The following is a 114,539-nucleotide window of genomic DNA, read 5'->3' as shown; positions in this document are numbered from 1 at the left end:
GGAAATCACCGGCCCCGATGGCGGCCGCATCACCTTCGATATCGACGCCTTCCGCCGCCACTGCCTGCTGAACGGCCTCGACGACATCGGCCTGACGCTGGAAAAGGCGACATCGATCGACAGCTACGAGAAGCAGACCGCTTCCTCGCGGCCCTGGGCCTGAGCCGATGCGCCGGCTGATCTCGTCCGGCTCGCCGTTCGAGGTGAAGGCCGGCTATTCGCGCGCCGTCGTGCAGGGTGACTGGTGCTTCGTTTCCGGCACGACCGGCTACGACTACACCACCATGACCATGCCCGAGAGCGTCGAAGAGCAGACGCGCCGCTGCCTCGCCACGATCGGCGAGGTTCTGGAGGAGGCCGGCTTCTCCTTCGCTGACATCGTGCGCTGCCACTATTACGTGACCGACGCCGCCTTCGCCGACCGGGTCTTTCCGATCCTCGGCGAGACCTTCGGGCGGATCCGCCCCGCCGCGACCATGGTCGTCTGCGACCTGATCCGACCGGAAATGCTGATCGAAATCGAAGTGACGGCGCTCCGGCAAAACTGAAACGCTCGCGCAAAAATCTTTCGTCCCGGCGATTTTCCTTGAACGGAAGTTGCGCTAAGAAGCGCGCGACCATTCCATGACATCAAGGAAAATGCCATGACAGCGCGTACCCTCCTTCTCCTGCCCGGCGACGGCATCGGCCCGGAAGCCATGGCGGAAGTCCGCAAGATCATCGCCTATATGAACGCCGAACTCGGCGCCGGTTTTGAGACCGACGAAGGCCTCGTCGGCGGCTCGGCTTACGACGCCCACGGCGCGGCGATCTCGGAAGGCGACATGGAGAAGGCGCTTGCGGCGGATGCCGTGCTGTTCGGCGCCGTCGGCGGCCCCAAGTGGGATGACGTTCCTTACGAAGTCCGCCCGGAAGCCGGCCTGCTGCGCCTGCGCAAGGACCTCAAGCTTTTCGCGAACCTGCGCCCGGCCATCTGCTACCCGGCGCTCGCCAATGCCTCCTCGCTGAAGGCCGAACTCGTCGAGGGCCTCGACATCCTGATCGTGCGCGAACTCACCGGCGGCGTCTATTTCGGTGAGCCGAAGGAGATCATCGATCTCGGCAACGGCCAGAAGCGCGGCATCGACACGCAGGTCTACGACACCTACGAGATCGAACGCATCGCCGGCGTCGCCTTCGAACTCGCCCGCACGCGCGGCAACCGCGTCTGCTCGATGGAAAAGCGCAACGTCATGAAGTCCGGCGTGCTGTGGAACCAGGTCGTGACCGAGACGCACAAGCGCGCCTATTCCGACGTGCAGCTCGAGCACATGCTGGCCGACGCCGGCGGCATGCAGCTCGTGCGCGCTCCTAAGCAATTTGACGTCATCGTCACCGACAACCTGTTCGGCGACATGCTCTCCGACGTCGCCGCCATGCTGACCGGCTCGCTCGGCATGCTGCCGTCCGCCTCGCTCGGCGCCCCGGATGCCAAGGGCCAGCGCAAGGCGCTCTACGAGCCCGTGCACGGCTCGGCACCGGACATTGCCGGCAAGGGCATCGCCAACCCGATCGCCATGATCGCCTCCTTCGCCATGTGCCTGCGCTACTCCTTCAACATGGTCGCGGAAGCCGACAACCTCGAAAAGGCGATCGCCGACGTGCTCGACAGCGGCGTGCGCACCGGCGACATCATGTCGGAAGGCAGCCGCCAGGTCGGCACGACCGAGATGGGCGACGCTATTCTCGAAGCGTTCAAGAAGCTCTCGGCCTGAGACCACCATCTTCGCTGAAAAGGCTCCCGGCGCAGGTGCTCCGGGAGCCTTTTTCGTTTGCGCTCCCTTGAAATGCCGGCTGCCGCCAACACATGGAAGCGACGCTGTTTTCAAAGGATGACCATGAACCGATCGTTTGCGACCTCCTCGCTCTGGATCCTCGCCACCACCGTGCTGCTCGTCGTGGCCCTCGTGCCCTTCGATCCCACACTGTCCCAGCGCGCCCAGGGCCTTCCGGGCGGCGTCGTCACCTTCAACGAGCGCATCACCGATTTCGGCACCTTCAGCTGGATGATTTACGGCTCGGGCCTCGTCGTCATGCTCGCCTATATCGTGCACCGGGTCAGCCGCAACGAGACGCTGGCGGGTCGTGCCCGCACGGCGCGGCGGCTGTCGCTCTATTTCCTCGTGACGATCGGCGCGACGAGCGCGCTGGTGCATCTCTTCAAGCTGATCGTCGGGCGGGCGCGGCCGGAACTCTTCTCCGAACTCGGCGCCTACAGCCTGACGCCTTTCGCCTATGACAATCTCTATGCGAGCTTCCCGTCCGGCCATTCGGCGGCCGTCGGCTCGTTTTTCGGCGCCTTTTCCATGCTGGCGCCGCGGCTGCGGCCGCTCTTCCTGATCGGCGCGCTGATGATCGGCATCTCCCGCGTTATCGTCGGTGCGCATTATCCGAGCGACGTCGCGGCCGGCCTGCTGCTCGGCCTCTGGACCGCCGTCGCCACCGCCTTCGTCTTCGCCCGCCAGGAATGGCTCTTCCGCTTCAACGAGCACGGCTGGCCGCTGCCGAAAGCCTTGTTGCCGCCCAAGCCCCAATAAAGAACCCGGCCCGTGTTGCCACGAGCCGGGTCCGCCATGAACAATCGGAAGGGGGAGATCAATCCATGGCGTGGATGTCGCGGTCCTTGGTTTCCGGCAGGAACAGGAGACCGATGACCAGCGTGATGCCGGCGAACACGATCGGATACCAGAGGCCGTAGTAGATATCGCCCTGGGCAGCGCTCATTGCGAAGGCCGTTGCCGGAAGCAGGCCGCCGAACCAGCCGTTACCGATATGGTAGGGCAGCGACATGCCGGTGTAGCGGATGCGGGTCGGGAAGAGTTCGACCAGCAGGGCGGCGATCGGGCCGTAGACCATCGTGACGTAGATCACGAGGACCGTCAGCACGGCGATGGTCATGATCCAGTTCACATTTGCCGGATCGGCGACCATGGTGAAGGCACCGCCCTTGTCGACCGTGTAGACCGCCATCTCGGTGACGCCAGCGGCTTCTTCGGCCGTCAGCAGCTTGGCGGTGACGAGGTCGGCAGCGGGCGTCGTCGCCTTCTCGCCGGCGCGGATCGCGGCGGCATCGAGCGCGAGTTCCGGGTTGGCTGCGACGAAGGCGTCGAGCTTGGAGTCCGGCACCTTGATCGCGCCGCGCACCAGCGGGTAACCGCCGGCCTGCAGGGCAAGGTTGGTTTCCTTCTGGAAGGCGGCGTCGAGCGCCTTGGCCTGGTCGGCCGAAGCGATGGCGTCGTAGCTGTTGATCGTCTTGTCGCCGATCTTGACGGTCGCAGCCGTGCCGGCAGCCGCCGTGGCGACGACATCATAGGGCACCGAGTTGCGGGTCAGGAACGACGTCGCGATATCGCACGAGGTGGTGAACTTCGCCGTGCCCGTCGGGTTGAACTGGAACTTGCAATCGCCCGGGGCGGCGGTGACCGTCGCGCGGATCGATTCCTGCGCCTGTGCGAGCGCCGGGTTGCCGGCCCAGGTCATGGCCTTGAAGAGCGGGAAGTAGGTGAGCATGGCGAGCAGCAGGCCGGCCATGATGATCGGCTTGCGGCCGATCTTGTCCGACAGCCAGCCGAACAGCACGAAGAAGCCGGTGCCGATGAGCAGCGAGCAGGCGACCATGATATTGGCCGACTGGCCGTCCACCTTCAGTACGCCGGTCAGGAAGAACAGCGCGTAGAACTGGCCGGAATACCAGACGACGGCCTGGCCGACGACGGCGCCGAACAGCGCGAGCAGCGCGATCTTGGCATTGCGCCACTGGCCGAAGGCTTCCGTCAGCGGTGCCTTGGAGCCCTTGCCCTCTTCCTTCATCTTCGCAAAGGCCGGCGATTCGTTCATCTTCAGACGGATCCAGACGGAAACGCCGAGCAGGATGGCCGAAAGCAGGAACGGAATGCGCCAGCCCCATTCGGCGAAGGCTTCCTTGCCGAGAATGAACTGGACCAGCAGGATGACCACCAGCGAGAGGAACAGGCCGAGCGTCGCCGTCGTCTGGATCCACGAGGTGAAGTAACCGCGCTTGCCGTCCGGGGCGTGTTCGGCGACGTAGGTCGCGGCACCGCCATATTCACCGCCGAGCGCCAAGCCCTGGAGCATGCGCAGGATGATCAGGATGATCGGAGCGGCGATGCCGATGGTGGCAGCACCGGGCAGAAGGCCGACCACGAAGGTCGAGAAGCCCATGATCAGGATCGTGACGAGGAAGGTATACTTGCGGCCGACGAGGTCGCCGAGGCGACCGAACACCAGCGCGCCGAACGGACGCACGAGGAAGCCCGCAGCAAAGGCCAAAAGCGCGAAGATATTGCGCGTCGTTTCAGGATACTGGCTGAAGAAGGTGGCGCCAATATAGATCGCCAAGGAACCGTAAAGGTAGAAATCATACCATTCGAAAACAGTGCCGAGCGAAGAGGCGAAGATCACCTTCTTCTGCTCGCCGGTCATGGGCGTCGATTTGGCCGCGCCCACTGTCGAAACATTTGCCATTTCATTGTCCTCCACAAAAACGGCGTGTCGGGCAGCCCATGATCGTCCGGAGTTTCTCCCTTAAAACCCAGGACAGGGTGCGCCTGATTGGAAGGATGGCAGAAAAAGAACTGTGACAGCAGCGCTGCTTTGGGCTTATGACTTTGGGTGTAAGACTTTGGTCGAAGATGGACGTCTTCGACGAAGCGCCGCTTTGCGCACGCGCAAGGCTTGACTCTTCGTGAGATGAGCGTATTCAGCACCCACGCAAAGGAACCGCCATGTCCCGCCTTGGTCTTACCATCGCCAGCATGATCGATCCGGCCTTCAACGCCGGACGGGTTCGCCATTGCGCATCCATTTCCAAAACAACGGCCAAAACGACGACGAAAACCGTCTGACGTCTCTGGCCCACCGCTCTCTCCCCGGTATGGCCGGGGACCGAAACCCGCGTCGAGGCCGGCGGGTTTCCCTCCAGAACCCGCGGAGAGACAGAGAAAGAGAGCATGAGTATGGGTTTCAAGATCGCAATCGCCGGCGCGACCGGCAATGTCGGCCGTGAAATGCTGAACATCCTGGCTGAGCGCGGCTTCCCGGCCGACGAAGTCGTCGCCCTTGCGTCCAGCCGTTCGTTCGGCACCGAAGTCTCCTTCGGCGACAAGACGCTGAAGGTCCAGAACCTGGAAAACTACGACTTCTCCGACACGGATATTTGCCTGATGTCGGCCGGCGGCACGGTTTCGCAGAAGTATTCGCCGAAGATCGGCGCCAAGGGCTGCGTCGTCATCGACAATTCCTCGGCCTGGCGCTACGACGCCGACGTTCCGCTTGTCGTTCCGGAAGTGAACCCTGACGCGATCACGATGTTTACCCGCAAGAACATCATCGCCAACCCCAATTGCTCGACCGCCCAGCTCGTCGTCGCGCTGAAGCCGCTGCATGACCGCGCCACGATCAAGCGCGTCGTCGTCTCGACCTACCAGTCCGTCTCCGGCGCCGGCAAGGAAGGCATGGACGAGCTCTTCCAGCAGACCCGCGCCGTCTTCGTCGCCGATCCGGTCGAATCGAAGAAGTTCACCAAGCGCATCGCTTTCAACGTCATTCCGCACATCGATTCGTTCATGGAAGACGGCTACACGAAGGAAGAGTGGAAGGTTCTGGCCGAGACCAAGAAGATCCTCGATCCGAAGATCAAGGTGACCTGCACGGCCGTGCGCGTCCCCGTCTTCATCGGTCATTCCGAATCGGTCAACATCGAGTTCGAAAACGAGATCACGGCGGACGAGGCCCGCGAGATCCTGCGCGAGGCGCCGGGTTGCCAAGTCATCGACAAGCACGAGAACGGCGGCTACATCACCCCGTACGAATCGGCCGGTGAAGACGCCACCTACATCTCGCGCATCCGCGAGGACGCAACCGTCGAAAACGGCCTCAACATCTGGGTCGTCTCCGACAACCTGCGTAAGGGTGCCGCGCTCAACGCCATCCAGATCGCGGAACTGCTCGTCGCCCGCGGCCTGATCAAGGCGAAGAAGCAGGCTGCCTGATCACGGGAGCGGACGGCAAAATTGGAGTGTTTCCGCGTTTCTGGCAAATGTGGCAACGTTCCGGTAACCAATTTTAAATAAAAGTCCCGATTGTTCCGTCTGAGAACGATCGGGACTTTGCTTTGAACCATGCCGGCGGACAGGCCGGAACGGCTTCACGGCAAGGTGCGATGACAGGAACGGCGGGGCATGGCATGCTCCCGCAGCGGAATTTGATTTAGATCACGGGGTTTTTCATGGGCATGACACGGAGCGTGGCCAAGGTACTGGCCGCAATGATCGCCACGGCAGCAGTGCCGGCGGCGGCTGAAGCTGCCAAGTGCGGCAACGATGCAGGCGGTTTTCCTGCCTGGGTAGAGGCATACAAGGACGAGGCCGCCGGCCGCGGCATCAACCGCGCCACGCTGGACAAGGCATTCGCCAATGTCAGCTATGCCCGCGCGACGATCCGCGCCGACCGCGGCCAGAAGAGTTTCAAACTCTCCCTCGAACAGTTCATGCAGAAGCGTGGCGGCCAGGCGATCATCCGCCGCGGCAAGGGCCTGAAGAAGCAGAACGCAGCGCTATTCGAGCGCATCGAGGGCCGCTACGGCGTCCCGGCCGGCCCGCTCTTGGCCATCTGGGGCATGGAAACCGGCTTCGGCGGCTTCCTCGGCAAGGAACACACGATCTCGGCCGTGGCGACACTCGCCTATGATTGCCGCCGTTCGGAATATTTCACCAATCAGCTCAACGCCACGATGCAGCTTGTCCAGAAGGGCATTCTCTCGACGTCCGCACGGGGTGCCGCGCATGGCGAAATCGGCCAGACGCAGTTCCTGCCGGCAAACGTGCTGAAATACGCCGTCGACGGCGACGGCAACGGCCGCATCGACCTTGTCGGCTCGAAGGCCGACGCACTCGCCTCCACCGCGAACTTCCTGCGCGGCCACGGCTGGAGCGCCGGCGGCGGCTACCAGCCGGGCCAGGGCAATTTCGGCGCCCTGCAGGGCTGGAACGCGGCCAGCGTCTACCAGCGCGCGATCGCCATCATCGGCGCGGAAATCGACGGCGAATAAGTCGGGACAAGATCGAATGCAGGAAACCCGGTGCGAGCTTCGCGCCGGGTTTTTCTTTACGTGCCAGGGCGCACGAAATCGCCGGTCTTGGCGTCCATGATCCAGAGCTCGCCGGTCGAAATGTCGAACCATGAGCCGTGCAGCTGGATGCGGCCCTTTTCTTCCAGGATGCGCACGCAGGGGAAGGTTCTGAGATTGGCGAGCGAGTTGCGGATCGAGACGCGCTCGAGCGCACGCTGGCGTTCCCCCTGCGTCAGGAGTTCGGCACCCTGGATCTGTTCGGCGACGGGCCTCAGCATGCCCATCCACTTGCCGATGAAGTCGCCGGGCGAGAGCGGCTCGGCATCGAGCGCGAGCGCTGCCGAAATGCCGCCGCAGCGGCCATGGCCCATCACCACGATATCGCTGACCTTCAGCGACTGCACCGCAAATTCAAGCGCCGCCGACGTCGAGTGGTACTGCCCGTCCGGCTCATAGGGCGGCACGAGGTTGGCGACGTTGCGGATCACGAAGAGTTCGCCCGGTCCGCTGTCGAAGATCGTCTCGGGTGCTGCCCGGGAGTCACAACAGGCAATCACCAGCGTCTTCGGCTTCTGGCCGGTCTCGGCCAGCGCCCGGTAGCGCGCCGACTGTTCGGCATAACGGCCGGACATGAAATTGCGGTAGCCATTCAGAAGACGGTCGGGAAAGCTGTTCATGGTGTCAAAATACCCCCGTGCAAACGATCTGCCGGATGAGGCCCCATCCGGATGTGCATAAACCACTCCGCACGGGATGGCGCAAGACGATTCAGGGCCGTTTGGTCTGCGCCGGATGCAGGAGGCGGCGCATGTGCACCATGGCCATGGGCGTGGAAATGCTCCCGGCATCCTGTTCCAGCGTCAACTCGTCGGCACCGCGCTTGGCGGTGCGCGCGACGATCTCGAAGACGCTGGCTGTCGCCATCATCAAGGCCCGTTCTTCCGCCAGGCCTTCCATCAGCCGGGAGAGGAAGATCGCCGAAAGCAGGTCGCCGGTGCCGTTCGGCGGATTGGGCACGAGGCGGTGTTCCGCCAGAAGCGCACTGCGCCCGGAGAGATAGAGATTGCCCGTGCTGCCCGCCATCAGCGGCAGCGAAGAGGTGACGAGCATGCGCGACGGCCCGAGCGACAAAGCCGCCTCCATGACCGCCGCATTGGTTTCCAGCGGCGCACCGGAAAGCCAGGCCAGCTCGAACCGGTTGGGCGTGGCGATCGAGGCGAGCGGGATCAGCCGGTCGCGGATCGCCACCGCCGTTTCTTCCGCAATATAAAGGCCGCTCTCGTCGCCGCAGACCGGATCGCACATATAGAGAAGGTCCGGATTTTCCGCCTTGAGCCCCGACACAAGGCGCGCCACGGAAGCCACCTGCGCAGCACTGCCGAGATAGCCCGACAACACCGCCTTCACCTCGCCGCGCCAAGGCGCGCGCAAAAGGTCGGAGATCATCGCGTCGAAATCTTCCGCCGAGATCGCCACGCGGGTCGATTTTCCGTGTCCCGGATGCCAGGGCAGGATGACCGTCGGCAGCGCCCAGACCGGGTGCCCGAGCGTCTCGAGCGCGAAGACGGCGGCGCGGTTGCCGACCGTGCCGCGCACCACATGGCTCGAAATCACGATGACCGTGCCCTTGTCGCTCTCGTTCATAAGCCGGCTCCCTTTCGTCCAGTCGAGTGATGACAAGGGGGTCCGAGCCTGTCAACGCCCGCCCTGCCATCCACCTCTCGCGCGACACCGCCGATCGCTCCGCATGACCGGTTTGTGACGTCTTTTCGTCGAAAAAACAGGAATTCCTGGGCGAAACGACAGTGTAACTGACCTATTCCGGACAAAATCGATTGAATTTTCTGACGATTCCACAAATTTCGTCGCAGGTATTTTTTCTTCTGCTAACGTCCGGCCATCGGATTCGAGGGAGAATTCCATGGGTGCCCGGACCAACGTGAAACGAGAAAAACACATCGAAGCCGCAAAGGCTGCAGCTGCCGCCCTCGGCGCAAAGACACTGAACCCCGACATCCTGTTCGGGCGTGCCAGCAAGGACGACATCGAGCTTTATACCGGCCCGATGCTGGCGGTTGCCGCCGCCCATGCCATGGCCGAAATCGAGGCCTGGGACGGTGCCACGCCGCGCGTCACCGTCACCACGCTGCCGGAGGTTCGCCCGGAGGGCGAGCCCGTCTCCGTGCTCTCGGTCACCGACCGCAACCAGCCGTTCCTCTACGATTCGGTGATGGGCGAAGTGACAAGCACGCACCGCGACATACACCTCGCGGTCCATCCGATCCTCGTCGTCACCCCGGGCGAAACGCCGAAACTCTTCTCGCCGGACGAGGAAAGCGATCCGGCGCACCGGGTCAGCCATATCGAGATCCACCTGTCGGAACTCGCACCGGGCGAAGCCGCCTCGCTCGTCGAGCGCGTGAACACCGTTTTGAACCAGGTTCACCAGGCCGTCGACGACTGGCCCGCCATGGTGGAAAAGCTCGACAGCGCCATGGCCGACATGGAGCGTTACGCCAAGGCCAAGGCCGACAAGGATGAAGCGCTCGCCTTCATGACCTGGCTGCGCAGCAACAACTTCACCTTCCTCGGCATGCGCGAATACAGCTATTCCGGCAAGGGCGAGCAGGCGACCGTGGAGCGCGGCGGCGAAGGGCTCGGCATCCTGTCCGACCCCGACGTGCGCGTGCTGCGGCTCGGCAAGGACGCCGTGACGACGACGCCGGAAATCCTCGAATTCCTCGAAGGCCCGGATTTCCTGATCGTCACCAAGGCCAATGTGAAATCCCTCGTGCACCGCCGCGCCTATATGGACTATATCGGCCTGAAGCGGTTCAACGAGAAGGGCAAGGTGATCGGCGAACTGCGCATCGTCGGCCTCTTCACCTCCACCGCCTATACGCATGCTGCCGGCCAGATCCCGCTGCTGCGCTCCAAGGTGGCTGACGTCGTCGAGCATTTCGGCTACGACCCGAAGAGCCATTCCGGCAAGATGCTGATCAACACGCTGGAATCCTATCCGCGCGACGATCTCTTCCAGATCGACACCGGCCTGCTCGCCACCTTCTGCGAACAGATCAACGAACTGTCCGACCGGCCGCGCATCCGCGTGCTGCCGCGCATCGACCGTTTCGACCGCTTCGTCTCCGTCATCGTCTACGTGCCGCGCGAACAATATGATTCCGACGTGCGTGAAAAGATCGGCAACTATCTGAAGTCGGCTTACGATGGCCGCGTCTCCGCCTATTACCCGGCTTTCCCGGAAGGCGGACTTGCCCGCGTGCACTTCATCATCGGCCGCTCCGGCGGCAAGACGCCACGCATTCCGCAGCCAAAGCTGGAACAGGCCGTGCGCGAGATCGCCACGCGCTGGACCGACCGCTTCGAAACGCTCTCCGGCGGCGATGGCCTGCGCCTCGTCACCGATCGCGGCTACCAGGAGGACTTCACGCCCGCCGAAGCCCATGCCGACCTCGCCCTCATTTCGACGGCGACGCCGGACAACCCGATCCGCATTTCCTTCTACCGCAAGGCCTGGAACACCGACCTGAGCACGGTCGAGCTGAAGATCTTCCATGCCGGCGAGCCCGTTTCGTTGTCGCGCCGCGTGCCGTTGCTGGAAAACCTCGGCTTCAACGTCGTCAGCGAACAGACGCATGATCTCACGGTCGCCGGTTTCGACGGCGAACAGCGCCGGGTCATCCTGCACGACATGGAGCTCAAGCACCGCGACGGCATCGAGATCAATCTCGACAAGCTGAGCCCGATGCTGGAGGAGGCGTTCCTTGCGGCCTGGCATGGCGAGGTCGACGACGACGCGCTGAACCGCCTCATCCTGACCGCCGGCATTTCCGCCCGCGAAATCATGGCGCTGCGCACCTATTCGCGCTACCTGCGTCAGACCGGCATTCCCTATTCGCAGGGCTATATCGCCGACACGCTGAACAAATACCCGCCGATCGCCGCCAACCTCTTCCGCCTGTTCAAGACCCGCCTCGACCCGAAATTTTCGGATCGCCAGCGCGAGAAGAAGACCGGCGAGACCGCCACGGCGATCGAAGAGGCGCTCGCCAACGTGCCGAGCCTCGACGAGGACCGGATTCTGCGTCGCTACGTCAACGCCATCCAGGCGACGCTGCGCACCAACTATTTCCAGCGCGATGCCGACGGCAAGCCGCGCAAGACGCTGGCGATCAAGCTCGATCCGAAGGCGCTGGACGGCCTGCCGGAACCGCGGCCCTTCCGCGAGATGTTCGTCTACGGCGCCGAGGTGGAAGGCGTGCACCTGCGCTTCGGCAAGGTCGCCCGCGGCGGCCTGCGCTGGTCGGACCGTGCGCAGGACTACCGCACGGAAGTGCTGGGCCTGGTAAAGGCACAGCAGGTGAAAAACTCGGTCATCGTGCCGGTCGGCGCCAAGGGCGGCTTCTATCCGAAGCAGCTTCCCGCCGGCGGCAGCCGCGACGCCATCTTCAAGGCCGGCACCGAGGCCTACAAGACCTATATCCGCACGCTGCTCTCCGTCACCGACAACATCGTCGGCCAGGACGTCGTGCCGCCGGCCGATACGGTCCGCCTCGATGGCGACGACCCTTATTTCGTCGTCGCCGCCGACAAGGGCACGGCGACCTTCTCCGACACGGCGAACGGGCTGGCCCAGGAAGCTGGCTTCTGGCTCGACGATGCCTTCGCGTCGGGTGGTTCGGCCGGCTACGACCACAAGAAGATGGGCATTACCGCCCGCGGCGCCTGGGAGACCGTCAAGCGCCACTTCCGCGAGATGAACATCGACATCCAGAAGACGCCCTTTACCGTCGCCGGTGTCGGCGACATGTCGGGCGACGTCTTCGGCAACGGCATGCTGCTGTCGCGAAAAATCCGGCTCGTGGCCGCTTTCGACCACCGCGACATTTTCATCGATCCGAATCCGGATACCGATACGTCCTTCGCCGAGCGCCGCCGCATGTTCGCTTTGCCGCGGTCGAGCTGGCAGGACTATGACCGCTCGGTCCTCTCCAAGGGGGCGATGATCATTCCGCGCACGGAGAAATCCGTGACGCTGACGGCGGAAGCCATGGCGGTGATCGGCATCGACAAGGCCAAGGCGACGCCGTTCGAGATCATGACGGCGATCCTCAAGGCGCCGGTCGACCTGATGTGGTTCGGCGGCATCGGCACCTATATCCGCGGCCAGAACGAGACGGACGCGGAAGTGGGCGACCGCGCCAACGACCCGATCCGCATCGTCGCCGACGATCTTCGTGCAAAGGTGATCGGCGAGGGCGCCAACCTCGGCGTCACCCAGCGCGGCCGCATCGCCTTCGCCATGAAGGGCGGACGCTGCAACTCGGATGCCATCGACAACTCGGCCGGCGTGAATTCGTCGGACGTCGAGGTCAACATCAAGATCGCGCTCGCCTCCGCCATGCGCGACGAGCGGCTGACACGCGCCAAGCGCAACGTGCTGCTCGCCTCGATGACGGACGAGGTGGGCCACCTCGTGCTGCGCAACAACTACCTGCAATCGCTCGCGATTTCGCTGACGGAAAAGCAGGGCGCCGCCAACCGCGCGCCGCTGACACGCCTGATGGACCGCTTCGAGGCCGCCGGCCAGCTCAACCGCAAGGTCGAGACGCTGCCCGACGATCGCACGGTCGCCGAACGCTACCAGGCCAGCAAGCCGCTGACCCGGCCGGAGATCGGCGTGCTGCTCTCCTATGCCAAGCTCGTGCTGTTCGACGAGCTCGTGCACACCGGCCTGCCGGACGAGCCCTATTTCGAGCCGACGCTGATCAGCTACTTCCCGGCGAAGATGCAGAAGACCTATGGCGACGACATCCGCTCGCATCGCCTGCGCCGCGAGATCATCGCGACGATCCTCGCCAACGAGGTGATCAACCGCGGCGGCCCGGCCTTCATCAACTCGCTGACCGACGGCACCGGCTTCGGCCCGGCGGATGCCGTGAAGGCCGCCGTCATCGCCCGCGATGGTTATGGCCTCGCAGCCCTCTATGCCGGCGTCGACGCGCTCGACACCCTGGTGGCAGGCGCGGTGCAGAACGAGCTCTACGAGGAGATCGGCCGCATCTACGCCACCGTCACCAGCCTGCTGCTGACGACCAGCGCCGTGTCCGGCCCGCTCGACCAGGCCGTCCACAAGCTCAAGCAGGCGCTGAAGCAGCTTCGCCCGCAGCTCTCGACGCTGATCTCGGAAGCCGCCGGCGACGAGGCGCGCCGCAAGGCCCATGCCTATGAGGACGAGGGCGTGCCGGCGGACCTGGCGGAGGAGATCGCCACGCTTTCCATGCTGACCTTCGTGCCGGAAGTGATGCTGATCGCATCGGCGACCGGCGACACGCTCGGCAAGACGGCGCAGACCTTTGCCGGCATCAGCGCGGCGCTCAATATCGGCCGGCTGCTTTCCGCGGCAAGCCGCATTCCGACCGGCGATCTCTACGAGTCGCTTGCCCTGCAACGCAGCCTCACCGACATCGCCAATGCCCGCCGGGACCTGGCGAGCGTCGTGCTGACCGGCCACAAGGGCGACAAGGCGCCGCTTGCGACCTGGCAGCAGGCCGACAAGGAACGGCTTGCCCGCGTGACGGCAAACCTCTCGGCGCTGACCGAGACGGGCGAAGCCACGCTCGCCAAGGTGAGCGTCGCCGCAGGCATCCTGAGCGACCTTGCACAGGCACGGTCGAAGTGACAAAGTCCCGTGCCGGCTGAGGGAGCGAAGGCTCCGTTAGCCGGCATCGGACGGGCGCACAGTCGTCGCCCCCGCGAATTGGAGGGGCGATGACGATCGCGACGGAAAGCCGGGAGCCGCGCACGAGCCGGGCCGGCATCACGGGCTGGATGCTGTTCGACTGGGCGGCGCAACCCTTCTTCACGGTCATCACCACCTTCATCTTCGGCCCCTACCTCGTCTCACGCCTGACCGAAGACCACGCCGCGGGCCAGGCGGCCTGGAGCTACACGCTCACGCTTTCCGGCATCCTGATCGCACTACTCGCCCCCATCATGGGCTCGATTGCCGATGCCTCCGGCGCCCGCAAACCCTGGATCGCCGTCTTTGCGGTGATCAAGATCCTGTCGCTCGCCGCACTCTGGTATGCGGCACCGGGCTCCGGCCTCCTCTTCGCCATGGCGATGATCGTGCTGGCGACCGTCGCGGCGGAATTCTCCATCGTCTTCAACGATTCGATGATGCCGCGCCTCGTGCGTCCCGAGGATGCCGGCCGCATCTCCAACATCGCCTGGGGCCTCGGTTATCTCGGCGGCATGATCGTGCTGATCGCCGTCGTCGCCCTTCTCGCCGCCAATCCCGAGACCGGCAAGACGGCAATCGGCATCGCGCCGCTCTTCGGCCTCGACGCCGCCGCCGGCGAGGATGCCCGCATCACCGGGCCGATCTCGGCGCTCTGGTATCTCGTCTTCATCCTGCCGATGTTCTTCTTCACGCCGGACCAGGAAAAGGGATTGCCGATCGCCGCGGCCGTGCGCGCCGGCCTCGCCGATCTTTCCGCGACGCTGCGCGATCTCAAGAAGAAGCCCGGCATCCTGCGCTTCCTCATCGCCCGCATGATCTATCAGGACGGTGTCAACGGCCTCTTGGCGCTGGGCGGCACCTTCGCCGCCGGCATGTTCGCCTGGCAGACCTTCGAACTTGGCATCTACGGCATCATTCTCAACGTGGTGGCGATCGGCGGCTGCCTCTATGCCAGCCGGCTGGACAAGCGGCTCGGCTCGAAGACCGTCGTGGTGATGAGCCTTGTCTGCCTCACCATTGCCACCGTCGGCATCGTCTCCACCGGCCCCGGCTTCACCCTGTTCGGCCTGATCCCGCTGCCGACCGCCGATTCCGGCGGATTGTTCGCCACCGCTGCGGAGAAGGCCTACATCCTCTACGGCCTGCTGATCGGCGTCGCCTTCGGCCCCGTCCAGGCCTCCGCCCGCTCCTATCTCGCGCAAAGCATCCATCCCGATGAGGCAGGCCGCTATTTCGGCCTCTATGCCCTGTCCGGCCGCGCCACGTCCTTCCTCGCCCCGCTCTCCGTCGCCCTCATCACCACCGCGACCGGCTCCGCCCGCATCGGCATGATGGCGCTCATCGCCTTCCTCGTCGTCGGCTTCCTGCTCCTGCTGCGCACCCCCTATCCGGCCAACAAGGCCTGAAACGCAAAACGCCCCGCAAGCGGGGCGTCAGCTTCATGGCAACCTTGCCGCACCCACAACGTCATCCTCGGCCTTGAGCCGAGGATCCACGTCTCGTCCGCGGCGGTGGATGCTCGGGTCAAGCCCGAGCATGACGGAGGAGGGGTTGAGGTTAACGCCGACGTTTTAAGCCCGGCGAAGAATCCGGCTCAATGCCGGAAGTGGCGCATGCCGGTGAAGACCATGGCGACGCCGGCCTCGTCGGCGGCGGCGATCACTTCCGCATCGCGCATCGAGCCACCGGGCTGGATGACGGCCGTGGCGCCCGCGGCAATCGCCGAAAGCAGGCCATCGGCGAAGGGCAGGAAGGCTTCCGAGGCCACGGTCGACCCGCGCGTCAGCGGCTCAGCAAGGCCCATCGCCTTGGCGGCGTCCTCTGCCTTCAGGCCGGCAATGCGGGCGGAATCGACGCGGCTCATCTGGCCGGCACCGATGCCGGCGGTCTGGCCATCCTTGGCATAGACCACGGCATTCGACTTGACGTGCTTGGCGACCTTGAAGGCGAATTTCATGTCGATCAGCTCCTGCGCCGTCGGTGCGCGCTTGGTGACGACCTTCAGTTCGAGGTCCTCGACCATGCCATTGTCGCGGCTCTGCACGAGCAATCCGCCGGAGACCGTCTTGGCGGACAGGCCGGGTGTGCGCGGATCGGGCAGGGCGCCGGTCACCAGCAGGCGCAGGTTCGGCTTGCCGGCGATGACGGCGCGGGCCTTCTCGTCGGCATCCGGTGCGATGATGACCTCGGTGAAGAGCTTGACGATCTCTTCCGCCGTCTCGCCGTCGAGCGTCGAATTGAGTGCGATGATGCCGCCGAAGGCCGAGACCGGGTCGCAGGCGAGCGCCCTTGCATAGGCGTCCTTCAGCGTCTTGCCGGTGGCGACACCGCAGGGATTGGCGTGCTTGATGATCGCGCAGGCCGGGCCGTTTTCCGGCAGGAATTCGGCAACGAGCTCGAAGGCGGCGTCCGTGTCGTTGATATTGTTGTAGGAAAGCTGCTTGCCCTGCAACAGCGTCGCCGTCGCCACGCCGGGGCGGTTCTCGCCGGTGACGTAGAAGCCGGCCTTCTGGTGCGGGTTCTCGCCGTAGCGCATCTCCTCCTTCAGCACGCCGCCGAGCACGCGGTGGCGCGGCATGGCGATGTCGAGCGCTTCGGCAAACCAGTTGGAGATCGCGGCGTCATAGGCCGCCGTGCGGGCATAGGCCTTGGCCGCGAGACGCTGGCGTAAAGCATAGGAGGTCGAGCCATCGGCGAGTTCCTCGATGAGGGCAGGATAGTCCGCCGGGTCGGTGACGATGGTCACATAGGCATGGTTCTTGGCGGACGCGCGGATCATCGCCGGGCCGCCGATATCGATGTTCTCGACGGTCGTCGGATAATCGCCACCCTTGGCGCGCACCTCTTCGAACGGGTAGAGGTTGATGACGGCGAGGTCGATCGCGCCGATGCCGTGCGCCTTCATCGCCTCGACATGCTCCGCATCGTCGCGGATCGCCAGCAGGCCGCCATGCACGGCGGGATGCAGCGTCTTGACGCGACCATCCATGATTTCCGGAAAGCCCGTCACCTCGGAAACGTCGGTCACCGCGAGGCCGGCGTCGCTCAGCGCCTTGTGCGTGCCGCCGGTGGACAGCAGCCGCACGCCCTTTTCGGCAAGTGCGCGGGCGAGATCGACGATACCGGCCTTGTCGGACACGGACAGCAGCGCCGTGCGGATGGCGACGCGATCGGGGGCGGGGATTTTCTTGGAAATGACGGCCATGGGGCGCTCCGTTCTGCGGCCCGGGAGGGAGGGGCCGGATGGTCATGCGCCCCGTTATCACAGGCGCGCCCGCGAGAAAACCGCGAAACGTCCTGACGTCTCAGCGTTGTCGCGCCAGCGACCATTGAATTTCCGCCACCCTGGCCAGCGGCATGGTGAGCGTCAGCTGGCGCGAGGCGCGCACGCCGGAGGGATCGGCGAAGAAGACGTCCTCCTCCTCTTCCACCGGCACGTCGACGCAGGTCAGCGCCCAGGCCTCGCCATCCACCGCGATGAGCCGCGTCTCGTTGGCGGAGACCCGGTAGAGCTGGATGGTCGGGTGGATGTGGAAGCGCACCACCGCCGTACCCTTCTCGATGGCGCCGTCAGGATCGCTCGGCTTGTAGAAGCGTTCGCGGCCACGGATCTCGCTACCCGTCGCCGCAACGAGGATGTCGCGCTCATAGAGCAGGCCGAAGCGCTTGAGGTAGCCGTCATGGGTCGCCGTCACGCTGTCGGCGCCGGACTGGCGCTCGGCGCGCGACACATCGACCTTGGAAATACCGCCGACGACGATCGGGCCGATAAAACGCGAAGTCGAAATGCGTGCGGAGGACGTGTCGTTGAGCGTCGCGACCGAATGGGCCGCCGTGGTGCGCGACAATTGCCGCAGCGCCTCGCCGGCAAAACGCGGCCGGCCGGAATTGACGATGAAGCGGTTCTTTCCCGACGACATTTCGAGGGACAGCGCGCCGGCCGCGGCCGTTGCCGAAAGATCGACCGAGCGCGGCACGCCGGTATCCATCAGCACGACCGTCTCCTTCACCGCCAGGCGATCGTAATTGCTCGACGGCAGCGCCTTGAAGGGCGCCCCGCCGGTCTCGTCGTAGCGCAGCGCCGACATCAGCTCGTGCGCCAGCGTATAGGTCGCGCCGTTGAAGAGCGCGAGTTCGCCGCCCTGGTGGCGGAAAAAGCGCAGGGCCGGATAGATGCGGTCGATGGAGGGAATGAGTTGCGCCGGCATGTCGTGGCCGAGATTGACATAGGTCTGGCGCAGCGGGAGCAGGTCGAGCAGCACGTCGAGCGCTGCCCGCGGATTGCGCGAGCAATGGCCGCCATCGGGAAGGATCTGACGGTCGAGTTCCTCGTCGAGATGGCGCGCGGCCTTGCGCATGCGCGAGGGGGAGGCCGGCATGGCGATGGATGCCATGGCGAGCGCGATGCGCACCCGAAGCCGCGGCTCGCCGTCGCGCGTCGTATCGGCGACGTGACGAAGGTAGCGCACCTGGAAGGCGAGGCTCTTCAGGAAGCGGCGATAGAAGGGGTAATCGGCATCCTTCAGCACGACCGGCGAATGGGACAGCCAGGCGATAATGCGCTGCGCCGCGACATCCGGCCGCCAGGCCAGCCCGCCGATGTAACGACCATGGCTCTGCAACCAGTCGTCGACGATGAAGCGGGCGGTGAGCGCCGCCTTTTCCGGATCGACGAGGCGCATATGGCGCAGCCAGCCGAAGGAATGCAGGCGGACCGCGAACTCTTCCGAGGGAAGCTCCAGCGCGAAGGGTGATTCGCCCTCGCATTCGAGAATGCGCCCGGCGAGCGGAAAGCGGCCGCCGACGATTTCTTCGCCGGCAAAGAGATCGGCCGGATGCAGGTCCGTCGGCGCAACGATCAGCCGGTCCGGCGTACCGCCGGAAAAGCGCATGGCGCTGATTCGTCCCAAGGCAAGCCTGCGCGAGAAACGGCGCCAACCCTCACGCATATACAGATAGAGTAGCCGCTGCCTGTCGGAAAGCTGCATGGTTAACGAATGCCTCCTGAACCTATAGGTAGGCTGAGGAGGCAAGCGGCGTCAATTCATCGACTGCTGATGGGCTGTTGATGACTTCGGAAGCATTTCGGGACGATTTTTCCAGCTTAGCCGCCATGGCTAAGACGCACCGCGTAAAACCCGTCCACGCCGCCGGCATGCGTGTCCGTCGCGGGCAGCATGGCGGGCGTGGTGCGGAATTCGCCGCGGGGTGAAATCGCCGCCTCAAGGCCCGGCCAATCGGCTGGATCGACGGGCTCGATGCGCCAAGCCGGATTGTCAGCGAGAACGCGGGCGATCATCTCCTCGCCCTCGATCGGATCGAGCGAGCAATTCGAAAACACCAGCTCGCCGCCGGGCTTCACCAGCGTCAGCGCATGGCGCAGCAGGCGCTCCTGCAACCGGGCAAGCTTTTCGATATCCTCCGGACCCTTGGTCCAGAGCACGTCGGGATGGCGGCGGATCGTGCCGGTGGAAGAGCAGGGCGCGTCGAGCAGCACGGCGTCGAACAACTCATCCGGCCGGTAGTCCGCCATATTGGCTTCCACCACGGTCGCGGAAAGACCGAGACGCTCCAGATTGCCGGCGAGCCGCTTCAGGCGGTTGGCGGACTGGTCGAGCGCCGTCACCACGGCACCCGCCGCGGCAAGCTGCGCGGTCTTGCCGCCGGGCGCGGCGCAAAGATCGGCGACACGTTTGCCGGCAAGGTCGCGGAAGAGTTTTGCGGGCAGGCTCGCCGCGGCATCCTGCACCCACCATTCGCCGGCCTCGAAACCTTCGAGCGCCGGGATGGCGCCCGAGGCGACGGGCAGGCGGACGGAGCCGGTGGGCAGAAGGAGGCCGCCAAACCGCGCGGCCCAGCCGTCCGGATCGGACTTGACGGTGAGGTCGATGGTGGAGGCTTCGAGCAGCGCATCGTTGATGCGCGCGGTGTGTTCGCGGCCGTAGATGGCGACGAGACGCTCATGGAACCAGGGCGGAATGACCGGGACCGTGCGAGTCGCCGTCAGATGCGAGGCCTTTTCGCGCGCCAGGCGCCGCAGCACGGCATTGGTGAGACTGGCGAAGCGGCGGTTGCGCGGGTCGATCTGCGCCTGCTCGACCGCGAGATCAACGGCGGAATGGTCCGGCACATCGAGATAGAGGATCTGCGCGGCAGCGACCGTCAGCACATGGTGCAGCGCGCGAGCCCCTTCCGGCAGGGGCGTGCCGACCAGCGTATCCATGATGGCATCGATGCGCGGCAGGTGGCGCAGCGCCGTGTTGAGGATGGCGCGGACCAAGGCGCGATCGGCATCGTTGAGCTGCCGATAGGCCGGGTTACCGTTTTCGAAGTCGAGCATGCCATCGAGCGGCGTCCTGCGGTCCACCACGGCAGCAAGAATCTTGGCGGCGGCCTGGCGGGCGCGCAGGCCGGGCTTTTCCGGATAGCCCGCATCCGCCTCGGGCGCCTTCGGCCCGCGGCCGCCGGCATAACGTTTCGGATGCGCTCTGTGTTTCGTTCTGTCGTCGTTCAAGACCAGGGACCTTTGGGTGGTTCGGAACCACCGCGTCCCCAGCCCGTCGTCGGAACGGAGCGCGATTTGCGGACGGGATTATCAGCCCGGACCGGCTCCGTCGAGCGCGCTTGCATGCCGCGGGCCATTTCCTCGAGCGCGGCGATGCGGTTTTCCGTGTTCGGATGGGTCGAAAACAGGTTGTCCATGCGCTCGCCCGACAGCGGATTGATGATGAACATATGCGCGGTCGCGGGATTACGCTCGGCGTCATCGTTCGGCACGCGGCCCGCCGCGACGGCGATCTTCTTCAACGCAGAAGAAAGCCAGAGCGGGTTGCCGCAGATTTCCGCGCCGCGCTTGTCGGCCGAATATTCGCGCGTCCGGCTGATCGCCATCTGCACCAGCATGGCGGCGAAGGGGGCGACGATCATCGCGATCAGCACACCGATGAAGCCGAGCGGATTGTTGTTCTCCCGGTTGCCGCCGCCGAAGAACATGGCGAAGTTGGCGAGCATGGAGATCGCGCCGGCAATCGTCGCCGTCAGCGTCATGGTCAGCGTGTCGCGGTTCTGGATATGCGCCAGTTCGTGCGCCATCACGCCCGCCACCTCCTCGTAGCTCAGCGCCTGGAGAAGGCCGGTCGAGGCGGCGACGGCGGCGTTCTGCGGGTTGCGGCCGGTGGCGAAGGCGTTCGGCTGGTCGCTGTTGATGACGAAGACGCGCGGCATGGGCAGGCCGGCCCGCTTGGCGAGGTCGCGCACGATGCCGTAATATTCCGGCGCGGAGCGCTCATCGACCTCCTTCGCCCCATACATGGACAGAACCATGCGGTCGGAATTCCAGTAGGAGAAAAAATTCATGGCGATCGCGACGAGAAGCGCGATCATCATGCCGCCCTTGCCGCCGATGAGCAGGCCCACGCCCATGAAAAGCGCCGTCATGAAGGCGAGAAGCATGGCTGTGCGAACGATGTTCATACGGTTACGGCTCCTGTTGGGTCTCTTGGCCCGGTTGCTCTTCCCCTGTTGTCAAGGGAGTGTTTCACGTGAATCAACGCTTTCCACAGCGTCGTCACGCTTCTATATGATGGTAAGCGAACAGGAATTCTTCAATATCCGGGAAGGATGCCGATTTTCATGCAGAACGACAACGACAATCATTCGGACGGCCGGAAAGTGCTTCCGCCCGCAGCCCAGCGCGCCCTCCAGGAAGCCGAGGAACGGCGCAAGGCCGAGAAAACCGCCGAGCCCGCCCCCGAAATCGGCGGCCGCGGCGGCGCCGACCCCGCGCGCTTCGGCGACTGGGAAATCAAGGGCCGGGCGATCGATTTCTGAGAGGTGGAATCCGGCTCAGGATAATGTGGCTCCCACCGGAGCCAGCTCCCTCGTCATGGTCGGGCTTGACCCGACCATTCATCCCACCCGCCGCATGGATCCTCGGGTCAAGCCCGAGGATGACGGAAGAGGGGAGGAGACAATTTTCCTGCAAACAACCATTCAACGAAAACGGCGGCCTGAGGCCGCCGTTTTGTTTCATGCCGGTTGGTTCGTTCAGCCGGCGGCCTTGTTCTGCCGGTTGGCGATCAGGTCGTCCACGACGGCCGGATCGGCGAGCGTCGAGGTATCGCCGAGCGCGCCGAAATCGTCCTCGGCGATCTTGCGCAGGATGCGGCGCATGATCTTGCCCGAGCGGGTCTTCGGCAGGCCGGGCGCGAACTGGATCTTGTCCGGGGTCGCGATCGGGCCGATCTCCTTGCGCACATGCTTGACGAGGTCCTGGCGCAGCGCATCGTTGCCCTCTTCGCCGGCCATCAGCGAGACGTAGCAGTAGATGCCCTGGCCCTTGAGGCTGTGCGGATAGCCGACGACAGCGGCTTCCGAGACCAGGTGGTGCGAGACGAGGGCCGATTCGATTTCGGCCGTGCCGAGGCGGTGGCCGGAAATGTTGAGCACGTCGTCGACGCGGCCGGTGATCCAGTAATAACCGTCCTCGTCGCGGCGGCAGCCGTCACCCGTGAAATATTTGCCCTTGTAGGTCGCAAAATAGGTTTCGACGAAGCGCTTGTGATCGCCGTAGACGCTGCGCATCTGGCCCGGCCAGCTATCGGTGATGCAGAGATTGCCGTCGGCGGGACCTTCCAGCACATTGCCCTCGTTGTCGACGAGCTCGGGCTTGATGCCGAAGAAGGGACGCGTCGCGGAGCCGGGCTTCAGGTCGGTCGCGCCCGGCAGCGGGGTGATCAGGATGCCGCCGGTCTCCGTCTGCCACCAGGTATCGACGATCGGCGAGCGGCCTTCGCCGACGACGTTGTAATACCATTCCCAGGCTTCCGGGTTGATGGGTTCGCCGACCGAGCCGAGCAGGCGGATCGACGAGCGCGACGAGCGTTTCACGAAGGCATCGCCGGCGCCCATCAGGGCGCGGATGGCCGTCGGCGCAGTGTAGAAGATGTTGACCTTGTGCTTGTCGACCACTTCCCAGAAGCGGCCCGCATCCGGAAAGTTCGGCACACCTTCGAACATCAGCGTGGTGGCGCGGTTCGCGAGCGGCCCATAGACGATATAGGAATGGCCGGTGACCCAGCCGACATCGGCGGTGCACCAGTAGACGTCGCCGTCCTGGTAGTCGAAGACGTATTTGTGCGTCATCGAGGCATAGACGAGGTAGCCGGCCGTGGTGTGCAGCACGCCCTTCGGCTTGCCGGTGGAACCCGACGTGTAGAGGATGAAGAGCGGATCTTCCGCCTTCATCTTTGCCGGCGGACAATCGCGCGGCACGGTCAGCACTTCCTGGTGGTGCCAGATGTCGCGGCCGGGTGCCCAGCCGGTCTTGCCGCCGGTGCGGCGCACGACGAGAACCTTGTTGACGATGACGTGCTGCTTGGCGGCGATGTCGATCGCCGTATCGGTGTTTTCCTTGAGCGGGATCGGCTTGCCGCCGCGCACGCCCTCGTCGCAGGTGACGACGAAGGTCGATTCGCAGTCGACGATACGACCGGCCAGCGCATCCGGCGAGAAGCCGCCGAACACCACGGAATGGATGGCGCCGATGCGCGCGCAGGCGAGCATCGCATAGGCCGCTTCCGGGATCATCGGCATGTAGATGGTGACGCGGTCGCCCTTCTTGACGCCGTGTTTCTTCATCACGTTCGCCATGCGGCAGACGTGCTCGTAGAGCTCGTTATAGGTGATCTTCTTGTCGATATAGGGATTGTCGCCTTCCCAGATGATGGCGACGTCATCGCCGTGCGCCTTGAGGTGGCGATCGATGCAATTGTAGGAGACGTTGGTGATGCCGTCCTCGAACCACTTGATCGGGACCTTGCCGTTAAAGGACGTGTTCTTGACCTTGGTATAGGGCTTGAACCAGTCGATCCGCATGCCGTGCTTGTCCCAGAAACGCTCCGGGTTCTCGACGCTCTCGCGATACCATTTCTGATAGGTATCGTTGTCGATCAACGCACGGTTTTTCGCGGATTTCAGGACCGGATAGGTCTTTGCGGACATTCATGCCTCCCTTGACTGCGCATGCGCGGGAAGCCGCATTCTCCTTCGGCCCCGCACCTCCTGCGCCATACATATCAGGTCAAATCACCCGGGCAATTAGACAAAGGTCATTTGTCTCTTGAAGAATTGCATTTCTGCGACAGTGGCGTTATAGAGGGCCGAATTCCCGGAACATAGTGGTTAACTACCCCACGACCCGCGACACCGGCGCGGACGGACAGAAGGACTATATGCATGGCTCAGCAGCTCCTCATGCCAAAGGCGACCGCGGTCTGGCTGGTCGACAACACGGCGCTGTCGTTCGACCAGATCGCCACATTCTGCAAACTGCATCCGCTTGAAGTGAAGGCGATCGCCGACGGCGAATCGGCCCAGGGCATCAAAGGTCTCGACCCGATCTCCACCGGCCAGCTTTCCCGCGAGGAGATCGCGCGTGCGGAAGGCAACCCGTATCACAAGCTGAAACTTTCCGAACCGAAGGTCCGCGTGCCGGAATCCAAGCGCAAGGGCCCGCGTTACACGCCGGTCTCCAAGCGCCAGGACCGCCCGAACGCCATCCTCTGGCTCGTGCGCAACCATCCGGAACTGAAGGATGCGCAGATCTCGCGTCTCGTCGGCACGACCAAGTCGACGATCGAGCAGATCCGCGAACGCACCCACTGGAACTCCGCCAACCTCGCGCCGATGGACCCGGTAACGCTGGGCCTGTGCTCGCAGATCGACCTCGACCTCGAGGTCGAACGCGCCTCGAAGGGCCGCCCGCTGCCGACCGCCGCCGAACTCGGCGCAACGCTGGAAGCCGCCCGCGAAACGGAAAAGCTGCCCTACAGCACCGATGTGGAAGAGGAGAAGGAAATCGACGCCGATGCCGTCTTCGCCAAGCTCAAGTCGCTGAAGTCGGCAACGCCCGACGAGGACGAAGACGAGCGCTTCTAAGCGCCGCTTCATCGCAGATCTTAAACCGGTCGCCCAAAGCGGCCGGTTTTTTTATTTGGGAACCTACCAACCCCACAACGTCATCCTCGGGCTCGACCCGAGGATCCACCGGCTTGCTGGATGGTCGGGTGAAGCCCGACCATGACGGAGGAGAGGTATGTGGTCGCCGGAATCCCTAGCCGAACCGGCGCGTCGACAGCACCTCGGCGATCTCGTCGAGAATGGCCGGATCGTCGATGGTCGCGGGCATCTTCCAGTCCTGCTTGTCGGCGATCTTCTGCATGGTGCCGCGCAGGATTTTTCCCGAGCGTGTCTTGGGCAGGCGTTTCACGCAGAGCGCCGTCTTGAAGGCGGCGACCGGGCCGATGCGCTCGCGCACCAGCGCGATGACCTCCTGCTCCACGAGCGATGATTCACGTGAAACACCGCTCTTCAAAACGAGGAAGCCCGCCGGCAGCTGGCCCTTCACCGCATCGGCTACGCCGATGACCGCGCATTCGGCGACGTCCGGATGGCTGGCGCAGACCTCCTCCATCGCCCCCGTCGAAAGACGGTGGCCGGCGACGTTGATGATGTCGTCGGTGCGCGACATGATGAAGACGTAGCCATCCTCGTCCACATAGCCGGCATCGGCCGTCTTGTAATAGCCGGGGAACTCGGCAAGGCAGGTCGTGTGGAACCGCTCGTCGGCATTCCAGAAGGTCGGCAGGCAGCCTGGGGGCAAGGGGAGCTTGATGGCGATGTTGCCGAGCGTGCCCGACGCCACCTCATGGCCGGCATCATCCAGCACATGCAGCTCGTAACCCGGCATGGGCACGGTGGGCGAGCCGTGTTTCACGGGCAGCCGGTCGAGGCCGAGCGGGTTGCCGACGATCGCCCACCCCGTCTCCGTCTGCCACCAGTGATCCACCACCGGTACGCCGAGCACGGCCTCCGCCCAGCGGATCGTCTCCGGATCGGCGCGCTCGCCCGCCAGGAACAATGCGCGTAGGCTGGACAGGTCATGGTGTTTCACCAACAGCCCCTCCGGATCCTCCTTGCGGATCGCGCGGAACGCCGTCGGCGCGGTGAAGAGCACGGAGACCTTGTACTCCTCCACCACCCGCCAAAAGGCCCCGGCATCCGGCGTGCCGACCGGCTTGCCCTCATAGAGCACCGTCGTGCTGCCGTTCAAAAGCGGCGCATAGACGATGTAGGAATGGCCGACGACCCAGCCGATATCCGACGCAGCCCAATAGACCTCGCCCGGCTCCACGCCGTAGAGCGCCCGCATCGTCCAGGCGAGCGCCACCATGTGCCCGCCATTGTCGCGGATGACGCCCTTCGGCTGGCCGGTCGTGCCGGATGTGTAGAGGATATAGAGCGGGTCGGTCGCGGCGAGTGACGCGCAGGGGATTTCCCGCCCCGCAGCCCGCGCCGCCTCTAGCGCCGCTCCGAGATCGACATCGCGCGCGTCGTGAAGCTCCGCCGCCAACTCCGGCCGTTGCAGCACGAGGCAATGGTCCGGCTTGTGCCGCGCCAACGCGACCGCCGTATCGAGCAGTGGCTTGTAGGCAACCACCCGGTTCGGCTCCACACCGCAGCTTGCGGTGACGACGAGTTTTGCCGTGGAATCATCAATGCGTGCCGCGAGCTCGCTGGCGGCAAAACCGCCGAAGACCACCGAATGGATCGCCCCGATGCGCGCGCAGGCGAGCATCGCGAAAATCGCCTCCGGGATCATCGGCATGTAGAGAATGACGCGGTCGCCCTTTACGACGCCGTGATCGACAAGCACGGCCGCCATGGCATTCACCTGCGCAAGCAGGTCGGCATAGCTGTAGCGCGCCTTGCGGCCCGTCACCGGGCTATCATAGATCAGCGCCGCCTGGTCGCCGCGTCCCGCGGCCACATGCCGGTCGACGCAATTGTGACAGGTATTGCCCACGGCATCCGGAAACCAGCGCCCATAGACGCCCTGCGCGCCATCGAAAATTTCCACCGGCTCCTTGAACCAGTCGATCGCCCGTGCGGCCTCCGTCCAATGCGTCCTGTGGTCGTCCTTCCAGGCCCGGTAGGTTTCGGCATAAGTTTTCGGCATCGTTTCCTCCCACCCGACCGCGAAACGGCCGGTTTCTCCTTGGGAGAGAATAGGGAAGGGCGGGCGATGCGCAAAGCCAGACGAAAGCCTGAGACGGCAGGGCCGCCGTCTTGCGCTTCGTCAAACCGGAGACGCGGTCAGCGCGTCCCGAAGATCGCCGAGCCGACGCGCACGCTGGTTGCGCCAAGGCCGATGGCAACGTCGTAATCGCCCGACATGCCCATCGAGAGCTTTTCGAGACCGCAGCGTTCAGCGAGTTTCGCCAGCAGCGCAAAATGCGGGCCGGGATACTCGTCCGCCGGCGGAATGCACATCAGCCCCTCGATCGAAAGGCCGAGTTCGTCGCGGCAGAGGGCAACGAAGGCAACCGTATCGTCCGGCGCAATGCCGGCTTTCTGCGGCTCAAGGCCCGTATTGACCTGGACATAGAGCCGCAGGCTGCGCCCCTGCCGCGCCATCTCGGCGGCGATGGTGCGCGCAATCTTCTCGCGATCGACCGTCTCGATGACATCGAACAATGCCACGGCCTCGGCCGTCTTGTTGGATTGCAGCGGGCCGATGAGGTGCAGCTCGATATCCGGCGTTTCTGCGCGAAGACCCGGCCACTTGCCCTCCGCCTCCTGAACGCGGTTCTCGCCAAAAACCCGCTGGCCAGCCTCAATGGCCGGACGGATGGCGTCCGCCTCAAAGGTCTTCGAGACCGCGACCAGCGTCACCGCCTGCGGCTCCCGGCCGGCCTCGCTGGCGGCCTTGCGCATCCGGTTGCGAACGTCTTCGAGACGGTCCTGCAGGTCCATGGTCATTCTCCCTTCGGCATCATGCTCCGGACCTAGCCAAAATGGCGCCGCTTGCCAAGCCGCGGGCGATGCGACACAGCCCCGCGGAGCCCACAAAACTTGACGCTTCGGCGGTTTCATGATGAAGGTCTCGCCACTATATTCGCATGGGCGAACCGCCCTCCAAGACTCCCAAAAGACTTCCGGAACATCAAAGACATGGCCACCGAACGTTACAATCCGCGCGATGCCGAACCCCGCTGGCAGGCAAAATGGAACGAAGAAAACGTCTTTCTGACCAAGAACGACGATCCGCGCGAAAAGTACTACGTGCTTGAGATGTTCCCCTATCCGTCGGGCCGCATCCATATGGGCCATGTGCGCAACTATGCCATGGGCGACGTGGTTGCCCGCTACAAGCGTGCGCGCGGCTTCAACGTGCTGCACCCGATGGGCTGGGACGCTTTCGGCATGCCCGCCGAAAACGCCGCCATGCAGAACAAGGTCCACCCCAAGGGCTGGACCTACGAAAACATCGCGACGATGCGCGGACAGCTGAAATCCATGGGCCTGTCGCTAGACTGGTCGCGTGAATTCGCCACCTGCGACGTCGAATATTACCAGCGCCAGCAGCACCTCTTCCTGGATTTCCTGGAAAAGGGCCTGGTCTACCGCAAGCAGTCCAAGGTGAACTGGGACCCGGTCGACCACACGGTTCTGGCCAACGAACAGGTGATCGACGGCCGCGGCTGGCGGTCCGGCGCGCTGGTCGAACAGCGGGAACTCACCCAGTGGTTCTTCCGCATCACGGATTTCAGCCAGGACCTGCTCGATTCGCTGGACACGCTCGACCAGTGGCCGGAAAAGGTCCGGCTGATGCAGAAGAACTGGATCGGCCGCTCGGAAGGCATGCTGATCCGCTGGGAAATCGCCGAAAGCGCCGGCCTCACGGGCGAAAAGGACGTCACCGTCTACACGACGCGTCCCGACACGCTGTTCGGCGCCTCGTTCCTGGCGATTTCCGCCGACCATCCGCTGGCCAAGGATGCTGCCGCGCAGAATCCCGAGATCATGGCCTTCTGCGAGGAGTGCCGCCGCGCCGGCACCTCGCTGGCTGCCCTTGAAACCGCCGAGAAGAAGGGCATGGACACGGGCATCCGCGTTCGCCATCCCTTCGACGCGAGCTGGGAATTGCCGGTCTATGTCGCGAACTTCGTGCTGATGGATTACGGCACGGGCGCCATCTTCGGCTGCCCCTCCGGCGACCAGCGCGACCTCGACTTCGCCCACAAATACGACCTGCCGGTCGTGCCCGTCGTCATGCCGAAGGACGCCGACGCTGCGACCTTCGCGATCGGCGACGAGGCCTATGTCGGCGATGGCGTGATGATCAATTCCCGCTTCCTCGATGGTCTGAGCACCGAAGATGCCTTCGAGACCGTGGCGAACCGCCTGTCGGCCGCGACCCTCGGCAATGCGCCGCAGGGCGAGCGCAAGGTGAATTTCCGCCTGCGCGACTGGGGCATTTCGCGCCAGCGCTACTGGGGCTGCCCGATCCCGGTCATCCATTGCGACGATTGCGGCGTGGTTCCCGTGCCGAAGGCCGACCTGCCGGTAAAGCTGCCGGACGACGTCACCTTCGACAAGCCCGGCAACCCGCTCGACCGGCACCCGACCTGGCGCCACGTCGCCTGCCCGCATTGCGGCAAGGACGCGCGGCGCGAGACGGACACGATGGACACCTTCGTCGATTCGTCCTGGTATTTCGCCCGCTTCACTGCACCCTGGGAAAACGACCCGACCGATCCGGTCGCCGCCAACGCCTGGCTGCCGGTCGATCAATATATCGGCGGCATCGAGCACGCGATCCTGCACCTGCTCTATTCGCGCTTCTTCACCCGCGCCATGCAGGTCTCGGGCCATCTCGACGTCAAGGAGCCCTTCAAGGGCCTCTTCACCCAGGGCATGGTTGTGCACGAGACCTATAGCCGCGGCGAAGGCGCCAAGCGCGAATGGGTGACACCGGCCGAAATCCGCATCGAGGAACTGGACGGCAAGCGCCGCGCCCTGCACCTCGAATCCGGCGAAGAAATCGCCATCGGCTCGATCGAGAAAATGTCGAAGTCGAAGAAGAACGTCGTCGACCCGGACGATATCATCGCCTCCTACGGCGCCGATACCGCCCGCTTCTTCGTGCTCTCCGATTCCCCGCCGGACCGCGACGTCATCTGGTCGGAAGCCGGCGTCGAAGGCGCACACCGCTTCGTCCAGCGCGTCTGGCGCCTGGTGTCGGAAGCTGCCGTCGCCCTGAAAACCGCCGAAAGCCGTCCGGGCACAGAGGGCGATGCGCTCGCCGTCTCGCAGATCGCACACAAGACGCTGAAGGCCGTGCAGGCCGACTACGACAAGCTCGCCTTCAACAAGGCCGTCGCGCGCATCTACGAATTCGTCAACGCGCTTGCAGCACCGCTGGCAACCGCCGCTGCCGGCAAGGCCTCGCCCGAGCTCGCGTCCGCGCTGTGCGAGGCTGTCGGCATCCTGATCCGCATCGTCGCCCCCATGACACCGCATCTCGCCGAAGAGTGCTGGCGCGAGATCGGCGGCGCAGGCCTCGTCGCCACGTCCGGCTGGCCGGCCTACCAGGACAGCCTGGTGGCCGACAACGAGGTCACGCTGCCGGTGCAGATCAACGGCAAGAAGCGCGCGGATTTGACAATCGCCCGCGATGCGGACCAGAGTGCGGTCGAAGCGGCCGTGCTGGCGCTCGAAGCCGTCCAGGCCGCGCTCGCCGGCCAACGCCCCAAGAAGATTATCGTCGTACCGCAGAGGATCGTGAATGTTGTTGTCTGACGGAACCGGCCTCTCGCGGTTTGCCAAGGCGCTTGCCGGCCTCGCCATCCTCGGCGCGCTCGCCGGCTGCCAGGTGCGCCCACTCTATTCCACGGGAAGCGGCACGGAAGGCAAGCTCGCCTCCGTGTCCATTTCGGAAGCGAATGACCGCGTGGAACAGAAGGTTCGCAACGACCTGATCTTCCTCCTCGCCGGTGGTGCCGGCGAGCCGCAGAACGCGACCTATCACCTCGAAATGAACGTCACCGTGCGCAACATTGGCGTGCTCATCGACGTTGCCGACGATATTCCCCGCGCCGGCCGCATCGTCGTCGCGGCAGACTATAACCTCGTGAAGACCGACTCCGGCGAAACGCTGGCCTCCGGCAAACGCTCGTCCGTCGCGCTGGTCGATTTCCCGGTACAGGAATTCGCAAAGCTGCGCGCCGTGCGAGATGCGGAAAACCGCGCCGCACGCGAGCTGGCAGAGCTGATCCGCGCAGACGTCGCCGCCGCTCTCGGCCGTCGCTGAGCCGGCTATGGCAGAGGTCAAGTCGCACGAATTCGATGGTTTCCTGAAGCGGAAGCCGCTGCCCGTACGGCTCTTCCTCATCTACGGCCCCGATCGCGGCCTGGTTTCCGAACGGGCCGCGGCACTCGCCGCCAACAGCGGCGTTGATCTGGCCGATGCTTTCTCCGTCGTGAAACTCGACGCCGGCGAAATCGGCAACCAGCCCGGCCGCCTTATCGATGAGATGAACGCCATCGGCCTCTTCGGCGGCGATCGCCTCGTCTGGATCCGCAATGCCGGCAGCGAAAAAGGCCTCGCCGACGCGCTCGAAATCCTGGCAAGCATGCCCGCCGGCCCTTCCACGCTCGTCATCGAAGCCGGCGACCTGAAGAAGGGCGCTGCGCTACGCAAGGCGGCCGAAACGAGCAGCCAGGCCGCCGCCATCGCCTGTTACGCTGACGACGGACGCGCCTTGCAGGCCCTCATCGACCAGGAACTCGCCACCGAAGGCCTGCGGATCTCCCCCGCTGCCCGGGAACGCCTGGTGGAGACGATCGGCGGCGATCGGCTCGCCTCCCGCAACGAAGTCCGCAAGCTCGCCCTCTATTGCCGCGGCAAAGAGCTGATCGAGGAACAGGACGTCGAGGACATTGTCGGCGACGCCAGCGCGATTTCGACGGACGACGCCATAGACGCGATCCTCAAGGGTGACCGCGACGGTTTCATGCACGCGATCCAGAAGATCGTCTCCTCGAAGACGCCGATCTTCCTCGTCCTGCAAGGCTGCCTCCGGCAATTCCAGCTGCTGGAGCTGATGCGTGCCGAAATGGATGAAAAACGCGCGCCCGCAGCCCAGGCCATGGCGACGCTCGGCCGCCATCTTCATTTCCGGCGCAAGCCGATCATCGAAAATGCTTTAAAAACCTGGGCTGGCCCCGCCATTCGACGTGAAACCCAGCGCCTGCAAGCGGCCATCCTGCAAAGCCGGCAACGCCCGGCATTGGAAGATACAATCGCCATGCAAACCATGCTGGCAACCGTGCTGCAATCGGCCAGGCGCTGAATCCGGCTAAGGACTTTTAGCGACGCTCCAGAAGCCGGCAGATTTCCTCAAGCTGCTCCAGCGTTTTGTAGGCGATACGCAGATGGCCACCGCTGCCCTTGTGGTTCACGGATACGTCGAGACCAAGAACATCCGACAACGTGCGCTCCAGCGCCAGCGTATCAGCATCCTTCTCGTCCTTGCGCGCCGTCTGGCCGTGGTTCGGATCGGTCTGTGCCTTGATATCGTTTTGGGCAAGCCGCTCCGCATCGCGCACCGACATGCCCTTCGCGACAACCGCCTTGGCCAGCGCAATCGGATCGGACGTCGGGATGAGCGCGCGTGCATGGCCGGCGGAAAGCGTGCCGGAGGCAAGCATTTCACGCACCGGCTCCGGCAGCTTCAGCAGGCGAAGGCTGTTTGCCACGTGGCTGCGACTCTTGCCGATGATTTCGCCGAGATCGTTCTGCGTGTAACCGTGGTCGGCAATCAGAAGCTCATAGCCCATCGCCTCTTCCAGCGGGTTGAGGTCCGAACGCTGAACGTTCTCCACGATGGCGATTTCCAGCGCCGTACGGTCGTCCACGTCACGAATGATGACCGGGATCTCGATCAGCCCAGCGAGCTGAGCCGCCCGCCAGCGCCGTTCCCCGGCGATGATCTCGAAACGATTGTCTGCAATGGTGCGCACGACGACCGGCTGCACGATACCGTGCTGCCGAATGGACGAAGCCAGGTCCTGCAGCTCCGACTCGTCGAAATACCGCCGCGGGTTGCGCGGGTTGCGGCCGACGAATTCAATCGGCACTTCCCGGTCCGGATTGAGCGCCGGGCGCGCGCCGACATCGGCGGCCGGAAGCTGGTCCATTTCACCGATCAGGGCTGCGAGGCCGCGGCCGAGACGCCGCTTTGAGTTGTCATCATTCATCGGTTCTACTCACGAATACTGAATTCAGGCCGCCTTACGCTGCCTCTCACGCTGGATCACCTCGGAAGCAAGCTGAAGATAGGCCTGGCTTCCGGCGCATTTGAGGTCATAGAGGATCGCCGGCTTGCCATAGGAAGGCGCCTCGGAAACCCGCACATTCCGCGGAATGAGCGTATGATAGACCTTTTCGCCAAGATGCGTGCGCACGTCGTTGACGACCTGCTGCGCCAGATTGTTGCGCGAGTCGAACATGGTGAGCACGATGCCCTGTATATCCAGGCGCGGATTGATCGTGCGGCGTACCTGATCCACCGTCTCAAGCAGCTGGCTGAGACCCTCCAGGGCAAAAAACTCGCATTGCAGCGGCACCAAAACGGAATGCGCGGCAGCGAGAGCGTTCATCGTCAGGAGATTGAAGGACGGAGGGCAATCGACGAGCACGTAAGAGTAAGACACTGCCTCGTCGGAGGCCAAAGCACGCTTCAGACGGAATACGCGGTCATTCTGCTGCGCGATCTCCATTTCGACCCCGAGCAGGTCCATGGTCGAAGGGATAATCGAGAGGTTCGGCACGGCCGTCTGCAACACTGTCTCGGCCACACCGTGGCTGCCGATCAGCAGATCATACGACGAAAACTCACGGTTTCGGCGATCGATACCGAGACCGGTGCTGGCATTGCCCTGGGGATCCAGATCGACGATCAGTACGCGCTCGCCAATCGCGGCAAGCGCGGTCGCCAGATTGATCGCGGTCGTCGTTTTGCCGACGCCGCCTTTCTGGTTTGCAATGGTAATGATTCGGTTCTTTTCGCCTGCCATGGACATCCGCCGATCACTAAATTGTTCGCGAGAGCTTCGAAAGTTCGAGCACAACGGAATCCGGCTCGACAATGCTGGCATGTTTTACCAGATCGAATCTCCACCGACCAAGCGCTTTATCGATCTCCCGCTGGTAATCCCGGCCTTTGTGAAGAAAAAACCGCAAATCGGCATTCCGCTCCGCCCACGGGAGCCCGAAATCCATCAGCAGGTCGAGATCGGCGAGAGCACGGGCAGATATGGCATCGCAATGCGCAATCGCCGCCGGCGCATCCTCGATTCGAATTGCATGGACAGATGCGCGGGCGCCGGTTTCCAGAATGGCGGTGCGCAAGAACGCTGCCTTCTTGTTGTTGCTCTCGACAAGATGAACCCAGCCATCCCCTGAGCCAACGAGCAGAATGCCGGTAACGATCCCCGGAAAGCCCCCGCCACTCCCAAGGTCGACCCAGGTTCGCGGACCTGGGTAAAGCGAATAGATCTGTAGGCTATCGACAATATGGCGGCTCCACACCTCTGAAAGCGTGGATGGCGCAACTAGATTGATGGCCTTCGCCCATTTTTGGAAAAGCACAACAAAGGCATTCAGCCTATCCACAGTTTCACGTGAAACATTCAGACCATTCAGTTCCGGCGGTAGGTGATTCATAGCTGTGCAGCTCGCTGCACAGGAACAGGTAAGCGCTTCAGATAGGCGAGCAAGAGGGTAAGCCCTGCGGGCGTCATGCCGTCAACACGTGCGGCCTGAGCGAGATTCGACGGCTTCGCCGCCGCCAGCTTCTGCCGCAGTTCGATGGAAAGACCAGGCAAGGTGCTGAAATCGAAATCGTCCGGAATTCCCCGCCCTTCCTCACGCCGCGCCTCTGCAATATCCGTTTCCTGACGATTCATGTAGACGGCATAGGCCGCTTCGATCTCGATGGCGTCACGAACGCGCGGCGAGAAGCGCCCAAGATCGGACCACACCGCAGTGAGCCGCGCGTAATCGATGTCGGGATAAGCGAGCAGTTCATAGGCGTTTCGCCGCACACCATCCTGATTGATCTTCAAGCCGTGACTCGCCGCCTCATTCGGCGACAATTTGAGATCGTGGAGCTGCGCGCGGGCTAATCCCATGTCCTCGGACCATTGGCTAAAGCATTGCTCTCTTTCGGTGCCCACGATGCCCAAATTCAAACCGACGGGAGTCAGACGGACATCCGCGTTATCGGCGCGCAAAGAAAGACGATATTCTGCGCGCGAGGTGAACATGCGGTAGGGCTCGGTCACACCGCGCGAGGTGAGATCGTCGAGCATGACACCGATATAACTTTCCGTTCGGCTGAAGATATGGCCCTCCGCACCCGACGCGCGTCGCGCAGCATTCAAGCCGGCGACGAGCCCCTGCGCCGCAGCTTCCTCGTAACCGGTCGTGCCATTGATCTGACCTGCGAGAAAGAGACCGGGTTGCCGCTTGGCTTCCAGCGTGGCCGACAATTCACGCGGGTCGACATGATCATATTCAATCGCGTAACCCGGCTGCAGTATCGTGACCCGCTCCAGGCCCGGGATTGTGCGAATGAACGCATCCTGCACGTCAGCGGGAAGGGAAGTCGAAATGCCATTGGGATAGACGGTGTCGTCGTCGAGACCTTCGGGCTCCAGGAAAATTTGGTGGCCATCGCGCTCGCCGAACTTGACAATCTTGTCTTCGATCGACGGGCAGTAGCGGGGACCGACGCCTTCGATTTGGCCGGAATACATGGCGGATTTGCCGATGTTTTCCTCGATAATGCGGTGAGTTGCTGGCGTCGTTCTCGTCACGCCGCATTCGATCTGCGGCGTGGTAATACGATCCGTCATGAAGGAGAACGGCACAGGATCTTCGTCCGCCGCCTGGCGCCCTACGGCATTCCAATCAATGGTGCGGCCATCGAGGCGTGCCGGCGTGCCGGTCTTTAGACGTGCCAATTTGAAGCCGAAACGTTCAAATGTTGCCGAGAGCCCAAGTGACGGCTCTTCGCCCACGCGGCCGGCGGGAATCTTTTCGTTGCCGATATGAATGAGGCCCCGCAAGAAGGTGCCAGTGGTGATCACAACGGCTCCACAGCCGAGACGCCGGCCGTCCTTCATCACAACGGCACCAATCGTGCCATCCTTGATTTCGAGATCGAAGGCATCACCTTCGATCACATCCAGGCCAGATATCGCCGCGATTTCGGCTTGCATCGCTTCGCGGTAAAGCTTTCGGTCGGCCTGGGTTCGGGGACCACGGACTGCCGGGCCTTTTCGGCGGTTTAGCAAGCGAAACTGGATGCCGGAGCGATCCGCCACTCGTCCCATCAGGCCATCGAGGGCATCCACCTCGCGAACGAGGTGGCCCTTTCCGAGACCACCGATCGCCGGGTTGCAGGACATGACGCCAATCGTCGCCGCTTTGTGTGTGACCAAAGCCGTCTTGGCGCCGGCGCGGGCAGCCGCTGCGGCAGCTTCGACGCCTGCATGACCGCCGCCGACCACGACAACATCATAGTTCTTTATCATCGTCATGTTGGACCTACCTGTTTCACGTGAAACGCTCAAAGCGACTCGTGTACGTTGTGCTGTTTCACGTGAATCATTTGCCTATGCAAAATTCTGAGAAGATGACGTCGAGTAGATTTTCTACATCGACGCGTCCTGTTACGCGGCCGAGAGCTTGTCCTGCCAAGCGGAGATACTCCGCTTGCACGTCCAAGCCCGATTCCGCAGACCCCAAAGCAAGTAGTATCTGTTCCCGAGCCATGGTGAGGTTTAGCGCGTGCCTCTGTCGGGTTGGAAGCGCTAGGGCACCGCCGGCCTCGAGATCTGGCAGATGCAGGCTGAGGAGATCCAGCAGTTCTGGTATGCCTTCACCCGTTCGTGCTGAGATAATAACATCGGCATCGGATTTTGGCCAAGATGCATCTCGTGAATCAGCCTTTGTTTGGACGCGGAGAACGGGGACTTCGTAGCCTTGTACAAATTCATGCCAATCCGGTTTGTGCGCCGCAGAAAGTAGAAGGACCAGATGAGCTTCGGCCATCGAACTCTGCGTCCGACGAATGCCTTCTCGTTCCACAATGTCATCGGTTTTTCGCAGGCCGGCGGTGTCGTAGAGTCGTACGGCAAAGCCTGCAAGATCGAGATCGGCGTGCAGGACGTCACGTGTGGTTCCCGGTACGTCAGTGACAATCGCGACGTCGCGTTTTGCCAGGTAGTTCAGCAGGCTCGACTTTCCCGCATTGGGCTCGCCGACGATGACGACTTTCAGTCCGTCTCGCACGATTTCTCCAGTACGTGCTTCGGCGATATGGTTGAGGATTTCTTGATCGAGTTTCTGCATGTCGTGCCAGATCTGGCTTGCGACAGAGCCGGGGATGTCGTCCTCGTCAGCGAAATCCAATTCGGCTTCGATCATCGCGCGGGCATGCGTCAAACGTTTCGCCCACGAATCGTAGAGTTTGGAGAGACCACCAGAGGCTTGTTCGGCTGCAAGGCGACGTTGCATTTCGGTTTCGGCGGCGATCAGGTCGGCGAGGCCCTCGACCTCGACCAGGTCCATGCGGCCATTCAAGAACGCCCGGCGGGAGAATTCACCGGCTTCGGCGGCCCGTAGGCCTTCCATGTCCTCCAAAGCTGCCAGAACGGCTTTTACCGTCGCTCTTCCGCCGTGAATCTGAAGCTCGGCGCAATCTTCCCCGGTAAAGGAATTGGGTGCGGGAAAAAACAGGATGAGGCCATCGTCGAGTTTTTCGCCGTTGCGGTCCCGAATCGATTGTAATGACGCGCGCCGCTCGGGCGGAACACGTCCACAAAGAGACTGGATTGCCTGGCCACTCGCGGGGCCGCTGAGGCGGATCACGGCAACGCCGGAGGGCAAGCCACCGCTCGACAAAGCGAAGATCGTATCGGAGGTGTTCATATCTTCAACATTCCGGGTACGAATCGATTCTTCTGTTTCGGTAAAGAATCGATTTTCTCTCGTGAAACGAAAATGGTCCCGTCTTGCAACGGGACCATGCGGTTAAGCAAAGATGAAGACCGAATTAGGTGTTCATCGAGTCGAAGAAATCGCCGTTGCTCTTCGTCTGCTTCAACTTGTCGATCAGGAACTCGATCGCATCCGTGGTGCCCATGGGGGACAGGATACGGCGGAGAACGAAAATCTTCTGGAGGTCCTGGCGCGGAACCAGCAGGTCTTCCTTGCGGGTGCCGGACTTGAGAATGTCCATTGCCGGGAAGATGCGCTTGTCAGCGACCTTGCGGTCCAGCACGATCTCCGAGTTGCCGGTGCCCTTGAACTCTTCGAAGATCACTTCGTCCATGCGGCTGCCGGTGTCGATCAGTGCGGTCGCGATGATCGTCAGCGAGCCGCCTTCCTCGATGTTACGGGCGGCACCGAAGAAGCGCTTCGGGCGTTGCAGGGCGTTGGCGTCGACACCACCGGTCAGGACCTTGCCGGACGACGGCACGACCGTGTTGTAGGCGCGGCCGAGGCGGGTGATCGAATCGAGCAGGATGACGACGTCGCGGCCGTGTTCGACAAGGCGCTTTGCCTTCTCGATGACCATTTCGGCGACCTGGACGTGACGTGTCGCCGGTTCGTCGAAGGTCGAGGAAACGACCTCGCCCTTCACCGAGCGCTGCATGTCCGTCACTTCTTCCGGCCGCTCGTCGATGAGCAGCACGATGAGATAACATTCCGGATGGTTCGCCGTAATCGAATGGGCGATGTTCTGCAGGAGAACCGTCTTACCCGTGCGCGGCGGCGCGACGATCAGGCCGCGCTGGCCCTTGCCGAGTGGTGCCACGAGATCGATGACGCGCGGCGACAGGTCCTTCGAGGTCGGGATTTCGAGTTCCATCTTGAAGCGCTCGTTCGGGTAGAGCGGCGTCAGGTTGTCGAAATGGACCTTGTGACGGATCTTTTCCGGATCGTCGAAATTGATCGTGTTGACCTTGAGGAGCGCGAAATAACGTTCGCCTTCCTTGGGGCCGCGGATTGGGCCTTCGACCGTATCCCCGGTCTTCAGCGAGAAGCGGCGGATCTGGGAGGGCGAGATGTAGATATCGTCCGGACCCGGCAGGTAGTTCGCATTGGCGGAGCGCAGGAAGCCGAAGCCGTCCTGCAGCACTTCGACGACGCCTTCGCCGATGATTTCGACCTCTTGCTCGGCCAGCATCTTCAGGATGGCAAACATCAGTTCCTGTTTGCGCATCGTGCTCGCGTTTTCGACCTCAAGCGATTCGGCAAAGGCGAGGAGATCGGTCGGAGTCTTGTTCTTGAGGTCTTGTAGCTTCATTTCGGCCATGAATGGTCCATGCTGGTGGTCGTCGGGATGGGAAAAGGCGTGCGGGTCAAGGACGAACTGCGCGGGGTCCGGTGCAGTCCACTGAACGAAGTCACATGCCACGAGAGATGAGATGCGCGGAAAATAGCTGTTCCGGTCGATGCTCGCAAGGGGGCTTGGGAATTTCGTCGGTTTTGTTGCAGACGGCCTCAGAACGGTTTGACGACAACCAGCACGACGATGAGGATCATCAAGAGCGCCGGCGCCTCGTTCCAGAACCGCCACTGCCGGCCGGTCTTGGTGTTGCGGTCCTCGGCGAAGGCCTTTACGGCGCGGCCGTAATAGTGGTGGACGCCCGTCAGGAGCACGACGAATGCGAGCTTGGCATGCAGCCAGCCGCCCTGGAAACCGTAAACCGACCAGGCGAGGTAGAGGCCGAGCAGCCAGGCAAGGCCCATCGCCGGCTGCATGATGACCCGGTAGAGCCGCTGTTCCATCACCTTGAAGGTTTCCGACTGGGCGGAACCGACAGGCGCATCGGTGTGGTAGACGAAGAGGCGCGGCAGGTAGAGCAGGCCCGACATCCAGGAGATGACGGCGATGATGTGCAACGCCTTGATCCACAGGTAGAGGTCATCCGGCGGATAGGCAATCAGGACGGCCGCCAGCAGGGCGAAAAGCGTCAGCGCGACGGCGGCGCGCAGCCGCGCGCGGCGCCCCGCACTTTCGCCCGTCTGCTTCTCGCTCACCGGGCTTCTCCACGCACCCGCGCCACGAGGCGGGCGACGTTTTCCGGATCGGCCTGCGGCGTAATGCCATGGCCGAGATTGAAGATCAGCGGGCCGTTGCCGAGGGCTTGCAGGATGGCGTCGATGCCGTCGTCGAGCGCCGCACCGCCGGCGACGACCCGCATCGGATCGAGATTGCCCTGGATGGGGCCATCCTTCTGCAATTCGGCGGCGACGGAAAGCGGCACCGACCAGTCGAGGCCGATGGCATCAGCACCGGTCTGCTGACGGTAGGATTTCAGGAGCAGGCCGGCGCCCTTGGCAAACGCGATGATCTTGGCCTGTGGGCGGCGGGCTTTGACCGAAGCGATGATCCGCTGCACCGGGCGCACGGCGAAATCGGCGAATTCCCGCTCGCCGAGAACGCCGGCCCAGGAATCGAAGATCTGCACCGCATCGGCACCTGCGTCGATCTGCGCAACCAGATAATGGGCCGAGAGTTCTGCGAGCACGTCGAGCAGGTGTGCAAAGGCGCGCGGCTCGCGATAGGCGAAAAGCCGGGCCGGCGCCTGATCGGGTGTGCCGTGACCGGCGATCATGTAGGTCGCAACGGTCCAGGGGGCGCCGCAGAAGCCGAGCAGCGCCGTTTCCTCGGGGAGGGTCCGGCGGATGCGAGAGACCGCCTCCATGACGGGCTGCAGGTGGTTTGCGACAGTGTCGCCCTTCAGGGCCAGGATGCCGTCGACGTCGATCGGATCGAGCCGCGGGCCATGACCCTCTTCGAAGCGCACGTTGCGCTTCAATGCATCGGGAATGACGAGGATATCGGAAAACAGGATTGCCGCATCGAAGCCGTAGCGCCGGATCGGCTGGAGCGTCACCTCCGTTGCCAGCTCCGGCGAATAACAGAGATCGAGGAAACTCCCTGCTCGTGCACGCACTTCCCGATATTCCGGCAGGTAACGCCCAGCCTGGCGCATCAGCCAGAGGGGAGGGGGAGAGACCGTCTTGCCATTCAGCACATCGACGATCTTCCGGCTTTTCACTGACACCGCAGGGTTCTCCCAATAAAGAAATAATCTCTTTTAAGAAGGTTTCTATTTCTTAGAGTCGGTGACTATCAAGGATTAAATCCTCTCCACAGGAAGCCGGCTTCCGCACACAGGCACCGGAAAAGTTCGTGGCTGTGTGATGTTTTCGGCAGCAAAACAGGGAAAACCGGATTCCATCCATGGAATCAAAACGATCCGGCGGCGCTCAAAAAAGCCTTCCTGTGGATGAGGTGTGGAGAAGCGCGACACTTTGCCCGTCGGTGAGTCTTATCCACATGGCCGCCCGATCCCTCTCCCGCTTTGCGCCATTTGTGGATAAATCGGCACTTGTCCTCTTGCCTCCGGACCCCTCCCGTTCTTAGCTCGTGGCTGTCCCGGTTCATCAACAGGGGGCGGAGGATATTGTGGAAAGCACCAAAAACTACTTCCATCTCCACCTGATTTCGGACTCGACGGGCGAGACTCTCATTGCGGCCGGCCGCGCCGTGGCGGCGCAGTTCCAGTCCTCGCAGGCGCTGGAACATGTCTATCCGCTGATCCGCAACCGCAAGCAGCTGATGCCCGTGCTCGATGCCATCGATGGTGCGCCGGGTATCGTGCTCTATACGATCGTCGACCGGGACCTGTCGCAGATCATCGACCAGCGCTGCCGCGAGATGGGCGTGCCCTGCGTTTCCGTGCTCGAACCGGTAATCGATCTGTTCCAGTCCTATCTCGGTGCGCCGTCGCGCCGCCGAGTGGGTGCGCAGCATGTGATGGATGCGGATTATTTCGCGCGCATCGATGCGCTGAATTTCACGATGGACCATGACGACGGGCAATTGCCGGCCGATCTGGACGAGGCGGATGTCATTCTTGTCGGCATCAGCCGGACGTCGAAGACACCGACGAGCATCTATCTCGCCAACCGCGGCATCAAGACGGCGAATGTGCCGATCGTGCTGGGCGTGCCGCTGCCCGACCGGCTGTCGAGCGCGACGAAGCCCTTGATCGTCGGCCTGATCGCCACGACGGACCGGATTTCCCAGGTGCGGCAGAACCGGGTGCTCGGACAGGCACAGGGCTTTCGTGGCGAGGATTATGTCGACCGGGCACAGATTTCCGAAGAGCTGAAATTTGCCCGCGCGCTCTGCACGCGCCACAACTGGCCGATCATCGATGTCACGCGCCGCTCGATCGAGGAAACCGCGGCGGCCATCGTTGCTCTTCGGCCCAAGCTCCGCTAACGCGGGGCGCATAATGGAGATCTCTCGATGACGCCGCTGATCCTCGCTTCGCAAAGTCCCTTCCGGCGCATGCTGATGGAAAATGCCGGGCTGGCCTTCGACACGCGGGCGGCCGAGATCGACGAGCGCGCGGTGGAAGCCGCACTCGCCGGGCGCAATCCGACGCCGCCCCAGGTGGCCGAGGCGCTGGCGATCGAAAAGGCGCAGGATGTCGCGCGCCGCTGTCCGGGCGCTCTCGTCATCGGTTCGGACCAGACGCTGTCGCTCGATGGCCGGGTGTTTCACAAGCCGGCGGACATGGCCGAGGCGAAGTCGCATCTGACGGCGATGTCCGGGCGCACCCATGCGCTGAACTGCGGCATCGCGCTGGTGCGGGACGGTCAAACCCTCTGGAGCCATGTCTCCATCGCGCATCTCACCATGCGCCCGCTGTCGGCGTCTTTCATCGATCGCCATCTTGCGCGGGTCGGCGAGCGGGTGCTGGCAAGCGTCGGCGCCTACCAGCTCGAAGGGGAGGGCGTGCAGCTTTTCGAGCGGATCGACGGCGATTATTTTACCATTCTCGGCCTGCCGCTGCTTCCGTTGCTGGCTAAACTTCGCGAACTCGGTGCCATCGATGCATGATTCACGTGAAACATTCGGCCGCCAGGCCTTCGTCACCGGCTACCCGGTCAAACATTCCCGCTCGCCGCTGATCCACGGTTATTGGCTGGAAACGCTGGGTTTGGCGGGCTCTTATAAGCGGCAGGAAGTCAAGCCGGAGGATTTCGCCGGCTTCCTATCCCGATTGAAAAGCGGTGAATCCGGCTTCGTCGGCGGTAATGTGACCATCCCGCACAAGGAGCTGGCGTTTCGTCTCGCCGACAAACCGGATGCGCTGAGCGAGGAACTCGGCGCCTCGAACACGCTGTGGCTGGAGGAGGGCGCGCTTCATGCCACCAACACGGACGGCTTTGGTTTCCTCGCCAATCTCGATGCGACAGCGCCGGGTTGGGACAGGACGGACCGGGCCGTCATTCTGGGAGCGGGCGGCGCCAGCCGGGCGATCATCCAGGCGGTGCGTGACCGGGGTGTGGGCGAAATCCATGTGGTGAACCGCACCGTCGAGCGCGCTGAGGAGCTGGCCGCCCGTTTCGGGCCGAAGGTGCATGCCCATGCCATGCCGGCTTTGGCCGAGGTTTCGAAGGGCGCCGGGCTCTTCGTCAACACGACCTCGCTCGGCATGGATGGCGAGGCGGCGCCGGATTTCGACTTCTCGCCGCTGGCGGTCGGGGCAGTGGTGACGGATATCGTCTATGTTCCCCTGATCACGCCGATCCTTCGGCAGGCGGCGGAGCAGGGTTTTGCCACGGTGGATGGTCTCGGCATGCTGCTGCACCAGGCGGCGCCCGGCTTTGAAAAATGGTTCGGCACGCGGCCGGTCGTCGATGCAGCGCTGCGCCGGCTGATCCTTGCCGACATGGAGACGCATGCATGATCGTGCTCGGCCTTACAGGATCGATCGGCACGGGCAAGTCGACGACCGCGGCGATGTTCCATGATTTCGGCGTGCCGGTGCACGATGCGGATGCGACGGTGCACGACCTTTATCGAAGCGAGGCCGTGGCCCCCGTCGCAGCGCGTTTTCCGGAAGCGCTGAAGGATGGTGTCATCGACCGCAAGGCGCTTTCTGCGGTTCTGGCGCAATCCCCCGAACGGTTCCGCGAGTTGGAAGCGATCATCCATCCGCTGGTGCGGGCGCGGGAGAAGGCCTTTGTCGATGCCGAGGGGCAGAAGGGTTCGGCGCTCGTCCTGCTCGATATTCCGCTGCTCTACGAAACGGGCGGCGAGGCGCGGGTCTACAAGGTCGTCGTCGTGACCTGCGATCCGGCGACCCAGCGCCAGCGCGTGCTCGCACGCCCCGGCATGACGGAGGAAAAGTTCGCGCTCATCCTGTCGCGGCAGATGCCGGATGCGGAAAAGCGCCGGCGCGCCGATTTCCTCATCCATACGGACGAGGGGCTTGAAGCGGCGCGCAAACAGGTGGAAGAGGTAATCAACACCTTGAAGGGACGACGGGACTGATGCGCGAGATCATCTTCGATACGGAAACGACCGGCCTCGACAGCAAGCTCGACCGCGTCATCGAAATCGGCGGCGTGGAGCTGGAAAACCATTTTCCGACCGGCAAGACCCTGCACCTCTATATCAATCCCGGCGATCGCAAGGTGCATCCCGATGCGCTGGCGGTGCACGGCATCACGGACGAGTCGCTGAAGGACAAGCCGGTCTTCGCGGACGTGGTGGATGCGATCCTGGACTTCTTCGGCGAGGCGCGCTGGGTGGCGCACAATGCCAACTTCGACATGGGCTTCATCAATGCCGAGCTCGACCGCCTCGGCCGGCCGCCGATCCTGCAGGAGCGGGTGACTGACACGCTGGCGCTGGCGCGCCGGAAACACCCGATGGGGCCGAACTCGCTCGATGCGCTCTGCCGGCGCTACGGCATCGACAATTCGCACCGCACGCGGCACGGCGCGCTGCTCGACTCCGAACTGCTCGCCGAAGTCTATATCGAGATGATCGGCGGCCGGCAGGCGGCCCTTGGCCTCGGCTCGGCGGAAAGCGGCCGCAAGACGCTGGTCGAGACGGAAGACGAGGTCATCCAGCCGCTCGGCGTGCGGCCGAAGCCGCTGGCCCCAAGGTTGACCGAGGAAGAGCGCGCCGCCCATGCGGCCATGGTCGCCACGATGCGCGACAAGGCGATCTGGGCGAAATACGAAGCCTGACGCCAAACGAATCAAAAGAAACTCGGCAAAGAAAAACCCCCGGCCACTGGGTAGCCGGGGGTTTTTCCTTTGAAGTCGATGGGGCCTTAGTTGGCCTGGACCTTCGCCTTGACCTGTTCTTCGGCCATGCGCTGGGTGAACATCTGGGCGAAATCGATCGGGTCGATCATCAGCGGCGGGAAGCCGCCATTGCGGGTCGCGTCGGAGATGATCTGGCGGGCGAAGGGGAAGAGCAGGCGCGGGCACTCGATGAAGAGCACCGGCAGCATGTGTTCCTGCGGGAAGCCGGTGACGCGGAAGACGCCGCCATAGGCAAGCTCGGCGTTGAACAGCATCTTGTCGCCGTCCTTGGCCTCTGCGTTCAGCGAGAGGATAACGTCGAAGTCCGTTTCCGACATCGGGTTGGCATTGACGTTGACGCTGATATTGATCGCCGGGGCCTTGTCACGGGCCTGGAGCGACCGCGGTGCACCGGGGTTTTCGAAGGAGAAGTCCTTCACATACTGCGCCAGGATGTTGAGCGAGGGGCTCGCGGCGTTGTTCTCGGTTGCTGCGTCGGTCATGGAAAGATCCTCGGGGACTCTGGAAAGTCAGGCCATCTAGCATTTCAGCCCCGGCCTTACAACCCTTGGACCTTCCGGCCGGCAGCCCTTTGCCCTCAGGGCCGGTCGTCGCGCTGGAAGTCGGTTTCGTCGAGATCGATCGTGCGCTGCGGGCCGGTTTTCGGCCTATTGTCTGGCCGCGCGCCGCCGATGTCGACCACGACCACGTTGCGCATCAGCCGGTTCCAGAGAAAGGTGCGCACCGGCGGTAGGAACAGTGCGAGGCCGATGATATCGGTGAGGAAGCCGGGGATCAAAAGCAGGATGCCGGCGACGACGATCATCGCCCCGTCGAGCAGCTCCTTGCCGGGCGCGCGCCCGGTCTGTGCCGATTGCCGCAGCCGGGTCAGCACGCCGAAACCCTGGATGCGCATCAGCACGATGCCGACGACGGCCGCAAGCACGACCAGCGACAGGGTGGAGAAAAGCCCGATCCGCCGCCCGACGAGGATGAAACAGGCGATCTCCGCGAGCGGCAGCAGAAGAATGAAGAAAGGAATAAGAAGTCTCAGCATGCCCCGTAATCTCGCACAGATTCGCGCGTGCCGATACTGGCGGCACGGTTTCGGCCGCTTTCACGTCATCGCCATTTGAATGATCGGTCTTTGCGGACTATATGGGGAAGGAACAAGAAAAACCAAAACGGCTGCGGATCGATAATGGGCTCATTCGACTTTGTAACGATTTTCTTCCTGGTGGCTGCGGTTGTCATCTTCCTGCAGCTGCGCAGCGTGCTCGGCCGGCGTACCGGCAGCGAGCGCCCGCCGTTCGATCCGTACTCTAAGCGCGAGACCGTCAGCGAGGCTGATTCGGCCGATCGCGGCAAGGTGGTCACGCTGCCGCGGCGCGACGGCTCGGACGAAGAGGAAAATCCCTACGCCTCCGTCGATGGCTTTGCCGCCCCCGGCACGCCCCTCAACGAGCAGCTGCGCTCGGTGGTCAAGGTCGATCCTTCCTTCAACCCGAAGGAATTCGTCAATGGCGCCCGCATGGCCTATGAGATGATCGTCGTCGCCTTTGCCGACGGCGACCGCAAGGCGCTGAAGAACCTGTTGTCTCGCGAAGTCTACGAGGGCTTCGACGCCGCCATCTCGGAACGCGAGAGCAAGGGCGAGGTCGTGCGCTCCAGCTTCGTCGGCATCGAGAAGGCCGATATCGTCAGCGCCGAGGTCAAGGACAGCGAAGTCAACGTGACGCTGCGCATCATCAGCCAGTTGATTTCCGCCACCTATGACAAGTCAGGTGCGCTGGTCGAAGGCGATGCGGAGACGGTGGCCGAGGTCAACGACCTGTGGACCTTCGCCCGCGACATCCGCTCGCGCGACCCGAACTGGAAGCTGATCGCCACCGAATCGGAAGGCTGAGCGGGGCCAAGCCATGGAGTATCGCCTGGTTCCGGCCCGGTTTTCGGCGCTTCCCGGCTGGGACGAGGACGACCCGACGCCGCTGATGGCGGCAATGGGCCGCTGTCGAGACCACATCCGCACCGTAAAACCCTACAAGACAGGCTCGCTCGGCATCTCCGCCGGCGAGCTTTTGGTGTTGCTGGATGCAGCGGCCGACGAAAAACCGGAAGGCCCGGCGGCGGTCCGCGCTTTCTTCGAAGCCCATTGCGTGCCGTTCCTGATTGAGAAGGCGGACGGCTCCCCCGGTTTCGTCACCGCCTTCTACGAGCCGGAAGTGGCGGTGCGCGCCGCGCCGGATGCGGAATACCGCTATCCTTTCTATGCCCGGCCCGACGACCTGGTCGATATCGACGACGACAATCGCCCGGCCGCTTTCGCGCCGGGTTTTGCATTTGGGCTGCAAAAGGCCGGAGAGCTCGTCGAACATCCGGATCGCGGCGAGATCGAGCGCGGTTATCTCGCCGGCCGCGGGCTGGAAATCGCCTATGCGCGCTCGAAGGTGGATGTGTTCTTCGCCCATGTGCAGGGCGCTGCCCGCCTCGTCTATCTGGACGGCGCGATGAAGCGCATCACCTATGCCGGCAAGTCGGGCCATCCTTTCTCGCCGATCGGCAAGCTCCTGATCGATCGCGGCGAGATCGACGCCGCCACCGTCTCCATGGCCTCGATCCGCGACTGGCTGGCGCGGCATGAGGATCAGGTGGACGACGTGCTCTGGCACAACCGCTCCTTCATCTTCTTCAAGGAAGCCGCGGTCGACGATCCGTCGCTCGGGCCGATCGCCGCCGCCAAGGTGCCGCTCGTTGCCGGCCGGTCGCTTGCGGTCGACCGGCTGATCCACACCTTCGGCCTGCCCTTCTTCCTGTCGAGCGACAGCCTCAACCATATGGACGGCGGCAAACCCTTCCGGCGGCTGATGCTGGCGCTCGATACGGGTACGGCGATCGTCGGCCCGGCGCGCGGCGACATCTTTACCGGTTCGGGGGATGCGGCGGGGGCGCTGGCGGGCCATGTCCGCAATGCCGCGACCTTCCACATCCTCATCCCCAGGGCGGCGGCGGAGAGATACCTCCATGCCGAAGGATAAGGCGCTCTCCAGCGAAGACCGCATCCTCTGGGGCAAGGTGGCGCGCAGCACGCGGGCAATGCCGGGCAAGCTCGATGCCTTGACGGAGTTCGAGGCGGCCTTTGCCGAAAAGCCCGAGGCGCAGAAGTCCCCGGAGCCGGAACCGAAGAAGAAGCCCGGCAAGGCGGCCGAGGGCATCGCGCTCACCCCGTCGCGTGACAAGGAGGTCCGGCACCACCCGATGGAGCGGCCGGTCAAGCGCAAGATCGCCAAGGGGCACCTGGCACTCGAAGCGCGCATCGACCTGCACGGCATGATCCAGAGCGAGGCGCACGGTTTCCTGCTCGGCTTCCTCATCAAGGCGCATGAGCGCGGCTTGCGCCATGTGCTGGTCATCACCGGCAAGGGCACCTCGCTCGGCAGCGACGGTGCCTTGAAGCGCGCGGTGCCGCTGTGGTTCTCGCTGCCGGAGTTTCGCCCGCTGATCTCCTCCTACGAGCCGGCGGCGCGCAACCATGGCGGCGAGGGTGCGCTCTATGTGCGGCTTGCCCGCCAGCCGGGGGAGAAGCGATGACGACACCCTTCGGCAAGGCCGTGCGGCACCTGCGCGACCGCAAGGGCGTCTCGCAGAAGGAGATGGCGCTGGCGCTCGGCGTCAGTCCGGCCTATCTTTCGGCGCTGGAGCACGGACGGCGCGGAACGCCGAGCTTCGATTTCCTCCAGCGCGTCGCCGGTTATTTCAACGTGATCTGGGACGAGGCGGAAGAACTTTTCCGCATTGCGCAGATTTCCGACCCGCGCGTCGTGGTCGATACGGCCGGCCTTCCGCCGGAATATACGGCCTTTGCCAACCGGCTTTCGGCTGAAATCGGCAGCCTGCCGCCCGAGACGGTGCGTCGCCTCGCCGGCATTCTCGAAAAAGCATGCAATTCCCGGGCAAAACCCCGTTGATCCCCTGAATTCTGCCGTGTTTACCCCCTCTCTGATTTGGAACTTCAGGGCAAAATCCCTATATTCGCAAGACCCGGAAAGCCGTGATTCGCCGCGCTTCCCGTCTTCCGCGACAACCTGGAAAGACTTCTGAATGACTGACACACCCGAGACCGAAAACGGCCCGGCCGAGTATGGCGCAGATTCGATCAAGGTCCTGAAGGGGCTTGATGCGGTGCGCAAGCGCCCGGGCATGTATATCGGTGACACGGATGACGGTTCGGGTCTGCATCACATGGTCTACGAAGTCGTCGACAACGCGATCGACGAGGCGCTGGCCGGCCATGCGGATATCGTGACCGTCACGCTGAACGCGGACGGATCGGTGACGGTAACCGACAACGGCCGCGGCATCCCGACCGACATCCACAAGGAAGAAGGCGTTTCGGCGGCCGAGGTCATCATGACCCAGCTCCACGCCGGCGGTAAGTTCGACCAGAATTCCTACAAGGTTTCGGGCGGCCTGCACGGTGTGGGCGTTTCCGTGGTGAATGCGCTCTCGGTCAAGCTGAAGCTGAAGATCCGCCGCGCGGGAAAAATCCACGAGATGAGCTTCACCCATGGCGTGGCCGACAGCCCGCTGGTGGTGACCGGTGATTGCGGCAACGAGACCGGCACGGAAGTGACCTTCCTGCCCTCGTCGGACACCTTCACCAACATCGAATTCGTCTATTCGACGCTGGAGCACCGCCTGCGCGAACTCGCCTTCCTGAATTCCGGCGTGCGCATCCTGCTTACCGATCGCCGCCACTCGGATATCAAGCAGGACGAGCTGATGTATGAGGGCGGCCTCGAAGCCTTCGTGCACTATCTCGACCGTGCCAAGAAGTCGCTGGTCTCCAAGCCCATCGCCATCCGCGGCGAAAAGGACGGCATTACCGTCGAAGTGGCCATGTGGTGGAACGACAGCTACCACGAGAACGTGCTCTGCTTCACCAACAACATCCCGCAGCGCGACGGCGGCACGCATATGGCGGGCTTCCGCGGCGCGCTGACCCGCCAGGTCGTCTCCTATGCCGATACGTCCGGCATCATGAAGCGCGAAAAGGTGACGCTGCAGGGCGAGGATTGCCGCGAAGGGCTGACGGCGGTGCTGTCGGTCAAGGTGCCGGATCCGAAATTCTCCTCGCAGACCAAGGACAAGCTCGTCTCGTCCGAGGTTCGCCCGGTCGTCGAAAACCTCGTCAACGAGGCGCTCTCCACCTGGTTCGAGGAACATCCGTCGGATGCGAAAATCCTCGTCGGCAAGGTGGTGGAAGCCGCCGCCGCCCGCGAAGCCGCACGCAAGGCCCGCGAACTGACGCGGCGCAAGGGCGCGCTCGACATCTCGTCGCTGCCCGGCAAGCTCGCCGACTGCTCCGAGCGTGACCCGGCCAAGTCGGAAGTCTTCCTTGTCGAGGGTGATTCGGCCGGCGGCTCGGCCAAGCAGGGCCGTTCGCGCGAAAACCAGGCCATTCTTCCGCTGCGCGGAAAAATCCTGAATGTCGAGCGCGCGCGTTTCGACAAGATGCTGTCCAGCCAGGAAATCGGCACGCTGATCACCGCGCTCGGCACGTCGATCGGCAAGGACGAGTTCAACGCCGACAAGCTGCGCTACCACAAGATCATCATCATGACGGACGCCGACGTGGACGGCGCCCATATCCGCACCCTGCTGCTCACCTTCTTCTTCCGGCAGATGCCGGAGCTGATCGAGCGCGGGCACCTCTACATCGCCCAGCCGCCGCTCTATAAGGTGGCGCGCGGCAAATCGAGCCAGTACCTGAAGGACGAGAAGGCGCTGGAAGAGTACCTGATCAATGCGGGTCTCGACGATGCGACGCTGGAGCTCGGCTCCGGCGAGGTGCGCGCCGGCCAGGATATCCGCGAGCTGATCCAGGACGCGCTGCGCCTGCGCACGCTGATTGATGGCCTGCATTCGCGCTACAGCCGCTCGATCGTCGAACAGGCGGCGATTACCGGGGCGCTGAACCTCGAACTCAGCCATGATCGCGACGCCTTTGCCGCCAAGGCGCAGGAGGTGGCCCGCCGCCTCGACCTGATCGCCGAGGAGACCGAACGCGGCTGGACCGGTTCGGTCGCGACGGACGGTGGCCTGCGCTTCGAGCGCATGGTGCGCGGTGTCAAGGAGTTCGCCCATATCGACATGGCGCTGATCGGCTCGGCCGATGCCCGCCACATCGACCAGCTCTCGGCGCGCTTCCTGGAAACCTACACGGTGCAGCCGGTGCTGCGCCGCAAGGATGGCCAGGTGGAAATCACCGGCCCGCGCGCCCTGCTCGACGCTGTCTTCGCCGCCGGGCGCAAGGGCCTGTCGATGCAGCGCTACAAGGGTCTCGGCGAGATGAATGCCGAGCAGCTCTGGGAAACGACGCTCGACCCGAACGTCCGCTCGCTCCTGCAGGTGCGGGTGCCAGATGCGACGGATGCCGACGGTCTCTTTGCCCGCCTGATGGGCGACGAGGTGGAGCCGCGCCGCGACTTCATCCAGGAAAATGCGCTGAGCGTCGCCAACCTCGACATCTGATCCCTAAAGAGCCGCCGCGAGGCGGCTCTTTCATTTCAGGGGTCAGGCGGAAAACCGGCCTTCGGAAACGAACTCTTCGACCGCCTTGCGCCCGCTCGGCATCTCGCGCTTCATCAGGTCCTCCGGCAGCGTCTCCTTGGGCGCGATCTTGCCGATGGCGACCGCCGCCTCCACGCGAAAACTCTCCGGAACATCCAGAACGTCCATGGCCTTCGCGCGGTCGATGCCGCCCATGCCGTGGGCGTGGTAGCCGGCATGGATGGCCTGGAGGGCGAGATAGGCCCAGGCGGCACCCGTATCGAAGGCGTGGGTATAGGCCGGGCGCATTTCGCCGTCGGCATTCTTGCGGTGGGTCTGGGAGATGATCACGGCGAGCACGGCGGCCTTGTCCGCCCAGCGGCGGTTGCCCTCGTCGAGCGTCTGGTAGATCGCCTCGAAGGCATCGGTGCCGCGATGGCCGTAGACGAAGCGCCAGGGCTGGCCGTTGGCGGCCGAAGGCGCCCAGCGCGCCGCCTCGAACAGGGACAACAGCGTCTCCTGCGGCATGGCCTCGCCGGTGAAGGCGCGCGGCGACCAGCGGTCGAGGAAAATGGGGTCGATGGCGTGATCTGCGGTGCGGCCGGTCTTTTCAGTCATTGCAGTCCTCGAATGTGGGTTTTTTCCGGGTGAACTCTAGACCCGGCGCCCGCCCGCGCGAAGCGGTAAAATCACCTCTCTGTCGCATTGTCGAACGGGGGGCGGAGGCAATATAACGCTTGGCGAACACGTCAGAACGGCATCGCGAAATGGGAGATATCCGATGAGCTTCAAAGACCCGAGCCTGCTTCGCCAGGCAGCCCTGGTGGGCACCCGCTGGATCGAAGCGGATTCGAGCGGCATAGCGGTGAAGAACCCCGCGACCGGCGAACTCGTCGGCTACGTGCCGAAACTCGGCGCGAAGGAGACGAAGGAAGCGATCGACGCCGCTGCCGCCGCGCAGAAGGGCTGGGCCGCCCGCACGGCCAAGGAACGCTCGGCCGTGCTGCGCAAGTGGTTCGACTTGATGATCGAGAACAAGGACGATCTCGGCCGCATCCTGACGATGGAACAGGGCAAACCGCTGGCGGAAGCCACCGGCGAAATCGTCTATGGCGCGAGCTTCGTCGAATGGTTCGCAGAAGAGGCGCGCCGCGTCTATGGCGACATCATCCCCGGCCACCAGAAGGACAAGCGCCTTCTGGTGATGAAGCAGCCGATCGGCGTCGTCGCGGCGATCACGCCGTGGAATTTCCCGAATGCCATGATCACCCGCAAGGCAGGCCCGGCCTTCGCTGCCGGCTGCGCCATGGTGCTGAAGCCCGCCTCGCAGACGCCGTTTTCCGCCATCGCCATCGCGATCCTCGCCGAGCGCGCCGGCCTGCCCGCCGGCCTGTTCAGCGTCATCACGGGCTCCGCCCGCGAGATTGGCGCGGAGATGACCGCCAACCCGATCGTGCGCAAGCTCACCTTCACCGGCTCGACGGAAATCGGCGCCGAGCTCTACAAGCAGTGCGCCCCGACCATCAAGAAGCTCGGCCTCGAACTCGGTGGCAATGCGCCCTTCATCGTTTTCGACGATGCGGATCTCGATGCGGCCGTCGAAGGCGCGCTGATCGCCAAGTTCCGCAACAACGGCCAGACCTGCGTCTGCGCCAACCGCATCTATGTGCAGGATGCGGTCTATGACGCCTTCTCCGAAAAGCTCGCCGCCGCCGTCGGCAAGCTGAAGACCGGCAACGGCTTTGACGAAGGCGTGGTCCTCGGCCCGCTGATCGACCAGTCGGCGCTGGAAAAGGTCGAGGAACACGTGTCCGACGCGCTGAAAAAGGGCGGCCGGGTCGTGCAGGGCGGCAAGCGCCATGCGCTCGGCGGCACCTTCTATGAAGCGACTGTCATTGCCGACGTGACGACCGACATGGCCGTCGCCCGCGAAGAGACCTTTGGACCGGTCGCGCCGCTCTTCCGCTTCAAGGACGAGGATGACGTCATCACCCAGGCGAACGACACGGAATTCGGCCTCGCCTCCTATTTCTATGCCAAGGAACTGTCGCGCGTCTTCCGCGTCGCCGAGGCGCTGGAATATGGCATGGTCGGCGTCAATACCGGCCTGATCTCCACGGCGGAAGCGCCCTTTGGTGGCGTCAAGCTGTCCGGTCTCGGCCGCGAAGGCTCGAAATACGGCATCGAGGAGTTCATGGAAGTCAAATATGTCTGCCTCGGCGGCATCGCCTGAGCAGCATCCATCGTGAAGATCCGGCCGGCATTATGCCGGCCGGTTTCCGTTTTGAGAGGGAAAGATCGTGGCAGCACCCAGAAACGCCTTCAAGGCGGCCCTTCGCGAGGGCCGGTTCCAGCTCGGCCTGTGGGTGGCGCTCGGCAGCGCCTATGCCGCGGAAATCCTCTCGGGCAGCGGTTATGACTGGCTGCTGATCGACGGCGAGCACGGCCCGAACGACATGCCGCTGATCAGCGCGCAGATCGGCGCGCTGCGCCATTCGCCGAGCCACGCCATGGTGCGCCCGCCGATGGGCGAGGCCTGGCTGTTGAAGCAGCTGCTCGATCAGGGCGTGCAGACGTTCCTCATTCCGATGGTCGAATCGGCGGCCGAGGCGGAGGCGCTGGTGCGCGCCGTGCGCTATCCGCCCCATGGCATTCGCGGTGTCGGCGCCGGCCTTGGCCGAGCGAGCGACTTCAACCGTGTGCCGGATTATCTCGCAACCGCCAACGACGAAATCTGCCTGATCGTGCAGATCGAAAGCCGCGCCGGCCTTGCCGCGATCGACGAGATTGCCGCGGTGGAGGGTGTCGACGGCCTGTTCATCGGCCCGTCGGACCTCGCAGCCGACATGGGGCTGCTGGGCGAACCCGGCGCACCGGAGGTTCTGGCGGCCATCACCGATGCCTTCCAGCGCATCAAGGCGGCCGGCAAGGCGCGGGGCATCATGACCGTGTCGCTGCCGCAGGCCGAAATCTACCGCGATCTCGGTGCGGATTTCATGGCGATCGGCACCGACGTCACCTGCCTCGTCTCCGCGGCTGATGGCCTGCGCCGCCGCTTCCTCGGCGAGGAGAAGGCGGGCGAACGCAGCGGCTACTGAGCCGCCACGATGGCCGTGAGCCTGGGCATCGGCACGTCCGGCGTCCAGGCCTTGAAGTCGACGATGCGGCGAACCAGCTTTTCCGCATGGTGGTTGGCGATCTCGCGCATGCGGTGCTCCAGAAACGGATTGTCGAAGCGCTCCAGCGTTGCCGCCACATAGTCTTCCGCCTGTTTGCCCAGCCCCTTGGCGGCGAAACCGGGAATCACCTCATCGCGATAGATCGTTAGAAGCCTCTCGCGAATGCCGGCATCGCCAAGGATTGCCTTCACCGTTTCCTCCGCCGGCCGGTTTTCCTTCATCCAGATATCCGCCAGCACCGTATGGCCGAGATTGAGGATGTGCAGCTTGAGCTTTTCGTAGGGCGTCAGGTCATCGACGACGAGAATGTTCGCGTGCCTGCACGGCACGGTCAGGCCCGGCTGATTTTCGATCGCCCAGAGCGCATAGGGTTCCGCAATCGCGCCGGCCGGCTCGATGGGTTCCGAAACGATGCGGTCGACCAGCGTATTCGCCCAGATCACCTTTTCCGATAGCCAGGCCGAGAATGCAGAATCCGGGTAACGATCGGCTTGCAGCCCGAGCACGTGTCGCTTCAATACCTCGCCGTTTCGCGAGATGAGCTCGCAGGGCAGCATGGTCAGCCGGCGCCCGCCCGCCTGAAAGCGGGCATGCAGCAGCGCCAGCAATTTCCCCGGGAAGGAGGCCGGCACCGCGTCGGCGAGATCGACCTGCCCGATCCTGTAGCCGGTATCGCCGGTATTGGAGAGCACGACCTCGGATTCGTCGCAGAAGACGCGGACGACCTCGTCCCAGTCGCTCGCCGTCGAAAGCGTGCGGGCGACGCTGGTGACATGCTGTTCGCGGTTGATCTCCCGCCCGTCCTTGCGCCCGCGCACGATGACAGGAAAGCCGCCCGGTGCCGCAAGGGCCGCAAGCCGGCCGGCGCGTTCCGGCGAACCTGTCGTCTGGACGACGGTGATGCGGCCAAGCGCTTCGCCCTTCTCCAGCGCTTCGCTGACGAAGAGATCCGCATGGGCCTGCAAAAAGCGGCTGGTTCCGAATTGCAGGATGGGGGTTCGCATGGCGGTCTCGTCAGTTGATGGATTGCAGCAGGGTTTCGCGCGCCGATTTCAGGTGGCGCCGGCAGGCATCCTCGATCTGTGTGGGATCGCGTGAGCGCAATGCCGCGATATAGGCGAGGTGTTCCTCCATTGCCCTTGCATTACGCTGGCGGGCATTCGTTTTGTTCCACTGGTAGTGATAGTGGAAGACGATGGCGATGACGTCGTAGAAATCGACGATGAAACGGTTCTTCGAAGCGCGGTGCACCAAGAGGTGGAAGCGCTCGTCGAGCTCGGAGAAATCCAGGTAACGATTTTCGATATCGCCGAGAATGGCGTGATGCACTGACTCGATCGCATCGAGTTCCAGCCAGGCGGGATGCTCCGCCGGCAGGCGCGCGAAGGCGGCGGCCGAGCGCAGCTCGAACATTTCGCGCACCTCCGTCAGTTCCAGCGCGAATTCGCGGGTAAAGCCCTTCAGCACCCAATGGCTGTTCGGCCGCTTCTCGATGAGGCCGAAGCGGCTGAAGCGGATGAGGAATTCGCGCACGCTGGTGGTGCCGATGCCGATCTCGCGCGCCAGTTCCAGCTCGTTGATCTGCATGCCCGGCTCCGCGCCGCCGGCGAGAATCCGGCGCATGAAGCTGCGCTCGATGATTTCGGAGAGCGAATCCGTCTCTTCCGTCGGAAAATAATCGGAGGCGAGCGGCTTGCGCAGCACGATCTTGCGGCGCTTCTCCCAGGCGAGCAGCCCGACATCTTCAAGCCGGGTCAGGATCGCGCGCACGGTCGTGCGGCTCACGCCGAGCGCGGCGCCAAGCTCGGGCTCCGAGGGCAGGCTTGCCGATTGCTCGAGCAGCTTGACGCAGCGATTGAAGGCGTCCTTGAAGACGTTGTTCTGTTTGGCCATGGGTGCCGCCGGTTCCTGGGATGTCGCGTCCCTTAATGGCTGATCGGGCAAATGACCAGGCGACCAGCCGCATCGCGTCCGCCCGTCGGCATCTCCGTTTCCTCCTTCGTGCATATTACCCATTGACGATGATCTGTCTATTGCCGATAAAAGACAAATGCCGGCGAGAGGACGCCGGCCGGGAGGATGCATGAAAACGCGGACCATCGGCAGGACGGGCCTCGCCGTGACCGAATATGGTTTCGGCACCGCAGCGCTTGGCGGGCTCTACCGGGCCTGCCCGCGTGATACGGCGATGGCGACGCTCGATGCCGCCTGGCAGGAGGGCGTGCGCTATTTCGACACCGCGCCCTGGTATGGCTTCGGCCTGGCGGAGCGCCGCACTGGCGATTTCCTGCGCGACAAGCCGAAGGGCAGTTACGTGCTGTCCAGCAAGGTCGGCCGCATCATGGTGCCCGTCGCCGACGACAAGGTGCCGGCCTACGGCTATGTCGATCCGCTGCCCTTCGATGTGCATTACGACTACAGCTACGATGGCATCATGCGCTCGGTCGAACTCAGCCATGCGCGGCTTGGGCTGAACCGCATCGACATGCTCTATGTGCACGATATCGGTGTCTATACGCACGGTGCCGAGCGCAACGCCGTTCACCTGCGCGCGCTTCTCGACTCCGGCTTGAAGGCGCTGGAAGAGCTCAAGTCCTCCGGCGCCATCAAGGCCTTCGGGCTCGGCGTCAACGAGGTGCCGGTCTGCCTGGATGTGCTGCGGCATGCCGATCTCGACTGCATCCTGCTTGCCGGGCGCTATACGCTGCTCGACCGTTCCGCGGCCGCGGAGCTTCTGCCGCTCTGCGAGGAGAAGGGCACCTCCCTCGTGGTGGGCGGCGTGTTCAATTCCGGCATCCTGGCGACGGGTCCGGTCGAAGGCGCGCATTTCGACTATATGCCGGCAACGCCGGAGGTGGCGGGCAAGGTGCGCGCGATGATGGAGATCGCGCGCGGGCAGCATGTGCCGCTCGCCGCACCGGCGCTGAAATTTCCGCTGGAGCATCCCGCCGTCGCTTGCGTGCTTCTGGGCACGGCGAAGCGGGAGAGCCTTCATCGCAATATGGCGCTCGCGCGCATGACGTTCTCGAAAGACATTTATCCGGCTTTCGAGCCGCATATACTCGTTGCGCCGGAACTGGGAGACGACGCCGTCCGGCAATGATTTCGATCTGGGAGGATCGGCAGAACCATGTTGAAGGGTATTCATCCGCTGCTCGGGCCGGACCTGCTGCACGCGATCAGGACCATGGGCCATGGCGACGACATCGTCATTGCGGACGCGAATTTTCCGTCGAGTTTTCTCGGCCCTAAGGTGATCCGGGCGGACGGCGTCGATGCGGTGTCGATCACCGAGGCCATCCTTGCCCATATGCCGCTCGATACCATCGTGCCCGAGGCGGCCTGGCGCATGGAGGTCGTCGGTGATCCGGCCGCGGTGCCGGAAATTTGCGTCACTTTCCAGGATCTCGTGCAGCGGCTCGCCGGCGACTTCACGGTGCATGCCGTCGAGCGCTTCGCCTTCTACGAGATGGCGAAGAAGGCCGCCTATATTGTCGCCACGACGGAGTTCCGGCTTTATGGCAATATCATTCTGAAGAAGGGTGTCGTGCACCCGCATGAGGTCTACCGGGTCTGAACACCTGCGGCCACCGTTTGGGAGGACGGATGGCGATGACTGGAATGCCTGAAAGGACACGGTTTTTTGCAAGGGATTGCTTGCTTGCCAAGGAGGGCAGGCGGGTATAGCGTGGAGCAATACTGTTTTTTATCGATAAAAGATCGAGTTGTCCGCTTCCTGCGACGCGATCGCATAAGCAACAGGGAGCACTAGAGAGGAGAAATCTGATGAGCATTGTAAGATCGCTTCTGTCTCGCCGCGCCTTTACGGCGCTGGCGGGTGCCGCAGTCCTCGCCACCATGGCCCCTGCCGCGTCCTTCGCGCAGGAAGTCACCATCCCGATCATCGTCAAGGACACCACGTCCTTCTACTGGCAGATCGTGCTTGCGGGCGCGCGCGCCGCCGGCAAGGATCTCGGTGTCAACGTGCCGGAGCTCGGCGCGCAGTCGGAATCCGACATCAACGGCCAGATCAGCATTCTCGAAAACGCCGTCGCGGGTGGCCCGGCCGCCGTCGTCATCTCGCCGACGGAGTTCAAGGCGCTCGGCAAGCCGGTCGACGAAGCGGCAAAGTCCGTGCCGATCATCGGCATCGACTCCGGCGCGGATTCGAAGGCCTTCACCTCGTTCCTGACGACCGACAACGTGCAGGGCGGCCGCATCGCCGCCGATGGCCTTGCCGCGGCGGTCAAGGCCGCAACCGGCAAGGAAGAGGGCGAGATCGCCATCATCACCAGCCTGCCGGGCGTCGGCTCGCTCGACCAGCGCCGTGAAGGCTTCCTGGATCAGATCAAGACCAAATATCCGGGCCTCAGCGTCGTGGCTGACAAATATGCGGATGGCCAGGCGACCACCGGCCTCAACATGATGACCGACCTCATCACCGCCAACCCGAACCTCGTCGGCGTCTTCGCCTCCAACCTTATCATGGCGCAGGGCGTGGGCCAGGCGATCGCGGAAAACAAGCTCGGCGACAAGATCAAGGTCATCGGTTTCGACTCGGATGAAAAGACCGTCGGCTTCCTCAAGGAAGGCGTGCTCGCCGGCCTCGTCGTGCAGGATCCGTACCGCATGGGCTATGACGGCGTGAAGACGGCGCTCGCGGTCTCCAAGGGCGAAAAGGTGGAAACCTTCGTTGATACCGGCGCCAACCTGGTGACCAAGGAAAACATGGCCGATCCGAAGATCGACGCCCTGCTGAACCCAAAGATCTGATCGGTTTCATGCACGGCGTTTGACGATCTCCCGCCCGGGCCGCATGATCCGGGCGGGACGCTTTCCACGCAGTCGGGAGGAGACAGCGATGAGCAGCCTTGAAGAGCTCAGCCATCGGCACGAAGACGAGGCGAAACTCGCCGAATCCGAAACGGTGCCGCGCGGCGCACCAATCCTCGAACTGCGGGGACTTCAAAAGAAATACGGCCTCGTCGAAGCGCTGAAGCCGGCGACGGTGACGTTCCTGGCGGGCGAAATCCACGCCATCGTCGGCGAAAACGGTGCCGGCAAATCGACGCTGATCAAACTTCTGACCGGGGTTATCCGGCGCACGGCGGGCGAGGTGTTCTGGTGCGGCAAACCGGTGCAGCTCGCGACCCCCACCGAGGCCATCAAGCGCGGCATCAATGCGGTGCATCAGGAGGTCGTGCTCTGCGCGCATCTCTCCGTCGCGGCCAACATGTTCCTCGGCGACGAGATGGATCGCTACGGCCTGATGCGCAAGGGTGCCATGGAGCGCGCGGCGCAGGCCGTGCTCGACGATCTCGGCTTCCTGCTGCCGGCAGGCGCCCTGCTCGGCAGCCTCACCATCGGCCAGCAGCAGCTCGTGGCCACCGCCAAGGCCGCCATGCGCGGCATCCGCTTCCTCATCTTCGACGAGCCGACCGCCTACCTGACGCGCCAGGAATCCGCCCAGCTTTTCCGGCTCATTCGCCGGCTACGCGACCAGGGCGTGACCATCGTCTACATCAGCCACCGCATGGAAGAGGTCTTCGAGCTCGCCGACCGCGTCTCGGTCCTGCGCGACGGCACCCATGTCGGCACGCGCCTTATCAGCGAGACCAACGACAACGAGCTGATCGCGCTGATGATCAACCGCACGATCGAGCAGATCTACCACAAGGAAAAGGTGCCGATCGGCAAGACCATCGTCGAGACGAAGGGGCTTTCGGGACCCGGCTTCGAGGATGTGTCGCTGACGGTGCGTTCGGGCGAAATCGTCGGCCTCTATGGTTTGATCGGTGCCGGGCGCAGCGAATTCGCGCTCGGCCTCTACGGCCGCCAGCCGCTTTCGGCCGGTGAAGTTTTCTGGGACGGCAAGAAGGTCGACATTCGCAACGAACGCGACGCCATGGAGCTCGGCATCGCGCTGGCGCCGGAAAGTCGTCGCGACCAGGGTCTCTGCCTCAACCTGCCGATCGGCCTCAACATAAACCTGCCGATCTTCAAGCGGTTGAGCTCGGGGCTCGTGATCCGCAAGGGCGACGAGGCGGCAAATGCCGACCAGCAGATCCGCAATCTCAGCATCAAGACGCCGTCGCGCCGCGTGCTCGCCTCCGCCATGTCTGGGGGCAACCAGCAGAAAATCGTCATCGGCAAGTGGCTGAGCCATGGCGCCCGGCTGTTCATCTTCGACGAGCCGACGGTCGGCGTCGATGTCGGCACAAAGGCGGAAATCTACCGCCTGTTCGGCGAGCTTCTGAAAAAGGGCGCCGGCATCATCCTGATCTCGTCCTACCTGCCGGAGGTCTACGAGCTTTCCGACCGGCTGCATGTCTTCCGCGGCGGCCGGCTCGTCGCCAGCCACGACCACCGGGCGGCCTCGCACGAGGACGTCCTGACCCAGGCCATCGGCATTTAGAGCAATACCAGCAAAAGTGCGAAGCGGTTTTGCGTCCGGGATTGCGTGAAAACATGCAGTGCCGCCGCGCGATAAAGGAGAACAAACATGAGCGTGGAGACGACGACGGAAAGCGCACCGGCACCGAAGAAGGGCACGAACATCCTGCTCGGCCTGACGCTGCTCGGCCTTTTGCTGTTCCTCTGGCTGCTGCTCGGCCTGTCGACCAATGCCTTCTGGTCGCCGAACAATATCAGCAACCTGCTGCGCCAGGGCGCCATGACAGCGATCCTCGCGGTCGGCCAGACCTTCGTGATCATCACCGCCGGCATCGACCTTTCGGTCGGCGCCATCGTCGGCTTCACCAGCGTCATCGTCGCCTGGCTGCTCCAGGCGGGCGTGCCGCTCTGGGCGGCGATCATTCTGACGCTGCTGATGGGGGTGGCGATCGGCGCCTTCCATGGCTTCGGCATCGTGCGCATGGGCCTGCCGCCCTTCATCATCACACTCGCCACGCTCACCTCGCTGCGCGGCATCGGCCTGCTCATCACCAACGGCTCGACGATCTCGATCAACCATGAAGGCTTCACCAACTTCTCGCGCACCGATTTCCTCGGCGTGCCGAGCCTGTTCTGGATGGTGATCCTGGTGGCGATCCCGGCCTTCGTCTTCCTGCACCTCTCACGCTGGGGGCGTTATCTCTTCGCGGTCGGCTCGAATGCCGAGGCCGCACGGCTTTCCGGCGTCAATGTCAACCGCACGATCTATCTCGCCTATATCCTGTCTGCCACCTGCGCCGCTTTCGTCGGGCTGCTGCTCGCCTCGCGCATCGGCATCGGCAATGCCACGCAGGCGGAAGGCTGGGAGTTGCAGGCGATCGCCTCGTCGGTCATCGGCGGCACCAGCCTGTTCGGCGCGGTCGGCTCGGTGCACGGGCCGCTGCTCGGTGCCTTCATCCTGGCGACCATCAACAACGGCGCGAACCTCCTGAACGTCAATTCGTTCTGGCAGCGCATCATCACTGGCCTGCTGATCATCGTCATCGTCTATTTCGACCAGCTGCGCCGCCGCGGAAGCCGTTGAGATGAAGACAATCGTCTGCGTCGAGCCCGGCCGCCTGGAGGCGGTCGAGCGGGAGAATCCGGCTACGCTTCCGAAAGGCTGGGTGCGTCTCGCCATCAGCCATGTCGGCATCTGCGGCACCGACTACCATATTTTCGAGGGCAAACACCCGTTCCTCGAATACCCGCGGGTGATGGGCCACGAGGTTTCCGCCACCGTCGTCGATCCCGGCACGAGCGCATTTGCCGTCGGCGCCCCCGTCGTCGTCAACCCGTATTTGTCCTGCGGCACCTGCGTCGCCTGCCGGCAGGGCAAGCCGAACTGCTGCATGGCGATCCGTGTGCTCGGCGTGCATACGGATGGCGCCTTCTGCGAGGAGATCGTGCTGCCGGCGGATAATCTTTATCCGGCTGATGGCCTTTCCCTGGAAGCGGCCGCGACCGTCGAATTCCTGGCGATCGGTGCCCACGCGGTCCGCCGTTCGCAGGCGCCGGCCGGGTCTCGTGCGCTGGTCATCGGCGCCGGCCCGATCGGCCTCGGCACCGCGCTCTTCTCGCGTATCGCCGGCCATGCAGTGACGCTGATGGACACATCCGCCGAACGCCTTGCCATCGCCGCCGAGCGTTTTGGTTTTACCAGCGGCATTCTGGCGGGAGACGCCGCTGCCGCGGCGGTATCCACGGCGACCGGTGGCGATGGTTTCGATGTCGTCTTCGACGCGACGGGTTATGCAAAATCGATGGAGGCGGCCTTCGCCTATGTCGCCCATGGCGGCGCCCTGGTGCTCGTCAGCGTCGTCAAGGACGAGATCCGCTTTTCCGATCCGGAATTCCACAAGCGCGAGATGACGCTGGTCGGCAGCCGCAATGCCACGCGCGCCGATTTCGAGCATGTCATGGCAAATATCCGCGCCGGCCAGGTGCCGGTCGAGGCGCTCGTCACCCACCGCACCACGCTCGACCGCGTGCCCGTGGACCTCGCCCGCTGGGCGACGGAAAAATCGGGTCTCATCAAGGCCATTGTGCGCGTCGCAGCATAGGGCGGCGTGATCTCTTACCCGCTGGATTTGTTCATGTCCGCGAAAGGTCTGCGGCCTACCATGCTCTCGGACCGGTCGGCTCCGGTCTGTTGCTCCGCAGCGAAAACGTGTTAGTCTTTCGCACCTGCGGAAACCGGGATGATCCGGACGAGGCGGCCATTCCGGCCTGCACTGTCCAAGACGGGGTGTCGCGTTCAATGTATTATCAGCTCTATGAAATGAACCATGCGATGATGGCGCCCTGGCGCGCCGTCGCGGACCAGATGCGGATGGCCTTCCGCAACCCGCTCAATCCGGTCTCGCACACCTATTTCGGCCGCACCATGGCCGCGGGCTTCGAGGTCCTCGAACGCTCGACCCGGCGATACGGCAAGCCTGAATTCGACCTCCCGACCACGCTCATCGACGGCAAGACGATTTCCGTGCATGAGAAGGTCGTCTGGAAGCAGCCCTTCTGCAATCTCGTGCATTTCGAGCGCTGTTTGCCGGCCGGCCACCGCCGCGATCCAAAAGTGCTGATCGTCGCGCCGATGTCCGGCCACTATGCGACGCTGCTGCGCGGCACCGTCGAAGCGCTGCTGCCGCACGCGGAAGTGCACATCACCGATTGGATCGATGCGCGCATGGTGCCGCTCTCCGACGGCACCTTCGATCTCGACGACTATATCGACTATGTCATCCAGATGCTGCATGCGCTGGGGCCGGATACCCATGTCATCGCCGTCTGCCAGCCGGCCGTGCCGGTGCTGGCCGCCGTCGCCGTCATGGAAGCCGATGACGATCCGCTGTCGCCCTCCACCATGACACTGATGGGCGGACCGATCGACACGCGCATCAACCCGACCGCCGTCAACAAGCTGGCGGAAGAAAAGCCGATCGACTGGTTCCGCGACAATGTTATCATGCCGGTGCCGTGGCCGCAGCCGGGCTTCATGCGCATGGTCTATCCGGGCTTCCTGCAACTTTCCGGTTTCATGTCGATGAACCTCGACCGCCACGTCGTCGCGCACAAGGAGTTTTTCGCCCATCTCGTGAAGAACGATGGCGATGCGGCCGAAAAACACCGGGATTTCTACGACGAGTATCTGGCGGTCATGGACCTGACGGCGGAATTCTATCTCCAGACGGTCGAGACCGTGTTCATGAAACACGCGCTGCCGAAGGGCGAGATGATGCACCGCACGCGTCCCGTCGATACGACGGCGATCCGCAAGGTGGCGCTGCTCACCGTCGAAGGCGAGAACGACGACATTTCCGGCGTCGGCCAGACCCAGGCGGCGCAGACCATCTGCACCAACATTCCGGACGACATGCGCATGCACTACATGCAGCCGGATGTCGGCCATTACGGGGTCTTCAACGGCTCGCGCTTCCGCAAGGAAATCGCGCCGCGCATCCTGTCCTTCATCGCCGAGCATGCCCGCAGCGAGAAGGCAAAGCAGGTGCCGCGCGTCATCAAGGGCGGAAAATCAGGCGCTGCCGCCTGATTTTCTGGGCCGCTTTCAGGCACTTGCCCGAATTTGCCGGGCATTGTCTTGAACGCGATCCATGCTCTGCCCACATCGGAATCGTCGGAAACCAGGGTGGTTTCCGCCGATCGTGAGGAAGATTGCACATGAACCAGTCAGCGCTTATCCGTCCGGACTGGACGCCTGCGACCATCGCCCTGATGGTGCTCGGCTTCGTGGTGTTCTGGCCCCTCGGCCTAGCCATGCTTGCCTACATCATCTTCGGCGATCGCCTGAAATCCTTCAAGAAAGACGCCAACGAGACGGTTGACGGCATGTTTGCCTCCTGCCGCAGCAAATGGGGTGGCCGCCGCGGCGGTTCCTCGTTCCGCAGCGCCACCGGCAATGTCGCCTTCGACGACTGGCGCGATGCCGAACTGTCGCGCCTCGATGAAGAGCGCCGCAAGCTCGACGAGATGCGCGAAGAGTTCGATTCCTACGTCCGCGAGCTTCGCCGCGCCAAGGACCAGGAGGAGTTCGACCGCTTCATGCGCGAACGCCGCGCCTCCGGCCACGGCGACGTCCCGGGCTTCCCGGCAACGTGAGGCGTTGCCTCACCCCTCGTCATGGTCGGGCTTGACCCGAGGATCCACGCGGCACCCGCGGCATGGATGGTCGGGTCAAGCCCGACCATGACGAAAGAGGGGAATAGATTCCCGACCGGCGCCTCGTGCGCCGGTTTTTCGTTGAGGCGTTTCAGTCGGGCCCGAATCGGCTATGAAAGGTGCCATGTTCTCCTCGCTTCGCAAGCCCCGCAAGGCCCTGAAGACGCCGCCTCCGCCGGAGATGCGCGAACTCGACGTCAATGGCCGGCGCCTGCCGCTGACCATCCGGCGCGACCTGCGCGCGACCCGGCTGACGCTGCGCATCGAGCCCGGCGGCCGGGCGCTGCGCATGACGGTGCCGAATGGCGTGCCGGAGCGCGATATCCGCGATTTCCTCGATCGCCACCAGGGCTGGCTGATGACGAAGCTTGCCAAGTTCCGCTCGACCAACGAGCTGGCCGACGGCGGCTATGTCATGATCCGCGGCGTCTCGCACCGCATCGAGGCGACGGGCCGGCTGCGTGGCCTGACGGAGGCCCTGATCATCGATGACGAGGCGGTGCTGCGCGTCGGTGGCATGGAGGAGAGCATCCCGCGCCGCATCAGCGATTTTCTGAAGAAGGAAGCGCGGCTGGAGTTGGACCGGTTGGTCGCCGTTCACGCCGGCCGCGTCGGCAAGCGGGTCAAGTCGCTGACGCTGCGCGACACGCGCAGCCGCTGGGGCTCCTGCTCGGTGGATGGCGCGCTCAGCTTCTCCTGGCGCATAGCCATGGCGCCGCCGCATGTGATCGATTATCTCGCCGCGCACGAAGTGGCGCATCTGCGCGAGATGAACCACAGCCCGGCCTTCTGGACGCTCTGCGAGCAGCTCTGCCCCGGCATGGAAGACGCCAAGCGCTGGCTGAAGCGCAATGGCAGCTTGCTGCACGCGGTCGACTTCGGCTGACGCAATTCAGAATTCAGCGGCGGTCAGCGAGCGCGTCGCGGATTTTCTTGTCGGTATTGTACTGCCCGAGCGCATAGACGGCCCAGATCGCGGCCGGCAGCCAGCCGATCAGCGTGATCTGCAAAATGAGGCAGATAATGCCCGCGATCGGCCGCCCGATGGTGAAAAACACGAGGAAGGGCAGAAGGATGGCGATGATGAGCCGCATGGAGGTCTCCGGTCGATGTCTTTTGTGAATATGGGCCCGCTTGGCGCCCATGCAAGGGTGCCGGTTCGGTTGCCGGTTTCGGGCGATCCACCGCCGTCTTTCGGCTCGACTCTTCGGGAAAATCGTGCGACTTCCCTCCCCATGAAACTCGACATTAAAATCTGCGGACTGAAGACCGAGGAGGCCGTCGACAAGGCCGTTTCGCTCGGTGCCAGCCATATCGGCTTCATCTTCTTTCCCAAGAGCCCGCGCAACATCGAGCCGTCGGACGCCGGACGTCTGGCAGACCGCGTGCGCGGCCGCGTGAAAATCGTCGCCGTGACGGTCAATGCCGACAATGACACGCTGGACGAGATCGTCGACCAGCTTTCGCCGGACATTCTCCAGCTGCATGGCAGTGAAACGCCGGAACGCGTGCTGAACGTCAAGGCGGTCTATGGACTGCCGGTCATGAAGGCCCTTTCGGTGCGCGATGCGGACGATCTGAAGAAGGTCGAGCCCTATATCGGCATTGCCGATCGCTTCCTGTTCGATGCCAAGCCGCCGGCGGGCTCCGAGCTTCCGGGCGGCAATGGCGTGTCCTTCGACTGGACGCTGATGCATTTGCTTGACGGAAGCGTCGATTACATGCTTTCCGGTGGGTTGAACAAGGATAACCTCGCCGAGGCCATCGAGCTCACCGGCGCGCCGGGCATCGATGCCAGTTCCGGGCTCGAAAGCGCCCCGGGCGTCAAGGATCTCGGCCTGATCGAAGCGTTTTTTGAAGCGGCACGAAAAGCGGAACGCGAGACCGCCGTCGCAGGGAGAGGCAAGTGAACCAGTCACCCAACCTGAATTCGTACCGGGAAGGTCCGGACGAGGACGGCCGTTTCGGCATTTTCGGCGGTCGTTTCGTTGCCGAAACCCTGATGCCGCTGATCCTCGAGCTTCAGGACGAATGGGACAAGGCGAAGACCGATCCCGCCTTCCAGGCCGAACTCAAGCATCTCGGCACCCATTATATCGGCCGCCCGAGCCCGCTTTATTTCGCCGAACGGCTGACGGAGCATCTCGGCGGCGCAAAAATCTATTTCAAGCGCGAGGAGCTGAACCACACCGGTTCGCACAAGATCAACAATTGCATCGGCCAGATCCTGCTCGCCAAGCGCATGGGCAAGACGCGCATCATCGCCGAAACCGGTGCCGGCCAGCACGGCGTGGCCTCCGCCACCGTTGCCGCGCGCTTCGGCTTCCCCTGCGTCGTTTACATGGGTGCCACCGACGTCGAGCGTCAGGCGCCGAACGTCTTCCGCATGAAGCTGCTCGGTGCGGAGGTTCGCCCCGTCACCGCCGGCAGCGGCACGCTGAAAGACGCCATGAACGAGGCGCTGCGTGATTGGGTCACCAATGTCGAGGACACCTATTACCTGATCGGCACCGCCGCCGGCCCGCATCCCTATCCGGAGCTGGTGCGCGATTTCCAGGCGGTGATCGGCACGGAAGCCCGCGAGCAGATTCTCGAAGCCGAAGGTCGCCTGCCGGACATGGTCATCGCGGCCGTCGGCGGCGGTTCCAACGCCATCGGCATCTTCCATCCCTTCCTCGACGACAAGAGCGTCCAGATCGTCGGCGTCGAAGCCGGCGGCAAGGGCCTCGATGGTGACCTGCACTGTGCCTCGCTCACCGCCGGTTCGCCGGGCGTGCTGCATGGCAACCGCACCTATCTTCTGCAGGATGCCGACGGCCAGATCAAGGAAGGCCACTCCATCTCCGCCGGCCTCGACTATCCGGGCATCGGCCCCGAACATGCCTGGCTGCACGAAATCGGCCGCGCCGAATATGTGCCGATCATGGACGACGAGGCGCTGGAAGCCTTCCAGCTTCTGACCAGGCTCGAAGGCATCATTCCCGCACTGGAGCCGAGCCACGCCATTGCCGAAGTCATCAAGCGTGCGCCGAAAATGGGCAAGGACCAGATCATCCTGATGAACCTCTCCGGCCGCGGCGACAAGGATATCTTCACCGTCGGCAAGATCCTCGGCATGGAGCTCTAAGATGACCGCACGCATGGACAAACGTTTTGCGGATCTCGCGGCCGTCGGCCGGCCGGCCCTCGTCACCTATTTCATGGGCGGCGATCCGGACTATGCGAGCTCGCTGGAGATCATGAAGGCGCTGCCCAAGGCGGGCTCCGATGTCATCGAGCTCGGCATGGCCTTTTCCGACCCGATGGCCGATGGCCCCGCCATCCAGCTCGCCGGCCAGCGCGCGCTGAAGGCCGGCCAGACGCTCGCCAAGACCCTCCAGATGGCCCGCGACTTCCGCCGGGAAGACGATGCGACGCCGATCGTGCTGATGGGCTATTACAACCCGATCTATATCTACGGCGTCGACCGCTTCCTCGATGATGCGCTGGATGCCGGCGTCGACGGCCTGATCGTCGTCGACCTGCCGCCGGAAATGGACGACGAGCTCTGCATTCCGGCTGTCGCCAAGGGTGTCAATTTCATCCGTCTCGCAACGCCGACGACGGACGAAAAGCGCCTGCCGACCGTGCTGAAGAACACCTCCGGCTTCGTCTACTACGTCTCGATGAACGGCATTACGGGGTCGGCCCTGCCGGATCCGTCGTTGATCGGCGGTGCCGTCGGCCGCATCAAGGCGCATACGGCGCTGCCGGTCTGCGTCGGCTTCGGCGTGAAGACGGCGGAACATGCGCGCGCCATCGGTGCCGCCGCGGATGGCGTCGTCGTCGGCACGGCCATCGTCAACCAGATCGCCTCCAGCCTCACCGCGGATGGCAAGGCCAGCGCCGCCACCGTTGCCGGTGTCGAGACGCTGGTGATGAGCCTCGCCTCGGGCGTGCGCGCATCGCGCCTTGCGGCGGCGGAATAAAGTCCCCACATGGGACGGGATAAAACGGGAGTCTAGACCGTGAACTGGATCACGAACTACGTTCGGCCAAAGATCAACTCGATGCTTGGCCGCCCCAACCGGGATGTTCCGGAAAATCTCTGGATCAAGTGCCCGGAAACCGGCGAGATGGTGTTTCACCGCGATCTCGAAGAAAACAAGTGGGTTATCCCGGCTTCGGGCTACCACATGAAGATGCCGGCGAAGGCGCGTCTCAAGGACCTCTTCGATGACGGCGTCTACGAGTCCCTGCAGCAGCCCAAGGTAGCGCAGGACCCGCTGAAATTCCGTGATTCGAAGAAATACACGGACCGTCTGCGCGATAGCCGCATCAAGACCGATCTGGAGGACACGATCCTCGCCGGCGTCGGAAAGATGCGCGGCGTCAAGCTCGTCGCCGTCGTGCACGAATTCGCCTTCATGGGCGGCTCGCTCGGCATTGCCGCCGGCGAGGCCATCATCAAGGCCTTCGAGCGTGCCATCGCCGAAAAGTGCCCGCTTGTCATGTTCCCCGCCTCCGGCGGCGCGCGCATGCAGGAAGGCATTCTCTCGCTGATGCAGCTTCCGCGCACCACGGTCGCGGTCGAGATGCTGAAGGAAGCGGGCCTTCCCTACATCGTCGTGCTCACCAATCCGACGACCGGCGGCGTCACGGCCTCCTATGCCATGCTGGGCGATATCCACCTTGCTGAGCCGGGTGCGGAAATCTGCTTTGCCGGCAAACGCGTCATTGAGCAGACCATCCGCGAAAAGCTGCCGGAAGGCTTCCAGACGTCGGAATACCTGCTGGAACACGGCATGGTCGACCTCGTCGTCAAGCGCCACGACATTCCCGACACGCTGGCCCGCCTTCTGAAGATTCTGATGAAGAAGCCCGCAACGGTGTCCTCGCCCGTCATCGCGAACGGCGCTGTCGCCATCGCGGCGCAGTAAAAAGCCGCACCGCGCGAGGGCAGCATGTCGATGGTCACGGTCAGCGAAGCGGCAGCGGAGATCGAAAAACTTCTCGGTCTCCATCCCAAGGGGTTCGATCTTTCGCTGGACCGGATCACGCGGCTCCTGTCCGCGCTCGGCGATCCGCATCTGAAACTGCCGCCGGTCATCCATGTGGCCGGCACCAACGGCAAGGGCTCGGTCACCGCCTTCTGCCGCTCGATCCTGGAGGCGCAAGGCCTCAGCGTCCATGTCCACACGTCTCCGCACCTCGTCAACTGGCACGAGCGCTACCGCCTCGGCGTCAAGGGCGGCCGGGGCCAGTTGGTGGAAGACGCCGTGCTGGCCGATGCCGTGCGCCGCGTGGCGGAGGCCAATGGCGGGCAGAAGATCACCGTCTTCGAAATCCTGACGGCCGTCACCTTCGTGCTGTTTTCTGAGCACCCGGCGGATGTGGCGATCATCGAGGTGGGCCTCGGCGGCCGCTTCGACGCGACCAATGTCATGCCGCGTCCCGCCGTTTGCGTCATCATGCCGATCTCGCTCGACCATCAGGCCTATCTCGGCGACCGCGTCGAGCTGATCGCGGCGGAAAAAGCCGGCATCATGAAGCGCGGCGTGCCCGTGGTCATCGGCTACCAGTCGGAAGAGGCCGCGCGCGACGTGCTGATCGAGACCGCCGAGCGGCTCGGCTGCCCGCATGCCGTCTACGGCCAGGATTTCATGGCGCATGAGGAATATGGCCGCCTCGTCTACCAGGACGAGTTCGGCCTTGCCGACCTGCCGCTGCCGCGCCTGCCGGGCCGCCATCAATATGGCAATTCCGCCGCCGCGATCCGCGCCGTCAAGGCCGCCGGCTTCACCATTTCCGAGCACGCACTGGAACTGGGCCTTGCCCGCGTCGAATGGCCGGGCCGCCTGCAACGCCTGACGGATGGCGCGCTGATGCGGCTTGCGCCGCGCGGCAGCGAGATCTGGGTCGATGGCGGGCACAATCCCGGTGCCGGGCAGGTCATTGCCGAGACGATGGCGAATTTCGAGGAACGCGATCCGCGCCCGCTCTTCCTCGTCACCGGCATGATCAACACGAAGGACCCGGTCGGTTATTTCGAGCCGTTCCGCGGCCTTGCCGAGCGCGTCTTCACCGTGCCGATCCGCGGCTCGGATGCCGGCCTCGATCCCGTGTCGCTGGCCGATGACGCCGCGCGCGCCGGCCTGGAGGTCGAGCCGCTCTCGACGGTTGCCGATGCCATTGCCGAAATCGGCCGCATCACCGAGGAAGACTCGGTGCCGCCGCGCATCCTGATCGGCGGCTCGCTCTATCTGGTCGGCGATGTGCTCGCCGACAACGGCACGCCCCCAACCTGAAACGAAAAAGCCCGGCGCGAGGCCGGGCTTGAAGGTAGTCCATCGCTGCCAATCAGGCGGCGCTGGAAATCCAGGAAGAGAGCGCCGTCTTCGGAGCGGCACCGACCTTGATGTCGGCCACTTCGCCGCCCTTGAACATGGCGAGCGTCGGGATCGAGCGCACGCCGAACTGGGCGGCCAGTTCCGGGTTCTCGTCGATGTTGAGCTTGGCGACCTTCACCTTGCCGGCGAGTTCGGTGGCGATTTCTTCGAGCGCCGGGGCGATCATCTTGCACGGACCGCACCATTCAGCCCAGAAATCGACGACGACCGGCTCTGCGGAATTCAGAACTTCGGCCTGGAAATTGGACTGGTCGACTTTAACGGTAGCCATGAGGCTCTCCTTGAACGGTGATTGTTGTACAAGATGTGATGCCGCCGGCCTCCCGTTTCAAGGGCCGGCATCGCCCTTGCGGGCAATGGATCGTCCCGCCCGGTATCTCACTTTGAGCGCAGTTCGGCAAGGCTCGCTTCCATCAGGCCGGCATCCAGCCAATAGGTTTTCGCCGTTTCCGTATAGATCAGCCCGCAGCGGATCTCGCGCCCAGGATAGAGTGGGCCAAGGATCGCGCGGTAGATCGCAAGCTGCGCCCGGTGCTCGAACGGAATGTCTTTCAGAGACCCCGGCGGCACGCGGTTCGTCTTGAAATCGACGATCTCGACTGCCGTTTCGGTGACCGCCATGCGGTCGATCCGCCCGGAGACGGCAAAATCCCGGCTGCCAAGCGTCAGCGTGCCCATGATCGACACTTCCGCCCGGGCTGCGGGGGAAAAGATCGTCGCCAGGCTCTCGTCATCGATCACCGCTAGGGCGGCATCCACCAGGGCATCGCGCGCACTTTCCGGCCAGGTGGCGGCTGCACGCTCAAGATAGCGCCGCGCCGCCGCCGGCCGGTCCGCAGGCTCGAAGGCCGGCAGGACTTGCAGGAAACGGTGCAGGATGCGCCCGCGCTCCAGCGCAAGGCCGGCCCCCGGAACGCCGCCTTTCCGCCCGAACAGCGCCGAGGGCACCAGCAGGTCCGCCGCATCCGTCTCGATCACCGCCGCCGCACCGGAGGGGCTGAGCGGCCGCGGCAGCGACTTTTGCGGCGGCAAGGGTTGCCCGAGCGCTTCCGGCAACACCGTCTTCGCCTTTTCCTCGACACCCGCCGTCGCGACCTCGCCGACATCGGCCGCACCCGCCTCGCGCCAGGAAAACCCCTGCCAGCTTTCGCCGGCCGTCGAAAAAGTCGTTTCCACGCAGCGATCGCCATCGGCGGAAAGCGCGCCGGCGATCATCGGGTGCCAGGTGTCCTTGTTCTCCTGCCGGCCGCGATAGCCGCAGACGACCAGCCGATCGGCCGCACGCGTCATCGCGACGTAGAGCAGGCGGCGATATTCCTCCTCGGCGCCCTCGCGGATGCGGTTCGCATCGACCTCGGTCAGCGCATTGCCAAGGTCCTTCAGCGGCAGCCATGCCGGCAGGCCGCCGGCAGGGGTCGAGAGGAAGCGTAGCTGCGGCATATGGCTGGGGCTGAAGGGTTTTGCCCCGCCATCGACGAGAAAGACCACCGGCGCCTCCAGGCCCTTGGCGGCATGCACCGTCATGATGCGGATTTCGCCGCGCGCCTTGTCCTGCTCGCGCTTCACCGTCGGCGCTTCCAGCTCCAGCGTCGAGACAAAGGCCTGAAGGCCGGGCAGGCCGTTCTCCTCCTGCTCCAGCGCGAAGGTCAGGAATTCGTCGATGATCTCGCCGGCCTCCGCGCCGAGCCGCGCGAGAAAAGCACGCCGCCCGCCGCCGGCACCGAGAATGCGGGCATAAAAATCGTGCACCGCCTGGCTGCGCGCATCGCGAATCACGCCGTCGAGCCGCTCGACGATGCGGCCGAGCGCCTCATCCGTCGCCGCCGCCTCTTTGAGCCGCGCCCAGAGGGTCTGTTGCTCCCCGCGGCGTGCGGCCAGCGCAAACAGCGCATCCTCGTTAAGGCCGAACAGCGGGCTTTTCAAAAGCGCCGCCAGCGAAAGATCGTCCTCCGGCAGCACGGCGAAGCGACCGAGCGCCATCAGGTCCTGCACGGCAATGTGTTTCGTCAGCACCAGCCGGTCCGCCCCGGCCACGGGCAGGCCGTGGCGTTGCTTCAGCGTGCGGGTCAGCGCGTTGACGAAGGCGTCGCGCTTGCGCACCAGAACGATGACGTCGCCAGCCGCCATCGGCCGCGCCTTGCCCTTCTCCGTCACCGTCTCGCGGCCGATCCATGCGGCCAGCGTATCGGCAATGCGCCGCGCCAGAACATTGATCGGCGCCTCCTCGGCCACCGCGTCGAAGGGCGCCGTCCAGTCCTCCTCGTCGAGGCCCGGCGGTGCGGCGATCACCTCCCAGATATCGACGGCACCGGGCTCGCGCCCGCGGTTGGAGGCGTGCACGATATCGCTGCCATCGGGTGTCAGCCCGCGCGCATTGGCGGCATCGAGAAAGACCCGGTCGACCGCCGACAGCACGTCGCGCGTCGAACGGAAGGAGAGCAGCAGGCGGATTGGGCTGAAGGCCGTGTCGGCAGCCAGCGTGCGGCGCGAAACTTCCCGGCCTTCCTCTGCAAAGCGTTCCGGCCGCGCGCCTTGGAAGGAATAGATCGACTGTTTTTCGTCACCCACCGCGAAGATCGTGCGCCCGGTCCCGCGCGCTGTTTCGCCGGCGAAGAAATCGTCCGTCAGCGCCTTGACGATCTGCCATTGCCGCGGGCTGGTATCCTGCGCCTCGTCGACGAGGATATGGTCGATGCCCTGGTCGAGCTTGTAGTGCACCCAGGCGCTCACCTTGTCGCGGGTGAGAAGCGTTGCGGTACGGTCGATCAGGTCGTCGAAATCGAGCAGGCTGCGCGCCCGCTTCAGGTCCTCGTAATCGCCGATCAGCCGCTCGGCGATGGTGAGCGCCGCAAGCGTCGCCTCATACATGCGAAACCGCCGTAGCCGGTCGTCGCAGGCGATCACATGGGCCTGCGCGGCTTGCAGCGCTTCTTCCATATAGGGCGCGCTGTCACGAACCTTTTTTGAGAAGAAGGAGCGCTCCAGGCTGCGCGGCGTACCCGTCGCCGTGAAGAAGAGATCGTAGAGTGCTGAACGCCGCGCTTCGGCATCCGTCAGCCGCATGATGCCACGCAAGCCGGCCGCAGAGGTTTTCACGGTCTCGCTGCCGAGGCTTTCCGCGGCGGCGAGATAAGAATCAAGCGTCGCCCCCTGCAAACCATCCAGCGGCCAGAAGGCGGCGAGAACGTGCTCGGCCGTCTCATGCGGCGCAAGCCCGATCTCGCGGCGCAGAACCGCCTCCACGCCACCCGCCCGCTCTGCAATGTCGAGAAATATGCGGATCGGCCCGCGGCTCGCCACGATATCGGAAATCAGCCGTTCGAGGCCGGTATCGTCGGCAATGTCAAGCACCGTGGCGAAAGCCCCGGCAAGACCCTGGTCGTCCTCGCTGGTCGTCGCGGTCAACAGCGTGCGGCGCGCATCGGCGAGCAGCACGGCCGCCGCTCGGTCGTCGAGCACGGAAAAGTGGCCGGCGACATTGGCCTCCAGCGGAAACTGGTGCAGCAGCGCTTCGCAGAAGGCATGGATGGTCTGGATCTTCAGGCCACCCGGCGTTTCGAGCGCCCGCGCAAAGAGGCGCCTTGCTTCCGCGAGCTTGAAGAGATCGGGCCGCTCGCCCTCGATCGCCGTTACCCGATCGGACAGCTCGGCGTCCGACAGCGTCGCCCATTCGGCGAGCCGTTCGAAGACGCGGTTCGACATTTCCGAGGCCGCCGCCTTGGTATAGGTGAGGCAAAGGATGGCGGAGGGCCGGCAGCCGGCCAGCAGCAGCCGGATGACCCGCTGGGTCAGCACATGCGTCTTGCCCGAGCCGGCATTGGCGGACACCCAGGCCGAACGGGCAGGATCGGATGCCGTCGCCTGTTTCTGCGATGTCCAGCTCAGCCAGGCCGCGGGATCGGCGGAGGCGGGGCGATCTTCCTCAAGCATCGTCGCCCTCCTCGCCATTTTCCGCCGACGACCATTCGGCGACGCGCGCCAAGTGGTCGTATTCCCCGCCATAGTCGCGTTCCTGCTCGGGAATGAGCCGCGAGGCGAAGCCGTAGCGGCCCTCGATCAGGCCGGTCAGCAGCTTTTCCAGCTCCGCCAGCGATTCCTCGGCCAGGTCGGCAGCCGATTTCGGCGTCGCGTTGGCGGATTTGGCGTGTTCGTTGTTGACCTGTTCGGCCTTGAAGCGTTCGCCGGGTTTGAGGCGCACATAGAGAAGGTTCGCCGGCTCACGCGAGCCAAGATCGCGAAACGCGCCGCGCCGCAGTGCCGCTGCTTCCAACGCCAGTTGCGGGTCGAGCAAGGCGCGGGCGACCTTCAGGGATGGGGTGCTGCCCGTCTTGTAGTCGAGGATATCGGCGCTGCCGTCCGGTAAAATGTCGATTCGGTCGGCAATGCCGGTGAGCCGGATACCCGCCACTGAAAGATCGAGCGACGCCCAAACCTCCGTGTTGCTATCGCGCACATCGCCTGCGCGTTCGCGGTGCCATTTGACGAAGGCGCGCGCGACGGCGGCAAAACGCGGGCGCCAGACGGCGTCGATATGCGGCGGCAGGGCGACGATATCGAATTCCTCGTTCAGGATGCGGGTGATGAGGGAGAGCGGTTCGCCGGTCTTTTCCTCGCGCACGAAACGGTCGACGATGCGGTGGTAGAGCGAGCCGCGCTCTGCCGGTCCAGGGTCGAGATTGAAGGGCGCGATGGGATCGAGGCGCAGGATATGCCTTGCATAGATCGCGTAGGGATCGCGCCGGAGGCGGCCGATCTGGCTGAAGGAATATTTGCGTGGCTGGAGCTCGGCCGGCGGGCGCGGTGCCGGACGGGCGGCCGTCGGCACGGAGGGGCCTTTGTCGATGGCATTCGCCCAGTCGATGAAGTCCTTGCCGCGCCGGCGCAGGTCGGACGCCAGTCCCGGCCCGCCGACGGCGATGAGCCGTTGCAGCCAGCGCGAGGCGACGGTCGGCGCGGTGCCGTTGCGCAGCGCCCGCGTCAGCACGAGTTTGGGCGCGGCGGCGGCCATCTGAAGGTCGTGGCCGAGCTGGCCGATGCGCCGTTCCGGCGGCTCCAGGCCGATTTCCACCTTCATGATGCGCGAGAGGAAGGCGTCGTTCGCCGCCTGCCCCGGCCAGGTGCCCTCGTTGAGCCCGCCGATCACCACCGTATCGACGCTCTGGAGGCGCGATTCGAGCGCGCCGAAAATAAAGACGCGCGGATGGCGCATGGAGCGCGGCTTGACGCTTTCGCTCGCCGCCAGCGCCTCGATGATGTCGCACCATTGCGGCCCATCGGCCTCGATCTGCCCATCCGTCTCGATGACGCTCTTGAGCAGGTTCGCAAGGCTGTCGCCGGCCTCGCCGGACCACAGCGCCGCAAGGTCGCCGCGCTCGTCCAACGCCACCGCCTCCAGCGCGCGGCCGGTCCGCTCTGACCAGTCGGACAGCGCCAGCCTGGAAGAAAAGCGCCGTCCCGTGCGGCTTTCGTGAAAGAGCACGCCGGCCAGCGGCTCGACGGCGGCCGCGACGCGTTGCGCGAGATCGCGGGCAAGCGGGATCGCATGTTCCGGCAGGGCGGTGCGCCAGACGGGCGGATGGCGGTCCGTTGCCTGCCGCTCCAGTGCGGCGTCGAGCAGCGGTTCGAGCGTGGAAATGTCGATTTCGGCGGTACCGCCGCGCAATGCCGTCAGCTCCAGCGCGGTCACGGCGTCGCGCAGATCAGAGGCGGAAAGCCCGAAGCGGGCGAGGGGATGTTTCAGGAGGGCGACGAGCGGCACCGGGTCGCCGGGCCGAAGTGCGGCCTCGACGAGCAGCCGCAGAAGCGTGCCCTGCGGCGTGGAGAGCAGCGGCGTGCCGGCCGAATCGTCCGCCTCGATGCCGAAGCGGGCAAGCTCCGCCGCAACACGCCGGCCGAGCTTGCGGTCGGGCGTGATCAAGGCCGCCTGCGCGTCTTCGCCATCCTCCAATGCGAGGCGCAGCGCGATGGCGATGGCGAGCGCCTCCTCCCGTTCGTTGGCCGCCTCGACGAGCGAAACATCGCGAAACGCCTCCGCCATGCGGCCGGCGTCGATCGTGCCGCGGATATCGCCCCAGCCCGATGTCGCCTGCGTCGGCAGGAAGGCGCTGGAGAGGATTTGCGTGCGGTATTCGAGAGCATCGGGCGGGGTGCCGAGCGGTTCGACATCATTGCGCGTGCAGCTCATTCGGGCGAGCAGGCGGTGGAGGCCGTATTGCGGATGGCTGCGGGCGGCCGCGTCGGGTTTTTGCGCGCCTGCCGCACCTGCCTGATGACCGACGAGCAGCCATTCCGTATCGGACATGAAACGATCGAGCCCCGGCAGGATGACGACGCCGTTCGGCAGGTTCGCCACCGCGGCAATGAGCCCGGCCGTCGCGGGGATGGAGCCTGTCGAGCCGGCGATGATGACGGGGCCGGTTGGCGGCGCGTGGCGATAGCGCTCCGTTTCGGCATGCAGCGTCGCATTGCGCCGGAGCGAGGGCGAGGAGCGGTTGAGTTCGGTCAGCCGCGCCGGCCAGTATTCGCTGGCGATTTTCAGGAATTCGGCGGTGAGCTGCCACCAGAGCGCATGGTTGGAGACGTCGAGATTGTCGAGCGCGGACCAGTCGAGCTCTTCCGTCTCCATCGCGTCGATGATCTCGGCGAGGTTGCGGGCGAGCCAGACGGCATCGGCCGGGCTTGCGGGCGCGACGAGCGGGCTTTCGGCATGCACGGAGGTGACGGCGGCCGGCAGGCGGTTGCGCCAGGCAAGCACAAGGCGGGCGAGCTCGATGAGGCGCGTCGGGCCGGAGAGCGGTTCGGCCATGTCGAGCAGCGCCGGCGCCACCTCGTCGAAGAAGCCGCTGTCGTCATCGGTCTCGCCGAGCGCGCGGATGACCGGCAGGATGGCCGAGCGTCCGCCGAGCAGGTCGACGAATTCCGAGCGCAGCACGCGGGCGGAACGGCGCGTCGGCACGTAGACCGTGACGTCGGCCAGCGCCAGCGGATCGGCCGGATCATAGGTGAAGCCGGGCACGAGCCGACCGTCGATTAGGGTCGCGGCCACCGTCTTCAGGAAGGGCAGGCTCGCCGGGATGGAATAGACGCGGCCGCCCCGGGCGCCCGTCACGCCGCCGCCTCGCGGGTTGCGCTGATGACGGCCTCCGCCTGGCCGATCGCCTCGGGCGTGCCGACGGTGATCCAGTGCCCTTCGAGCACGATGCCGTAGAGCCGTCCCTTTTCGATCGCCCAGTCGAAATAGATATTGAGGTTGAAGGCGTCGTCCGGCGCGTCGTCCAGCAGCGCCGGCATCATGGCGATGGCGCCGGCATAGACGAACGGCGTGCCGTCGCCCTCTTTGTAGCGCGCAAGCCGCCCCGCCGCGTCCATGGAGAAATCCTTCTTGCCGTTGTGGCCGGTCGTGTCCTCCAGCTTCACGCAGAGCATCAGCATGTCCATGCGTTGGGGGTCGAAGGCGTCCGCCAGCCGGTCGAGATTGCTCGGCCCCCCGGGCGTCTCGCCGATCCAGAACAGGTCGGCATTCATCACGAGCACGGGGGCGCGGCCGAGCAGTTTCAGGCCCTTTGCCAGGCCGCCGCCGGAATTCATCAGCCGGTTCGTCTCGTCGGAGAGGATGATCTCCGGCGCCTTGCGGGACGCGAGGTGTGTGATCATCTGGTCCGCAAAGTGGTGCACGTTGACGACGGCGCGCTTGACGCCGGCCTGCGCCAGCGCGTCGAGCCCGTAGTCGATCATCGGTTTTCCGGCGATCGGCACCAGCGGCTTCGGCATCGTGTCGGTTATGGGGCGCAGGCGCGTTCCAAGGCCGGCGGCCAGCACCATGGCGTCTTCGATCTTCATCTGGTTTCCGCGCTTATGATTCGGTCGCGAGGATTCCAGCCTTTCTGCACCAGTCGCGCAAGGGGGCGAGATCGGGATGGCCGAGCGCGCGCTCCAGATTGCGGAACGTTCGCTGCATGTGGCGCATATAGGCGGGCTTGCCGTCGCGCTGCATGAGGCGCACCCACAGGCCGATGAGCTTGCAATTACGCTGCGCCGCCATGACATGCCAGTCGCGCAGGAACCGTTCACGGTCGAAGCCGGCGTCTTTCCCGCGCAGCGAAAGATAGTGGTCGAGCACATCATCCGCCACGCCCTCCGGCATGTCGACGCGGGCATCCTGCACCAGCGAGGCGACGTCGTAGGCCGATGGGCCGATCATCGCATCCTGGAAGTCGATGATGCCGACCCGGTCGGTGCCGGTCGCCTCCGGCCGCCAGATGATGTTCGGCGAATGGAAGTCGCGCAGCAGAAGATTGTGCTCGGCGGCGGTAAGGCTTTCGATCAGCGCATCCCAGATGGCGATATAGTCGCGGCGTTCGTCATCGCTAGCCGCTGTGCCACGCTTCCAGGGCAGATACCAGTCGGTGAGCAGGCTCACCTCGATCTGCATGGCATCACGGTCGAAATCCGGCACGGTATGGACGATGCCGTCCGCCACGGGAAGGTCGCGCTCGAAGGCCTGTCCGTGCATATGCGCCAGGCAGGCGGCACTTTCGCGGTAGCGTTCCGCGATCGGTACGCCGTCTTCATCCAGCACGCCGGCGCTGCCGAGGTCTTCAATCAGCAGGATGCCTTGCTCGATATCCGTCTCGTAGATAGCCGGTGCGCGAAGACCTTTTTCGACGAGGGAACGCGCAATCGCGATGAAGGGCCGCACGTCTTCGGCGATATGGGCGATCTGCTGGTAATATTTGCCATGCGCGAGGATCGGGCCGGGCGTGTGCCGCGGCGAATCCATCAGCACGAAGCGCTTGTCGCCGTCATAGATGTGCTCATAGGCGCGAATGGAGGCGTCGCCCGTCAGGTGGCGTCGGGTCGCATTCCGGTAGCCGGCTTCGTCGAGGAAGCGGCGGATCGCCAGCGAGCGGCGAATCCGGGCAAGGGCCGATGCCGGTCCGTCGATTTCCACCCGCCGGCCGTCGCCCTCGTGCAGGAAGCGCAGCGTGATGCCGTCCGCCGGCAACGCGCCAAAACCTTTTTCGGGCCATTCCACCAGGCAGATGCCGTCGGACAGCGCTTCGTCGAAGCCCAGCTCGTCAATCTCGGCGGCGTCCGCGATGCGGTAGAGGTCGAAATGCGCGACGGGAATGCGCAGGTCGTAGCTCTGGACCAGCGTGAAGGTCGGGCTCGGCACCTCCAGCATCGCGTCGTCGGCGATGGCGCGGATGATCGCGCGGGCAAGCGTCGATTTGCCGGCGCCGAGATCGCCGTGGAGCGCGACATAGTCGCCGCGCTTCAGTGCCAGGGCAAGATCCTCGCCGAAGCGGATGGTGGCGGCTTCGTCGGCGAGAAAGAGGTCGAGCGCCATGGACCTATTCCGCGGCGGCAAACGACGTCATCGTCGCGGAAGGCAGGCGGCAGGTGACGAACGTGCCGCGGCCCTCGTGGCTGTCGATCGTGACGCTGCCATGGTGCAGGCTGACGAAGCTCTCGACGATGGAGAGGCCGAGACCGGCGCCGCCGTGGCGGCCGTGGCTTTCGAAGCGGTTGAACACCGTCTTCAGCACGTCCTGCGGAATGCCCGGCCCGCGATCGGAGACGGTGAAGACGAGGTCGCTGCCGTCGCGCCAGCATTTCAGCCCGATTGCGCTGCCGGCCGGTGCGAAATTCGCAGCATTGCTGAGCAGCTTGATGAGGATCTGCTTCAGCCGCTGCTGGTCGGCGACGATCGTGCCGAGATTGTCCGGTGCGGTGATTTCCAGCGTCACCTGCGCCTCGTGCAGGCGGTCGGCGAACTGCATCGACACGTCGTCGAGCAGGTCCGTCAGGTTGATCTCGCTATAGTCGAGTTCCATGATGCCGGCATCGACGGTGGCGAGGTCGAGAATGTCGTTGACGATGGTGAGCAGCACCGCCGAGGACGTGGCGATGTGATCGACATATTCGGACTGCCGGTCGCTGAGTTCGCCCATGCTCGGCGTCTTCAGGAGGTCGGCGAAGCCGATGATGTTGGTCAGCGGTGAGCGCAGCTCGTAGGAGACGTGCTGGACGAAATCGTTCTTCAGCGCGTCGGCCTTGCGCAGCGCGTCGTTCTTTTCCGTGAGCGCGCGGCTGACGCGCACGCTGTCGGTGATGTTGACGAAGGTCAGCATCGTCTGGGCGTTGGAGAGCGGGATCACCGCGAAATCGAGCACCAGGCCGGTGCGCAGCTCCAGCACGCCCTGGCAGGAGGGGCGCTCGTCATCGAAGCTGGTGATGATATGCGCGAAGCGCTTCCAGCCGTCCGGCTTGTCATAGGAGGGCGCGCAGGCCTGTTCGATGGCGCGGATATGCGTGCCGGATTTCGCTTCCGCCTCGCTGATGCCCCAGAGCGCCCGGAAGGCCGGGTTGGAGAGGCGAATGCGGCCGTCCGGGCTGAACACCGCGACACCTTCGGCAAGGTGGTCGATCGTTTCGTCCTGCACCTGCACCAGCGTGTTGTAGCGGGTTTCGAGGTCGACCTTTTCCGTCAGGTTCTCGAAGACCCAGGTGGCACCACCTTGCGGGCGCGCCGTAGCAAAGACGCGCAGCGTCTGGCCGTTCGGCAGGTGCCAGAGGTCGGTCTGGGTGTCGATGGCGCGGTAGACGGCAAGCGCCGTGTCCTTCCACTGTTTCCAGTTCAGCTGTTCCGGCAGTTTGCCGGCGGCACGCAGCCGGTCGAGCAGCTCGCCATTGCCGGGCTTGCGCTCCAGGAAGGCGGTCTCGATGTCCCACATGCGCTGGAAGGCCTGGTTGTAGAATTGCAGGCGCTGTTCGCCGTCGAAGATCGCGACGGGGGTGGCGAGATGGTCGAGCGTCTCGGCATGGCTCTTCAGTGTGCGCACAAGCTCTTCGCGCACGGCCTCCACATCGGAGACGTTGATGGCGATGCCGGCGGAGCCGCTGGAGCTGCGCGCATCGACGACGTCGAAGAAGCTGCGGTTGCCGCTGACGACGGTCGAGACCTTGTCGTGGAAGGGCGTGTCATAGGTGCTGGACGCACGGATCTTTTCGCGCGCGATGGTCGGCAGCAGTTCGCGTCCCTCGCGCACCGCGCTTGCCGCATCCTTCGCCTCGACGGCCTCGGCATAAGCCTCGTTCACCCAGGCGAGCGAGCCATCGGCGGCGCGCTGCCAGACGGGAAGATCGATCTGGTCGAGCAGGCCCTGCAGCGTGGTCAGCGCCTGCACCAGCCGGTCGCGTTCGAGCTTCAGCTCGGCGGCCTCGGCGCGCAGATTGTTGAGGGCGACGAAACGCACGAAGGCCTGTCCGCCGGACACGCGGCCCTGCGCCTCGATGACCTCCTCACGGCTGGTCTCGATGATGAGGTCGAAACTCTGCGCTTGCGAGCGCAGCCGCTCGACGGCGCGCTCGATCTCGACGGCGGAATTGGATTTCAGCCAGCGGCCGAAGGCGAGGAAATCACGGTCGGCCTGCGGCGCGCCGGTTTCCGCCGGCAGCTGGCCGAGGAATTCCGGCTTGTCGGAAAGGCCGTCCCACACGACGATGCGGCGGTTCTTGTCCCCGATCAGCGCCTGGAGGCGGGAAACGTTGTGCCGCGAATCGGCAAGATGCGCCTTCAGCTCGCGGTTTTCCGCTTCCATGCGGCCGCGCTGGCGGATCATCCAGATGGCGGAGACCATCGCCGCCGACATCACGCCGAGCAGCATGGAAACGGTGACGATTTCCGTCGTGGCGAGATAGGGGCCGGCGGCATAAGCCGGGCCGGCAAACGCGCTCAGCGCCGAGCCGGCAGCCAGCACGCCTGCCAAACGGCGCGCGCCGCGGACCGTTAACCATGTTTCGATTTTGTTCGTTCCGGCAGGCGCGAGGGAACGCACCATGCCCCGTTCCGGTACGGCAAAAGCCTGCCCGGAACGGCCTCGTTTCATTTCCGACATCATCCCCGGTATGTCTCCGTCCGTTTGCCGCCTGATCGACAAGACATCCCATCCGGCGCGTAAGGTCCGCATCTCCACGCCGAATCAATTGCTTAAGGATACTTGTTTCCCGAATCGTCGGGAAGGGACGCGCCCAAAAAAGAGGCGGCGCGCCTTGTCAAGCGCGCCGCCTCTAGATGTTGTGGATAATCCGGGTAAGGATCAGTACCTGTAGTGCTCAGCCTTGAACGGACCCGTCGTCGTCACGCCGATGTAACCGGCCTGCTCGTCGGAGAGTTCCGTGAGCTTGGCGCCGAGCTTGGCGAGGTGAAGGCGCGCGACCTTCTCGTCGAGCTGCTTCGGCAGCACGTAGACTTCGTTCTGGTAGGCGTTGCCCTTGGTGAAGAGCTCGATCTGGGCCAGCACCTGGTTGGAGAACGAGGCGGACATCACGAAGGACGGGTGGCCGGTGGCGTTGCCGAGGTTGAGCAGGCGGCCTTCCGACAGCAGGATCATGCGGTTGCCCTTCGGGAACTCTATCATGTCGACCTGCGGCTTGATGTTCGTCCACTTGAAATTGCGCAGCGACGCGACCTGGATCTCGTTGTCGAAGTGGCCGATATTGCCGACGATCGCCATGTCCTTCATCTCGCGCATATGCTCGACGCGGATGACATCCTTGTTGCCGGTGGTGGTGATGAAGATGTCGGCCGAAGACACGACGTCTTCGAGCTGTACGACTTCAAAACCATCCATGGCGGCCTGCAGCGCGCAGATCGGGTCGATTTCCGTGACTTTGACGCGGGCGCCGGCGCCCTTGAGCGATGCGGCGGAACCCTTGCCGACGTCGCCATAGCCGCAGACGACGGCGACCTTGCCGGCCATCATCACGTCGGTGCCGCGGCGGATGCCGTCGACGAGCGATTCCTTGCAGCCGTACTTGTTGTCGAACTTCGACTTGGTGACCGAGTCGTTGACGTTGATCGCCGGGAAGGGCAGCAGGCCCTTCTGCTGGAGCTGGTAGAGACGGTTGACGCCGGTCGTGGTCTCTTCGGTCACGCCCTGGATGGCATCGCGCTGCTTGGTGAACCAGCCGGGTGTTGCGGCAAGGCGCTTCTTGATCTGTGCGAAAAGGATTTCCTCTTCTTCCGAGCCCGGATTGACCAGGATGTTCTCGCCGGCTTCCGCGCGGGCGCCGAGCAGGATGTACATGGTGGCGTCGCCGCCGTCGTCCAGGATCATGTTGGTGAGGCCGCCATCGGCCCACTGGAAGATCTTGTCGGTGTATTCCCAGTATTCGGTAAGGGTTTCACCCTTCACGGCATAGACCGGGATGCCGGCAGCGGCGATCGCGGCGGCGGCGTGGTCCTGCGTGGAGAAGATGTTGCACGAGGCCCAGCGCACGTCGGCGCCGAGTTCGACCAGCGTCTCGATGAGAACGGCGGTCTGGATGGTCATGTGCAGCGAGCCGGTGATGCGCGCGCCCTTGAGCGGCTTGGCGGCGCCGAACTCTTCGCGGCAGGCCATCAGGCCCGGCATTTCGGTTTCGGCGATCTGAATTTCCTTGCGGCCGAAATCGGCAAGCGCGATGTCGGCGACGTGATAGTCCTGCGTGGTGGTCATGGAGGTCTCCAGCCTTCTGAGCAATTCCAGCAAAGTGTGAGCGGCTTTGCGTTCGGAATTGCGGAAAAAGAAAATGTTCTTCGCGTGGTGGCGCTTTCCCTATCAGGAAATGGCCGCTGGAGCAACATGATATAAAGAAGTCTTTATATCCTTATATCGACGCGAATCTACATTTCCTCGCCGAACCGGTCGGCGATCAGCGCGTCGAGCGCATCGAGCACCTGCTGGGCTTCGGCGCCCGTTGCTGTCACCTGCACGCAGCAGCCGGGGCTGGCCGCCAGCATCATCAGGCCCATGATCGAGGTACCGCCGACGGTCATGCCGTCCTTGGAGACCGTCACCTCCGCGTCGAAGCCGTCGACCGTCTGGACGAATTTTGCCGAGGCGCGGGCGTGCAGGCCGCGCTTGTTGATGATGAGAAGCTCTTTCGAGACGGTCATGGACGGCGGGAAACCTTATTTGCCGCTCAGCACGCGGCTGGCCACGTTGATATATTTGCGGCCGGCCTCCGACGCGTCGATCAGCGCCTTTTCCATGTTGTTCTCGCCGCGGATGCCGGCAAGCTTGATCAGCATGGGCAGGTTGACGCCGGCGATCACCTCGATGCCCTCGCCGGTCATCACGGAAATCGCAAGGTTCGAGGGCGTGCCGCCGAACATGTCGGTGAGGATGATGACGCCATGGCCCTGGTCGGCCTTCATGACCGCTTCCAGGATGTCCTGGCGACGCTGGTCCATGTCGTCCTCGGGGCCGATACAGACGGTCTCGATCGCCTTTTGCGGACCAACGACATGTTCAAGGGCGTGCCGGAATTCCTCCGCCAGCTTGCCATGGGTGACAAGCACCAGTCCGATCATCAGCAGTCGCTCCAGTTTCCCAACTCAAACGGACGGCGAATACCGCAACGCAACAATTCCGTCCACCGTTGGGGTGGCCATCATGTCAATGAAAAGGCCAAGTGCAAGCCCAAAATGCCTGATTTCGGTTTTTGACGGGGCTTTTGCGGTCAACTTTTGAGGATTTCCGGATGCAGTGCGGTCAATGTCGCGAAGGCGGTGCAACCCGGAAAGAGCGGTAGCCGCGTCAGAGGCAGGAAGACGGACGGCAGGACCTCGGCGGTTTCCCCCTCGGGCGGCAGGCGCTCGGCAAATGGCGGCTCCAGCGGGCGGATCGCACGGGAAAGCACGGCCGCCTCGATCGTCGCTACCTTGGTGATGCCGGCGCCCCGCACTTCCGCAAGCCCGGCAATGCTGGCCGGCGCCCGGGCGACGATACGCCCGCCCGTCTGGTGGATCAGGACCTGATCGTCGCTGACGAGCGCGGCAAAGAGACCGCGGCCGCGCGCCTCTTCGATGCAGTGCAGCGCGACAGCGCTTTTGCCGGCCCCGGAAGGGCCGAGAAAGAGAAGTCCCGTCGTGCCGACGACGATGGCCGTACCGTGCACGTTGGCGGGCGGCGTCATTTCTGGTTGCCGGTCGGCAGCGACAGCGTGAAGCGTGCGCCGCCGATGGTGCCGGTCGCCTTGTCGAGGATGTTTTCGGCCTTCAGCGTGCCGCCATGGGCCTCGGCGATCTGCCGCGAGATGGAGAGGCCGAGGCCGGAATTCTGGCCGAAACCTTCGCTGGCCGGGCGGTCGGTGTAGAAGCGCTCGAAGATGCGGTCGATGTCTTCCGCCTGGATGCCGGGGCCGTTGTCCTCGATCTGGATGAGGCAGCGGTCGTTTCGGCCACGCGACAGGCGCACGACGATGCGCCCGCCGGGGTCGGGCACGAAAGACCGCGCATTCTCGATGAGGTTGGTAACGATCTGGCCGATGCGCAGCTCGTAACCGCTGATCTCGAACTTGGTCTTCGGGTTATCCTTGCGGTCGACGACGAAATCGAGGGAGACCGTCTTCTTGCGGCTGTTGACCTGACGGGTAATGTCGATGATCTCGCCGAGCAGCTTTTCGAGGTCGACGGTGCGCGCATCGCTGCGGGCAAGCTCCGCATCGAGCCGCGAGGCATCGGAAATGTCGCTGATCAGCCGGTCGAGACGGCGCACGTCATGCTGGATGATGTCGAGCAGGCGCTTCTTCGATTCGTCCGTGCGGGCGAGCGGCAGGGTTTCCACGGCGCTGCGCAGCGATGTGAGAGGGTTTTTCAGCTCGTGGCTGACATCGGCCGCAAAACTCTCGATCGCGTCGATGCGGTCGTAGAGCGCCGTCGTCATCTGGCGCAGCGCGATCGAAAGGTTGCCGATCTCGTCCTGGCGCACGGAGAAATCCGGGATTTCCTCGCGCTCCTTTGCGCCGCGCCGCACGCGGATGGCCGCCGCCGAGAGCCGGCGCAGCGGGTTGGCGATGGTGCTGGAGAGAAGCAGCGACAGCGCGATGTTGACGAGGCCGGCGACGCCCGCGACGCGCATGATGGCGAGGCGCTCCGCATGCACGATCTTGTCGATGTCGCCCGCCTGCGTGGAGAGCAGCAGCACGCCGAGCACGGCGCGGAAACGCTGCACGGGCACGGCGACCGAGACGATCAGCTCGCCCTTGTCGTTGACGCGCACGACGGCGCCGCGCACGCCCGTCAGCGCATTCATCACTTCCGGATAGATCGAGCCGTCGCCGCCGGGCGCTTCCTTGTATTGGGGCAGGTTGCTCGGCTGGAGGATGCGGTTGAACCAGACGTTCATGCGCTCGATTAGGCTGGTGCTTTCAGGTTCCACCGGCGGCAGGTCGAAGCGCAGCACCTGGCCCTGCGTATAGAGATGGCGCGAATCGAGCAGCAGGTTGGCGTCGGTATCGTAGATGCGGGCGCGCGTGCGTGTCGGCGAGATCAGCCTTCGCAGAACAGGTGCCACACGCTCCGGATTGATCGGGAATTCGAGATCCTCGTCGTTCGGCAGCGGCGTAATGCTCTGGCCGGCCTGCAATTCCAGCAGCTTTTCCGGGTCGATGGTGATCGAGTTGGTGTCGACCGAGGCCGAGGCGGAGATGGCGCCCGCGATGATCTCGCCCTGGGTCAAAAGGCTTTCGACACGCGCGTCGATCAGCCCCTCGCGGAACTGGTTGAGATAGAGGATACCGGCGACCAGCACGACGAGTGCGACGAGGTTGAAGAACAGGATGCGGCGGGTGAGGCTGGAGAAGACCGCATTGCCGAAGATCCGTCGTGCCAGCGTGAAGGGATGCGTCCAGCGGCGGCGCAGCGAGCGCGGCGCGGGCCGGCCCTCGACGTCTTCCCCATCCCTTTCCGGCGTTGTCTGCAACAAGCGGGTCTACCTTCCATGCGCACGGCACGAGGCCGCCGACCGCGGCATGCCATTGCTGCCGCGGTTCATGCAAGCGAAATCGCGCCTCAGGCGGTCTCGCGAAAACGGTAGCCGACGCCGTAGAGCGTTTCGATCATGTCGAAGTCGGTATCGACCATCTTGAACTTCTTGCGCAGCCGCTTGATGTGGCTGTCGATGGTGCGGTCGTCGACATAGACCTGCTCGTCATAGGCCGCATCCATCAGCGAATCGCGGCTCTTCACGACACCCGGGCGCTGGGCCAGCGAATGCAGGATCAGGAATTCGGTGACGGTCAGCGTCACCGGCTCGCCTTTCCAGGTGCAGGTGTGGCGCTCCTGGTCCATGACGAGCTGGCCGCGCTCCAGCGAGCGGGCCGCGATTTCGCCGGCCTTGGCCGCGTTGCCGGTGCCACCGGAGGCGGCCGCCGCCTCGCGGCTGGATGCCCGGCGCAGGATCGCCTTGACACGCTCGACGAGCAGGCGCTGCGAGAAGGGCTTGGTGATGAAGTCGTCGGCGCCCATCTTGAGGCCGAACAATTCGTCGATCTCCTCGTCCTTCGAGGTGAGGAAGATCACCGGGATATCCGACTTCTGGCGCAGCCGCCGCAACAGCTCCATGCCGTCCATGCGCGGCATCTTGATGTCGAAGATGGCAAGATGCGGCGGGCGGGCGAGAAGCCCGTCGAGCGCCGAGGCGCCGTCCGTATAGGTCTCGACCTTGTAGCCCTCTGCCTCCAGAGCGATCGACACGGATGTCAGAATATTCCGGTCGTCGTCAACGAGTGCGATCGTCTGCATCCTGCTAGTCTCCATATTCATCGGCGCCTTTCCCGACCTCGGATCGTCTTCCTGTCCTGGATGCGATGCGCCTCCTTGGGGGTAAAGGTGGAACAAATTGTGGCAAAGATAAAGGGAGACGTTTCAGCCGCGCCGGGCGAGTCATTTTTAAATCGATTATTCAAACGATTAAAAAAATAACATAATTCTTTAAATCGATTAAATAATTGATATCATTGCCAAATTTGCATTTTCCTCTTGTCTTTGTGACAGTCCCGAATTAGCTTCCCGGAAAATCCACACCATTCTTGTCGCCTTGGAGGAAAACTGGACCATGCAGGAACTTGGCGTTCGCAACCCCGCTCAGGGGCTCACCGCGATGGGTATCCATACTAACGGCACGGTCCGGTACAACTTTGCAGCAGAGGCTCTTTACGAAGAAGCGCTCGGCCGTGGCGAAGCTGTCAAGACCGCGCATGGGGCGCTGCGTGCGCTCACCGGCCAGCACACCGGCCGCTCGCCGAAGGACAAGTTCGTCGTGCGCGACGAAAACACCGAAGGCGCCATCTGGTGGGACAACAACAAGGCCGTGTCGCGCGCGCATTTCGACGCGCTGCATGCCGACATGCTGGCGCACGCCGCCGACCGTGACCTCTTCGTGCAGGACCTCATCGGCGGCGCCGACGCCGACTATGCGCTGCCGACCCGCGTCGTCACGGAACTCGCCTGGCATTCGCTGTTCATCCGCAACCTGCTCATCCGCCCGGCCGAGTCCGATCTTGCGGGTTTCGCGCCAAAACTGACGATCATCGACCTGCCGACGTTCAAGGCCGATCCGGAGCGCCATGGTGCGCGCACGGAAACCATGATCGCCTGCGACCTGACGCGCGGCATCGTGCTGATCGCCGGCACCTTCTATGCCGGCGAGATGAAGAAGTCGGTTTTCACCGTTCTGAACTGGCTGCTGCCGTCGGAAAAGGTCATGCCGATGCATTGCTCGGCCAATGTCGGCCCGGATGGTGACGCCGCCGTGTTCTTCGGCCTGTCCGGCACCGGCAAGACGACGCTGTCGGCCGACCCGAACCGCACGCTGGTCGGCGACGACGAGCATGGCTGGGGCGAAAACGGCATCTTCAACTTCGAAGGCGGCTGCTACGCCAAGACGATCCGCCTTTCGGCCGAAGCCGAGCCGGAAATCTACGCGACGACGCAGCGTTTCGGCACCGTGCTCGAAAACGTCGTGCTCGACGCGAACGGCGTGCCGGACTTCAACGACGGCTCGCTGACGGAAAACACCCGCTGCGCCTATCCGCTGGATTTCATCCCGAATGCCAGCGACACCGGCCGTGCGCCGCATCCGAAGACGATCATCATGCTGACGGCTGATGCCTTCGGCGTGATGCCGCCGATCGCGAAGCTGACGCCCGACCAGGCCATGTACCACTTCCTCTCCGGCTACACCGCGAAGGTTGCCGGCACGGAGCGGGGCGTGACCGAGCCGGAAGCCACCTTCTCGACCTGCTTCGGCGCCCCCTTCATGCCGCGTCACCCAACGGTCTACGGCAACCTGCTGAAGGAACTGATCGCCGAACACGGCGTCGATTGCTGGCTGGTCAACACCGGCTGGACCGGCGGTGCTTACGGCGAAGGCCGCCGCATGCCGATCAAGGCGACGCGTACGCTGCTGGCGAGCGCGCTCGACGGCTCGCTGAAGGACGCGCTGTTCCGCCGCGACGACAATTTCGGCTTCCAGGTGCCCGTCTCGGTGCCGGGCGTGGACACGAAGATCCTCGACCCGCGCTCGACCTGGGCAAACGGCGCCGCCTATGACAAGCAGGCCCAGAAACTCGTCGACATGTTCATCGCGAACTTCGAAAAGTTCGAAAACCATGTGGACGGCGGCGTGCGCGATGCGGCGCCCGGCCTGAAGATCGCGGCCGAATAAGGTTTTTAGCGATGATTCACGTGAAACCCGGTCCTCGCGGCCGGGTTTTTCGTTGCGCGCGCCGGCTTCCCGTTTCCACGATCGCCCGCTAAAACGGCGTGGAAAGGAACATCCATGGCCAGCGACCCCCTCTATATCAAAAGCTCCATCACCATTGCCGGTTGGGAGCTGACCGAACAGTTCGTGCTGGCCGGCGGTCCGGGCGGCCAGAACGTCAACAAGGTCTCGACGGCGGTGCAGTTGTTCTTCGACCTGCGCAACTCGCCCTCGCTGGACGACCGGGTGAAGGCGAATGCCGAAAAGCTCGCCGGCCGCCGGCTTTCCAAGGAGGGCGTGCTGCTGATCGAGGCGAACCGCTTTCGCAGCCAGGAGCGCAACCGCGAGGACGCGCGCGAGCGGCTGAAGGAGTTGATCCTGAAAGCCGCCGAACCGCCACCGCCGGTGCGCAGGAAGACCAAGCCGACGAAGGGTTCGGTGGAACGCCGGCTCAAGGAAAAATCCGGCCGTTCCGACGTAAAACGCAATCGGGCGAAGCCTGGCGGCGAATGATTGCCGCAACTTGGCCGTTTATGAATGAGAGTGAAACGAAACCTTTCCTTAGCGGAAAGGCTCTGCTTTAGTTCAAAAAAACAGACCAAAAAAATCGGGAGGTAGTCATGGGTCTCTTCAGCTTTATCAAGAACGCCGGCAAGAAGCTCGGCATCGGCGACGACGAAGCGCCGGAAGCGAGTGCGGTCAAGAAGGAGCTCGATTCCTTCGATCTCGGCACGCAGAAGGTCGAAGTCTCCGTCGAGGGCGACAAATGTGTGCTGAAGGGCGTGGTCGCCGACCAGACGGCCTTCGAAAAGGCGGTCATCGCCGTCGGCAATACGCTGGGGATTTCCAAGGTCGAAGCCGCCGATCTCAAGGTCGTGCCGGCCGATTCCGGCCTGAAGCTGGAAAAAATCGACCTGGCGGAACTCCTGAAGGTCTCCGCGCCCGCCAATGACCCGACCCTGCACACGGTGAAGAAGGGCGACAACCTCTGGAAGATCGCCGAGGCCTATTACGGCAAGGGCAAGGGCGCCAAGCACACCCTGATCTTCGACGCCAACCGTCCCATGCTCTCCCACCCGGACAAGATCTATCCCGGCCAGGTGCTGCGCATTCCGGACCTGGCGGAAGCGTGAGCCGCATTCGGCACGAGATGCGCCATGGCTGAGCGTGGCCTCGCCCCGGGGCTCCGCTATTTCCCCGACCATTTCGATCGCCCGGCACAGGAGGCGCTTGTCGCGGCCATAAGAGAGGTCGTGGCGGAGGCGCCGCTCTTCGTGCCGCGCATGCCGAAGACCGGCAAGGCGATGTCGGTGCGCATGACCAATTGCGGGCCGCTCGGCTGGGTAACCGACAAGGATAACGGCTACCGCTACCAGCCGACCCATCCCGAGACCGGCCGCCCCTGGCCCGCCATTCCCGAGGCGCTTCTCGCCTTGTGGGAGGCGGTTGCCGGCTTCGAAAAGCCACCGGAAGCCTGCCTCGTCAATTTCTACGATCCCGATGCCAAGATGGGGCTGCACCAGGACCGCGACGAAAGCGAGTTCGGCGCGCCCGTCGTGTCCGTATCGCTGGGGGATCAGTGCCTGTTTCGCGTCGGCGGCGTTTCACGCAGCGATCCGACGCGGTCCTTCCGGCTGTCGAGCGGCGACGTCTTCGTGTTCGGCGGCGAGAGCCGGCTGATCTTTCATGGCGTCGACCGCATCTATCCCGGCACATCGACGCTGCTGAAGCAGGACGGGCGGATCAACCTGACGCTTCGCCGGGTCAATCCGTAAGCCGGCTTACAATTTCCGCAGCGCCACCGTTTCGATCAGGTGGTTCTCGCCCTTCTGCAGGATCAGGTCGGCGCGTGGGCGCGTCGGCAGGATGTTCTGGTGCAGGTTCTTCAGGTTGATATTGTGCCAGAGGCCTTCCGCGATCGCCAGCGCGGCCGTCTCGCTGATCGTCGCGTAGCGGTGGAAGTAGGAATCCGGATTCTTGAAGGCCGTGTCGCGCAGCCGCATGAAACGGTCCACGTACCAGGTGTGGATCAGGCTCTCTTCCGCGTCGATATAGATCGAGAAATCGAAGAAGTCGGAGACCATCGGCACGATCTTGCCGTCGGCCGGCAGGTTGCGCGACTGGAGGACGTTGATGCCCTCGAAGATCAGGATATCCGGCCGGTCGATGGTGCGGAAGGCGTTGGGCAGCACGTCATAGGTCAGGTGCGAATAGGTCGGCGCCTTGACGTTCGGCTTGCCGGCCTTGATCGCCGAGAGGAAGCGCAGAAGCGCGCCGATGTCGTAGCTCTCCGGAAAGCCCTTGCGGTCCATCATGTCTTCGCGCTGGAGCACGGCGTTCGGATAGAGGAAACCGTCGGTCGTCACGAGGTCGACCTTCGGGCTCGACGGCCAGCGGGCAAGCAGCTCCATCAGGATACGCGCCGTGGTCGACTTTCCGACCGCGACCGAGCCCGCAATGCCGATGACGTAAGGCGTCTTCGCCTCGTCGGAGAGGCTGAGGAAGCGCTTGCGCTGCTCGAACAGCATCTGCGAGGATTCGACATGGGCCGAGAGCAGGCGCGACAGCGAGAGATAGATGCGCCGCACCTCGTCGAGGTCGATCGGGTCGTTCAGCGAGCGCAGCCGCTGCACCTCGTCGCCCGTGAGCGTCAAAGGCGTGTCGGCCCGGAAATGCGCCCATTCGTCTGCCGAGAAGAAGCGGTAGGGAGAATAGTCGCGGTTGCCGAAATCGTCCGGAATATCCGCCTGGTCCTTGTCGCGCGCTGCCTGGATCATCAACTTTTCCGGCTGGCCTTCTCCACTAGGCCGGACTGGCTTGTACGCCGTTCCAGCTCCCCCATGACATCTTGTAGCGCCACGCCACCGATTTTCAATACGACCATCAGATGATAGAGCAAATCGGCCGTTTCGCTCGTCAGAGCGGCCTTATCGCCCTCGATTGCCGCGATAACGGTCTCGACGGCCTCTTCACCGAGCTTTTTTGCCGCTTTTGCCTGCCCGGCCGCGACGAGCTTTGCCGTCCAGGAAGCGCTCGGATCAGCCTGCGAGCGGGCGTCCACGATGCGCTCCAGATCGGCAAGGGAAAAATCGGTCATCGCTCTCTCCTCAGTCGAGCCGCATGGCAATGCCATGCTCCGCCATGTAGCGCTTGGCTTCGCCGACGGTATAGGTGCCGAAGTGGAAGATGGAGGCGGCGAGCACCGCCGTCGCATGGCCGTCGCGCACGCCCTCGACGAGATGGTCGAGAGTGCCGACGCCGCCGGACGCGATGACCGGCACCGAAACCCGGTCGGCAATGGTGCGGGTCAGCGCGATGTCGTAGCCGCCCTTCTGGCCGTCGCGGTCCATCGAGGTCAGCAACAGTTCACCAGCGCCGCGCTCCACCATCTTTTCTGCGAAGGCGACGGCGTCGATGCCGGTCGGCTTGCGGCCGCCATGGGTGAAGATCTCCCAGCGGTCCTCTTCGCCCTCGGCCGAAACCTTTTTCGAATCGATCGACACGACGATGCACTGGTTGCCGAACTTGTCGGCGGCTTCCGCGACGAAATCCGGATTGGCGACGGCAGCCGAGTTGATCGAGACCTTGTCGGCGCCCGCGAGCAGCAGCTTGCGGATATCGGCGACCGCACGCACGCCGCCACCGACGGTGAGCGGCATGAAGCAGTGCTCCGCTGTGCGCGCAACGACGTCAAAGATCGTGTCGCGGTTGTCGGCGGAGGCGGTGATGTCGAGGAAGCAGAGCTCGTCGGCACCGGCCGCATCATAGGCCTTGGCCGATTCGACGGGATCGCCCGCATCGACCAGATTGACGAAGCTGACGCCCTTGACGACGCGGCCGTCCTTGACGTCGAGGCAGGGGATGACGCGGGCTTTGAGGGTCATGCGGCACCTCCCCGGATTACGGCGAGCGCTTCGGCCGGGTCGATCCGCCCGTCATAGAGCGCCCGGCCGGAAATCGCGCCTTCCAGCTTGCGCGCATCCGGTGCTACGAGGCGGCGAATGTCGTCCATCGAGGCGAGACCACCGGAGGCGATGACGGGAATGGAGACGGCGTCGGCGAGTTCCAGCGTGGACGCCCAGTTGATGCCGGCGAGAATGCCGTCGCGGTCGATATCCGTGTAGATGATCGCGGCGACGCCGGCGCCCTCGAATTTCTTTGCAAGCTCGATCACGCCGAGTTCGGAGGCTTCCGCCCAGCCCTCGACGGCAACCTTGCCCCCCTTGGCATCGATGCCGACGGCGACCTTACCGGGAAACTGCTTGCAGGCCTCGATGACGAGCGCCGGATCGCGTACCGCGACGGTGCCGAGGATGACGCGGGAGAGCCCGCGCGACAGCCAGCTCTCGATATGATCGAGCGTGCGGATGCCGCCGCCGAGCTGCACCGGGTTCTTCGTCGCCTTGAGGATAGCATCGACGGCGGCGCCGTTCACGCTCTCGCCGGCGAAGGCGCCGTTGAGATCGACGACGTGCAGCCACTCGAAACCCTGGTCCTCGAAGGCTTTCGCCTGGGCGGCCGGGTCGGGATTGTAGACGGTGGCCTGGTCCATGTCGCCGAGCTTGAGGCGCACGCACTGGCCGTCTTTCAGGTCGATGGCGGGAAAGAGGATCATGTTACGGCTTCCAGCGCAGGAAATTGGTGATGAGGGCGAGGCCGAGCGTCTGGCTCTTTTCCGGATGGAACTGCGCACCGGCCTTGTTGCCGTTGGCGACGAAGGCGGTCATCGGGCCGCCGTAGTCGACGGTCGCGACCACGTCGTCCGGGTTTTCCGCGGCGAGATGGTAGGAGTGCACGAAATAGGCGTGCAGTTTCTCCGGTATGCCGTCGAACAGCGGGTGCGCACGCTTGCGGTCGAGTGTGTTCCAGCCGATCTGCGGGATCTTCAGGCTCGCATCGTCCGGCGTCATCAGCACGACGTCGCCCTTGATCCAGCCCAAGCCCTCGGTCGTCGTCTTTTCCAGGCCGCGCGAGGACATGAGCTGCATGCCGACGCACACGCCGAGGAAGGGGCGTGCCTTCGCCTCGACCGTCTCGCGCAAGGCCTCCACCATGCCGGGCACGGCATCGAGGCCGCGGCGGCAATCGGCATAGGCGCCCACGCCGGGCAGCACGATGCGGTCGGCGCTGGCGACGCGCTCCGCCTTGTCCGTCAGGTCGATCTCGGCGTCGATGCCGGCCTCGCGGGCCGCGCGTTCGAAGGCCTTGGTGGCCGAGCGCAGGTTGCCCGAGCCGTAGTCGATGATTGCAACGCGCATGTCAGCGTCCTTCCCCGAAACCGACCAAGCCAAGCATGGGAGCGTGCCGGCGCGTGGAGGTTTCCGATGCCGGCAGGGAAACGGTGTGACGTGTCTCCGGTTCGCCTGCCTTGATGTCCATGTAGTAGATCTCTTCCGCCGTTGCACGGTCGTCGGCCGATATGACGGCATCGACCGTCCAGCCCGCCCGCCTGAGACCGGCGACGATCATCGTGGGGCCTTCAAGCGCCACGAGAAGACTGGTCGCAAGGCAAATCCCGACGCCGGCAAAGCCGAAGACGGGATGCTCAGAGAGGACCGAACCCAGCGACTGTATGGCGAAGACAAGGGCTGCGGCCAGCCAAGCACGATGCCACAGCAGCCAGATGTACGGTAAAAAGAACGCGATCCACGAAAAATGATCACGGATGATCCGGGCGTTTTCGTCCTGGGATTTCGCACCCGGCGGTATCAGAAAGAGGAACGTGGCCATCGACAGGCCTCCAGATAAGCCGTGGTTAGGCCAGCGAACCCTTCGTCGAGGGAACGCGGCCCGCCTGGCGGGGATCGATCTCGGTCGCGGTGCGCAGCACACGCGCGACGGCTTTGAAGCACGTCTCCGAGATATGATGGTTGTTGGCGCCATAGATGTTCTGGATATGCAGTGTGATGCCGGCATGCTGGGCGAGCGCGTTGAAGAACTCGCGCACCAGCTCGGTGTCGAAGGTGCCGATCTTCGGCGCGGAGAAAGCGACGTTCCAGACGAGGAAGGGGCGGCCGGAAACATCCACCGCTGCGCGCGTCATCGTCTCGTCCATGGCGAGATCCAGCGAGGCGTAGCGCGTGATGCCACGACGGTCGCCGAGTGCCTTGGCGATGGCCTGGCCGATGGCGATGCCGGTGTCTTCCACGGTGTGGTGATCGTCGACATGCAGGTCGCCCTCGGTCTTGATCTCCATGTCGATCAGCGAATGGCGCGACAGCTGGTCCAGCATATGATCGAAGAAGCCGACGCCCGTCGAAATGGTCGATGCGCCGGTGCCGTCGATGTTGACGGCGACCGATACGGAGGTCTCGTTCGTCTTGCGCGAAACGCTGGCGGTGCGGCTCATTGCAGTCTCCGGTAATTTTACCGCCGCTCCTTAACAGGGCTCTTCATAAAACGCCAGTCTGCTGAGGCTTTCGGGAGGCAGGCCAAAAGCGCTCTGCCGGTTGCCCGGCAGTGAGTAGAGGCCCTGAAAGAACGAAGCCGGCTTTCGCCGGCACCATTCACTTCTTTTTTGTCGAGCTTTCGCTGTTCTTGACCTGCGAACCCAGCGTCGGCGCGGCCTTTTCGACGGCCTTGTCCTTCTTGGGTTTTCGGGTTTCCTTGTTGCTGCGGACCTGACCTTTGGCCATTGCCGTTTTCCTCCAGTTGATGGGAGACCATAACCCACGCATCGTGGAGAGAAATCAAGGCCTTTTTTGAGCCGTACAATCCCTGATCGGCGGCGCGGCGCAAACCGACGCGGCGCCACGTTTGCAATTGCGCAAACGCCGCTTACATAGAGGACAACGAGGCCGCCTCGCTGGCGGCGACACGCCCGGGATGCCGGGCCTTTGCAGGTCTATCCAAAGGTCTATCGATGAGTGAACACAATCCTTACGCTTCCATGCACGCCACGACGATCATCACCGTCCGCAAGGACGGCAAGGTGGTCATGGCGGGTGATGGCCAGGTGAGCCTTGGCCAGACGGTGATGAAGGGCAATGCGCGCAAGGTGCGTCGCCTTGCCAAGGGCGACGTGATCGCCGGATTTGCCGGCGCCACCGCCGACGCCTTCACGCTGCTCGAGCGGCTCGAGGCCAAGCTCGAACAGTACCCCGACCAGTTGATGCGCGCGGCCGTCGAGCTTGCCAAGGACTGGCGGACCGACCGCTACCTGCGCCGTCTGGAAGCCATGATGCTGGTCGCCGACAAGTCTGTGACCCTGGCGCTCACCGGCAACGGCGATGTGCTGGAGCCCGAACACGGCACCATGGCGATCGGCTCCGGCGGCAACTATGCCTATGCCGCCGCCCGCGCGCTGATGGACACGGACAGGTCGGCCGAAGACATTGCGCGCCGCGCCATGCAGATTGCCGGCGACATCTGCGTCTATACCAACCACAATGTCGTGGTGGAGACGCTGGATGCCGCTTGATCCCGCCCGGATCGGCTTTTCTCCCGTGGGAGAGAAGCATTACCCGCTGCTTCTCGCGTGGCTGAACGAGCCGCATGTGCGAGAATGGTGGGGCGATCCCGACGAGGAAATCGGCTTCATCCGCGAGATGGTGGAGGGCAGGGACACGACGCGTCCCTTCATCATCACGCTCGACGGGGAGCCGGTCGGCTATATTCAAGTCTGGTTTCTCGGCCACCACCAGAACGAGGAATGGACGAAGGACAATCCCTGGCTCCTGGAGCTGCCGCAGGAGGCCGTCGGCGTCGATCTGTCGATCGGCCACGCGGACAAGCTTTCGCAGGGCATCGGCTCTGCGGCGCTCACCGCCTTCGTCGCCTATCTGCGTGGGCTCGGCCACGAGACCATCATCATCGACCCCGATCCCGCCAATGCGCGCGCGGTTCGTGCCTATGCCAAGGCCGGCTTCCGGCCGGTTCCGCAACTGGAAGGCCGCACCGGCGCCGAGGCGCTGATCATGCAATTCGACCCGAAAGCGAACGAGATACCATGACCAACTTTTCCCCCCGCGAGATCGTCTCCGAACTCGACCGCTACATCATCGGCCAGCACGACGCCAAGCGCGCCGTCGCCATCGCGCTCAGGAACCGCTGGCGCCGCCACCAGCTTGAGCCGGACCTGCGCGACGAGGTGATGCCGAAGAACATCCTGATGATCGGCCCGACCGGCGTCGGCAAGACCGAGATTTCGAGGCGCCTGGCGAAGCTCGCCGGCGCGCCCTTCGTCAAGGTCGAGGCCACCAAGTTCACCGAGGTCGGCTATGTCGGCCGCGATGTCGAGCAGATCGTCCGCGACCTCGTCGAGGTCGGCATCGGCCTGGTGCGCGAGAAGAAGCGCGCCGAGGTGACGGCCAAAGCCCATATGAATGCCGAGGAACGGGTGCTCGACGCGCTGGTCGGCGCCACCGCTTCGCCGGCAACGCGCGATAGCTTTCGCAAGAAGCTGCGCAACAACGAGCTGGACGACAAGGAAATCGAGGTCGACGTTGCAGATAGCACGGGCGGCATGCCCGGCGGTTTCGAGATCCCCGGCATGCCGGGCGCCAATATCGGCGTGCTGAACCTCTCCGAAATGTTCGGCAAGGCGATGGGCGGCCGCACCAAGAAGGTGAAGACCACGGTCAAGGATAGCTACAAGATCCTGGTCGACGACGAATCCGACAAGCTGCTCGACAACGAGCAGATCCAGCGCGAGGCGATCCGCTCGGCCGAAAACGACGGCATCGTCTTCATCGACGAGATCGACAAGATCGCCGCGCGTGACGGCGGCATGGGCGCCGGCGTGTCCCGCGAGGGCGTGCAACGCGACCTGCTGCCGCTCGTCGAAGGCACGACGGTCGCCACCAAGTACGGGCCGGTGAAGACGGACCATATCCTCTTCATCGCGTCGGGCGCCTTCCATGTCTCGAAGCCCTCGGACCTTCTGCCGGAACTCCAGGGCCGCCTGCCGATCCGCGTCGAGCTCAAGGCGCTGACGAAGGAGGACTTCCGCCGTATCCTGACGGAGACGGAGGCAAGCCTCATCCGCCAGTACAAGGCGCTGATGGAGACGGAAGGCGTCACGCTGGACTTCACCGAGGACGCGCTCGATGCGCTCGCCGACGTCGCCGTGCAGCTCAATTCCAGCGTCGAGAATATCGGTGCCCGCCGTCTCCAGACGGTGATGGAGCGGGTGCTCGACGAGATCTCCTTCGAGGCGCCGGACAAGCCGGGCAACAACCTCGTCATCGACGCGGAATATGTGCGCAAGCATGTCGGCGCGCTGGCGGCCAATACGGACCTCTCGCGCTACATTCTGTGACGTTTCGGCACCGGTGGCGGCAGATGCCGCCGCCGGTGCCGGATTTTTGACGGGAAGGGGCCTCGACAGCAACGGTGTCGCGGCCTAGGTCATTGCCACGCCTTGGCATCATTCCGACATCATTGCGTTGCATCGGTCTCGCGCCATTCGCCGATATTGTGATCAGACGGGAACCGGAACCGTGCGACAGCTCATCCCTGTGCTTGCCCTTGCAGCCGCCCTTTTTGTCCAGAGCCAGACCGTGGCGCTGGCGATCGACGTGGTGCCGTCCGGCAACCGCAATGCCGAGCAGCCGAACATTCCGGGCGCCTCCGTGCGCCGCACCAAGGCGGGAAAAACCTCCTTCGACGCGAAATACGAGAAGGTGCGCGATCTTCTCGCCAATGACGGCGAGCTTACCGGCAAAATCAAGTCGGTGGCCGGCAAATATGGCATCGACCCCATCCACATGGTCGGTGCCATCGTCGGCGAGCACACCTACAATGTCGACGCCTATGACCGGCTGCAGAGCTATTATGTGAAGGCGGCGTCCTATACCGGCTCTTTCCGCTTCGCCTATGACGGCGAATCCGTCGCGGATTTCGTCGATCGCCCCGAATTCTCGAAATGCGCGGACAAGAAGGGCTCCTATTCGCTCTGGACCTGCCGTGAAACGGTGTGGAACCGGAGCTTCAAGGGCCGCACGGTCGGCGGAACGTCCTTCCCGAACAACCGCTTCAGCGCGGTGTTCTTCCAGCCCTTCTATGCCGGCCAGACTTTTGGCCTCGGCCAGATCAACCCTCTGACGGCGCTGACCCTGACCGACGACGTCGCGCGCATTTCCGGCTACGAGCGGCTCGACGAGGCGGACGCGGCCGGCGTCTACAAGGCCATCATGGATCCGGACATCTCGCTTGCCTACATGGCCGCCTCGATCCGCCGCTCGATCGACGCGTATAAAAAGATCGCCGGCGTCGACATCTCGAAGAACCCGGGCCTGACGGCGACGCTCTACAATATCGGCAACCCGGATGCCCGCGCCGCCACCTTCGCCGCCCGCCGCGCCTCAGGCGAGGCGACCTGGCCGGAAGAGAACTACTACGGCTGGCTGATCAACGACAAGCTGGCGGAGCTGCGCTCGCTGCTCTAACTTTCGCCTACCTGTCGGCCCAGTCTGTGCACGAGCCGAGCCCAAGGAGGCAGATCATGGACATGCGTCCCGAGCCGTTCGAACCGCCGGCGCCCATTCCGCGCACGGTGCCGCCGTCGAAGCTCGAGATCATCCGCACCGTGTTCCGCAATCCGCTGGAACTCTGGGGCGAGCCCTCCTATACGCTGCCCTGGATCATGACGAGTTTCTTCGGCGAGAAGACGCTGATCGTCAACGATCCCGGCCTCATCAAATACCTGCTCGTCGACAATGCGCAGAACTACAAGATGGCGGTAGTGCGCCAGCTCGTGCTGCGCCCGATCCTGCGCGACGGCCTGCTGACGGCCGAGGGCGCTGTGTGGCGGCGGTCGCGCAAGGCGGTCGCGCCGATCTTCACGCCGCGCCATGCCAAGGGTTTTGCCAGCCAGATGCTGGCGCAGTCGGAGAAATACGCCGAAAAATACGAAGGCGCCGACGGCACGGTCTTCGATATCGGCAACGACATGACGGAGCTCGCCTTCGCCATCCTCTCCGAGACGCTGTTTTCCGGCGAGATCGTCACCTCCTCCAACAACTTCGCCGACGACGTGGACGATCTCCTGCACTCCATGGGCCGCGTCGATCCGATGGACCTTTTGCGCGCACCCGCCTGGGTGCCGCGGATCACGCGGATCGGCGGCGCAAAAGTGCTTGGCAAATTCCGGCGCATCGTGCGCGATACGATGGAGATGCGGCAGAAGCGCATGGAGAGCGGTGCGGACAATGCGCCGAACGATTTCCTGACCCTATTGTTGCGCGCCGCGGGGCCGGACGGGCTCAGCATGGAGGAGATCGAGGACAATATCCTCACCTTCATCGGCGCGGGCCATGAGACGACGGCGCGTGCGCTCGCCTGGACGCTCTATTGCGTTTCCAACAGCCCGCATGTGCGGGACGCCATGGAAGCGGAGATCGACCAGGTGCTGGCGACGGGTTCCGATCCGGTGGAATGGCTGGAGCTGATGCCCTGGACGCGCGCCGCCTTCGAGGAGGCGATGCGGCTCTATCCGCCGGCGCCCTCGATCAACCGCGAGGCGATTTCCGACGACGTCTGGACGAGCCCGAAGGGCGAGCGGGTCGAGATCCCCAAGGACGTCACGATCCTCGTCATGCCCTGGACGTTGCACCGCCATTCGCTGCTCTGGCAGAAGCCGCGCGCCTTCATGCCGGAACGGTTCCTGCCGGAGAACCGGGACAGCATCCACCGTTTCCAGTACCTGCCCTTCGGCGCCGGCCCGCGCATCTGCATCGGCGCGACCTTCGCCATGCAGGAGGCGATCATCGCGCTCGGCGTGCTGATGCACCGTTTCCGCTTCGACATGACGGAGGACACGAAGCCCTGGCCGGTGCAGCGCCTGACGACGCAGCCTTCTAACGGACTGGCGTTGCGGGTGACGGCTCGTCGGCCCGCTTCTTCCCCTTCTTGATCGTCTTGATCGAGGCGCAGGTCGCGTCCGGGTTCTTGCAGGGCTGGTAGACGACGATCTCGCTGCCGCTGCCGTCGTCCCAGACGGCCTGCACGGCGATCGTCTGCGCCTCGCCCGGCTTCAGGCCGAGATAGAGCCAGTTCTGGCTGTCATCCGACGGCAGGTTGAAGGGAAGCTCCGGATCGCATTTGGCGAGCGGAAAGCGCTGGTCGAGCGTCTCGGAATTGATCGAATAGCGGATTTCCGAGAGCCGGCAATGCATGGTCTGCAAGGCCGTGAAATAGATCAGCTGCTGGTCGGCGAAGTTGCGGAACTGCACCCAGCCCGTCTGCTTGTTGGCATCCAGCATCGCCTTGTAGATCGAAACGGCCGGGATCTGCGCCTCGTACTGCTCTTCGTCCTCTTCCTGGGCGAGCGCCGGCAGGCTGCCGGCAAGAAGCGCCGCACCGAGAAGAAGCGCCGCGGCAAGCGGCTTTCGGGTGGAGAAATCGATCACTGGCAAGCTCCCCGTTCTTTCACCGCATGTCGCCGGTGGAATGGTGGCAATTGGTTCGGACATGCAATAACACCATTCCAGGCCGCTTTGAAAAGGCCTGGCAGGAAGTCCGGAAGAATTCTCGTGGCAGACCAGTTGTTACTCGGCATCGATACCGGCGGCACCTATACCGATGCCGTGCTCTACAGTGAAACAAGGGGCGTCATTGCCCGCGCCAAGGCGCTCACCACGCGCCACGACCTTTCGGTTGGCATTGCCAGTGCGGTGGAAGCGGTGCTGGCCGAGGCGAAGGCCCCGGTTTCCGCCATCGGCCTCGTCTCGCTGTCCACGACGCTCGCCACCAATGCGCTGGTCGAAGGCCAGGGCGGCCGCGCCGGCCTGGTGATGATCGGCTTCGGCCCACAGGACCTGAAACGCGACGGGCTTGCCGATGCGCTCGGCAACGATCCGGTTCTGTTCCTGCCCGGCGGCCACAATGTGCACGGCAACGAGACGCCGCTCGACATGACGGCGCTGGACGAAGCCCTGCCGGACCTGTCGCAAAATGTCTCCTCCTTCGCTGTCGCCGGCTATTTCGCCGTGCGCAACCCGGCGCATGAGGTGCGGGTGCGCGACCGCATCCGCGCCGTGTCGCACCTGCCCGTCACCTGCAGCCACGAACTCTCCTCCAAGCTCGGCGGCCCGCGTCGCGCGCTGACGACCCTGCTCAATGCCCGCCTCGTCTCGATGATCGACCGGCTGATCGGCGCCTGCGAGGATTATCTGGAACGCCGCGGCATCCATGTGCCGATGATGGTGGTGCGCGGCGACGGCGCGCTGATCTCGGCGGCCGAGGCACGGCTTCGCCCGATCGAGACGATCCTCTCCGGCCCCGCCGCAAGCCTGGTCGGCGCGCGGCACCTGACGGGGCTGGACGACGCCGTCGTCTCCGATATCGGCGGCACGACGACGGACGTGGCGGTGCTCGACAAGGGGCGGCCGAAGCTTGATGCGGAGGGCGCCGTCGTCGGCGGCTACCGCACCATGGTCGAGGCGGTGGCCATGCGCACCTTCGGGCTCGGCGGCGATTCGGAGGTGCGCATCAATGATCGCGGGCTGAAGGCGAAGATCGATCTCGGCCCGCGCCGCTTCCTGCCCTTGAGCCTCGCCTCCGCGCTGCATCCGGATGCCATCATCCCCGTGCTGGAGCGCCAGCTCCGGACGCCGCATATGGGTCGCCATGACGGGCGCTTTGCCGTGCGCACCGGCGTGCCGGAGCGGCTGGCAAGCGGCCTCCAGCCGCAGGAACAGGCGCTTTACGAAAAGATCGGTGCCGTGCCGCTGCCGCTCGACGGGCTGCTCGTCACCACGCTGCAAAAGGCGACGCTCGACCGGCTGGTTGCCCGCGGCCTCGTGCATCTGTGCGGCATCACGCCGTCGGATGCCATGCATGTGCTCGGCGGCCAGGGCCAGTGGGATGCCGCGGCTGCCCGCCTCGGCCTGGAGCTTGCCGCGCGCAGCAAGGACGGCACCGGCCGGCCGATCGCCGAAAGCCCGGAGGTTCTGGCGCGCCTGCTGGTCGATCGGCTCACCCGCCAGTCGGCGGATGTCATTCTCTCCGCCTGCCTTGCCGATGACGGGGCGGCGATCGATCCGGCCAATTCCATCTCCATCGACCGTGCGCTGCATCGCGCCCCCGGCATCGTGAAATTCCGCATCGCGCTCGACCGGCCGCTCGTCGGCCTCGGCGCCTCCGCGCCCGTCTATTATCCCGATATCGCCGAGATGCTCGGCGCCCAGTCCTCCATTCCGGCGGACGCCGGCGTGGCGAATGCCGTCGGCGCGGTCGTCGGCCAGGTGCGCACCGTCGTGACGGTCTTCGTGACCATGCCGGACGAGGGCATCTTCATCGTCAATGGTGCGGGCGAAAGCGTGCGCCTCATCGACGAGGCCGCCGCCTTCTCGCTCGCCAAGGAACGGGCGATGACGGCGGCGCTGCATGCTGCCCGGGCCAATGGCGCGGACGAGCCGGTGGTGACGCTCGGCGAGGAGATCGATGCGCCGGAAGTGGAGGGCAGTCGCAAGCTCGTCGAGGCGCGTTTTACCGCCACGGCAAGCGGCCGGCCGCGCATCGCGGAAGAGGCGTGAAACGGCCCAAAGGTATGATTTTATCCGATCGGGAATAAATTCTTTATGTCATTGCCGAATTGACTATGAATGAAAGCTCCGGAAAGTGACAGCATTCGGGATACTCCCCCATCGTCCCGTCATTCGGAGCCTTTTCAGATGACTTATACCGACAAAGCCGGTCTTTCGATCGACAGCGCCCTTCACGACTTCATCGTCACGGAGGCCCTTCCCGGCACGGGCGTGGACGCAGAACGCTTCTTTGCCGATTTCTCCGCCATCGTGCATGACCTTGCGCCGGAAAACCGCGCGCTGCTGGCGAAACGCGATGCGCTTCAGGAGAAGATCGACGCCTGGTATCGGGTGAACGGTGCGCCGTCGGACATGGCGGTCTATGAGGCGTTCCTGCGCGAGATCGGCTACCTGCTGCCGGAGGGCGGCGAATTCCAGGTGACGACGGAAAACGTCGATCCGGAAATCGCCAGCCTCGCCGGCCCGCAGCTCGTCGTGCCCGTCATGAATGCGCGCTACGCGCTGAACGCCGCCAATGCGCGCTGGGGCTCGCTCTATGATGCGCTCTACGGCACGGATGTGATCCCGGAAACGGACGGCGCGGAAAAGGGCAAGGGCTACAATCCGAAGCGCGGCGAAAAAGTCATCGCCTGGGCCAAGGCCTTCCTCGACGAGGCAGCGCCGCTGGCTGATGCCCACTGGGCCGATATCACCGGCATCGAGGCCGGCGCGGAACTGCATCTCAAGGCAGGCGATCGCGCCGTCTCGCTGAAGCGGCCGGAGCAATATGCCGGCCATGCGGAGCACGAGGACTGGCGCCATGTGCTTCTCAAGAACAACGGCCTCGGCATCGAGATCCTCGTCAACCGCGGCTGGGAGATCGGCAAGACCGATCCGGCCGGTATTGCCGGCGTCAACATTGAGGCCGCGCTGACGACGATCATGGACTGCGAGGATTCGGTCGCCGCCGTCGATGCCGAGGACAAGGTCCTCGTCTATCGCAACTGGCTCGGCCTGATGAAGGGCGATCTGAAGGAAAACGTCCGGAAGGGCGGCGAGACGATCGAGCGCAAGCTCTACACTGACTTTACCTATACAGCGCCGGACGGCTCGCCCTTCGAGGTGAAGTGCCGCTCGCTGATGCTGGTGCGCAATGTCGGCCACCTGATGACCAATCCGGCGATCCGCGACCGCGACGGCAACGAGGTGCCGGAAGGCATCATGGACGCCATGGTGACGGCGCTGATCGCGCTGCACGATATCGGCCCGAACGGCCGCCGCAAGAATTCGCGCGAAGGCTCGATGTATGTCGTCAAGCCGAAGATGCACGGGCCGGAAGAGGTCGCCTTCGCGTCGAAGCTCTTCGGCCGCGTCGAGGCCGCCGTCGGCATGGCTCCGAACACCATCAAGATGGGCATCATGGACGAGGAGCGTCGCACGACGATCAACCTCAAGGAAGCGATCCGCGCCGCCAAGGAACGCGTCGTCTTCATCAATACCGGCTTCCTCGACCGCACCGGCGACGAAATCCACACCTCGATGGAAGCAGGCCCGATGATCCGCAAGGGCGACATGAAGCAGGCCGCCTGGATCGGCGCCTATGAGAACTGGAACGTCGATATCGGCCTGGAATGCGGGCTCTCCGGCCATGCGCAGATCGGCAAGGGCATGTGGGCCATGCCGGACCTGATGGCCGCCATGCTGGAGCAGAAGATCGCGCATCCCAAGGCTGGCGCCAACACCGCCTGGGTGCCGTCGCCGACCGCGGCGACGCTGCATGCCACGCACTATCACAAGGTCAATGTCGCCGACGTGCAGGCGGCGCTCCGGTCGCGCCCGCGGGCAAAACTGTCGGATATCCTCTCGGTGCCGGTCGCCGTGCGGCCGAACTGGACGCCGGAGGAAATCCAGCGCGAACTCGACAACAATGCGCAGGGCATCCTCGGTTACGTCGTGCGCTGGGTCGATCAGGGCGTCGGCTGCTCCAAGGTGCCTGACATCAACAATGTCGGCCTGATGGAAGACCGCGCCACGCTGCGCATCTCCGCCCAGCACATGGCGAACTGGCTGCACCATGGCGTCGTGACGGAGGCCCAGATCGTCGAGACGATGCAGCGCATGGCCGCGGTCGTTGACGGGCAGAATGCAGGCGACCCGCTCTACCGGCCGATGGCCGGCAATTTCGACGGCTCGATCGCCTTCCAGGCCGCGCTGGAACTGGTGCTCAAGGGCCGCGCGCAGCCGAACGGCTATACCGAGCCGGTCCTGCACCGCCGCCGCCTCAAACTGAAGGCCGCAAACGCCTGATAAAATAAAAAGAAGCCGCCGGATCGCTCCGGCGGCTTCTTCCTTAAGCGGATTTTTTCCGCTTACTGCTGGACGACGACGCGGGCACCCTGGCCGGGACGCACGCGCTTGTAGAGGTCGATGATGTCCTGGTTCATCAGGCGAATGCAGCCGGACGATGCGGCCGTGCCGATGGAGGCCCATTCCGGCGTGCCGTGCAGGCGGAACAGCGTGTCCTGGCCCTTCTCGTTGAAGAGATAGAGCGCGCGCGCGCCAAGCGGGTTCTTGAGACCCGGTCCCATGCCGTCCTTGACGTAGCGTGCGACGTCGGGCTTGCGGTCTGCCATTTCCTGCGGCGGATGCCAGGTCGGCCATTCCTGCTTCCAGGCAATATAGGCCTCGCCCTTCCAGGCAAAGCCCGACTTGCCGACGCCGATGCCGTAGCGCACGGCCTTGCCGCCGGGCAGCACGTAATAGAGGAAGCGGTTCGGCGTGTTGACGATGATCGTGCCGGGCTTTTCCTTCGTCGCGTAATCGACGATCTGCCGGTGGAACTTGGTGTTCACGCGGGCGATCGGGATCGCCGGCAGAGCATAGCCGTTGTCCTCAACAGGGCCATAATCCGCGGTAAAGATAGCATTGGTTGCCACCTTTTCGCCCGGAAGGGACGTGGAGGAGGAGCATCCGGCGAGCGTGACGGCTGCTGCTAGGCCGCACAGAAGGAGGGCATTGCGGAAGCGCATGTGATTCTCTTGAATAGGGATTAAGAAGTTCCGAGGCGCGGAGCTTTTATCAACTATGGTTTATTTTCGATTAAACCTGTCAATGCAAGTCTGCACGCTCCAGTGCGGGCTCCAGGCAAAGCAAAAAGACGGGTGATTGTTTTTTTGCAACAATAATGCCCGTCTACCCGCCGCTTTCGCCGCATCCGTGCCATGCCAAGCACGCCTGCGCGGCCCGTTCAATGGTCTTCTCGTCCGCTGGCCCGAAGCCGCACAGGAACCGCCGGGCGCAGTTAACGGAGTCTTCCCGGGGCTGCGAATCAGCAGGCCGCCTTAACTTTTTCTCCGGCCGCAGACCCGTCGGCCCGATTTCACGATAAAATGCGATTCGCCGAGGTTGGACCCTATGACGATCGTCTCCATTCACAATGACAATCCGCTGCTCGACGGCCGCCAGTCGGACCGCGCCATGATGGTGCGCCGCGGCGTGCAGCGCATGCTGACGGAGATGCGCCATGCGGTGCTGCCTGAGCTGACGCTTGCCAGCGGCCGGCGCGCCGATCTCATCAGCCTGTCCGACAAGGGCGAGATCTGGATCGTCGAGATCAAGACGTCGATCGAGGATTTCAAGGTGGATCGCAAATGGCCGGATTACCGCCGCCATTGCGACCGCCTGTTCTTCGCCACCCACAAGGACGTTCCGCTCGACATCTTCCCGGAGGATTGTGGCCTGATCCTGTCGGACGGCTACGGCGCGCATATGCTGCGCGAGGCGCCGGAACACCGCCTGCCGCCGCCGACGCGAAAGTCCGTGACCTTCGCCTTCGCCCGCGTCGCCGCCGGCCGCCTGCTGCTGGCGGAATTTTCCATGGATGCCCGGCGCGACGGGCCGGACATGTCCGCGATCGTCTCGGGACGGCGCGACGAGCCCGCTTGAGGGTTATTTCGGCGCGCGTTTTGCCAAGATGCGCTGGAGCGTGCGGCGGTGCATGTTGAGGCGGCGCGCCGTCTCCGAAACGTTGCGGTCGCACATTTCATAGACGCGCTGGATATGTTCCCAACGCACGCGATCCGCCGACATCGGGTTTTCCGGCAGTTCCACCCGCTCGCCCGGGCGCTGCGTCAGCGCGGCGAAGATGTCGTCGGCATCGGCCGGCTTGGCGAGATAGTCGACCGCGCCGAGCTTCACCGCGTTCACGGCGGTGGCGATATTGCCATAGCCGGTCAGCATGATGATGCGCGTGTCGTCGCGGCGCTGGCGGATGGCGGCGATCACGTCGAGGCCGCTGCCGTCGCCGAGCCTCAGATCGACCACCGCATATTTCGGCGGGTTCGTCTTGGCCTTGGCGATGCCTTCCGCCACCGATTCGGCGGTGTCGACGGTAAAGCCGCGCGTCTCCATGGCGCGCGCGAGGCGGCGCAGGAACGGGCCGTCATCATCGACGACGAGAAGCGAAGGGTCCGGCCCGATATCGTCGGTTGCCGTGATGGGTGTATCGCTGTTTTCTGCCATTTTTCGTCTTCCAGGGCCGATTTTCGTCCATTCTTGATCAGGATCAGCTTATCACCCGTAAGGTGAGGCGGGTAAAGTCATTTTGCACCCTTTGCCTCCATGCGCGCCCGCGGCCAATCGACCGACACGCGCGCACCCGGCCGGTCGCCGGTGCGGTTGCCGAAGGTCAATTTGGCGCCGGAACGTTCGAGCAGCGTCTTGGCGATGAACAGGCCGAGCCCCAGCCCGCCGGCCCGCTCGTCGCGCTGGCGCTTCGTGACATAGGGGTCGCCGATGCGTTGGAGAATATCCGCCGCATAACCGTCGCCGTCGTCCTCGATGACAATCGTCACCCGCTCCGCCGTATGGCTGACGGTGATCGTCACCTCTTCGCGCGCATGGTCGACGGCGTTTTCGAGAAGGTTGCCGAGGCCGTAGAGAATGCCGGGGTTACGGTTGCCGACCGGCTCGCTCGCCCGCTCGCCGTTTTCCACCAGGTTGAGCCGGATGCCGAATTCGCGATGCGGCGCCAGCACCTCTTCCAGTAGCGAGGACAGCGGTAGTACCCGCATATGCGCTTCGTCCTCGGCCGAAAGCGTGGTGAGCCGGCGGAGAATGTCGCGGCAGCGCTCGCTCTGGCTGCGCAGCAGCTGCACGTCCTCGCGAAACCGGTCGTCCGTGCCGAGCTCGCGCTCCATCTCGCGCGCCACGACGCTGATCGTGGCGAGCGGCGTGCCGAGTTCATGCGCCGCCGCTGCCGCGAGACCATCGAGCTGCGAGAGGTGCTTTTCACGCTGGAGGATGAGTTCGGTCGCCGCCAGCGCATCGGAAAGCTCGGCCGCCTCGCGTGACACCCGATAGGAATAGAAGGCGGCGAAGGCTGTGGTCGAGACGATGGCGAACCACAGGCCGGCCGTCAGGATCGGCGGAACGATGAGCACGGTGCCCGGAAACCACGGCAGCGGAAACGGCGTGAAGGCCATGGCCGTGATGCCGAACACCGAAAGCAGGCCGAGCGGCAGGCTGAAACGGATCGGCTGGAGCGAGGACGAGATGATGACGGGCACGCAGACGAGCGGCGCAAAGGGATTGGCCAACCCGCCGGTAATGAAGAGCAGCGCCGTCAGCTGGCAGAGATCGAAGGCGAGCAGCAAGAAGGCGGAAAGCGGCGTCAGCCGGTGCGCCGGCGGAAAGCGCACCGCGAGGAAGAAGTTCACCGCCGCCAGGAGTGCGATCAGTACGGAGGCCGGCAGCAGCGGCAGCGGAAATTCCAGCCACAGCCCGACGACGATGACGGTGATCGACTGCCCGGCCACCGCCAGCCAGCGCAGCCGGATGATCGTCTCGAGGCGCAGGCGCCGGCCGGAGCCCTCGAAGTCGATATCCTGATAGAATGCCATCCCGTCGTCCTTTCCATGCTTTAGGTTTTTGTTTTTGCCGCATTATCCGACGCCGAAGCGATGCCGCTTCGGCTGGAAATGCTCTATCACGTGCCGCGCGGCTTGACGCGCGTCGTCGGCATGGCCTCGGCGGGGTCCTCCGGCCAGGGATGCCTGGGATAGCGCCCGCGCATGTCCGCGCGCACGTCCCGCCAGGAGCCCGCCCAGAAGCCGGGAAGGTCGCGCGTCGTCTGGATCAGCCGGTGCGCCGGCGATTGCAATTCGAGAAGCAGCGGCAGCCGCCCGCCCGCGACGGAAGGATGCTGCTTCAGCCCGAACAGTTCCTGCACGCGGATCGCCAGGACAGGCTCGTCGCCATCGTAGCGGATCGGGTGGCGCTGGCCGGTCGGCGCCTCGAAATGGGTGGGCCCCAGCCGCGCGAGATCGCGTTGCACCTCATAGGGCACCAGCGCCATCAGCCCGTCCTGAAGCCGTGCGGAGGAAATTTCGTCGATGCCGCGCGCCGTTTCCTGGAACGGCACGAACCAGGTTTCGAGCGCGGCGAGCAGCGCGTCGTCGCTTGTATTAGGCCAGGGTTCGCCGATCGAGCGATGCAGGAAGCCGATCCGATCGCGCAATTGCGCCGCCTCGCGGGAAAACGGCAGGACCTGGAGGCCGAGCTGGCGAACACCGTCGGCAAGCGCCAGCGCCGCCTTCGGCCCGCTCGGCCGGGGAAGGGGCGTCTCCTCAAGGATCATCGCGCCGAGCCGAACCACTTTTCGCGCCCGCACCTGCCGGCTGGGGCGGTCGAAGACGCACTGGTCCTCGCGCACGATCTTTTCCGCGAGCCCGGCTTCCACCTCGGCGCGGTCGATTTCGGCCGCGGCGAGAATGCGCTGGCGCCCGGCCTGCCCGGTCAGGTCGGCCACCACGATCATCTCCGCGCCGGCAAGCCGCTCGGTCTCCGGCAGTTCGGCGCCGCGTCCATTGGCCATGACGAACCGCCCCCGGCCGCCCCGTTGCAGGGCGACCCGGTCCGGAAAAGCATGCAGCAGCAGCGCGCCCGGCATGCTCGCCGCACTCCTCGTGGCCTTGCCGAAACCGTCCGCCATGCGCTGCGCCAGCCGCCGCGCGGCCTCCGCCCGTTCGCCCCGCTCGTTGGAAAAGCGCCGCAAGCGCTCCTCGATGTCGATGGCAGGGCCGCCGAGCCCCTGTTCGGTGAGCAGCACGGCAAGCCGCGCCGCCGGCACCTGTTCGCCATCCTGCGCGGCATGCAGGATCATCGCGGCCAGCCGCGGCGGCAGCGCCAGCTCACGGATGCGTTTGCCGGCCGGCGTCAGCGCTCCGGCCGCGTCGAGCGCGCCGAGCAGGCGCAGCAGGTTTCGCGCCTCTTCCACCGCCGCCGCGGGCGGCTGGTCGACGAGGCGGAGGGCGGCGGGATCGCTCACCCCCCAATGAGCAAGATCGAGCATGAAGCCGGAAAGGTCGCTCGACAGGATCTGTGGCGGCGTGAAGGCCGGCAGCGCCGCCGTCTGCCCGGCATGCCACAGCCGGATCGCGATACCCGGCTCCGTTCGCCCGGCGCGCCCGGCACGCTGGTCGGCGGAGGCGCGCGACACGCGCACCGTCTCCAGCCGCGTGATGCCGGTCGCCGCCTCGAAGACCGGCAGGCGCTGCAGGCCGCTGTCGATGACGATGCGCACACCGTCGATGGTGATCGAGGTTTCGGCAATCGAGGTCGCCAGCACGATCTTTCGCATGCCGGCAGAGGTGGGCTGGATCGCGGCGTCCTGTTCCTTCTGGCTCAGGTTGCCGAAGAGCGGCACCACCGTCGTCTCCGCCCCGAACCGGCCGTCGAGCCGTTCCGCGGTGCGGGTGATCTCGGCCTGTCCCGGCAGGAAGGCGAGGATCGACCCGCTCTCCTGGCGATGCGCCTCTATAATGGCGCGCGCCATACTATCCTCTATGCGCTCGCCGGCCGGCCGGTCCTGATAGCGGACGTCCACGGGAAAGGCGCGCCCCTCGCTGACGATCGCGGGTGGATGGTCGAGCAGCGCCGACACTCGCTCAACATCCAGCGTCGCCGACATGACGAGGATGCGCAGGTCCTCGCGCAGCGCCGCCTGCACGTCGAGCGCCAGCGCCAGGCCGAAATCCGCATCGAGCGAACGCTCGTGGAATTCATCGAAAAGCACGGCGGCGATACCGGGCAATTCCGGATCGTCGAGGATCATGCGGGCGAAAACGCCTTCGGTCACCACCTCTATACGCGTCTTCGCGGAAACGCGGTTGTCGAGCCGCATGCGATAGCCGACCGTGTCGCCGACCCGTTCGCCGAGAAGGGCGGCCATGCGGCCCGCCGCCGCCCGCGCCGCCAGCCGGCGCGGTTCGAGCAGGATGATCCGCCCGTCGCCCCGCCAGGCCTCGCCAAGAAGGAAGAGCGGCACCAGCGTCGTCTTGCCGGCGCCGGGCGGCGCGGAAAGCACCGCGCGTGTCCCCACGGCAAGGGCTGTACCGAGCGCAGGCAGCGCCTCGGCAACGGGCAGGCGCGGCAGCGTATCGATGACCGACGCCATTCCTAGAGAAATCCGTCGTTGAAAGGGGCGCCTATATAGAGGGCGGACATGTGTCTCTCCGGTCTCGTTTTCCTTGCCTGAATAGCCCGCCGGCGGTGCCGAGAGAAGAGCCGCAGAAAGACCGCACGGGGAGCCGGAACGTCCGTCATGGATTTGTCATGCGGTTTTACCGTTTGGACAAGATTTTTGCCGGTGTTTCGGTGCCGCCAAGACCATCGAGACGTTAACCAAACGAGAAAGTCTTGTCTTTTCAACGCGTTGTCACTTTTTTGATTTTTCTTGTTTTGAGCTGTTGACGTGTTCGTATAGGTGGGCTTATAACCCGCTCATCGAACGAGAGCGGCGGCGCTTCTGGCGGCCGACGAACTCGCTCCAAGGTTTCCTGACGGAGCTGGTGAGAATTGAGCCGAACCTGG

General features: G+C 64.2%; 100 protein-coding genes (1 of these 100 running past the window's edge). 51 read left to right on the top strand and 49 right to left on the bottom strand.

What is annotated here, in order from left to right:
* The 4 genes from leuD to GB927_RS27830 all read left to right on the top strand — a co-directional run.
* Positions 1-163: the 3' end of a 3-isopropylmalate dehydratase small subunit gene (gene leuD / locus GB927_RS27845; RefSeq protein ID WP_256120488.1), read on the top strand. 443 nt of this gene lie to the left of the window's left edge; the window shows 163 of its 606 coding nt (coding positions 444-606); the start codon falls outside the window, past its left edge; it ends in the stop codon at positions 161-163.
* A 4-nt stretch (positions 164-167) separates the two neighbouring features.
* Positions 168-548, top strand: coding sequence for a RidA family protein (locus GB927_RS27840; RefSeq protein ID WP_256120487.1), 381 nt, complete (start codon positions 168-170; stop codon positions 546-548).
* A 96-nt stretch (positions 549-644) separates the two neighbouring features.
* Positions 645-1,754 (top strand): 3-isopropylmalate dehydrogenase, encoded by a 1,110-nt coding sequence (gene leuB / locus GB927_RS27835; protein ID WP_256120486.1) that lies wholly within the window; start codon positions 645-647, stop codon positions 1,752-1,754.
* Positions 1,755-1,877: 123 nt separating this feature from the next.
* Complete coding sequence (locus GB927_RS27830) at positions 1,878-2,576, top strand: phosphatase PAP2 family protein (protein WP_256120485.1); 699 nt, start codon at positions 1,878-1,880, stop codon at positions 2,574-2,576.
* Positions 2,577-2,634: 58 nt separating this feature from the next.
* Here GB927_RS27830 and GB927_RS27825 read toward each other — a convergent pair whose 3' ends face one another.
* A complete protein-coding gene (locus tag GB927_RS27825) occupies positions 2,635-4,524 on the bottom strand; it encodes an MFS transporter (protein ID WP_256120484.1) in 1,890 nt (629 codons plus the stop codon).
* A 491-nt stretch (positions 4,525-5,015) separates the two neighbouring features.
* Between GB927_RS27825 and GB927_RS27820 the strand changes: the two genes are divergently transcribed.
* On the top strand, positions 5,016-6,050 hold the full coding sequence (locus GB927_RS27820; protein WP_256120524.1) for an aspartate-semialdehyde dehydrogenase: 1,035 nt from the start codon (positions 5,016-5,018) through the stop codon (positions 6,048-6,050).
* Between the two features lie 236 nt (positions 6,051-6,286).
* Entirely contained in the window at positions 6,287-7,108 is an 822-nt protein-coding gene (locus GB927_RS27815; protein WP_256120483.1) for a lytic murein transglycosylase, read from the top strand.
* Positions 7,109-7,164: 56 nt separating this feature from the next.
* Here the strand turns inward: GB927_RS27815 and GB927_RS27810 are convergent, their stop codons facing one another.
* Positions 7,165-7,806 carry a carbonic anhydrase gene (locus tag GB927_RS27810; RefSeq protein ID WP_256120482.1) on the bottom strand — a complete coding sequence of 214 codons (642 nt, stop codon included), beginning with the start codon at positions 7,804-7,806 and terminating at the stop codon, positions 7,165-7,167.
* A gap of 91 nt (positions 7,807-7,897) precedes the next feature.
* A complete protein-coding gene (gene pdxY, locus GB927_RS27805; protein ID WP_256120481.1) occupies positions 7,898-8,773 on the bottom strand; it encodes a pyridoxal kinase PdxY in 876 nt (291 codons plus the stop codon).
* 277 nt (positions 8,774-9,050) lie between these two features.
* On the opposite strand from pdxY, the gene GB927_RS27800 reads away from it, so the two are divergent.
* Complete coding sequence (locus GB927_RS27800) at positions 9,051-13,832, top strand: NAD-glutamate dehydrogenase (RefSeq protein WP_256120480.1); 4,782 nt, start codon at positions 9,051-9,053, stop codon at positions 13,830-13,832.
* Between the two features lie 89 nt (positions 13,833-13,921).
* Positions 13,922-15,301 (top strand): MFS transporter, encoded by a 1,380-nt coding sequence (locus tag GB927_RS27795; RefSeq protein WP_256120479.1) that lies wholly within the window; start codon positions 13,922-13,924, stop codon positions 15,299-15,301.
* Between the two features lie 188 nt (positions 15,302-15,489).
* Here the strand turns inward: GB927_RS27795 and purH are convergent, their stop codons facing one another.
* The 4 genes from purH to htpX all read right to left on the bottom strand — a co-directional run bounded on the left by purH (position 15,490) and on the right by htpX (position 21,368).
* Entirely contained in the window at positions 15,490-17,100 is a 1,611-nt protein-coding gene (purH, locus tag GB927_RS27790) for a bifunctional phosphoribosylaminoimidazolecarboxamide formyltransferase/IMP cyclohydrolase (RefSeq protein WP_256120478.1), read from the bottom strand.
* 100 nt (positions 17,101-17,200) lie between these two features.
* The gene (locus tag GB927_RS27785) at positions 17,201-18,883 is read right to left on the bottom strand and encodes a heparinase II/III family protein (RefSeq protein WP_256120477.1); all 1,683 of its coding nucleotides are present in this window, start codon (positions 18,881-18,883) and stop codon (positions 17,201-17,203) included.
* 116 nt (positions 18,884-18,999) lie between these two features.
* Entirely contained in the window at positions 19,000-20,409 is a 1,410-nt protein-coding gene (locus GB927_RS27780) for an RsmB/NOP family class I SAM-dependent RNA methyltransferase (protein ID WP_439655536.1), read from the bottom strand.
* Positions 20,406-21,368, bottom strand: coding sequence for a zinc metalloprotease HtpX (gene htpX, locus GB927_RS27775; protein WP_256120476.1), 963 nt, complete (start codon positions 21,366-21,368; stop codon positions 20,406-20,408). The genes GB927_RS27780 and htpX overlap by 4 nt, the downstream gene beginning before the upstream one ends.
* A 159-nt stretch (positions 21,369-21,527) precedes the next feature.
* Here htpX and GB927_RS27770 point away from each other — a divergent pair, with 159 nt between their 5' ends.
* The gene (locus GB927_RS27770; RefSeq protein WP_256120475.1) at positions 21,528-21,725 is read left to right on the top strand and encodes a DUF1674 domain-containing protein; all 198 of its coding nucleotides are present in this window, start codon (positions 21,528-21,530) and stop codon (positions 21,723-21,725) included.
* Positions 21,726-21,941: 216 nt separating this feature from the next.
* Here GB927_RS27770 and acs read toward each other — a convergent pair whose 3' ends face one another.
* The gene (acs, locus tag GB927_RS27765; RefSeq protein WP_256120474.1) at positions 21,942-23,897 is read right to left on the bottom strand and encodes an acetate--CoA ligase; all 1,956 of its coding nucleotides are present in this window, start codon (positions 23,895-23,897) and stop codon (positions 21,942-21,944) included.
* A gap of 234 nt (positions 23,898-24,131) precedes the next feature.
* Between acs and GB927_RS27760 the strand changes: the two genes are divergently transcribed.
* Positions 24,132-24,833, top strand: coding sequence for a DUF1013 domain-containing protein (locus GB927_RS27760; RefSeq protein WP_256120473.1), 702 nt, complete (start codon positions 24,132-24,134; stop codon positions 24,831-24,833).
* 175 nt (positions 24,834-25,008) lie between these two features.
* Here the strand turns inward: GB927_RS27760 and GB927_RS27755 are convergent, their stop codons facing one another.
* Positions 25,009-26,913, bottom strand: a complete 1,905-nt coding sequence (locus tag GB927_RS27755) for a propionyl-CoA synthetase (protein WP_256120472.1) — start codon at positions 26,911-26,913, stop codon at positions 25,009-25,011.
* Between the two features lie 137 nt (positions 26,914-27,050).
* Positions 27,051-27,710, bottom strand: coding sequence for a YggS family pyridoxal phosphate-dependent enzyme (locus GB927_RS27750; protein WP_256120471.1), 660 nt, complete (start codon positions 27,708-27,710; stop codon positions 27,051-27,053).
* A gap of 198 nt (positions 27,711-27,908) precedes the next feature.
* Here GB927_RS27750 and leuS point away from each other — a divergent pair, with 198 nt between their 5' ends.
* Genes leuS through holA form a run of 3 tightly spaced genes read left to right on the top strand, consistent with a single transcriptional unit; the run spans position 27,909 to position 32,092 of the window.
* Positions 27,909-30,539, top strand: a complete 2,631-nt coding sequence (leuS, locus tag GB927_RS27745) for a leucine--tRNA ligase (protein ID WP_256120470.1) — start codon at positions 27,909-27,911, stop codon at positions 30,537-30,539.
* Positions 30,526-31,050 carry an LPS assembly lipoprotein LptE gene (gene lptE / locus GB927_RS27740; RefSeq protein WP_256120469.1) on the top strand — a complete coding sequence of 175 codons (525 nt, stop codon included), beginning with the start codon at positions 30,526-30,528 and terminating at the stop codon, positions 31,048-31,050. The genes leuS and lptE overlap by 14 nt, the downstream gene beginning before the upstream one ends.
* A gap of 7 nt (positions 31,051-31,057) precedes the next feature.
* Positions 31,058-32,092 carry a DNA polymerase III subunit delta gene (gene holA, locus GB927_RS27735; protein ID WP_256120468.1) on the top strand — a complete coding sequence of 345 codons (1,035 nt, stop codon included), beginning with the start codon at positions 31,058-31,060 and terminating at the stop codon, positions 32,090-32,092.
* A gap of 16 nt (positions 32,093-32,108) precedes the next feature.
* Here holA and GB927_RS27730 read toward each other — a convergent pair whose 3' ends face one another.
* From GB927_RS27730 to hemE, 8 genes are all read right to left on the bottom strand, one after another.
* Positions 32,109-32,999 carry a ParB/RepB/Spo0J family partition protein gene (locus tag GB927_RS27730; RefSeq protein ID WP_256120467.1) on the bottom strand — a complete coding sequence of 297 codons (891 nt, stop codon included), beginning with the start codon at positions 32,997-32,999 and terminating at the stop codon, positions 32,109-32,111.
* Between the two features lie 24 nt (positions 33,000-33,023).
* The gene (locus GB927_RS27725; RefSeq protein ID WP_256120466.1) at positions 33,024-33,818 is read right to left on the bottom strand and encodes a ParA family protein; all 795 of its coding nucleotides are present in this window, start codon (positions 33,816-33,818) and stop codon (positions 33,024-33,026) included.
* Positions 33,819-33,834: 16 nt separating this feature from the next.
* The gene (rsmG, locus tag GB927_RS27720; RefSeq protein ID WP_256120465.1) at positions 33,835-34,467 is read right to left on the bottom strand and encodes a 16S rRNA (guanine(527)-N(7))-methyltransferase RsmG; all 633 of its coding nucleotides are present in this window, start codon (positions 34,465-34,467) and stop codon (positions 33,835-33,837) included.
* A complete protein-coding gene (gene mnmG / locus GB927_RS27715; protein WP_256120522.1) occupies positions 34,464-36,341 on the bottom strand; it encodes a tRNA uridine-5-carboxymethylaminomethyl(34) synthesis enzyme MnmG in 1,878 nt (625 codons plus the stop codon). The genes rsmG and mnmG overlap by 4 nt, the downstream gene beginning before the upstream one ends.
* Positions 36,342-36,414: 73 nt before the next feature.
* The gene (gene mnmE, locus GB927_RS27710; protein ID WP_256120464.1) at positions 36,415-37,740 is read right to left on the bottom strand and encodes a tRNA uridine-5-carboxymethylaminomethyl(34) synthesis GTPase MnmE; all 1,326 of its coding nucleotides are present in this window, start codon (positions 37,738-37,740) and stop codon (positions 36,415-36,417) included.
* Between the two features lie 124 nt (positions 37,741-37,864).
* Positions 37,865-39,130, bottom strand: coding sequence for a transcription termination factor Rho (gene rho, locus GB927_RS27705; RefSeq protein ID WP_256120463.1), 1,266 nt, complete (start codon positions 39,128-39,130; stop codon positions 37,865-37,867).
* Positions 39,131-39,318: 188 nt separating this feature from the next.
* Positions 39,319-39,858 carry a protoporphyrinogen oxidase HemJ gene (gene hemJ, locus GB927_RS27700; RefSeq protein ID WP_256120462.1) on the bottom strand — a complete coding sequence of 180 codons (540 nt, stop codon included), beginning with the start codon at positions 39,856-39,858 and terminating at the stop codon, positions 39,319-39,321.
* On the bottom strand, positions 39,855-40,889 hold the full coding sequence (gene hemE / locus GB927_RS27695) for a uroporphyrinogen decarboxylase (RefSeq protein WP_256120461.1): 1,035 nt from the start codon (positions 40,887-40,889) through the stop codon (positions 39,855-39,857). The genes hemJ and hemE overlap by 4 nt, the downstream gene beginning before the upstream one ends.
* A 404-nt stretch (positions 40,890-41,293) precedes the next feature.
* Here hemE and GB927_RS27690 point away from each other — a divergent pair, with 404 nt between their 5' ends.
* From GB927_RS27690 to dnaQ, 5 genes are read left to right on the top strand one after another with little or no spacing between them, the layout of a single operon-like run.
* On the top strand, positions 41,294-42,115 hold the full coding sequence (locus GB927_RS27690) for a pyruvate, water dikinase regulatory protein (RefSeq protein WP_256120460.1): 822 nt from the start codon (positions 41,294-41,296) through the stop codon (positions 42,113-42,115).
* A 27-nt stretch (positions 42,116-42,142) separates the two neighbouring features.
* Complete coding sequence (locus GB927_RS27685) at positions 42,143-42,739, top strand: Maf-like protein (protein ID WP_256120459.1); 597 nt, start codon at positions 42,143-42,145, stop codon at positions 42,737-42,739.
* Complete coding sequence (locus GB927_RS27680; RefSeq protein ID WP_256120458.1) at positions 42,732-43,592, top strand: shikimate dehydrogenase; 861 nt, start codon at positions 42,732-42,734, stop codon at positions 43,590-43,592. The genes GB927_RS27685 and GB927_RS27680 overlap by 8 nt, the downstream gene beginning before the upstream one ends.
* Complete coding sequence (gene coaE / locus GB927_RS27675) at positions 43,589-44,179, top strand: dephospho-CoA kinase (protein WP_256120457.1); 591 nt, start codon at positions 43,589-43,591, stop codon at positions 44,177-44,179. Before GB927_RS27680 ends, coaE begins: the two co-directional genes overlap by 4 nt.
* Positions 44,179-44,883 carry a DNA polymerase III subunit epsilon gene (gene dnaQ, locus GB927_RS27670; protein WP_256120456.1) on the top strand — a complete coding sequence of 235 codons (705 nt, stop codon included), beginning with the start codon at positions 44,179-44,181 and terminating at the stop codon, positions 44,881-44,883. Before coaE ends, dnaQ begins: the two co-directional genes overlap by 1 nt.
* An 86-nt stretch (positions 44,884-44,969) precedes the next feature.
* Here the strand turns inward: dnaQ and secB are convergent, their stop codons facing one another.
* A complete protein-coding gene (gene secB / locus GB927_RS27665; protein ID WP_256120455.1) occupies positions 44,970-45,446 on the bottom strand; it encodes a protein-export chaperone SecB in 477 nt (158 codons plus the stop codon).
* 95 nt (positions 45,447-45,541) lie between these two features.
* Positions 45,542-46,000, bottom strand: coding sequence for an FxsA family protein (locus GB927_RS27660; RefSeq protein WP_256120454.1), 459 nt, complete (start codon positions 45,998-46,000; stop codon positions 45,542-45,544).
* Between the two features lie 144 nt (positions 46,001-46,144).
* Between GB927_RS27660 and GB927_RS27655 the strand changes: the two genes are divergently transcribed.
* The 5 genes from GB927_RS27655 to gyrB all read left to right on the top strand — a co-directional run bounded on the left by GB927_RS27655 (position 46,145) and on the right by gyrB (position 51,474).
* The gene (locus GB927_RS27655; RefSeq protein ID WP_256120453.1) at positions 46,145-46,849 is read left to right on the top strand and encodes a Tim44/TimA family putative adaptor protein; all 705 of its coding nucleotides are present in this window, start codon (positions 46,145-46,147) and stop codon (positions 46,847-46,849) included.
* Between the two features lie 13 nt (positions 46,850-46,862).
* Positions 46,863-47,978, top strand: a complete 1,116-nt coding sequence (gene mltA, locus GB927_RS27650) for a murein transglycosylase A (RefSeq protein WP_256120452.1) — start codon at positions 46,863-46,865, stop codon at positions 47,976-47,978.
* A complete protein-coding gene (locus GB927_RS27645) occupies positions 47,965-48,531 on the top strand; it encodes a Smr/MutS family protein (protein WP_256120451.1) in 567 nt (188 codons plus the stop codon). The genes mltA and GB927_RS27645 overlap by 14 nt, the downstream gene beginning before the upstream one ends.
* Positions 48,528-48,908 (top strand): helix-turn-helix domain-containing protein, encoded by a 381-nt coding sequence (locus GB927_RS27640; RefSeq protein WP_256120450.1) that lies wholly within the window; start codon positions 48,528-48,530, stop codon positions 48,906-48,908. The genes GB927_RS27645 and GB927_RS27640 overlap by 4 nt, the downstream gene beginning before the upstream one ends.
* Positions 48,909-49,041: 133 nt before the next feature.
* On the top strand, positions 49,042-51,474 hold the full coding sequence (gene gyrB / locus GB927_RS27635) for a DNA topoisomerase (ATP-hydrolyzing) subunit B (protein WP_256120449.1): 2,433 nt from the start codon (positions 49,042-49,044) through the stop codon (positions 51,472-51,474).
* Positions 51,475-51,516: 42 nt separating this feature from the next.
* Here gyrB and GB927_RS27630 read toward each other — a convergent pair whose 3' ends face one another.
* Complete coding sequence (locus tag GB927_RS27630; protein ID WP_256120448.1) at positions 51,517-52,110, bottom strand: nitroreductase family protein; 594 nt, start codon at positions 52,108-52,110, stop codon at positions 51,517-51,519.
* A 163-nt stretch (positions 52,111-52,273) separates the two neighbouring features.
* Between GB927_RS27630 and gabD the strand changes: the two genes are divergently transcribed.
* Both gabD and GB927_RS27620 read left to right on the top strand, forming a co-directional pair.
* Complete coding sequence (gene gabD / locus GB927_RS27625) at positions 52,274-53,725, top strand: NADP-dependent succinate-semialdehyde dehydrogenase (protein ID WP_256120447.1); 1,452 nt, start codon at positions 52,274-52,276, stop codon at positions 53,723-53,725.
* Positions 53,726-53,792: 67 nt separating this feature from the next.
* A complete protein-coding gene (locus GB927_RS27620; protein ID WP_256120446.1) occupies positions 53,793-54,590 on the top strand; it encodes an aldolase/citrate lyase family protein in 798 nt (265 codons plus the stop codon).
* On the opposite strand, the gene GB927_RS27615 is transcribed toward GB927_RS27620, so the two are convergent.
* Entirely contained in the window at positions 54,584-55,675 is a 1,092-nt protein-coding gene (locus tag GB927_RS27615) for a mannitol dehydrogenase family protein (protein ID WP_256120445.1), read from the bottom strand. The genes GB927_RS27620 and GB927_RS27615 overlap by 7 nt on opposite strands.
* A 10-nt stretch (positions 55,676-55,685) precedes the next feature.
* Positions 55,686-56,564 (bottom strand): GntR family transcriptional regulator, encoded by an 879-nt coding sequence (locus tag GB927_RS27610; protein ID WP_256120444.1) that lies wholly within the window; start codon positions 56,562-56,564, stop codon positions 55,686-55,688.
* 190 nt (positions 56,565-56,754) lie between these two features.
* Here GB927_RS27610 and GB927_RS27605 point away from each other — a divergent pair, with 190 nt between their 5' ends.
* From GB927_RS27605 to GB927_RS27565, 9 genes are all read left to right on the top strand, one after another.
* Positions 56,755-57,774 (top strand): aldo/keto reductase, encoded by a 1,020-nt coding sequence (locus GB927_RS27605; protein WP_256120443.1) that lies wholly within the window; start codon positions 56,755-56,757, stop codon positions 57,772-57,774.
* Positions 57,775-57,801: 27 nt separating this feature from the next.
* Positions 57,802-58,248, top strand: coding sequence for an RbsD/FucU family protein (locus GB927_RS27600; RefSeq protein ID WP_256120442.1), 447 nt, complete (start codon positions 57,802-57,804; stop codon positions 58,246-58,248).
* A 209-nt stretch (positions 58,249-58,457) separates the two neighbouring features.
* On the top strand, positions 58,458-59,444 hold the full coding sequence (locus GB927_RS27595) for an ABC transporter substrate-binding protein (protein WP_256120441.1): 987 nt from the start codon (positions 58,458-58,460) through the stop codon (positions 59,442-59,444).
* An 88-nt stretch (positions 59,445-59,532) separates the two neighbouring features.
* The gene (locus tag GB927_RS27590) at positions 59,533-61,086 is read left to right on the top strand and encodes a sugar ABC transporter ATP-binding protein (protein WP_256120440.1); all 1,554 of its coding nucleotides are present in this window, start codon (positions 59,533-59,535) and stop codon (positions 61,084-61,086) included.
* 87 nt (positions 61,087-61,173) lie between these two features.
* Entirely contained in the window at positions 61,174-62,148 is a 975-nt protein-coding gene (locus GB927_RS27585; protein WP_256120439.1) for an ABC transporter permease, read from the top strand.
* A gap of 1 nt (position 62,149) precedes the next feature.
* A complete protein-coding gene (locus tag GB927_RS27580) occupies positions 62,150-63,166 on the top strand; it encodes a zinc-binding alcohol dehydrogenase family protein (protein ID WP_256120438.1) in 1,017 nt (338 codons plus the stop codon).
* A 197-nt stretch (positions 63,167-63,363) separates the two neighbouring features.
* Positions 63,364-64,653: a polyhydroxyalkanoate depolymerase gene (gene phaZ, locus GB927_RS27575; protein WP_256120437.1), complete on the top strand. Its 1,290-nt coding sequence runs from the start codon at positions 63,364-63,366 to the stop codon at positions 64,651-64,653.
* Positions 64,654-64,781: 128 nt separating this feature from the next.
* Complete coding sequence (locus GB927_RS27570; RefSeq protein WP_256120436.1) at positions 64,782-65,219, top strand: DUF2852 domain-containing protein; 438 nt, start codon at positions 64,782-64,784, stop codon at positions 65,217-65,219.
* Between the two features lie 184 nt (positions 65,220-65,403).
* Complete coding sequence (locus GB927_RS27565; RefSeq protein WP_256120435.1) at positions 65,404-66,165, top strand: M48 family metallopeptidase; 762 nt, start codon at positions 65,404-65,406, stop codon at positions 66,163-66,165.
* A 13-nt stretch (positions 66,166-66,178) separates the two neighbouring features.
* On the opposite strand, the gene GB927_RS27560 is transcribed toward GB927_RS27565, so the two are convergent.
* Positions 66,179-66,373 (bottom strand): YqaE/Pmp3 family membrane protein, encoded by a 195-nt coding sequence (locus GB927_RS27560; protein ID WP_256120434.1) that lies wholly within the window; start codon positions 66,371-66,373, stop codon positions 66,179-66,181.
* A 141-nt stretch (positions 66,374-66,514) separates the two neighbouring features.
* Between GB927_RS27560 and GB927_RS27555 the strand changes: the two genes are divergently transcribed.
* Genes GB927_RS27555 through GB927_RS27535 form a run of 5 tightly spaced genes read left to right on the top strand, consistent with a single transcriptional unit; the run spans position 66,515 to position 71,566 of the window.
* Positions 66,515-67,189 (top strand): phosphoribosylanthranilate isomerase, encoded by a 675-nt coding sequence (locus tag GB927_RS27555; RefSeq protein WP_256120433.1) that lies wholly within the window; start codon positions 66,515-66,517, stop codon positions 67,187-67,189.
* A complete protein-coding gene (gene trpB / locus GB927_RS27550; protein ID WP_256120432.1) occupies positions 67,186-68,406 on the top strand; it encodes a tryptophan synthase subunit beta in 1,221 nt (406 codons plus the stop codon). The genes GB927_RS27555 and trpB overlap by 4 nt, the downstream gene beginning before the upstream one ends.
* Before the next feature lies 1 nt (position 68,407).
* Entirely contained in the window at positions 68,408-69,247 is an 840-nt protein-coding gene (gene trpA, locus GB927_RS27545) for a tryptophan synthase subunit alpha (protein WP_256120431.1), read from the top strand.
* 39 nt (positions 69,248-69,286) lie between these two features.
* A complete protein-coding gene (gene accD, locus GB927_RS27540; RefSeq protein WP_256120430.1) occupies positions 69,287-70,198 on the top strand; it encodes an acetyl-CoA carboxylase, carboxyltransferase subunit beta in 912 nt (303 codons plus the stop codon).
* A gap of 24 nt (positions 70,199-70,222) precedes the next feature.
* Positions 70,223-71,566: a bifunctional folylpolyglutamate synthase/dihydrofolate synthase gene (locus GB927_RS27535; RefSeq protein ID WP_256120429.1), complete on the top strand. Its 1,344-nt coding sequence runs from the start codon at positions 70,223-70,225 to the stop codon at positions 71,564-71,566.
* Positions 71,567-71,618: 52 nt separating this feature from the next.
* Here GB927_RS27535 and trxA read toward each other — a convergent pair whose 3' ends face one another.
* From trxA to GB927_RS27475, 12 genes are all read right to left on the bottom strand, one after another.
* Complete coding sequence (gene trxA, locus GB927_RS27530; RefSeq protein ID WP_160861395.1) at positions 71,619-71,939, bottom strand: thioredoxin; 321 nt, start codon at positions 71,937-71,939, stop codon at positions 71,619-71,621.
* Positions 71,940-72,046: 107 nt separating this feature from the next.
* Positions 72,047-75,598 (bottom strand): double-strand break repair helicase AddA, encoded by a 3,552-nt coding sequence (addA, locus tag GB927_RS27525; RefSeq protein WP_256120428.1) that lies wholly within the window; start codon positions 75,596-75,598, stop codon positions 72,047-72,049.
* On the bottom strand, positions 75,591-78,776 hold the full coding sequence (gene addB / locus GB927_RS27520) for a double-strand break repair protein AddB (RefSeq protein ID WP_256120427.1): 3,186 nt from the start codon (positions 78,774-78,776) through the stop codon (positions 75,591-75,593). The genes addA and addB overlap by 8 nt, the downstream gene beginning before the upstream one ends.
* On the bottom strand, positions 78,773-79,507 hold the full coding sequence (locus GB927_RS27515; RefSeq protein ID WP_256120426.1) for a nucleotidyltransferase family protein: 735 nt from the start codon (positions 79,505-79,507) through the stop codon (positions 78,773-78,775). The genes addB and GB927_RS27515 overlap by 4 nt, the downstream gene beginning before the upstream one ends.
* Positions 79,508-79,520: 13 nt before the next feature.
* Entirely contained in the window at positions 79,521-81,017 is a 1,497-nt protein-coding gene (gene tsaE / locus GB927_RS27510; RefSeq protein ID WP_256120425.1) for a tRNA (adenosine(37)-N6)-threonylcarbamoyltransferase complex ATPase subunit type 1 TsaE, read from the bottom strand.
* Between the two features lie 4 nt (positions 81,018-81,021).
* Positions 81,022-83,568 (bottom strand): sensor histidine kinase, encoded by a 2,547-nt coding sequence (locus GB927_RS27505; RefSeq protein ID WP_439655535.1) that lies wholly within the window; start codon positions 83,566-83,568, stop codon positions 81,022-81,024.
* A 201-nt stretch (positions 83,569-83,769) separates the two neighbouring features.
* Positions 83,770-85,170 (bottom strand): adenosylhomocysteinase, encoded by a 1,401-nt coding sequence (gene ahcY / locus GB927_RS27500; RefSeq protein WP_256120423.1) that lies wholly within the window; start codon positions 85,168-85,170, stop codon positions 83,770-83,772.
* Between the two features lie 167 nt (positions 85,171-85,337).
* The gene (locus GB927_RS27495; protein ID WP_256120422.1) at positions 85,338-85,610 is read right to left on the bottom strand and encodes an HPr family phosphocarrier protein; all 273 of its coding nucleotides are present in this window, start codon (positions 85,608-85,610) and stop codon (positions 85,338-85,340) included.
* A gap of 15 nt (positions 85,611-85,625) precedes the next feature.
* On the bottom strand, positions 85,626-86,027 hold the full coding sequence (locus tag GB927_RS27490; RefSeq protein WP_256120421.1) for a PTS sugar transporter subunit IIA: 402 nt from the start codon (positions 86,025-86,027) through the stop codon (positions 85,626-85,628).
* 149 nt (positions 86,028-86,176) lie between these two features.
* Positions 86,177-86,632, bottom strand: a complete 456-nt coding sequence (locus tag GB927_RS27485; RefSeq protein WP_256120420.1) for an HPr kinase/phosphorylase — start codon at positions 86,630-86,632, stop codon at positions 86,177-86,179.
* A complete protein-coding gene (locus tag GB927_RS27480; protein ID WP_435268999.1) occupies positions 86,629-88,419 on the bottom strand; it encodes a sensor histidine kinase in 1,791 nt (596 codons plus the stop codon). The genes GB927_RS27485 and GB927_RS27480 overlap by 4 nt, the downstream gene beginning before the upstream one ends.
* Positions 88,420-88,508: 89 nt before the next feature.
* Positions 88,509-89,240 (bottom strand): response regulator transcription factor, encoded by a 732-nt coding sequence (locus GB927_RS27475; RefSeq protein ID WP_256120419.1) that lies wholly within the window; start codon positions 89,238-89,240, stop codon positions 88,509-88,511.
* A gap of 313 nt (positions 89,241-89,553) precedes the next feature.
* On the opposite strand from GB927_RS27475, the gene GB927_RS27470 reads away from it, so the two are divergent.
* The 4 genes from GB927_RS27470 (at position 89,554) to GB927_RS27455 (ending at position 92,975) form a co-directional block, all read left to right on the top strand.
* Positions 89,554-91,164, top strand: coding sequence for a phosphoenolpyruvate carboxykinase (locus tag GB927_RS27470; RefSeq protein WP_256120418.1), 1,611 nt, complete (start codon positions 89,554-89,556; stop codon positions 91,162-91,164).
* Positions 91,165-91,278: 114 nt separating this feature from the next.
* Positions 91,279-91,713 (top strand): alternative ribosome rescue aminoacyl-tRNA hydrolase ArfB, encoded by a 435-nt coding sequence (gene arfB / locus GB927_RS27465; protein ID WP_256120417.1) that lies wholly within the window; start codon positions 91,279-91,281, stop codon positions 91,711-91,713.
* A 107-nt stretch (positions 91,714-91,820) separates the two neighbouring features.
* Positions 91,821-92,333 carry a peptidoglycan-binding protein LysM gene (gene lysM / locus GB927_RS27460; protein WP_256120416.1) on the top strand — a complete coding sequence of 171 codons (513 nt, stop codon included), beginning with the start codon at positions 91,821-91,823 and terminating at the stop codon, positions 92,331-92,333.
* Between the two features lie 24 nt (positions 92,334-92,357).
* Positions 92,358-92,975 carry an alpha-ketoglutarate-dependent dioxygenase AlkB family protein gene (locus GB927_RS27455; protein ID WP_256120415.1) on the top strand — a complete coding sequence of 206 codons (618 nt, stop codon included), beginning with the start codon at positions 92,358-92,360 and terminating at the stop codon, positions 92,973-92,975.
* Positions 92,976-92,981: 6 nt separating this feature from the next.
* On the opposite strand, the gene coaA is transcribed toward GB927_RS27455, so the two are convergent.
* The 8 genes from coaA to GB927_RS27415 form a co-directional block, all read right to left on the bottom strand.
* Entirely contained in the window at positions 92,982-93,977 is a 996-nt protein-coding gene (gene coaA / locus GB927_RS27450; protein ID WP_256120414.1) for a type I pantothenate kinase, read from the bottom strand.
* Positions 93,977-94,297 carry a phosphoribosyl-ATP diphosphatase gene (locus tag GB927_RS27445; protein ID WP_256120413.1) on the bottom strand — a complete coding sequence of 107 codons (321 nt, stop codon included), beginning with the start codon at positions 94,295-94,297 and terminating at the stop codon, positions 93,977-93,979. Before GB927_RS27445 ends, coaA begins: the two co-directional genes overlap by 1 nt.
* A gap of 10 nt (positions 94,298-94,307) precedes the next feature.
* Positions 94,308-95,084, bottom strand: coding sequence for an imidazole glycerol phosphate synthase subunit HisF (gene hisF, locus GB927_RS27440; RefSeq protein ID WP_256120412.1), 777 nt, complete (start codon positions 95,082-95,084; stop codon positions 94,308-94,310).
* A complete protein-coding gene (gene hisA, locus GB927_RS27435; RefSeq protein ID WP_256120411.1) occupies positions 95,081-95,815 on the bottom strand; it encodes a 1-(5-phosphoribosyl)-5-[(5-phosphoribosylamino)methylideneamino]imidazole-4-carboxamide isomerase in 735 nt (244 codons plus the stop codon). The genes hisF and hisA overlap by 4 nt, the downstream gene beginning before the upstream one ends.
* Before the next feature lies 1 nt (position 95,816).
* Positions 95,817-96,458, bottom strand: a complete 642-nt coding sequence (gene hisH, locus GB927_RS27430) for an imidazole glycerol phosphate synthase subunit HisH (protein ID WP_256120410.1) — start codon at positions 96,456-96,458, stop codon at positions 95,817-95,819.
* 1 nt (position 96,459) lies between these two features.
* Positions 96,460-96,930, bottom strand: a complete 471-nt coding sequence (locus GB927_RS27425; protein ID WP_256120409.1) for a DUF2628 domain-containing protein — start codon at positions 96,928-96,930, stop codon at positions 96,460-96,462.
* 25 nt (positions 96,931-96,955) lie between these two features.
* Positions 96,956-97,549, bottom strand: coding sequence for an imidazoleglycerol-phosphate dehydratase HisB (hisB, locus tag GB927_RS27420; RefSeq protein WP_256120408.1), 594 nt, complete (start codon positions 97,547-97,549; stop codon positions 96,956-96,958).
* A 157-nt stretch (positions 97,550-97,706) separates the two neighbouring features.
* Entirely contained in the window at positions 97,707-97,835 is a 129-nt protein-coding gene (locus GB927_RS27415) for a hypothetical protein (protein WP_256120407.1), read from the bottom strand.
* 227 nt (positions 97,836-98,062) lie between these two features.
* Between GB927_RS27415 and hslV the strand changes: the two genes are divergently transcribed.
* From hslV to GB927_RS27390, 5 genes are all read left to right on the top strand, one after another.
* On the top strand, positions 98,063-98,620 hold the full coding sequence (gene hslV, locus GB927_RS27410) for an ATP-dependent protease subunit HslV (protein ID WP_256120406.1): 558 nt from the start codon (positions 98,063-98,065) through the stop codon (positions 98,618-98,620).
* The gene (locus GB927_RS27405; RefSeq protein WP_256120405.1) at positions 98,610-99,152 is read left to right on the top strand and encodes a GNAT family N-acetyltransferase; all 543 of its coding nucleotides are present in this window, start codon (positions 98,610-98,612) and stop codon (positions 99,150-99,152) included. The genes hslV and GB927_RS27405 overlap by 11 nt, the downstream gene beginning before the upstream one ends.
* Entirely contained in the window at positions 99,149-100,459 is a 1,311-nt protein-coding gene (gene hslU, locus GB927_RS27400; RefSeq protein WP_256120404.1) for an ATP-dependent protease ATPase subunit HslU, read from the top strand. The genes GB927_RS27405 and hslU overlap by 4 nt, the downstream gene beginning before the upstream one ends.
* A gap of 193 nt (positions 100,460-100,652) precedes the next feature.
* Entirely contained in the window at positions 100,653-101,588 is a 936-nt protein-coding gene (locus tag GB927_RS27395) for a DUF1402 family protein (RefSeq protein WP_439655537.1), read from the top strand.
* 56 nt (positions 101,589-101,644) lie between these two features.
* Positions 101,645-103,054, top strand: coding sequence for a cytochrome P450 (locus GB927_RS27390; protein ID WP_256120403.1), 1,410 nt, complete (start codon positions 101,645-101,647; stop codon positions 103,052-103,054).
* On the opposite strand, the gene GB927_RS27385 is transcribed toward GB927_RS27390, so the two are convergent.
* On the bottom strand, positions 102,999-103,550 hold the full coding sequence (locus GB927_RS27385; RefSeq protein ID WP_256120402.1) for a hypothetical protein: 552 nt from the start codon (positions 103,548-103,550) through the stop codon (positions 102,999-103,001). The genes GB927_RS27390 and GB927_RS27385 overlap by 56 nt on opposite strands.
* A 123-nt stretch (positions 103,551-103,673) precedes the next feature.
* Here GB927_RS27385 and GB927_RS27380 point away from each other — a divergent pair, with 123 nt between their 5' ends.
* Positions 103,674-105,677: a hydantoinase/oxoprolinase N-terminal domain-containing protein gene (locus tag GB927_RS27380; RefSeq protein ID WP_256120401.1), complete on the top strand. Its 2,004-nt coding sequence runs from the start codon at positions 103,674-103,676 to the stop codon at positions 105,675-105,677.
* A gap of 138 nt (positions 105,678-105,815) precedes the next feature.
* The gene (locus tag GB927_RS27375; protein WP_256120400.1) at positions 105,816-107,975 is read left to right on the top strand and encodes a malate synthase G; all 2,160 of its coding nucleotides are present in this window, start codon (positions 105,816-105,818) and stop codon (positions 107,973-107,975) included.
* A gap of 62 nt (positions 107,976-108,037) precedes the next feature.
* Here GB927_RS27375 and GB927_RS27370 read toward each other — a convergent pair whose 3' ends face one another.
* Positions 108,038-108,697, bottom strand: a complete 660-nt coding sequence (locus GB927_RS27370) for a L,D-transpeptidase (protein ID WP_256120399.1) — start codon at positions 108,695-108,697, stop codon at positions 108,038-108,040.
* Positions 108,698-109,082: 385 nt separating this feature from the next.
* Between GB927_RS27370 and GB927_RS27365 the strand changes: the two genes are divergently transcribed.
* Entirely contained in the window at positions 109,083-109,613 is a 531-nt protein-coding gene (locus tag GB927_RS27365; RefSeq protein ID WP_256120398.1) for an MmcB family DNA repair protein, read from the top strand.
* A 3-nt stretch (positions 109,614-109,616) separates the two neighbouring features.
* Here the strand turns inward: GB927_RS27365 and GB927_RS27360 are convergent, their stop codons facing one another.
* The 3 genes from GB927_RS27360 to hrpB form a co-directional block, all read right to left on the bottom strand.
* Positions 109,617-110,189 (bottom strand): ActR/PrrA/RegA family redox response regulator transcription factor, encoded by a 573-nt coding sequence (locus GB927_RS27360; RefSeq protein WP_256120397.1) that lies wholly within the window; start codon positions 110,187-110,189, stop codon positions 109,617-109,619.
* Between the two features lie 77 nt (positions 110,190-110,266).
* Positions 110,267-111,568 carry an ActS/PrrB/RegB family redox-sensitive histidine kinase gene (locus tag GB927_RS27355; RefSeq protein WP_256120396.1) on the bottom strand — a complete coding sequence of 434 codons (1,302 nt, stop codon included), beginning with the start codon at positions 111,566-111,568 and terminating at the stop codon, positions 110,267-110,269.
* A gap of 86 nt (positions 111,569-111,654) precedes the next feature.
* Positions 111,655-114,123: an ATP-dependent helicase HrpB gene (gene hrpB, locus GB927_RS27350; RefSeq protein WP_256120395.1), complete on the bottom strand. Its 2,469-nt coding sequence runs from the start codon at positions 114,121-114,123 to the stop codon at positions 111,655-111,657.
* Positions 114,124-114,539: the final 416 nt, after the last annotated feature.

Origin of the sequence: Shinella lacus (assembly GCF_010994755.1) — a bacterium.
GTDB classification, from domain to species: domain Bacteria; phylum Pseudomonadota; class Alphaproteobacteria; order Rhizobiales; family Rhizobiaceae; genus Shinella; species Shinella lacus.
This window is presented reverse-complemented; position numbering and strand designations above follow the sequence as displayed.

What these genes read in the sequence shown, in the direction of transcription:
- GB927_RS27840 (WP_256120487.1), top strand. Translation starts at nt 168, where the DNA reads ATGCGCCGGCTGATCTCGTCCGGCTCGCCGTTCGAGGTGAAGGCCGGC.
- leuB (WP_256120486.1), top strand. Translation starts at nt 645, where the DNA reads ATGACAGCGCGTACCCTCCTTCTCCTGCCCGGCGACGGCATCGGCCCG.
- GB927_RS27830 (WP_256120485.1), top strand. Translation starts at nt 1,878, where the DNA reads ATGAACCGATCGTTTGCGACCTCCTCGCTCTGGATCCTCGCCACCACC.
- GB927_RS27825 (WP_256120484.1), bottom strand. Translation starts at nt 4,524, where the DNA reads ATGGCAAATGTTTCGACAGTGGGCGCGGCCAAATCGACGCCCATGACC.
- GB927_RS27820 (WP_256120524.1), top strand. Translation starts at nt 5,016, where the DNA reads ATGGGTTTCAAGATCGCAATCGCCGGCGCGACCGGCAATGTCGGCCGT.
- GB927_RS27815 (WP_256120483.1), top strand. Translation starts at nt 6,287, where the DNA reads ATGGGCATGACACGGAGCGTGGCCAAGGTACTGGCCGCAATGATCGCC.
- GB927_RS27810 (WP_256120482.1), bottom strand. Translation starts at nt 7,806, where the DNA reads ATGAACAGCTTTCCCGACCGTCTTCTGAATGGCTACCGCAATTTCATG.
- pdxY (WP_256120481.1), bottom strand. Translation starts at nt 8,773, where the DNA reads ATGAACGAGAGCGACAAGGGCACGGTCATCGTGATTTCGAGCCATGTG.
- GB927_RS27800 (WP_256120480.1), top strand. Translation starts at nt 9,051, where the DNA reads ATGGGTGCCCGGACCAACGTGAAACGAGAAAAACACATCGAAGCCGCA.
- GB927_RS27795 (WP_256120479.1), top strand. Translation starts at nt 13,922, where the DNA reads ATGACGATCGCGACGGAAAGCCGGGAGCCGCGCACGAGCCGGGCCGGC.
- purH (WP_256120478.1), bottom strand. Translation starts at nt 17,100, where the DNA reads ATGGCCGTCATTTCCAAGAAAATCCCCGCCCCCGATCGCGTCGCCATC.
- GB927_RS27785 (WP_256120477.1), bottom strand. Translation starts at nt 18,883, where the DNA reads ATGCAGCTTTCCGACAGGCAGCGGCTACTCTATCTGTATATGCGTGAG.
- htpX (WP_256120476.1), bottom strand. Translation starts at nt 21,368, where the DNA reads ATGAACATCGTTCGCACAGCCATGCTTCTCGCCTTCATGACGGCGCTT.
- GB927_RS27770 (WP_256120475.1), top strand. Translation starts at nt 21,528, where the DNA reads ATGCAGAACGACAACGACAATCATTCGGACGGCCGGAAAGTGCTTCCG.
- acs (WP_256120474.1), bottom strand. Translation starts at nt 23,897, where the DNA reads ATGTCCGCAAAGACCTATCCGGTCCTGAAATCCGCGAAAAACCGTGCG.
- GB927_RS27760 (WP_256120473.1), top strand. Translation starts at nt 24,132, where the DNA reads ATGGCTCAGCAGCTCCTCATGCCAAAGGCGACCGCGGTCTGGCTGGTC.
- GB927_RS27755 (WP_256120472.1), bottom strand. Translation starts at nt 26,913, where the DNA reads ATGCCGAAAACTTATGCCGAAACCTACCGGGCCTGGAAGGACGACCAC.
- GB927_RS27750 (WP_256120471.1), bottom strand. Translation starts at nt 27,710, where the DNA reads ATGGACCTGCAGGACCGTCTCGAAGACGTTCGCAACCGGATGCGCAAG.
- leuS (WP_256120470.1), top strand. Translation starts at nt 27,909, where the DNA reads ATGGCCACCGAACGTTACAATCCGCGCGATGCCGAACCCCGCTGGCAG.
- lptE (WP_256120469.1), top strand. Translation starts at nt 30,526, where the DNA reads ATGTTGTTGTCTGACGGAACCGGCCTCTCGCGGTTTGCCAAGGCGCTT.
- holA (WP_256120468.1), top strand. Translation starts at nt 31,058, where the DNA reads ATGGCAGAGGTCAAGTCGCACGAATTCGATGGTTTCCTGAAGCGGAAG.
- GB927_RS27730 (WP_256120467.1), bottom strand. Translation starts at nt 32,999, where the DNA reads ATGAATGATGACAACTCAAAGCGGCGTCTCGGCCGCGGCCTCGCAGCC.
- GB927_RS27725 (WP_256120466.1), bottom strand. Translation starts at nt 33,818, where the DNA reads ATGGCAGGCGAAAAGAACCGAATCATTACCATTGCAAACCAGAAAGGC.
- rsmG (WP_256120465.1), bottom strand. Translation starts at nt 34,467, where the DNA reads ATGAATCACCTACCGCCGGAACTGAATGGTCTGAATGTTTCACGTGAA.
- mnmG (WP_256120522.1), bottom strand. Translation starts at nt 36,341, where the DNA reads ATGATAAAGAACTATGATGTTGTCGTGGTCGGCGGCGGTCATGCAGGC.
- mnmE (WP_256120464.1), bottom strand. Translation starts at nt 37,740, where the DNA reads ATGAACACCTCCGATACGATCTTCGCTTTGTCGAGCGGTGGCTTGCCC.
- rho (WP_256120463.1), bottom strand. Translation starts at nt 39,130, where the DNA reads ATGGCCGAAATGAAGCTACAAGACCTCAAGAACAAGACTCCGACCGAT.
- GB927_RS27685 (WP_256120459.1), top strand. Translation starts at nt 42,143, where the DNA reads ATGACGCCGCTGATCCTCGCTTCGCAAAGTCCCTTCCGGCGCATGCTG.
- GB927_RS27680 (WP_256120458.1), top strand. Translation starts at nt 42,732, where the DNA reads ATGCATGATTCACGTGAAACATTCGGCCGCCAGGCCTTCGTCACCGGC.
- coaE (WP_256120457.1), top strand. Translation starts at nt 43,589, where the DNA reads ATGATCGTGCTCGGCCTTACAGGATCGATCGGCACGGGCAAGTCGACG.
- dnaQ (WP_256120456.1), top strand. Translation starts at nt 44,179, where the DNA reads ATGCGCGAGATCATCTTCGATACGGAAACGACCGGCCTCGACAGCAAG.
- secB (WP_256120455.1), bottom strand. Translation starts at nt 45,446, where the DNA reads ATGACCGACGCAGCAACCGAGAACAACGCCGCGAGCCCCTCGCTCAAC.
- GB927_RS27660 (WP_256120454.1), bottom strand. Translation starts at nt 46,000, where the DNA reads ATGCTGAGACTTCTTATTCCTTTCTTCATTCTTCTGCTGCCGCTCGCG.
- GB927_RS27655 (WP_256120453.1), top strand. Translation starts at nt 46,145, where the DNA reads ATGGGCTCATTCGACTTTGTAACGATTTTCTTCCTGGTGGCTGCGGTT.
- mltA (WP_256120452.1), top strand. Translation starts at nt 46,863, where the DNA reads ATGGAGTATCGCCTGGTTCCGGCCCGGTTTTCGGCGCTTCCCGGCTGG.
- GB927_RS27645 (WP_256120451.1), top strand. Translation starts at nt 47,965, where the DNA reads ATGCCGAAGGATAAGGCGCTCTCCAGCGAAGACCGCATCCTCTGGGGC.
- GB927_RS27640 (WP_256120450.1), top strand. Translation starts at nt 48,528, where the DNA reads ATGACGACACCCTTCGGCAAGGCCGTGCGGCACCTGCGCGACCGCAAG.
- gyrB (WP_256120449.1), top strand. Translation starts at nt 49,042, where the DNA reads ATGACTGACACACCCGAGACCGAAAACGGCCCGGCCGAGTATGGCGCA.
- GB927_RS27630 (WP_256120448.1), bottom strand. Translation starts at nt 52,110, where the DNA reads ATGACTGAAAAGACCGGCCGCACCGCAGATCACGCCATCGACCCCATT.
- gabD (WP_256120447.1), top strand. Translation starts at nt 52,274, where the DNA reads ATGAGCTTCAAAGACCCGAGCCTGCTTCGCCAGGCAGCCCTGGTGGGC.
- GB927_RS27615 (WP_256120445.1), bottom strand. Translation starts at nt 55,675, where the DNA reads ATGCGAACCCCCATCCTGCAATTCGGAACCAGCCGCTTTTTGCAGGCC.
- GB927_RS27610 (WP_256120444.1), bottom strand. Translation starts at nt 56,564, where the DNA reads ATGGCCAAACAGAACAACGTCTTCAAGGACGCCTTCAATCGCTGCGTC.
- GB927_RS27605 (WP_256120443.1), top strand. Translation starts at nt 56,755, where the DNA reads ATGAAAACGCGGACCATCGGCAGGACGGGCCTCGCCGTGACCGAATAT.
- GB927_RS27600 (WP_256120442.1), top strand. Translation starts at nt 57,802, where the DNA reads ATGTTGAAGGGTATTCATCCGCTGCTCGGGCCGGACCTGCTGCACGCG.
- GB927_RS27595 (WP_256120441.1), top strand. Translation starts at nt 58,458, where the DNA reads ATGAGCATTGTAAGATCGCTTCTGTCTCGCCGCGCCTTTACGGCGCTG.
- GB927_RS27590 (WP_256120440.1), top strand. Translation starts at nt 59,533, where the DNA reads ATGAGCAGCCTTGAAGAGCTCAGCCATCGGCACGAAGACGAGGCGAAA.
- GB927_RS27585 (WP_256120439.1), top strand. Translation starts at nt 61,174, where the DNA reads ATGAGCGTGGAGACGACGACGGAAAGCGCACCGGCACCGAAGAAGGGC.
- GB927_RS27580 (WP_256120438.1), top strand. Translation starts at nt 62,150, where the DNA reads ATGAAGACAATCGTCTGCGTCGAGCCCGGCCGCCTGGAGGCGGTCGAG.
- phaZ (WP_256120437.1), top strand. Translation starts at nt 63,364, where the DNA reads ATGTATTATCAGCTCTATGAAATGAACCATGCGATGATGGCGCCCTGG.
- GB927_RS27570 (WP_256120436.1), top strand. Translation starts at nt 64,782, where the DNA reads ATGAACCAGTCAGCGCTTATCCGTCCGGACTGGACGCCTGCGACCATC.
- GB927_RS27565 (WP_256120435.1), top strand. Translation starts at nt 65,404, where the DNA reads ATGTTCTCCTCGCTTCGCAAGCCCCGCAAGGCCCTGAAGACGCCGCCT.
- GB927_RS27560 (WP_256120434.1), bottom strand. Translation starts at nt 66,373, where the DNA reads ATGCGGCTCATCATCGCCATCCTTCTGCCCTTCCTCGTGTTTTTCACC.
- GB927_RS27555 (WP_256120433.1), top strand. Translation starts at nt 66,515, where the DNA reads ATGAAACTCGACATTAAAATCTGCGGACTGAAGACCGAGGAGGCCGTC.
- trpA (WP_256120431.1), top strand. Translation starts at nt 68,408, where the DNA reads ATGACCGCACGCATGGACAAACGTTTTGCGGATCTCGCGGCCGTCGGC.
- GB927_RS27535 (WP_256120429.1), top strand. Translation starts at nt 70,223, where the DNA reads ATGTCGATGGTCACGGTCAGCGAAGCGGCAGCGGAGATCGAAAAACTT.
- trxA (WP_160861395.1), bottom strand. Translation starts at nt 71,939, where the DNA reads ATGGCTACCGTTAAAGTCGACCAGTCCAATTTCCAGGCCGAAGTTCTG.
- addA (WP_256120428.1), bottom strand. Translation starts at nt 75,598, where the DNA reads ATGCTTGAGGAAGATCGCCCCGCCTCCGCCGATCCCGCGGCCTGGCTG.
- GB927_RS27515 (WP_256120426.1), bottom strand. Translation starts at nt 79,507, where the DNA reads ATGAAGATCGAAGACGCCATGGTGCTGGCCGCCGGCCTTGGAACGCGC.
- tsaE (WP_256120425.1), bottom strand. Translation starts at nt 81,017, where the DNA reads ATGGCGCTCGACCTCTTTCTCGCCGACGAAGCCGCCACCATCCGCTTC.
- GB927_RS27505 (WP_439655535.1), bottom strand. Translation starts at nt 83,568, where the DNA reads ATGTCGGAAATGAAACGAGGCCGTTCCGGGCAGGCTTTTGCCGTACCG.
- ahcY (WP_256120423.1), bottom strand. Translation starts at nt 85,170, where the DNA reads ATGACCACCACGCAGGACTATCACGTCGCCGACATCGCGCTTGCCGAT.
- GB927_RS27495 (WP_256120422.1), bottom strand. Translation starts at nt 85,610, where the DNA reads ATGACCGTCTCGAAAGAGCTTCTCATCATCAACAAGCGCGGCCTGCAC.
- GB927_RS27490 (WP_256120421.1), bottom strand. Translation starts at nt 86,027, where the DNA reads ATGATCGGACTGGTGCTTGTCACCCATGGCAAGCTGGCGGAGGAATTC.
- GB927_RS27485 (WP_256120420.1), bottom strand. Translation starts at nt 86,632, where the DNA reads ATGACGCCGCCCGCCAACGTGCACGGTACGGCCATCGTCGTCGGCACG.
- GB927_RS27475 (WP_256120419.1), bottom strand. Translation starts at nt 89,240, where the DNA reads ATGCAGACGATCGCACTCGTTGACGACGACCGGAATATTCTGACATCC.
- GB927_RS27470 (WP_256120418.1), top strand. Translation starts at nt 89,554, where the DNA reads ATGCAGGAACTTGGCGTTCGCAACCCCGCTCAGGGGCTCACCGCGATG.
- arfB (WP_256120417.1), top strand. Translation starts at nt 91,279, where the DNA reads ATGGCCAGCGACCCCCTCTATATCAAAAGCTCCATCACCATTGCCGGT.
- lysM (WP_256120416.1), top strand. Translation starts at nt 91,821, where the DNA reads ATGGGTCTCTTCAGCTTTATCAAGAACGCCGGCAAGAAGCTCGGCATC.
- GB927_RS27455 (WP_256120415.1), top strand. Translation starts at nt 92,358, where the DNA reads ATGGCTGAGCGTGGCCTCGCCCCGGGGCTCCGCTATTTCCCCGACCAT.
- coaA (WP_256120414.1), bottom strand. Translation starts at nt 93,977, where the DNA reads ATGATCCAGGCAGCGCGCGACAAGGACCAGGCGGATATTCCGGACGAT.
- GB927_RS27445 (WP_256120413.1), bottom strand. Translation starts at nt 94,297, where the DNA reads ATGACCGATTTTTCCCTTGCCGATCTGGAGCGCATCGTGGACGCCCGC.
- hisF (WP_256120412.1), bottom strand. Translation starts at nt 95,084, where the DNA reads ATGACCCTCAAAGCCCGCGTCATCCCCTGCCTCGACGTCAAGGACGGC.
- hisA (WP_256120411.1), bottom strand. Translation starts at nt 95,815, where the DNA reads ATGATCCTCTTTCCCGCCATCGACCTGAAAGACGGCCAGTGCGTGCGC.
- hisH (WP_256120410.1), bottom strand. Translation starts at nt 96,458, where the DNA reads ATGCGCGTTGCAATCATCGACTACGGCTCGGGCAACCTGCGCTCGGCC.
- GB927_RS27425 (WP_256120409.1), bottom strand. Translation starts at nt 96,930, where the DNA reads ATGGCCACGTTCCTCTTTCTGATACCGCCGGGTGCGAAATCCCAGGAC.
- hisB (WP_256120408.1), bottom strand. Translation starts at nt 97,549, where the DNA reads ATGAGCCGCACCGCCAGCGTTTCGCGCAAGACGAACGAGACCTCCGTA.
- GB927_RS27415 (WP_256120407.1), bottom strand. Translation starts at nt 97,835, where the DNA reads ATGGCCAAAGGTCAGGTCCGCAGCAACAAGGAAACCCGAAAACCCAAG.
- hslV (WP_256120406.1), top strand. Translation starts at nt 98,063, where the DNA reads ATGAGTGAACACAATCCTTACGCTTCCATGCACGCCACGACGATCATC.
- GB927_RS27405 (WP_256120405.1), top strand. Translation starts at nt 98,610, where the DNA reads ATGCCGCTTGATCCCGCCCGGATCGGCTTTTCTCCCGTGGGAGAGAAG.
- hslU (WP_256120404.1), top strand. Translation starts at nt 99,149, where the DNA reads ATGACCAACTTTTCCCCCCGCGAGATCGTCTCCGAACTCGACCGCTAC.
- GB927_RS27390 (WP_256120403.1), top strand. Translation starts at nt 101,645, where the DNA reads ATGGACATGCGTCCCGAGCCGTTCGAACCGCCGGCGCCCATTCCGCGC.
- GB927_RS27375 (WP_256120400.1), top strand. Translation starts at nt 105,816, where the DNA reads ATGACTTATACCGACAAAGCCGGTCTTTCGATCGACAGCGCCCTTCAC.
- GB927_RS27370 (WP_256120399.1), bottom strand. Translation starts at nt 108,697, where the DNA reads ATGCGCTTCCGCAATGCCCTCCTTCTGTGCGGCCTAGCAGCAGCCGTC.
- GB927_RS27365 (WP_256120398.1), top strand. Translation starts at nt 109,083, where the DNA reads ATGACGATCGTCTCCATTCACAATGACAATCCGCTGCTCGACGGCCGC.
- GB927_RS27360 (WP_256120397.1), bottom strand. Translation starts at nt 110,189, where the DNA reads ATGGCAGAAAACAGCGATACACCCATCACGGCAACCGACGATATCGGG.
- GB927_RS27355 (WP_256120396.1), bottom strand. Translation starts at nt 111,568, where the DNA reads ATGGCATTCTATCAGGATATCGACTTCGAGGGCTCCGGCCGGCGCCTG.
- hrpB (WP_256120395.1), bottom strand. Translation starts at nt 114,123, where the DNA reads ATGGCGTCGGTCATCGATACGCTGCCGCGCCTGCCCGTTGCCGAGGCG.